85 protein-coding genes, 1 tRNA gene, 1 pseudogene and 1 riboswitch are annotated in these 115,343 nt (G+C 49.9%); of the genes and pseudogenes, 45 read left to right on the top strand and 42 right to left on the bottom strand.

Going from position 1 to position 115,343, the window contains the following annotated elements; all coding sequences use genetic code 11:
* Positions 1 to 496 precede the first annotated feature (496 nt).
* The gene (locus H6F76_RS10545) at positions 497 to 1,633 is read right to left on the bottom strand and encodes a citrate synthase (RefSeq protein WP_190448618.1); all 1,137 of its coding nucleotides are present in this window, start codon (positions 1,631 to 1,633) and stop codon (positions 497 to 499) included.
* 475 nt (positions 1,634 to 2,108) lie between these two features.
* Here H6F76_RS10545 and H6F76_RS10540 point away from each other — a divergent pair, with 475 nt between their 5' ends.
* Complete coding sequence (locus tag H6F76_RS10540; RefSeq protein WP_190448619.1) at positions 2,109 to 2,534, top strand: hypothetical protein; 426 nt, start codon at positions 2,109 to 2,111, stop codon at positions 2,532 to 2,534.
* 417 nt (positions 2,535 to 2,951) lie between these two features.
* Positions 2,952 to 5,543, top strand: a complete 2,592-nt coding sequence (locus H6F76_RS10535; RefSeq protein ID WP_190507999.1) for a serine/threonine-protein kinase — start codon at positions 2,952 to 2,954, stop codon at positions 5,541 to 5,543.
* A 135-nt stretch (positions 5,544 to 5,678) separates the two neighbouring features.
* Here the strand turns inward: H6F76_RS10535 and H6F76_RS10530 are convergent, their stop codons facing one another.
* The 7 genes from H6F76_RS10530 to H6F76_RS10500 form a co-directional block, all read right to left on the bottom strand.
* The gene (locus tag H6F76_RS10530) at positions 5,679 to 7,259 is read right to left on the bottom strand and encodes an NAD(P)H-hydrate dehydratase (RefSeq protein ID WP_190507997.1); all 1,581 of its coding nucleotides are present in this window, start codon (positions 7,257 to 7,259) and stop codon (positions 5,679 to 5,681) included.
* Between the two features lie 30 nt (positions 7,260 to 7,289).
* The gene (locus H6F76_RS10525; protein WP_190507995.1) at positions 7,290 to 8,021 is read right to left on the bottom strand and encodes a hypothetical protein; all 732 of its coding nucleotides are present in this window, start codon (positions 8,019 to 8,021) and stop codon (positions 7,290 to 7,292) included.
* A 124-nt stretch (positions 8,022 to 8,145) separates the two neighbouring features.
* A complete protein-coding gene (locus H6F76_RS10520; protein ID WP_190507993.1) occupies positions 8,146 to 8,568 on the bottom strand; it encodes a DUF4278 domain-containing protein in 423 nt (140 codons plus the stop codon).
* Between the two features lie 42 nt (positions 8,569 to 8,610).
* Positions 8,611 to 8,677, bottom strand: a riboswitch (Glutamine riboswitch).
* A gap of 231 nt (positions 8,678 to 8,908) precedes the next feature.
* Positions 8,909 to 9,886 (bottom strand): cysteine synthase A, encoded by a 978-nt coding sequence (locus H6F76_RS10515; protein WP_190507990.1) that lies wholly within the window; start codon positions 9,884 to 9,886, stop codon positions 8,909 to 8,911.
* A 156-nt stretch (positions 9,887 to 10,042) separates the two neighbouring features.
* Positions 10,043 to 18,283, bottom strand: a complete 8,241-nt coding sequence (locus H6F76_RS10510) for a cadherin-like domain-containing protein (protein ID WP_190507989.1) — start codon at positions 18,281 to 18,283, stop codon at positions 10,043 to 10,045.
* Between the two features lie 204 nt (positions 18,284 to 18,487).
* Positions 18,488 to 21,079 carry a type I secretion system permease/ATPase gene (locus H6F76_RS10505; protein WP_190507988.1) on the bottom strand — a complete coding sequence of 864 codons (2,592 nt, stop codon included), beginning with the start codon at positions 21,077 to 21,079 and terminating at the stop codon, positions 18,488 to 18,490.
* Entirely contained in the window at positions 21,076 to 21,852 is a 777-nt protein-coding gene (locus tag H6F76_RS10500; protein WP_190448627.1) for a peptidylprolyl isomerase, read from the bottom strand. Before H6F76_RS10500 ends, H6F76_RS10505 begins: the two co-directional genes overlap by 4 nt.
* 774 nt (positions 21,853 to 22,626) lie before the next feature.
* On the opposite strand from H6F76_RS10500, the gene H6F76_RS10495 reads away from it, so the two are divergent.
* Positions 22,627 to 23,262: a peroxiredoxin gene (locus H6F76_RS10495; protein WP_190507987.1), complete on the top strand. Its 636-nt coding sequence runs from the start codon at positions 22,627 to 22,629 to the stop codon at positions 23,260 to 23,262.
* Positions 23,263 to 23,430: 168 nt separating this feature from the next.
* Here H6F76_RS10495 and H6F76_RS10490 read toward each other — a convergent pair whose 3' ends face one another.
* Both H6F76_RS10490 and H6F76_RS10485 read right to left on the bottom strand, forming a co-directional pair.
* Positions 23,431 to 23,571 (bottom strand): hypothetical protein, encoded by a 141-nt coding sequence (locus H6F76_RS10490; protein ID WP_190448629.1) that lies wholly within the window; start codon positions 23,569 to 23,571, stop codon positions 23,431 to 23,433.
* Between the two features lie 57 nt (positions 23,572 to 23,628).
* Positions 23,629 to 23,970, bottom strand: coding sequence for a hypothetical protein (locus H6F76_RS10485; RefSeq protein ID WP_199322036.1), 342 nt, complete (start codon positions 23,968 to 23,970; stop codon positions 23,629 to 23,631).
* A 436-nt stretch (positions 23,971 to 24,406) separates the two neighbouring features.
* On the opposite strand from H6F76_RS10485, the gene H6F76_RS10480 reads away from it, so the two are divergent.
* Complete coding sequence (locus tag H6F76_RS10480; RefSeq protein ID WP_190507986.1) at positions 24,407 to 24,988, top strand: CAP domain-containing protein; 582 nt, start codon at positions 24,407 to 24,409, stop codon at positions 24,986 to 24,988.
* Between the two features lie 104 nt (positions 24,989 to 25,092).
* Entirely contained in the window at positions 25,093 to 25,722 is a 630-nt protein-coding gene (locus H6F76_RS10475) for a ribonuclease D (RefSeq protein ID WP_190508032.1), read from the top strand.
* 14 nt (positions 25,723 to 25,736) lie between these two features.
* Here the strand turns inward: H6F76_RS10475 and H6F76_RS10470 are convergent, their stop codons facing one another.
* The gene (locus H6F76_RS10470; RefSeq protein WP_190448633.1) at positions 25,737 to 26,396 is read right to left on the bottom strand and encodes a class I SAM-dependent methyltransferase; all 660 of its coding nucleotides are present in this window, start codon (positions 26,394 to 26,396) and stop codon (positions 25,737 to 25,739) included.
* 49 nt (positions 26,397 to 26,445) lie between these two features.
* On the opposite strand from H6F76_RS10470, the gene H6F76_RS10465 reads away from it, so the two are divergent.
* Positions 26,446 to 26,940 (top strand): DUF427 domain-containing protein, encoded by a 495-nt coding sequence (locus H6F76_RS10465; protein ID WP_190507985.1) that lies wholly within the window; start codon positions 26,446 to 26,448, stop codon positions 26,938 to 26,940.
* Between the two features lie 70 nt (positions 26,941 to 27,010).
* Here H6F76_RS10465 and H6F76_RS10460 read toward each other — a convergent pair whose 3' ends face one another.
* The 3 genes from H6F76_RS10460 to H6F76_RS10450 form a co-directional block, all read right to left on the bottom strand.
* Positions 27,011 to 27,544, bottom strand: coding sequence for a phycobiliprotein lyase (locus tag H6F76_RS10460; RefSeq protein WP_190448635.1), 534 nt, complete (start codon positions 27,542 to 27,544; stop codon positions 27,011 to 27,013).
* A gap of 395 nt (positions 27,545 to 27,939) precedes the next feature.
* Positions 27,940 to 28,653 carry an ABC transporter ATP-binding protein gene (locus tag H6F76_RS10455; RefSeq protein WP_190507984.1) on the bottom strand — a complete coding sequence of 238 codons (714 nt, stop codon included), beginning with the start codon at positions 28,651 to 28,653 and terminating at the stop codon, positions 27,940 to 27,942.
* 49 nt (positions 28,654 to 28,702) lie between these two features.
* On the bottom strand, positions 28,703 to 29,509 hold the full coding sequence (locus H6F76_RS10450; protein WP_199322035.1) for an ABC transporter ATP-binding protein: 807 nt from the start codon (positions 29,507 to 29,509) through the stop codon (positions 28,703 to 28,705).
* Between the two features lie 99 nt (positions 29,510 to 29,608).
* Here H6F76_RS10450 and H6F76_RS10445 point away from each other — a divergent pair, with 99 nt between their 5' ends.
* The gene (locus H6F76_RS10445) at positions 29,609 to 30,832 is read left to right on the top strand and encodes an acyltransferase (protein WP_190507982.1); all 1,224 of its coding nucleotides are present in this window, start codon (positions 29,609 to 29,611) and stop codon (positions 30,830 to 30,832) included.
* 144 nt (positions 30,833 to 30,976) lie between these two features.
* Here the strand turns inward: H6F76_RS10445 and H6F76_RS10440 are convergent, their stop codons facing one another.
* The 3 genes from H6F76_RS10440 to tyrS form a co-directional block, all read right to left on the bottom strand.
* Entirely contained in the window at positions 30,977 to 31,903 is a 927-nt protein-coding gene (locus H6F76_RS10440) for a branched-chain amino acid ABC transporter permease (RefSeq protein ID WP_190507980.1), read from the bottom strand.
* A 171-nt stretch (positions 31,904 to 32,074) separates the two neighbouring features.
* The gene (locus H6F76_RS10435; protein WP_190507979.1) at positions 32,075 to 32,467 is read right to left on the bottom strand and encodes a hypothetical protein; all 393 of its coding nucleotides are present in this window, start codon (positions 32,465 to 32,467) and stop codon (positions 32,075 to 32,077) included.
* Positions 32,468 to 32,701: 234 nt separating this feature from the next.
* On the bottom strand, positions 32,702 to 33,907 hold the full coding sequence (tyrS, locus tag H6F76_RS10430) for a tyrosine--tRNA ligase (RefSeq protein ID WP_190507977.1): 1,206 nt from the start codon (positions 33,905 to 33,907) through the stop codon (positions 32,702 to 32,704).
* Positions 33,908 to 34,230: 323 nt separating this feature from the next.
* Between tyrS and H6F76_RS10425 the strand changes: the two genes are divergently transcribed.
* The gene (locus H6F76_RS10425; protein WP_190507975.1) at positions 34,231 to 36,144 is read left to right on the top strand and encodes a PBP1A family penicillin-binding protein; all 1,914 of its coding nucleotides are present in this window, start codon (positions 34,231 to 34,233) and stop codon (positions 36,142 to 36,144) included.
* A gap of 72 nt (positions 36,145 to 36,216) precedes the next feature.
* Here H6F76_RS10425 and H6F76_RS10420 read toward each other — a convergent pair whose 3' ends face one another.
* Positions 36,217 to 36,540 (bottom strand): DUF1825 family protein, encoded by a 324-nt coding sequence (locus H6F76_RS10420; RefSeq protein WP_190507973.1) that lies wholly within the window; start codon positions 36,538 to 36,540, stop codon positions 36,217 to 36,219.
* Positions 36,541 to 36,849: 309 nt separating this feature from the next.
* Complete coding sequence (holA, locus tag H6F76_RS10415) at positions 36,850 to 37,830, bottom strand: DNA polymerase III subunit delta (protein WP_190507971.1); 981 nt, start codon at positions 37,828 to 37,830, stop codon at positions 36,850 to 36,852.
* Between the two features lie 220 nt (positions 37,831 to 38,050).
* Here holA and H6F76_RS10410 point away from each other — a divergent pair, with 220 nt between their 5' ends.
* From H6F76_RS10410 to H6F76_RS10395, 4 genes are all read left to right on the top strand, one after another.
* Positions 38,051 to 38,836, top strand: coding sequence for a DUF1868 domain-containing protein (locus H6F76_RS10410; protein ID WP_190448644.1), 786 nt, complete (start codon positions 38,051 to 38,053; stop codon positions 38,834 to 38,836).
* 601 nt (positions 38,837 to 39,437) lie between these two features.
* Positions 39,438 to 39,881, top strand: coding sequence for a DUF4168 domain-containing protein (locus H6F76_RS10405; protein WP_190507969.1), 444 nt, complete (start codon positions 39,438 to 39,440; stop codon positions 39,879 to 39,881).
* Positions 39,882 to 40,297: 416 nt separating this feature from the next.
* The gene (locus H6F76_RS10400) at positions 40,298 to 41,344 is read left to right on the top strand and encodes a formamidase (protein ID WP_190507967.1); all 1,047 of its coding nucleotides are present in this window, start codon (positions 40,298 to 40,300) and stop codon (positions 41,342 to 41,344) included.
* Between the two features lie 75 nt (positions 41,345 to 41,419).
* On the top strand, positions 41,420 to 42,100 hold the full coding sequence (locus H6F76_RS10395) for an isochorismatase family cysteine hydrolase (protein WP_190448647.1): 681 nt from the start codon (positions 41,420 to 41,422) through the stop codon (positions 42,098 to 42,100).
* A gap of 55 nt (positions 42,101 to 42,155) precedes the next feature.
* Here the strand turns inward: H6F76_RS10395 and H6F76_RS10390 are convergent, their stop codons facing one another.
* The 5 genes from H6F76_RS10390 to H6F76_RS10370 all read right to left on the bottom strand — a co-directional run bounded on the left by H6F76_RS10390 (position 42,156) and on the right by H6F76_RS10370 (position 47,560).
* Positions 42,156 to 43,145: a DnaJ C-terminal domain-containing protein gene (locus H6F76_RS10390; protein WP_190448648.1), complete on the bottom strand. Its 990-nt coding sequence runs from the start codon at positions 43,143 to 43,145 to the stop codon at positions 42,156 to 42,158.
* Between the two features lie 203 nt (positions 43,146 to 43,348).
* Entirely contained in the window at positions 43,349 to 43,915 is a 567-nt protein-coding gene (locus tag H6F76_RS10385) for an AAA family ATPase (RefSeq protein WP_242036605.1), read from the bottom strand.
* Positions 43,916 to 44,183: 268 nt separating this feature from the next.
* A complete protein-coding gene (locus tag H6F76_RS10380; RefSeq protein ID WP_190507965.1) occupies positions 44,184 to 45,482 on the bottom strand; it encodes a glucose-1-phosphate adenylyltransferase in 1,299 nt (432 codons plus the stop codon).
* A gap of 843 nt (positions 45,483 to 46,325) precedes the next feature.
* A tRNA-Arg gene (locus tag H6F76_RS10375) sits at positions 46,326 to 46,398 on the bottom strand.
* A gap of 73 nt (positions 46,399 to 46,471) precedes the next feature.
* Positions 46,472 to 47,560 (bottom strand): M23 family metallopeptidase, encoded by a 1,089-nt coding sequence (locus tag H6F76_RS10370; RefSeq protein ID WP_190507963.1) that lies wholly within the window; start codon positions 47,558 to 47,560, stop codon positions 46,472 to 46,474.
* A gap of 39 nt (positions 47,561 to 47,599) precedes the next feature.
* Between H6F76_RS10370 and H6F76_RS10365 the strand changes: the two genes are divergently transcribed.
* The 5 genes from H6F76_RS10365 (at position 47,600) to H6F76_RS10345 (ending at position 56,644) form a co-directional block, all read left to right on the top strand.
* Positions 47,600 to 47,800: a hypothetical protein gene (locus H6F76_RS10365; protein ID WP_190507961.1), complete on the top strand. Its 201-nt coding sequence runs from the start codon at positions 47,600 to 47,602 to the stop codon at positions 47,798 to 47,800.
* Between the two features lie 139 nt (positions 47,801 to 47,939).
* Entirely contained in the window at positions 47,940 to 48,644 is a 705-nt protein-coding gene (locus H6F76_RS10360; RefSeq protein WP_190507959.1) for an EcsC family protein, read from the top strand.
* A gap of 101 nt (positions 48,645 to 48,745) precedes the next feature.
* Positions 48,746 to 50,374 carry an ABC transporter substrate-binding protein gene (locus H6F76_RS10355; protein ID WP_190507957.1) on the top strand — a complete coding sequence of 543 codons (1,629 nt, stop codon included), beginning with the start codon at positions 48,746 to 48,748 and terminating at the stop codon, positions 50,372 to 50,374.
* A gap of 941 nt (positions 50,375 to 51,315) precedes the next feature.
* Positions 51,316 to 54,063 carry a DUF3536 domain-containing protein gene (locus tag H6F76_RS10350; protein ID WP_190507955.1) on the top strand — a complete coding sequence of 916 codons (2,748 nt, stop codon included), beginning with the start codon at positions 51,316 to 51,318 and terminating at the stop codon, positions 54,061 to 54,063.
* A gap of 61 nt (positions 54,064 to 54,124) precedes the next feature.
* Positions 54,125 to 56,644 carry a glycosyltransferase family 39 protein gene (locus H6F76_RS10345; protein ID WP_190507953.1) on the top strand — a complete coding sequence of 840 codons (2,520 nt, stop codon included), beginning with the start codon at positions 54,125 to 54,127 and terminating at the stop codon, positions 56,642 to 56,644.
* 455 nt (positions 56,645 to 57,099) lie between these two features.
* On the opposite strand, the gene H6F76_RS10340 is transcribed toward H6F76_RS10345, so the two are convergent.
* On the bottom strand, positions 57,100 to 57,642 hold the full coding sequence (locus tag H6F76_RS10340; protein ID WP_190507951.1) for a Dps family protein: 543 nt from the start codon (positions 57,640 to 57,642) through the stop codon (positions 57,100 to 57,102).
* A 392-nt stretch (positions 57,643 to 58,034) separates the two neighbouring features.
* Here H6F76_RS10340 and H6F76_RS30000 point away from each other — a divergent pair, with 392 nt between their 5' ends.
* Positions 58,035 to 58,286: a hypothetical protein gene (locus H6F76_RS30000; RefSeq protein ID WP_206754365.1), complete on the top strand. Its 252-nt coding sequence runs from the start codon at positions 58,035 to 58,037 to the stop codon at positions 58,284 to 58,286.
* A gap of 137 nt (positions 58,287 to 58,423) precedes the next feature.
* On the top strand, positions 58,424 to 58,684 hold the full coding sequence (locus H6F76_RS10330; RefSeq protein ID WP_190508025.1) for an Asr1405/Asl0597 family protein: 261 nt from the start codon (positions 58,424 to 58,426) through the stop codon (positions 58,682 to 58,684).
* Positions 58,685 to 59,261: 577 nt separating this feature from the next.
* On the opposite strand, the gene H6F76_RS10325 is transcribed toward H6F76_RS10330, so the two are convergent.
* Both H6F76_RS10325 and H6F76_RS10320 read right to left on the bottom strand, forming a co-directional pair.
* Positions 59,262 to 60,710, bottom strand: coding sequence for a folate/biopterin family MFS transporter (locus H6F76_RS10325; protein ID WP_190507950.1), 1,449 nt, complete (start codon positions 60,708 to 60,710; stop codon positions 59,262 to 59,264).
* A 264-nt stretch (positions 60,711 to 60,974) separates the two neighbouring features.
* Positions 60,975 to 61,511 carry a nucleotidyltransferase family protein gene (locus tag H6F76_RS10320; protein ID WP_190507949.1) on the bottom strand — a complete coding sequence of 179 codons (537 nt, stop codon included), beginning with the start codon at positions 61,509 to 61,511 and terminating at the stop codon, positions 60,975 to 60,977.
* A gap of 341 nt (positions 61,512 to 61,852) precedes the next feature.
* Here H6F76_RS10320 and H6F76_RS10315 point away from each other — a divergent pair, with 341 nt between their 5' ends.
* From H6F76_RS10315 to H6F76_RS10285, 7 genes are all read left to right on the top strand, one after another.
* A complete protein-coding gene (locus H6F76_RS10315) occupies positions 61,853 to 63,406 on the top strand; it encodes a ferredoxin--nitrite reductase (RefSeq protein ID WP_190507948.1) in 1,554 nt (517 codons plus the stop codon).
* A 142-nt stretch (positions 63,407 to 63,548) separates the two neighbouring features.
* Positions 63,549 to 64,868, top strand: coding sequence for a CmpA/NrtA family ABC transporter substrate-binding protein (locus H6F76_RS10310; RefSeq protein ID WP_190507947.1), 1,320 nt, complete (start codon positions 63,549 to 63,551; stop codon positions 64,866 to 64,868).
* A 199-nt stretch (positions 64,869 to 65,067) separates the two neighbouring features.
* Positions 65,068 to 65,910: a nitrate ABC transporter permease gene (gene ntrB / locus H6F76_RS10305; protein ID WP_190507946.1), complete on the top strand. Its 843-nt coding sequence runs from the start codon at positions 65,068 to 65,070 to the stop codon at positions 65,908 to 65,910.
* Positions 65,911 to 66,006: 96 nt separating this feature from the next.
* Positions 66,007 to 68,013, top strand: a complete 2,007-nt coding sequence (locus tag H6F76_RS10300; protein ID WP_190507945.1) for a nitrate ABC transporter ATP-binding protein — start codon at positions 66,007 to 66,009, stop codon at positions 68,011 to 68,013.
* A gap of 106 nt (positions 68,014 to 68,119) precedes the next feature.
* Positions 68,120 to 68,962, top strand: a complete 843-nt coding sequence (locus H6F76_RS10295) for a nitrate ABC transporter ATP-binding protein (protein ID WP_190448664.1) — start codon at positions 68,120 to 68,122, stop codon at positions 68,960 to 68,962.
* Positions 68,963 to 69,000: 38 nt separating this feature from the next.
* Complete coding sequence (locus H6F76_RS10290) at positions 69,001 to 69,306, top strand: DUF1830 domain-containing protein (protein WP_190448665.1); 306 nt, start codon at positions 69,001 to 69,003, stop codon at positions 69,304 to 69,306.
* The gene (locus H6F76_RS10285) at positions 69,299 to 71,587 is read left to right on the top strand and encodes a nitrate reductase (RefSeq protein ID WP_190507943.1); all 2,289 of its coding nucleotides are present in this window, start codon (positions 69,299 to 69,301) and stop codon (positions 71,585 to 71,587) included. The genes H6F76_RS10290 and H6F76_RS10285 overlap by 8 nt, the downstream gene beginning before the upstream one ends.
* Positions 71,588 to 71,600: 13 nt before the next feature.
* Here the strand turns inward: H6F76_RS10285 and H6F76_RS10280 are convergent, their stop codons facing one another.
* A complete protein-coding gene (locus H6F76_RS10280) occupies positions 71,601 to 71,999 on the bottom strand; it encodes a hypothetical protein (RefSeq protein WP_190507941.1) in 399 nt (132 codons plus the stop codon).
* 861 nt (positions 72,000 to 72,860) lie between these two features.
* Between H6F76_RS10280 and H6F76_RS10275 the strand changes: the two genes are divergently transcribed.
* The 5 genes from H6F76_RS10275 (at position 72,861) to H6F76_RS10255 (ending at position 78,523) form a co-directional block, all read left to right on the top strand.
* On the top strand, positions 72,861 to 74,261 hold the full coding sequence (locus H6F76_RS10275; RefSeq protein WP_190507939.1) for a chloride channel protein: 1,401 nt from the start codon (positions 72,861 to 72,863) through the stop codon (positions 74,259 to 74,261).
* A 150-nt stretch (positions 74,262 to 74,411) separates the two neighbouring features.
* Positions 74,412 to 75,278: an ABC transporter permease gene (locus tag H6F76_RS10270; protein ID WP_190507938.1), complete on the top strand. Its 867-nt coding sequence runs from the start codon at positions 74,412 to 74,414 to the stop codon at positions 75,276 to 75,278.
* Between the two features lie 251 nt (positions 75,279 to 75,529).
* Positions 75,530 to 77,128: a 2,3-bisphosphoglycerate-independent phosphoglycerate mutase gene (gpmI, locus tag H6F76_RS10265; RefSeq protein WP_190448670.1), complete on the top strand. Its 1,599-nt coding sequence runs from the start codon at positions 75,530 to 75,532 to the stop codon at positions 77,126 to 77,128.
* Between the two features lie 143 nt (positions 77,129 to 77,271).
* Positions 77,272 to 77,505, top strand: a complete 234-nt coding sequence (gene secG / locus H6F76_RS10260) for a preprotein translocase subunit SecG (protein ID WP_190448671.1) — start codon at positions 77,272 to 77,274, stop codon at positions 77,503 to 77,505.
* A gap of 58 nt (positions 77,506 to 77,563) precedes the next feature.
* A complete protein-coding gene (locus tag H6F76_RS10255) occupies positions 77,564 to 78,523 on the top strand; it encodes a matrixin family metalloprotease (RefSeq protein ID WP_199322034.1) in 960 nt (319 codons plus the stop codon).
* Positions 78,524 to 78,791: 268 nt separating this feature from the next.
* Here H6F76_RS10255 and malQ read toward each other — a convergent pair whose 3' ends face one another.
* Positions 78,792 to 80,321: a 4-alpha-glucanotransferase gene (gene malQ, locus H6F76_RS10250; protein ID WP_190507936.1), complete on the bottom strand. Its 1,530-nt coding sequence runs from the start codon at positions 80,319 to 80,321 to the stop codon at positions 78,792 to 78,794.
* A 94-nt stretch (positions 80,322 to 80,415) separates the two neighbouring features.
* Between malQ and H6F76_RS10245 the strand changes: the two genes are divergently transcribed.
* Entirely contained in the window at positions 80,416 to 80,847 is a 432-nt protein-coding gene (locus H6F76_RS10245; RefSeq protein ID WP_190508021.1) for an NUDIX domain-containing protein, read from the top strand.
* Positions 80,848 to 80,991: 144 nt separating this feature from the next.
* The gene (locus tag H6F76_RS10240) at positions 80,992 to 81,381 is read left to right on the top strand and encodes a Rid family detoxifying hydrolase (protein WP_190507934.1); all 390 of its coding nucleotides are present in this window, start codon (positions 80,992 to 80,994) and stop codon (positions 81,379 to 81,381) included.
* Positions 81,382 to 81,697: 316 nt separating this feature from the next.
* Here the strand turns inward: H6F76_RS10240 and H6F76_RS10235 are convergent, their stop codons facing one another.
* The 3 genes from H6F76_RS10235 to H6F76_RS10225 form a co-directional block, all read right to left on the bottom strand.
* Positions 81,698 to 82,915 (bottom strand): glycosyltransferase, encoded by a 1,218-nt coding sequence (locus H6F76_RS10235; protein WP_199322032.1) that lies wholly within the window; start codon positions 82,913 to 82,915, stop codon positions 81,698 to 81,700.
* Between the two features lie 599 nt (positions 82,916 to 83,514).
* Positions 83,515 to 84,628, bottom strand: a protein-coding gene (prfB, locus tag H6F76_RS10230) for a peptide chain release factor 2 (protein ID WP_190453031.1) whose coding sequence is annotated in 2 segments (ribosomal slippage) — positions 83,515 to 84,555 and positions 84,557 to 84,628 — 1,113 coding nt in all. Because the reading frame shifts where the segments join, the coding sequence is not laid out codon by codon here.
* Positions 84,629 to 84,791: 163 nt separating this feature from the next.
* On the bottom strand, positions 84,792 to 85,523 hold the full coding sequence (locus H6F76_RS10225; protein ID WP_190507931.1) for a Bax inhibitor-1 family protein: 732 nt from the start codon (positions 85,521 to 85,523) through the stop codon (positions 84,792 to 84,794).
* 274 nt (positions 85,524 to 85,797) lie between these two features.
* Between H6F76_RS10225 and H6F76_RS10220 the strand changes: the two genes are divergently transcribed.
* The gene (locus H6F76_RS10220; protein WP_190453029.1) at positions 85,798 to 86,580 is read left to right on the top strand and encodes an RNA polymerase sigma factor SigF; all 783 of its coding nucleotides are present in this window, start codon (positions 85,798 to 85,800) and stop codon (positions 86,578 to 86,580) included.
* Positions 86,581 to 86,801: 221 nt separating this feature from the next.
* Here the strand turns inward: H6F76_RS10220 and H6F76_RS10215 are convergent, their stop codons facing one another.
* Both H6F76_RS10215 and H6F76_RS10210 read right to left on the bottom strand, forming a co-directional pair.
* Positions 86,802 to 87,707, bottom strand: a complete 906-nt coding sequence (locus tag H6F76_RS10215; RefSeq protein WP_190507930.1) for a 4-hydroxybenzoate solanesyltransferase — start codon at positions 87,705 to 87,707, stop codon at positions 86,802 to 86,804.
* Positions 87,708 to 87,873: 166 nt separating this feature from the next.
* Complete coding sequence (locus H6F76_RS10210; RefSeq protein ID WP_190507929.1) at positions 87,874 to 88,968, bottom strand: hypothetical protein; 1,095 nt, start codon at positions 88,966 to 88,968, stop codon at positions 87,874 to 87,876.
* Between the two features lie 246 nt (positions 88,969 to 89,214).
* On the opposite strand from H6F76_RS10210, the gene purC reads away from it, so the two are divergent.
* From purC to H6F76_RS10165, 9 genes are all read left to right on the top strand, one after another.
* The gene (gene purC / locus H6F76_RS10205) at positions 89,215 to 89,943 is read left to right on the top strand and encodes a phosphoribosylaminoimidazolesuccinocarboxamide synthase (protein WP_190453009.1); all 729 of its coding nucleotides are present in this window, start codon (positions 89,215 to 89,217) and stop codon (positions 89,941 to 89,943) included.
* Between the two features lie 268 nt (positions 89,944 to 90,211).
* Positions 90,212 to 92,575, top strand: a complete 2,364-nt coding sequence (locus H6F76_RS10200; protein WP_190508019.1) for a BamA/TamA family outer membrane protein — start codon at positions 90,212 to 90,214, stop codon at positions 92,573 to 92,575.
* Positions 92,576 to 92,676: 101 nt separating this feature from the next.
* On the top strand, positions 92,677 to 93,537 hold the full coding sequence (lpxC, locus tag H6F76_RS10195) for a UDP-3-O-acyl-N-acetylglucosamine deacetylase (protein WP_347276005.1): 861 nt from the start codon (positions 92,677 to 92,679) through the stop codon (positions 93,535 to 93,537).
* A gap of 89 nt (positions 93,538 to 93,626) precedes the next feature.
* Positions 93,627 to 94,172: a 3-hydroxyacyl-ACP dehydratase FabZ gene (fabZ, locus tag H6F76_RS10190; RefSeq protein WP_190507925.1), complete on the top strand. Its 546-nt coding sequence runs from the start codon at positions 93,627 to 93,629 to the stop codon at positions 94,170 to 94,172.
* 153 nt (positions 94,173 to 94,325) lie between these two features.
* A complete protein-coding gene (gene lpxA, locus H6F76_RS10185; protein WP_190453003.1) occupies positions 94,326 to 95,159 on the top strand; it encodes an acyl-ACP--UDP-N-acetylglucosamine O-acyltransferase in 834 nt (277 codons plus the stop codon).
* The gene (gene lpxB / locus H6F76_RS10180) at positions 95,146 to 96,513 is read left to right on the top strand and encodes a lipid-A-disaccharide synthase (RefSeq protein ID WP_242036602.1); all 1,368 of its coding nucleotides are present in this window, start codon (positions 95,146 to 95,148) and stop codon (positions 96,511 to 96,513) included. The genes lpxA and lpxB overlap by 14 nt, the downstream gene beginning before the upstream one ends.
* Before the next feature lie 231 nt (positions 96,514 to 96,744).
* Positions 96,745 to 97,101 (top strand): hypothetical protein, encoded by a 357-nt coding sequence (locus H6F76_RS10175; RefSeq protein WP_242033713.1) that lies wholly within the window; start codon positions 96,745 to 96,747, stop codon positions 97,099 to 97,101.
* A 50-nt stretch (positions 97,102 to 97,151) separates the two neighbouring features.
* Complete coding sequence (locus H6F76_RS10170; protein WP_190508014.1) at positions 97,152 to 98,033, top strand: TIGR02587 family membrane protein; 882 nt, start codon at positions 97,152 to 97,154, stop codon at positions 98,031 to 98,033.
* A complete protein-coding gene (locus tag H6F76_RS10165; protein ID WP_190507923.1) occupies positions 98,030 to 98,464 on the top strand; it encodes a TIGR02588 family protein in 435 nt (144 codons plus the stop codon). Before H6F76_RS10170 ends, H6F76_RS10165 begins: the two co-directional genes overlap by 4 nt.
* A 281-nt stretch (positions 98,465 to 98,745) precedes the next feature.
* On the opposite strand, the gene H6F76_RS10160 is transcribed toward H6F76_RS10165, so the two are convergent.
* Positions 98,746 to 100,896 carry a polyribonucleotide nucleotidyltransferase gene (locus tag H6F76_RS10160; protein WP_190507921.1) on the bottom strand — a complete coding sequence of 717 codons (2,151 nt, stop codon included), beginning with the start codon at positions 100,894 to 100,896 and terminating at the stop codon, positions 98,746 to 98,748.
* Between the two features lie 825 nt (positions 100,897 to 101,721).
* Between H6F76_RS10160 and H6F76_RS10155 the strand changes: the two genes are divergently transcribed.
* Positions 101,722 to 105,252: a DEAD/DEAH box helicase gene (locus H6F76_RS10155; RefSeq protein ID WP_190507919.1), complete on the top strand. Its 3,531-nt coding sequence runs from the start codon at positions 101,722 to 101,724 to the stop codon at positions 105,250 to 105,252.
* Between the two features lie 83 nt (positions 105,253 to 105,335).
* On the opposite strand, the gene H6F76_RS10150 is transcribed toward H6F76_RS10155, so the two are convergent.
* Together H6F76_RS10150 and H6F76_RS10145 are read right to left on the bottom strand one after the other, a co-directional pair.
* The gene (locus tag H6F76_RS10150; RefSeq protein ID WP_190507917.1) at positions 105,336 to 107,018 is read right to left on the bottom strand and encodes an AarF/ABC1/UbiB kinase family protein; all 1,683 of its coding nucleotides are present in this window, start codon (positions 107,016 to 107,018) and stop codon (positions 105,336 to 105,338) included.
* A 107-nt stretch (positions 107,019 to 107,125) separates the two neighbouring features.
* A complete protein-coding gene (locus tag H6F76_RS10145; protein ID WP_190507915.1) occupies positions 107,126 to 109,282 on the bottom strand; it encodes a GAF domain-containing sensor histidine kinase in 2,157 nt (718 codons plus the stop codon).
* A gap of 355 nt (positions 109,283 to 109,637) precedes the next feature.
* Here H6F76_RS10145 and H6F76_RS10140 point away from each other — a divergent pair, with 355 nt between their 5' ends.
* Positions 109,638 to 111,377, top strand: coding sequence for a DUF87 domain-containing protein (locus tag H6F76_RS10140; RefSeq protein ID WP_190507913.1), 1,740 nt, complete (start codon positions 109,638 to 109,640; stop codon positions 111,375 to 111,377).
* Between the two features lie 47 nt (positions 111,378 to 111,424).
* Here H6F76_RS10140 and H6F76_RS10135 read toward each other — a convergent pair whose 3' ends face one another.
* The 5 genes and pseudogenes from H6F76_RS10135 to H6F76_RS10115 form a co-directional block, all read right to left on the bottom strand.
* The gene (locus tag H6F76_RS10135) at positions 111,425 to 112,333 is read right to left on the bottom strand and encodes a hypothetical protein (protein WP_190507904.1); all 909 of its coding nucleotides are present in this window, start codon (positions 112,331 to 112,333) and stop codon (positions 111,425 to 111,427) included.
* 284 nt (positions 112,334 to 112,617) lie between these two features.
* Positions 112,618 to 113,343 (bottom strand): histidine phosphatase family protein, encoded by a 726-nt coding sequence (locus tag H6F76_RS10130; protein ID WP_242036601.1) that lies wholly within the window; start codon positions 113,341 to 113,343, stop codon positions 112,618 to 112,620.
* A gap of 328 nt (positions 113,344 to 113,671) precedes the next feature.
* Positions 113,672 to 113,890, bottom strand: a complete 219-nt coding sequence (locus tag H6F76_RS10125; protein ID WP_190507901.1) for a hypothetical protein — start codon at positions 113,888 to 113,890, stop codon at positions 113,672 to 113,674.
* 138 nt (positions 113,891 to 114,028) lie between these two features.
* Positions 114,029 to 114,394 (bottom strand): Mo-dependent nitrogenase C-terminal domain-containing protein, encoded by a 366-nt coding sequence (locus H6F76_RS10120; protein WP_190507898.1) that lies wholly within the window; start codon positions 114,392 to 114,394, stop codon positions 114,029 to 114,031.
* Positions 114,395 to 115,202: 808 nt separating this feature from the next.
* A pseudogene (locus H6F76_RS10115) lies at positions 115,203 to 115,343 on the bottom strand (photosystem II q(b) protein); the annotation flags it as partial.

The raw sequence follows: 115,343 nt of genomic DNA, 5'->3' as shown, positions 1-115,343 counted from the left end.
GCTATAGAACCAAGCCATAATCAGTCGTAGACAACGAAGAACCATCTCTGAAGTCAACCTTGCTCCAGATAAAGGTGACAGATGGGGTCAAGTAAGAGGTAATCTTTCCTGCCTAGTACTCAGTTGAGTACCTGTAGCTCAACAAAGCTTTCTAAGAAGTGTGGCAGAGCTATAAAGGGCAAGCCTGTATCGTTGTCTTGCCCTTATTGCCCAATAAAGAAGCCCCCGAAACCAAAGTTTGAGGGCTGGAGTTCCTGAAAATCGTCACTAACACCATCCTTACAAGAGCATTGCTAGAAGGCAAGAGGGGTGCCACCCATCATGCAAGCGATTGGAAAATATGCTGACAGCGAAAAAGTGGCATTGATCGCTCCTCTGGTGCTCTGTCAGAAAAAGTTTGGCGGGCTGAAAACCGTTGAAAATCCGCCCTAATCAACTCCTTGATTTTCAGTAGCTGATTACATTCAGCTACTGGCTAACTAGTTTTGACAGACCTTTAACGTTGCGCGATCGGCACATATGCTGCCTCGTGTGTCCCTGTATAAATCTGGGTTGGGCGGAAAATCCGATTCTCGTTGAGCTGCTCCTTCCAGTGTGCTAACCAACCAGCCGTGCGGGAGATCGCAAAAACTGGGGTGAATAAATCAGATGGAATACCCAATTTTCGATAAACCACCCCTGAATAAAAGTCTACATTTGGATAAATACCCTTGTGACCCAAATTCTCCTCAACTGCTTTCTCCAGTTCAACCGCCACATCGTAATACTCATCACGACCATACTTTTCAAACAGTTGCTCTGCTAAATGCTGCAAGATTGTAGCGCGTGGATCCTTCACCTTATAGACACGATGACCAAAGCCCATAATCTTGCCTTTCTGGGCTAACTGCTTCGCTAACCAGGGGCGCACATTTTCCACTGTGCCAATTTCCTCTAGCATGAGAATAACTTCCTCATTCGCTCCGCCATGTAGAGGTCCAGCCAGCGTTCCAACAGCAGACGCAACCACCGCATACGGATCGGTTAGCGTCGAAGCCGTTACCAGGGCTGAAAACGTTGAAGCATTGATGGTGTGTTCGGCATGAAGCATCAAGCACACATCAAAAATATGAGCCGGAAACGGATCTGGCTCTCGCTCATTCAGCATATAGAGAAAATTTGCGGCATACCCTAGATCATCACGGGGTTGCACAGGGTCATTACCCTTCCGCATCAGTTGAAACGCTGCCACCATTGTAGGAATTTTTGCTAACAGCCTGACTACAGCCTCACGGATATACGTGGGATCATCAAGCGCACGGCGAGAGTAAAACAGCCCCAGTGCTGCTGCACATGCCTGTAGCGCGTCCATTGGGTGCCCACTTTCAGGAAAGCACTTCATCATGTCACGAACGCGATATTTGAGTCGTCGATGATAAGTAATTTCGTGCTCAAACAACTCTAATTCTGCTTCGGTTGGCAATTCGCCCCAAATAAGGAGATATGCCGTTTCTAGAAAGTTGCCTTTAGACGCTAACTCTTCAATGGCAATCCCGCGATATTCTAAAACGCCTCGCTGTCCATCAACAAAACTAATGCTGGACTGAGTGGCGGGAATGCCTTCTAGACCTGCCCTATATTCGCAGACAGTCATAGTTCTACCGTTTACTTACAAAAATGGGCTTACTCAAGCTAACTTATCAGAAACTAGAAAACTGTATCCCTCTGAGCCGACCGATCGGCTAGTCTTGCTGCAAGGTAATGCCAGTTTCTCTACGTTGTAGACGTTGAGATTCACAACAATTAACAAAATTAATAAAATTCTAGCGCTTCTAGCAAGATGTCTATCTTCAGCATGGGGTGTAAAAACGCTATTAGCTTATAAAGCAGCATAATCTTGTGATCGCATTCAGCATTACCACAAAGTAAGTATTTTTGATGCGAAAAATTGCCGCATCAGACAAAATTAGTTATTATTTAGCTAGGCAGCCTGCTACTGCATAGAGACGTAGCCTGCTACTGTAAACAGCTTCAATTTATGTTGACAAGCTAACCGTTCCCCCTTGTAACCCTGCATTTTTGAGGGAGGGATGATGTGGCTGCCTTAGCCCTTTCAAACTAGGAGTTTTATGACCCAGAGACGATCTCGTCACAAGTTGGACACTGATTCAACTCGAGAAGATGCAACGCAAGCATACAGTGCATCAACTGTGCAACGCGAGATGACCAAAACGCTACGAGAGCGCGTTAGCCGAGAAGACACCGAAGTAAGAATGGCGAGCCAGTCTCGTTCTTCTCATCCAAGTTTGGCGAGCTTAATTGAACGAGATGCGCCTCTGCAGGCGCATAGTATGCTGGTTTTGATGTATGGTCCATTTCAAGCCGAAATGGTTCCTGAGGAAGGACAAGGCGTTGCCTCCTGGTTAAAAGAATGTGTCAGGAAGCACGGCATTCCCAGTTTGCTTCGATTTGATTACCGCCGTCGGGCACAAGTGTTCCGTCGTGACCAATTTCAGCCTTGGTTGGAGTCGTTGGTAACTCAGATACCAAATTAGATTGTGATTGGTTCGCTGTGCAGTCTTGTCTCTATAGCGCTCTTTATGTGACCGCTTCTTTCGATGTGGGGTGGACTGAATCGTTCTGGCTACAAGTGTACAACTACGCCTTATACAGTTATGCAGCACCCGTTTATAAGTCTGTGTTTTTAACTGATGCGTTTTGAAACGCGTGTTTGGGTGCCTCTGCCAATAAAAGTTTTTGTTTGTGAGAAGGTTTGTTCGAGCGCAATGTTAAGCCGCGGGAGCATAACATCCGTAAATTTTCGTAGTGTACCGAGCTACCTCACTATAAATCTAAGAACAAGCTAGAACGGTTACTGATGATGATAGGTCGCTGAAACTGTTACTAATGGTAGAGGACTCCCTCTGGGTCATTATCAGGCGGTTTACGGCACTCTGCAACTTTCATAACCTATGCTGGGCAAAATCCTTGGGGGACGCTACCAGATTATCCGTCATCTGGGTGGCGGCGGTTTCGGACAAACCTATTTAGCTGGTGATTTGCACCTCCCTGGAAAGCCTCAGTGCGTTGTCAAGCAGCTTAAGCCTAGAATGACTGATCCAGAAGCGTTACAGGCTGCTAGGCGCTTGTTCGATTCTGAAGCAGAAGCACTGTATGCTTTGGGCAATCACGAGCAGATTCCCAGGTTGTTTGCCCACTTTGAAGAAGGGCAGGATTTCTACCTGGTGCAAGAGTTTATCGAAGGACAAGTGCTCAGTCGAGAACTCAAGATTCAGCCACAGTTTGCCGAAATAGAGGTAATTCACCTACTGCAAGATCTTTTAACGGTCTTGGAGTTCGTGCATCAGCAGCAGGTCGTGCATCGTGATATCAAACCTTCAAATCTGATTCGGCGAGAGAGCGATCGCCGTTTAATTTTGATTGATTTTGGTGCAGTCAAACAGATCGGTGTACAGTCACTCGATGCCGATGAAGCCAGCGTTACGATCGCGGTTGGCTCTTCTGGCTATATGCCAAACGAGCAATTAGCAGGTAAACCCCGCTTTAGCAGTGATGTTTATGCAGTGGGTATGCTGGCAATTCAGTGCTTAACAGGAATCTATCCCAAAAAACTCAGGGAAGATCCCAAAACCAGCGAAATTATCTGGCGCGATCAGGTGCAGGTCAGTCCAGAGTTTGCCAACATGCTGGATATGATGGTGCGCTACGATTACCGTCAGCGTTATGAGTCTGCCAAAGAAGCACTGGAAGTGCTGCGATCACTAACCACTACCGCTCCAGTGGCGGCCGTCTTGGCAGAGCCAACGGTTGTCAGTTTTGATGGGCACCTTGCTTGGCTAGAGCGTGGTGACGATCTCTTTCAACGCCAGCGCTATAAAGAAGCGATCGTTGCCTATGACCGCGTGATTCAGGCAAAGCCCGATGATGATGTGGCATGGTTTAAGCGAGGCATGGCGCTGGAAAACCTGAAGCGTCACGACGATGCGGCAGCATCGTATGAACGAGTGGTACAGCTTCACCCTCACGATTATCTGGCGTGGTACAAGCACGCCTGTGTCCTAGTGCTGCTACAGCGTTATGACGATGCCTTACCATCGTTTGAGCGAGTCGTGCAACTCCAGCCTGCTAACTACTGGGCATGGCATGACCGGGGTAAAGTGCTCGAAAATTTACAGCAAGCCGATGAGGCGATTGCATCCTACGATCGCGCTGTACAGCTTAAACCCGATTTTCAGCTGGCAGTCGAAAGCCGCAAACAGCTTTTGAGCCAATTGCGGCGAGTGGATACGCTCTACCACTTGCAGCACTACGACGAGGCGCTTGCGTCCTGCGATCGTACGATTGAACAGGATCCTGATGATGCTCTAGCCTGGTTTATGCGTGGCATGGCGCTAGACAATTTACAGCGCTACGAAGAAGCTGTGGTCGCTTATGACCGGGTAGTCGAACTCCAACCAGATGACTATGTGGTGTGGTTCAAGCGAGGCACCATTATGGAGAAACTGCTCCGCTATGAAGAAGCGGTTGCCTCTTACTACAAGGTGGTGCAGATTCAGCCAGATAACTACTGGGCATGGTATGACCGAGGACGCTTGCTTGAAAGCCTGCATCAGCATGAAGCATCGATCGCGTCTTACGATCGTGCGATGCAGTTAAAGCCCGATTTTCAAGAGGCGGTGGAGGGGCGTAGACGAGTACTGCAACAGCTCAAGTCTGGTGAAACTGCGCCACTAGAGGAAGATGATGCAACGATCGCGTCCACATATCAGCCTGGAGGGGTTTATAAACAAGCTGCAATTGACCTTAAAGCACACCACTTTCAAGATGTACTAAAGGAGTATCGGGATCGTCTTCACCCGGAATCATTTCTACCAGTACCTGGAGCAGAAGAGACTGTTATCAGCAAGCCTAAACGCACTGAAGCAAGTGGTGTTCATCAGCTTGACGGCTCTGAGGACACAATCGTTAGCCTTCCAAAAACAGAGGACGATTTTCAGCAAGGGGCAAGTGGCACTCAGCGTCTTGAAGTTGCTCGTCCGGCGACTTCCACTGCTATGAATGGTGCTGGTTACGATCGTTGGCTCAACGAAGGGCGCACGTTAGAAAAGCAAAAGCGCTATGCCGAAGCCTTAAACGCCTATGACCAAGCGCGTGAACTGCGTCCAGATGATGCTGCTCTTTGGCGCTGCCGAGGCAATGTCCTGTATGGGTTAGAACGTTATGAAGAGGCGATCGTCTCCTATCAGCAGGCATTGACGCTTAAGCCGGATGATGAAGCGATCTACTGCTGCGTCGGCGGTGCTTTTGTACGGCTGAAGCACCATCAGGATGCACTTACTTGCTTTGAGCAGGCAATCCAGCTTAAGCCCAACAGCCATATTGCTTGGTATTGGCGAGGTCGTGCGCTGTACGAGCTAAGGCAGTATGCAGACGCTGTGCAATCGCTAGAGCAAGCCTTAACAATTAAGCCTGAGTTTCAACCGGCAATGAGCGATCGCGATCGTATCCAACATCAGCTCAGAGCGTTAAAACTACAAACCTGACCTCACCAGGGCAACGCTTCAGCGTTTGCAACGGAATCGGAAATGTCCACAGCGGTATCAGATGCCACTGCTCCTGCATAATCAGCCGCTTTGCATGATGAAGGTGTACTGCATGGTACTGAATCTGCACGCCCTCTAATAGCCTACGTCCTTCGCGATTATCGCTTGCATCTGTTTCAATGCCGGAATTAAGTATTGAGACAAAGTGAAGGCATCAACGCCCAAGATTGTACGCTCCTGCATGGCTAGAGTCCCTGCCTGAGCGTGCCACCAAACCCCCGCCTGCACACTGTCCAGCACGGTTTGTGCTGGTAAGGGAGTTGCGATCGCCTGTGCTAATAAACCACCTAGCAGTCCCGTAAGGACATCACCACTACCGCCACGCGCAAGAGCAGCAGTGCTTTCAGGATTAATCCTAACAGCACCTTCGGCATTGGCGATCGCCACCCGTGCGCCCTTTAACAGCACAATGGCACCTGACTGTGCAGCAGCAACTTGAGTAGCAGTGATCCGGCAGAGCATTGGTTCTGCATGGTCTGGAAAGAGGCGTTTAAATTCCCCAAAATGCGGCGTAATGACTGTTGGCGCTTGCCGTTGTTGCAGCGTCGGCAGCGTACCCATTTGGGCAAGAATATTTAAGCCATCTGCATCCAGGACGATCGTCTGTTTTTGCTGCAAGACCTGTTGCACAACGGTAGTCGCATCCGTCGTCAGTCCCGGACCGCAAGCAATCGCGTCATAGGCATCTAAGTCAATCTCATCGGGCAATTGAGCAATTGCGCCTGATGCTGTTTCCTTACAACCCCAGACTAGCGCTTCAGGTAGCTGTGCTGTAAGGATTGTCTTTAAAGTCTGGGGCACCGCGATCGACAACATCCCCGCTCCACTGGCACGTGCCCCTAGGGCAGTGAGCAACGCGCCGCCAGCATAACGGTGAGAGCCGCAAATCAGCAGCACGTGCCCCATCTTATATTTATGAGCGGTGGCAGGGCGCACTAGGGGTAGATGAGCGATCGCGTGCGCTGGCGTTATGCGCTGTATAGCAGGTGGATTACCTAATACTGCCCAAATGTCTGCAAGCGGGAGGTCAAAATCAATCAATTCAACACGACCTACATGGTCAAGCGCCTGATCTTGCAGCAACCCTTGCTTCCATAAACCAAGGCAAAGCGTATGGGTTGCGCGTACTGCTGTCCCTAAAACTACTCCAGTGTCGGTATGCAACCCCGAGGGAAGGTCTATGCTAACGATCGGTTGAGACCATTGATTGATTTGGTTTACCGTAGCGGCGATCGCATCATTGAGCGATCGTTCCAGCCCAAACCCAAACAAGCCGTCAATCAACAGATCGCAAGCTTGCAGTGCCTCTATCGCTTCAACAAAACGCATCCCTAACTCTTTGCAGTAGCGCTGGTGCTTAGCAGTTAAATTCTTGAGCGTTGAGAAGGGACAATAAAGCGAGACAGCAAAGCCCTTAAAGTGCAGCTCGCGCGCTACAACTAATGCATCGCCACCATTATGTCCTGGTCCTACTAACACACCGATCTGCTGGCGTGTGTCAGGGTACAGCGTCGCCACTCGCCGCGCAATCAGCCCTGCTACTTTTTCCATGAGTGCCTCAACAGGCATCCCTGCTGCAAAGACGCGCGCTTCAATCTGCCGCATCTGCTCGGCAGTTACTATAATTTGCTGAATAGCTTGAGTTCTGATCAGCACAATGAAAGCGGTGACACAGTTGTACTGATTTTAACGGCTATAGTACACCCGCGAATCAAAACCACCCCCATTAAGAAATTGGCTAATCTTCTTAGCATCACTATGCTGCGCGAAGGGACCAATCTCTAAGTGTGGACCTAGCGGCGCATTCTTTTCCTGAATGGCTTCTTGACGGATACCCATCCGAATTACTCGCTCTGTTAATGCGGGCAATTCTTCTCTGCTCCCTGGAACAACCACTAGATAGCGGCTGGTTGTAACAACTTTCGAGGGTGCGGCAGTCATTTCTGCATTACCCATTGTCATTTCAGCAATAATGCCTTGGGCATTGAGGGCAGCAATTAGCCGTCGCGCACTTGCTTCGTCGCCAAAAGTTCTGGCTTGAATGATGGCTTGCCCCTGATAGCGTTGAATTGACGCAGTTGGTTCAATGGCTCGCACTTGCTGCAACAGATAGGAGCTATCTCCATTCACATAAACAGTGTATTGACTACTTGCACCCTGCCGATTGATTGGCGCTAGAAAGACGGTTTCGCCGCCAGGTGTTGCGGTTGAGTTTGTGGACAAGGGTGCATTTGTCAATCCTGGTACTGAGACCGTTGGGGGGGGTGGCAGTGGTACAACTTGCTGGGCTTGACCCACTGCGGCAGTTGTAAGAGAAACGATCGCCCAAATACTTACAAACTGCGATCGTAGACCTAAGCTGCCTACAGCCTGAGCGAAATGCCTTACTGATCTGTGCGGCTGATTTGTTGCCATCATGCAAGCTCCTCACGGCATCCTTTCAATGCCAGCCATAGTACACGCAGAGTGCAAAAATGGCACAAAAAAGCGGCACAGAAGATCTGCACCGCTTTTTATCAGGAGTTTAACTACGCTCAACTACTTACACAATTTGCTGTAGTTCACGTTCAAGCAAATTAATCAAGGTTTGGTCCTGCTTATCCCGTGCAACTTGAAGACGGTGCTGCAAGTTTTTGTAGAGATTGTCGCGATGAACGGCTGCGAACTCTGCGGGGCTAGCCGCTTTTCTGTTAAAGGCAGGTCTGCTCGGTACAACAGGAACTGCCTTTCTGCTAGTGGGGAAGGTCTCACCATTCAAAGAGTAAGCAACACCACGGTAGTGCAACGGTCCAACAGGTTGTGCAACTGACCGACGTGGTTCCACGTTAGGGTCAACAGCGTAAACGGTGCCGCGATAATGAAGTTGATAAGTAGGTCTGAGGGCGCGGAAAACATTTGCTTCCCGATCGGCTTCAGCACCACCGGGAGTATAGTTATAATGAGCGCCACGGTAAGTAAGTTGCATGGTCTTCGCCTCTTGGTTAAATGCGTTGTGTGTGGTGAATGAGGCGCGTTCCTTCGGGACTTCTCCCTACTTCCGTCTGCCGAATTTAATTAGCGGCTAGATGAACGTTTTCTTTATATCTGTATTATAAGCTACAGAATTAGGGGCAAACAGCACTTTAGTGAAACTTTATACTATGTGCGCTAAGATCTGTCGATCGGATGGTCAGCAGGTTGATAGGTTCGTATAGCGAGATGCAAGGTGTTGATAATTGGCTGTAGTCGACACATAGCGAAATGAACGCTAGCTAGAGCAACCAGCGATCATTCGTTTTCTAAAACTTTGCCGAGATATTACTGCTCTAACGATGCGGCAGCAGACCTTTTGTTGCTAGCCAGTCGCGGTTGAAAAGTTTTGATTGGTAACGACTGCCGCTATCGCACAGTATGGTGACGATTGTATGTCCAGGACCAAGTTGCTTTGCTAGGGCGATCGCTGCTCCCACATTAATGCCAACTGAGCCACCCATAAATAGTCCGTCTTTTTCCAGTAGCTGATACAACACGCGCACTGCCTCAGTATCATAAACCTGGATAGCATCGTCGGCTGGGGCACCCTTCATATTGTCAGTCACACGGCTGTTGCCAATGCCTTCAGTAATAGAACTGCCTTCTGGGTTTGGTTCACCTGTTTTAACGTAGCTGTAGAGCCCGCTCCCCATAGGATCAGCAAGGACACACTGAATGCTGGGATTCTTTTCTTTCAAAAAAAGAGAGACTCCAGCATAGGTGCCGCCTGTACCCGTTGCAGTAACCCAGACATCGACTTTACCGTCTGTTTGTGCCCAAATTTCGGGACCAGTCGTGGCGTAATGGGCTTGACGATTTGCCAGATTATCAAACTGGTTTGCCCAGATTGCGTTTTCCATCTCTGAGGCAATGCTGCCAGAAAGCCTGACGTAATTATTCGGATCTTTATAGGGCACAGCGGGAACTGTACGCACTTCGGCACCCAATGTTCGCAAAAGATCGATTTTTTCTTGCGACTGTGTTTCGGGAATGATGATCAGGCATTTGTAGCCTTTGGCGTTACAGATATGCGCCAGCCCAATGCCCGTATTACCGGCAGAGCCTTCGACAACGGTTCCTCCTGGCTTAAGCAGACCTTTTGCTTCAGCATCTTGAATGATATATAGTGCTGCCCGATCTTTGACCGAGCCACCCGGGTTCAGAAATTCTGCCTTGCCCAGGATCTCACAACCCGTTTCATCGCTGAAACTATTCAGCCGAATTAGTGGGGTGTTGCCGATCGCGTCGATGAAGCCGCTCTTGATATCCATGCTGCAAACTACCTAGTAAGTCCCTATAAAGATTTTGGCGTAAAGCGACCAGTCTGACGATCTCCTTTTAGAGGCAGAACGTTCACAAAAAACGGATGCTGCACAATGACTGCACAGCATCCGTCAGGTTCCAGTTTACGTTACTGGTGATTCAGCTTACGAGTAGCTGAAGTTGATGTAGAAGAACCCATTGGAAAGCGTGCCGCCTGTACCACCATCCGACACCGAGAATTGGAAGGTTTCACTAGTGCCGTTACCGAGGTAGTCGAAGCTGAGACTACCTGAATCAATATCTGCCTGAGTGAAGGTTCCTCCCGCAGTAACCTGAGTGCCATTAAGTCGCAGAATGCCGACCGTTGGATTTGGTACAGATGTCAGTGTGTAAGTCAACTGAGCCGTTGTGTTATCAACATCTGACACCTGGAGTAAGTCGTTGCTAATAACGGTGAGTGAAGGCGCCTCGCCTGCCAAGAGCAAGCCACTGTTGCTTACTAACGTTGGTGGATCGTTTATAGGATTGATGTTGATGTTGAAAACGCGATCAGGCAAGGTAATTGCACCATCTGACACTCGGAAGACAAAGACATCGCTACCCGTTGGTTCGCTGCCATTATGGACATAGGTGAGTGAGCCCTGATCGATTTGCTGTTGCGTTACAACTGCGCCTGCGCTCAGTGTTGTACCGTTCAGCAGGAGTACGCCCGAGAGGGGTACGGTTGGCAGCGTATATCTTAACTCAGAGGTTAAGTTATCTGGATCGGAGGTTCTCAGCAACGTGTTGGTAATATTCAGCGTTGCACCTTCGTTCACTGTGGCAGGACCTACCGAGACGATCGTTGGTGCATCATTAACATTGGCAATGTCAATATTGAATGTCCTACTGCCGGTTGTTCCGCCTGCGCCATCATTCACCGCAAAGATGAAGCTGTCACTGTTGGTTTCGCTACCGTTGTGGCGATAAGAGACACGGTTGGAGTCAATGTCAGCTTGAGTAAAGCTCTGTCCTAAGGTGAGCGCACTACCATTCAACCGCAGGTTCCCATTATTTGGGCTGCTACTTAAGGTGTATCGTAGTTGAGCCGTTGTGTTGTCGGCATCACTGACACGCAGCAAGGTGTTGGAGATGGTAGTCGTTGCGCCTTCGGTCAGGCTCAGTCTAGTGTTGTTAACGATCGTGGGCGCATCATTCACCGGATTAATCACAATGTTGAAGGTAGCCTCGCCGCTACCAGGAACTGTGATACTACCCGGCGTGTTGTCAAAGACCCTGAAGGTAAAGCTATCGCTCGTTGTCTCGCTGCCGCTATGAACGTAGGAGAGATAGCCGCTGTTGACATCTGCCTGAGTAAACGTGCCACCAGTCGCCAGAGTAAGGGTAGTGCCGCTGCCGTTTGAGAGGCGTAAACTGCCTGTTGTCAGAGGGTTGGGAGCACTAAACAGCGTGTAGACAAGCTGAGCAGGCGTATTATCTACATCTGTAAAGCGGAGTTGCGAATTGGTGATCACACTAGAGGTACTTTCGCTTAATGTCAGCGCCCGATTTGTCAGCAGAAGGGGAGCATCATTCACCGAGGTAACGGTAATGGCAACGGAGTTAGTGACTATGCCAGGTGCACCAGAGCCTGTATTGCCTTGGTCATTAACGGTGACATTGAGCGTATCAGCACCAAAGTAGTTCGCCTTTCCGCGATAGGTCAGGGTGCTGAGTGCAGGGGTAAGGGCTGCCAGTGTACCAATGTAGGTGATCGCACCAGTACCGATGCCCGTGATTGCGCCGCCACTACCGACCGTACCTAGCGTCAGAGTGCCATTGCTGACAGCAAAGGTCACTTGAATCGGACTAGCTCCAGAATCTACATCGGTTAGTGTGATGGCTCTACCTGCGTTGAAGACCAGGTTGGTATCTTCATTAACCGTCTGTGCGCCTGGTACAGTCAGTACTGGTATATCGTTAACAGCATTGACATTAACACTGATCGTCTTGAGGTCGGTGAGCGGACCACCAAAGCCTGTGTTGCCCTGGTCATTTGTCCTAATGGTAATCGTATCGGCTCCGTTGTAGTTGAGCTTGCCTCTATAGGTGAGGTTGGCGATCGCGGTATTGATGTTATCCAGCGTATCGGTCAGCGTGAGGGTGGTAGTACCCGCGACCAGCGGATCGAGGGTTAACGTACCGTTGACAGCTGAGAGGGTTACGGTAATCGGGCTCGCGCTTGCATCCACATCGGCAAGACTGATGCCAGAAAGTGTCAGGTTAGTATCTTCATCTACTGTTTGGCTGCCCGGAACATTGATGATGGGGGCATCGTTAACAGCAGTTACAGTTAGAACCAGCGTTCTATTGTCGATACCGATCGGTCCAGACCCTATATTGCCCTGGTCATTAGCGGTAAGCGTTAATGTATCCGACCCATTAAAGTTCAGATTGCCACGATAGCTAAGACCAGACAGGGCGGCATTAATGTCGCTGAGCGTGCCACTGAAGGCGACACTGCCGCTGTTGTTAGAACCAGCAGTGATAGTGAGTCCAGTAGTATTGCCTAGTTGGAGCGTGCCGTTAGCTACAGAGAGTGTGACTACGAGCGGGCTGCTGACTGAATCAACGTCTCGGAGGCTGATGCCTGCGATTGCTAATGTCGTATCTTCACTGACTGTTGGTGGGTTCGGCAGAGTGAAGACAGGTGCATCGTTGATTGCCGTAACGTTGATGGTGAAGGTTTGGAGTGCAGAGCTATCTACACCACCTAGCTCCGTACCACCACCATCTCTAAGCTGCACGGTCACAATCGCTGTACCGTTAGCATTGGGAGCCGCTGTATACGTGAGAGTGCCCGTTGCAGGATCTATGGTGGGAGCAACCGAGAATAGGGACGGATTATCAGTATTGACCAGGAAATTGAGTGGCTGAGCTGCTTCATTAGCTGGTCCTGCCAAAATCCCTGTTGCCCAGCCAGTGATTGTTTGTGCACCTGCATCTTCTGCAATGGTTTGATTCGCGCCCTTTATAAAGGACGGCGCATCGTTAACGGGGTTTACCGTAATCGTAAAGGTGCTGGCGGGCGAAGTATCTATACCACCATTAACCGTACCGCCGTTGTCCTTCAGGTTGACTGTTACAGTAGCGACACCATTAGCATTGGGCGCAAGCGTGTAGGTAAGTCTGCCTGTAGGGTCGATCGTCGGTGCAGTGGTAAATAGACTAGCGTTACTGTTCGAGGTGACGAAGTTCAGTGTCTGGCTGGCTTCATTGGCTGGTCCTGTAGAAATGCCTGTTGCCCAGTTCACCGTCTGTGGTGCCGCATCTTCATTTACAACCAAGTCAGTGCCTGCTGTAAAGATAGGCACATCATTAACAGGGGTGACATTTACCGCGATTGTTCTCTGGATACTTAATGCACTGGATGCACCAACAGCCCCTTGATCATCCACCTTGAGCGTTATGGTGTCCGTACCGAAGTAGTTGGCTTTGCCTTGATAGCTGAGAGTCGCTAAAGCTGCCCGTACGCTATCGATCGCGCCTGTGAAGCTAAGTGTACCGTCGCCATTAGTTGAACCGTCAGCAAAGGTAAGTCCACCTGTTGTTCCTAATGTAAGCTGCCCGTTCAGCGTACCCAGAGTCACTTGAATAGGGTTAGTGCCTGAATCAGCATCAGTGGTAATAATCAGGTCTGCCAGTGACAACACTGCATCTTCTAAAACGGTTTGTGCTCCAGGTACAGTCAAGGTTGGCGCATCGTTGATGGGGTTAACAATCAGGTCGATCGTTTTCGTATCCGTCTGTATGCCACCAGCCCCAGTGCTACCTTGGTCAGTCACAGTGATACTGACTGTGTCAGGACCGTTGAAATTCAAGAGTCCTCTATAGACCAAGCTACCTAGCGCATTGTTGACTGCTGTGAGCTGACCGGTCAGCGTAACCTGATTGGAGCCGTTGTTGTTTACAGTCAAGCTACCAGGATTGAGGCTGAGTGTGCCACCAGAAGCTGAAAGCGTCACCACTAAAGGATTGCTGCCAAGATCTGCATCGCTGACACTGATGCGATTTGCTCCTGTAAAGGCAAGCGGGAGATCTTCATTCACTGACTGGAAGCCCGGAACTGTCAGCGTTGGCGCGTCATTTACTGGTGTGACGTTAATGCTGAAGGTCGTGAGTGCAATCGTACCGGTCGAGCCATCTGAGGCAGTAAAGGTAAAGCTATCTGTAGTGGTCTCGGTCCCATTGTGGGTATACGAGAGGCGATTGCTAGCAATGTCTGCTTGCGTAAAGGTTTGACCTGCCGATAGTGCTGCAGCACCAAGTGTGAGGCTACCTCTAGTCGTGCCAGTGCCTAACGTGTAGGTTAAGGGACCAGGACCATCATTGTCAGTAATTGATAGAGCGGTACTGGCGATCGTGGTGGTTCCCCCTTCTGCCAATGTCAAACCCAGGTTACTAGCAATGCCGGGGATATCGTTAACAGGCGTGACTGTAATATTGAAGATGCTCGGACCAACTGGCGTTGTCACCACACCATCAGTTACGTTGAAAGAAAAACTATCAGACAGCGATTCGCTGCCATTGTGCCGATAGACCAGTTGCCCACTGTTCAGATTCGCTTGCGTAAAGCTAGTCACAGCGCTACCACCCAGCGACAACGTACCGTTTGTAGGTGCACTGGTCACGCTATAGATTAGGTTTGTCAGTGGCGGATTGTCGCCATCGCTCACCTGTAACACGCTGCTGCTGATGGTGGTCAGCGCACCCTCAAGGAGTGTGATGCCGCCGTTAGAAACCAGAACGGGCGCGTCATTAACAGGTGCCACCGCAATGTTGAAGGTTGTAAGAGCCAGAGTGCCTGTAGTAGAGCCATCAGACGCTGTAAAAGTAAAGCTATCCGCAGTTGTTTCCGAACCGTCGTGGGTATAGGAGAGACGATTGCCTGTAACATCTGCCTGCGTGAATGTCTGCCCCGCTGAGAGGGTTGCTGTGCCTAGCTTTAGAGCACCTCTGGTCGTGCTAGTGCCCACTGTATAAGTTAACGGACCCGGACCATCGCTATCAGTGATAGCAAGGATAGTGCTGGCGATCGTGGTGGTTCCCCCTTCTGCCAATGTCAGCCCAAGATTATTAACAATGCCAGGTGCATCATTGGCTGGAATCACAGAGATGTTGAAGGTCTGGGAAGCGGTTGTCGCCGTACCATCGCTAAGTGTGAAGCTGAAGCTATCTGAAATCGACTCACTGCCGTCATGCACGTACTTGAGTTGACCACCTGCCAGTTCAGCCTGCGTGAAGCTGGTAACGGTTGTCGCTCCTAGAACCAGGCTACCGTGGGCTGGTGTCGAAGCTGTATAGATAATCTGTGGGTTTAAATTATCAGCATCAGTGGCACTCAATAGCGTTGTTGTAATACTGCCAGCAGAACCTTCCGAGAGCGTTAGCCCAACATTAGATACTAGGAGCGGCGCATCATTAACTGGGGTCACCGCAATGCTGAAGGTCGTGCTGGGAATTTCTGCCCCAAATGGGTCGGTAGCTGTAAAGCTAAAGCTATCGCTGGTGGTCTCACTGCCATTATGCTGATACGTCAGGCGGTCAAGCGTATTGATATCTTGCTGCGTAAAGGTTTGTCCAGCCGTTAAAGCGGTGCCGTTGAGCTTTAAGTCACCATTTAGTGGTTTTTGACCCAGCATATATCTTATCTGTGGTGGTGGGTTGTCTGGGTCTGTAACCTCCAGCAGCGTACCGCCAATACTAACTGTTGCTCCTTCGCTAAGGGTCAAGCCTCCATTTGATCTAAGTACAGGCGGCGAGTTGACAGGCGAAACAATAATGTTGAAGGTTGAGTTGGCAGTAGCAGTGTTGCCATCAGAGACACTGAAGACAAAACTGTCACTATTTGTGTTACTGCCGTTGTGATTGTAGAGAATACGGTTGTTATTTACGTCTGCCTGGGTGAACGTACCGTTAGCAGCAAGTACATTATTGCCAACAAAGATTGTGCCGTTGATAGGTAACGTGCTTACCGTATAGATAATCCGGTCTGGAAGCTGCGGCGAAATGCCAGGACCTGTAAATTCAGCGTCAGTGGTTTGCAGCATCAGCGGTGTGATGATTGGCGCAAATCCTTCGGTGACAGTCAACCCTTGGTTTGAAATAAGTACCGGAGCATCGTTAACAGGTGTAACGCTAATGCTAAAGGTTTGCGGGGATGGCAGGACGGTACCACCAGCTCCATCGGTAACAGTGAAGCTGAAGCTATCGTTTACCGTTTCAGACCCATTGTGGCTATAGCTTAAGCTCGTGCCGCTGCTGATAGTAGCTTGGGTGAAAGTGCCTCCTGCCGAGATTGCTGTGCCATTTAACAGCAGACTACCGTTAGTTGGCGCACCATTGAGGCTATAAATCAACTGCGCTGCCGTTTGCTCGATGTCAGTAACAAGCAAATTGAGGCTGGAAAGACTGGCAGCAGCGCCTTCGCTAAGTGTCAGCGCTTGCTTAGTCACTAGCGTGGGTACATCGTTAACAGGAATGATATTAACGGCAAAGGTAGTATTACCAATTACGCCTCCAACCCCGTCTGACACGCTAAAGACAAAGCTATCAGCGAGTGTTTCGCTGCCGTTCTGGCTGTAGCTGAGTCTGCCAGCATCAATATCAGCCTGGGTAAAGACGCTATTTTGAGCGATCGCTGCCCCATTCAAACGCAGGCTACCTTTTGCAATATCTGGAGGCGTTGCTAGCGTATATGTCAGTTGAGCAGGCGTATTGTTCTCATCTGTCACCCGCAACAAAGTATTGCTAATTGTTAGCGCTGCGCCCTCACTGATAGTCAATGCATTATTGCTGACCAGCACAGGTAAATTATTAGCGCTAATGTTTAGGGCATAGGGACTACTGCCATCTACTGCCGCAACCTGAATGTAGTAAGTTCCTGCTATCAGATTATCGACTGTAAGTGCTTCAGAAGCATTGCCGCCATTTAAGGAGCTTCCTACAACGCCGCCAGAGGTATCATACAGCCGCAGATCTAGATTACCGTTAAATGCGCCGCTGCCTCCGCTGCCTCCGCCGTTCAACGCCAAGCTAAGTCGTGTGGTACTACCAACAGAGAACTGGTAGTAATCGTTTGCATCAGTGCCGCTAACCGCATCACGATAGGTGCCATTGCCATTGATAGGACCGATCGAGAAAGCTGTAGTAGTTAGGTTGCCAGCAGCATCGGCACGCACCGCTGGGAGCAGACGATTAAAGGGAGGCGTAGCTCGCCAATTGCCAGCAGTAAAACCAGTTAAAAAATCTAAGGAAGTAAAGGTTGTGCCATCCAAATACCAGACAATATTTTCACCCGTTACAGGATTGCGCCAAAGGATGTCTGTTTTACCATCATAATTAAGATCAAGTGCACCCTCGATCCGCCAGTCAAAGACAGTTACAGCAGGTAAAGACACAGAGCCAATTCGTGTCGTGCCATTCATCAACCAGATGAAGTTATTCTCAGCAGCGGGTGAAGGTGCGTAGTTACGCCAGAGGATATCAGGGTTGCCGTCATTGTTGAAGTCAGCAACTGCCTGAATACGGGTACTAGTGTTTGGTAACGATTCGATAAAAGGACTTGAGGTAATAGTAGCTCCATTGAGAAACCAAATAACGTTTTGCCCAGTTGCGTAGTTACGCCAAACGAGATCGGCTTTACCATCACTATTAAAGTCGCCAGTCCCCTGAATTTGCCAATTGAGATCGGTGACAGGAGGAAGCGCTAAAGTGCTTGATACTAGCGTTGTCCCATCCATAAACCACAACGCTTCTTGCCCAGTCGAATAGTTGCGCCAAATGATGTCAGTATTGTTATCACCGTTCAAATCACCTGTTGCCTGAATAACCCAATTAGTATCTGAAACAGGTGTCAGGAAAAGACTAGAGACAAGGGTAGAGCCATCCATTACCCATATGGCGTTCTCTCCACCGCCAGCGACATAGTTTCGCCAGAGGATATCTGTTTTGGTGTTGCTATTTGCAGTGACGTTAATGTTGTAGTTAGTGCTAGGGGTTGTACTGCTCGGATTAAGCGGGTCAGTAGCCGGTCCTGGCAAGATGCGAATGTAATAAGTACCGGGGTTGAGAATACCGTTGATGGATTCTGCTAGTGTGCCAGTGTTGGACGAACTCAGCGCGGAACCGTCTGTATCTGTAGCGATCGCTCCAGCGCTATTTAGTATCTGGACATCTGCATTGGCACTTAACCCTGTTAGCGATAACGTAAAACTGCTAGCACGGGTCAGTTTGAAGCTGTAATAATCATTAGAATCGAGAGTGCCAGCGTCTACACCGATAAACTCGGTCAGCGTCTGTGTACTCGCGATCGGGAAGATAGGTTTAGCGGTCGCTAACGTGTTACCGATGGAATCTGCGGGCATTGTTGTCACACTACGATGGCTTTGCTATGTTGCCCCTCTCATCTTGTTTTGCTCACAAAGTAACGATTATTTTTTATATCTTCACAGAACTCCTGTTTTGCAACTAAAAAAATCAGGGTTTCTACGTAGAAACCCTGACAAGCTATAGCAGTACTGCTGTACGGAGCATTAACCTTGACGCAATTACTTAGAAGACCTAATCACCTAAACCGTTGCCTGCTGGCGCTGGTAGAGAGACCAATACAAGCCCTTACTCCGCAGCAGGTCGTCATGAGTGCCTTTTTCAACTAGCACCCCCTTCTCCAGCACGACGATTAAATCAGCTCGTTTTAGCGGTGCAAAGCGATGGGCAATCAAAAACACCGTACGGTTTTGCGACACTTTCTGAATGTTCTGTAGAACCTGCTGCTCAGTTTCTGCATCCAGCGCACTGGTTGCTTCATCTAATACCAGTAGAGGTGCATTGGAGAGGAATAGTCGTGCCAACGCAATGCGCTGTCGCTGTCCACCTGATAGAGCGGTGCCCCGCTCACCCACACTCGTTTCGTAGCCGTGCTGCAATTCACTAATAAAATCGTGGGCAACTGCCAGTCGTGCGGCTTCAATCACCTGTTCGGCACCAATGTCGGGGTTGCCAAGGCTGATGTTTTCTAACACTGACCCATTGAAAAGAAAATCTTCTTGCAACACTACGGCAACCTGCTGACGTAGGGACGCAAGGTCCGCACTCTTAATATCAAACCCATCAATCAAAATGCGACCCGATTCCACTGGATACAGGCGTTGAATGAGCTTCGAGAGCGTACTTTTGCCGGAGCCGCTCCGCCCCACTACTCCTACTAGCATTCCTGGCTGTACACTGAAGGAAATGCCGCGTAGTACAGGCTCTTGCGTTGGATAGTAGCGGAAAAATACTTGATCGAATGCGACCTGTCCTTGCAAGGGTGGCAGCACCAAGCCTGAACCTGCCTCAGCTTCGGGAGCCGTATTAAGGATGTCGCCAATACGATCGACCGAGAGAAGCACTTGCTGAAGATTTTGCCAAAGCTGCACTAGACGCAACAGTGGTCCTGTCATTCTACCCGACAGCATTTGGAAGGCAATTAATTGACCGATCGTCAGCTTCTGCTCAATCACCAGCTTGGCACCTACCCAAAGAATAATCAGGTAAGAGAAGTGAGTAAGAAAATCGGCAATATTGTTGCTGATGTTAGATGTCGTAGAGGCTTTGAAACCTGTGCGGATAAATCGAGCAAACAGCCCTTCCCAGCGATCTCGCGCTACGCGTTCAGCTGTATGCGCCTTGACCGCCTGAATCCCAGTAATCGTTTCGACCAGGAAGGATTGACTATCGGCGCTGCGATTGAAGGTTTCGTTCAACCAGTTTCGCAGAATTGGCGTTGCTGTCAACGTCAGCAGCGCAAAAAGAGGGACTACAGCCAGCGACACCCAGGTCAGCGGAATGCTGTAGGCGAACATAATCACTAGGTAGACGACAGCAAAAATCGCATCCAAAATGACCGTTAAGGCTGTCCCAGTCAAGAATTGGCGAATATTTTCGAGTTCTTGCACACGGGCAACCGTATCACCGACACGACGTGCCTCGAAGTACGATAGCGGCAGGCGCATTAAATGCCGGAAGAGTTGGGCAGAGAGGCTAAGATCAAGCCGCCGTGCCGTATGCGTAAAGATAAAGAGACGCAGAATGCCTAATCCCGCTTCAAAAAAAGCTACACCTAGGAGGGCAAGCGCCATCACATCTAATGTAGAGAGGCTGCCCTGTACCATTACGCGATCGATAACAACCTGCGTAATCACTGGGGTTGCCAGCCCCAAAATTTGTAGTGTGAAAGATGCCAGCAGCACCTCACCCAGCAGTTTGCGATAGTTCCAGATTGCTGGTAGGAACCAGGCAAGGCTAAAGGTCTCTTGCTTCTGGATTTGCTCAATTTGCCAAAGCTGACCATCCCAAACGCTTTCGACTAGCGATCGTGGAATACTTTCGCAGGTTTGGCTGGGGTTGAGCGGATCTGCCACGATGAGCCGATCGCCCTTGACTGCATATGCTATGACCCAGTGCGTGTTTGAGTCAATGGCAGTCCGCACTGAGCGAGGCAAAATTAGGCTTGAACCACTTGCAGCACCAGAGCTATCTTTCCACTGCATCAGTGCTGGCAGCCCAAGCTGACGCAAATTAGTCCAGGCAGTATCAATCCGTCGCAGTTGCAAGCCAATCTTTTCGGCAGCTTCTACAACTTCAGCCGATCGCTGTCCGCGTACCTGTCGTTGTACCCACTCTAACTGCGCCGGAATTTGGCAATGGCTAGCTGCCATGGTTAAGCAGGCGGCAGCAGTATTAACACCCGCTACAAAGGGAAAGCCAGAAACGGGTTGTGGTGTCTCGTTTGTCTGGGGCAAATGGTGATTGCGTTGCAGCGCCCAAAAGCGCTCAAGTTCGGCAGAGAAGACCTGATCCCATAGCTCGACCTTCCACTGGGCGATGACCACATCTTTGTCCGCTGCTCGAGCCTTCCAGAAACCGGGCAGATCCAGTCGATCGCCCAGCCAGTCGCCTTTCTTAAGTAGGGTTGATTGCCCTTCTTCGGGCACTAGTCGCACTTTGCCGGTGACAACCAAAAGTTGGCTACCAGGCTCATCGGTAGACCAGAGCATATCCCCTAGGCTAAACCGACGGATGGTCGCAGCTTGCTTAAACTGCACCTGCTGGTCGGGGTTTAAGAACGAGAGGGGCGGTACGTCCCAGGGTAAATCTGTCGTTAGTTCGTTGGTAATCATTCGTTTACCTGTAGCTTAACGGTCATGGTCTGAATTTTTTCTGATAGCCATTTTTCAAACAATTCGTTCTGCATCGCTTGCCGTAGCTGGTTGTCTTCCAGGGTCGCAGGCAAAAATTGCTCGACTCGAAAAATTGCCCAAAAGTTTTCAAACTCTAGCGGTCCGACTAGTTCGCCGGGACTGGCAGAATCGATCGCAGCTCTCAGTGCATCTGGCAGTGTCCCTCGGCTGACTGGACCCATCATGCCGTTGGCAACCCGCTCATCAGCGGTGGAATACTCTCGTGCCAACTGCTCAAAATTTGCCCCTTCCGCAATCTGGCTCTGCAATTCTTCTGCTAGCTCTTTGCTGGCAACGACAATGCGAGACAGCACAACGCGATCGAAAAAGATTTTGCGCTCAATAAAGTACTCTTGCAGGCGCTCGTTCGTTACCTGTGCCTTTAACTTTTCGAGCTTAAAACTACCCATGATTTGAGTATGAAACTGTTCATAACTCAAGCCGTTGCGGTTCAACCATTCCTGAAAGACCTTGCTATCTGTAAGCTGCTGCTGCAAGCGAAAATCAATCACTGCTTGCTCAACGATCGCAGGGCTAATCTCAATATCTTGCCTGGTTGCCAGCGATTGCTCTAGAACGTACTGCCGCAGAATATCACCAACGAAGGCTTGCAGCTTGCCTGCTGCTTGCAGATGCCGCAAACATTGCCGTAGAGAAAGGGGCTGTTCATCAACGACTAACAAGGCCTTTGATTCCGCTGCTTGTAATTCCATGGAGTAACTAAGTCTATTAAGGTCTAGAGTCTGTTGCTATCTTGCCCGAATTTACAGTGGCAATACCGAAAAAGCGAGTAAGTTTTTACGAAAATTCTACAGTTACATTGCTGCTATCACAGTAAGTTCGCTGAATCGGGCAAAGCTCAGTGCTTAAGGGTGCCATAACCTCAAGAGCAAGCACCACTTAGACGAGTCGATAGAACATAAGCATGAGGTGGGAAACTGAATTAAACCAATTGCTAACGACCAATACGTGAGTGAAAACACGTAGTATTGCCCTTGGGATATACGTAACACCCTCAACTTCAGTGAGTATAAACACTCTAATTAGAGGCGATGCTCATTTGAAACCAAGCATCTTTAAGCATCACACTTAGCATAAGAAACGATCGCCTGTTTCAGCAGGAAGCTGGTTAAAAGCTGAACGGTCTTGCAAATTATCTTCACATAAGTGCTTAGGCAGGAAAATCACCAGGTATAACCTACGACTACCGCTTTTATTAGCTGAGAATGATAATTCTTCCCCATAGAAGTTTTTAACTGCAGGGTGCAAACAAGCTGGTGACACTCTTCATTAAGGAGCGAGACATAGACGGAGGTGCCTGATTAAATGAAAATGGTTAGCAACCTGCAATTTTTCCATTTTCCTCTGCTAACAATCCGACCCAAGGGCATAAATAGAGCTAAACTCCGACTGATGAACCGGAGTTTTATGGCATAATGGTATGCTGTTCAACTGTAGCTGATGTAACTTAAACAGGAAAAACGCTTATGACTCTTCAACTAGGCGATACCGTCCCAGATTTTACTCAAGAGTCCAGCGAAGGGCAAATCGAGTTTTACACATGGGCAGGCGATAGCTGGGTCGTTCTCTTTTCTCATCCGGCTGACTACACCCCAGTCTGCACAACTGAACTGGGTGAAGTCGCAAAACTCAAGCCCGAATTTGACAAGCGCAACGTGAAAGTTTTGGCGCTGAGTGTCGATCCACCAGACTCGCATAAAGGTTGGATTGCTGATATTAACGAAACGCAAAACACAACAGTTAACTACCCATTGCTAGCTGATGCCGATCGCAAAGTGTCCGATCTATATGGCATGGTTCATCCCAATGCAAATGCGAAGGTAACAGTTCGTACCGTGTTCGTGATCGATCCTCAGAAAAAATTGCGTTTGACGCTGACCTATCCCCCGAGCACTGGACGCAACTTTGACGAAATCTTGCGAGTCATTGACTCACTGCAATTGACTGATAACTATGGTGTGGCAACGCCCGTTAACTGGAAAGATGGCGACGATGTGGTTGTGGTGCCCTCAATCTCTACGGAAGATGCCAAGCAACGCTTTCCAAAAGGTTTGACTGAAGTAAAACCCTACCTGCGGATGACACCTCAGCCCGATAAATAGAGTGATCGGAACAAACTGAATCACTAGTAAGTAGCGATCGCCACCATCGGACGATCGCTATTTTTATATCTCCGGCTCGATGCCAAGTGATCGTAACTGCAATCACCATGACATTTGGTGCTACTCGTAGCTTTGGATAGCCCTGAGCGTAATGCAAAAACTGATCAGCTAGAACGATCGCTGCTCAAGGTACTGCCATAGCCCTACAACAGCATCAACAATCGCATTAATGTGAACAGAGATCTCTGCCAACCGTTCACCATCAGAACTCGGATAGACGATCGCGGCTTGCGGTAAAAGCGTAGTCATTGCTGCTACCTGCTATCGCCTCAGTGCTGCCCTCAGTGCTGCCCTTTAGTCAGACTGCTACGGCGTACGAAAGCGTGGGTTGTTTTTAAGTTCGCTAAGTTCAAAAGTTTGTACCCAGTCAATAAAAGCTTCGTCGATCGCGGCTTGCGGCTTGATCAATAACGCGATGTAATGATTTTTCTGCTTTACAACGACAGCAGCAGACTCAGAGCCAAGAATTGTGACGTGGTGAAAGCCCTCTAGTTGCAGGGAAGACATGAGTAATGATCGCAAGCCAAGCGCTTGAAAAATGGTCTGTACCCAACTCATGTTATTGCCTTCGGGTGTTGTGAAGTACTCTTTAGGAAGACCGTTCAAGTCAAAAACAGCCGCGCCCATAACATGGTCGGAGTAGGACATGGATAAACTAGTGATGGACAGAGGAGATTGTAGCCGGGCGTCGGTAAGACTTGGCATAACGAATAGTTTCACTCACTGAGCATTCTATAGTGGCTAAAGGTTCGTGCTGTAACGAGTTCACTCGTCTCTTTGCAGGTATACAGCGTTGTAGATGCAGCCAGTTTTAGGTAGATAATCTCAGTCTAAAGAACTTATACACGCACTGCGTCCGTACAATCCTCATGGAAATGAGTTGCTCCTTATTAAGCATGGCATTGCTGATGAAGTCAGAGTGAATTATGGGCTTAGGGAGACGGATGTTCGTTATTTGAGTGAGAAATGTCATATGGCGATCACCAGCGATCCCTCTCCCATCCGCAGATCTTTTGCGCGGCTGTGGAACTCCTGAACGCTTGAGTTGTCTATCAGTTTAATGATTTGACTCAAGGTAGAGCCGATGGTTTCTCAAGTATTTAAGACTCGTGTATGCAAGACTGGAGCATTCAAGCTTGGGTTATTGAAGGCTGGAACATTTAGTGCGTTGGCGATCGCGGGCAGCTTTGTTTTATCTCATGCGATCGGTAGCGGTCTTGCTTCAGCCCAGGTAAGACCCGTGTTGCAGCAGCAGATTGCTCAAGCTGCCCCATCCTTTCAGTCATTAGAGCAAGCAGTACTGACACAAGTTAATCAGTATCGTGCGAGTCGAAAGTTGCCGCCCCTAAAGATGGACTCGCGCATTAGTGAACAGTCCCGGCTGCATAGTCAGGCTATGGCAAGCGGTGGCGTACCCTTTAGCCACAATGGCTTTAAGCAACGAGTGCAGGCGATCGCTCGTACCCTTCCCTACAGTCGTGCTGCTGAAAATGTTGCGTTTAATCAGGGTTACAGCGACCCTGTGCGCCAGGCGGTGCAAGGTTGGCTCAAAAGTCCTGGTCACCTCAAAAACATTGAAGGCTCGTTTGACACGACTGGCGTTGGCATCGCCAAAAATGCTAAGGGAGAATACTATTTCACCCAGGTTTTTATTCGCCGTCGCTAAAATTGGTCCGGTAAGTGTTATCTGATGATCATTCTGCGGTCTTGCTTTTACCGTCTGTCCCTTTTACCGATACCCTAGACCCTGTACCCTATTCCCTGACCCAGATGGCATTGGAAGATTTCCAGATTTGCGATCGCGATCTGTCTGAGCAACAGCTTGACGCTTATTTACAGGCAGACGCGATCGCGGTTGATACAGAGACAATGGGTTTACTGCCCCAGCGCGATCGGCTGTGTTTGGTGCAGCTTTGTGATGCCCACGATCACGTTAGCGTCGTGTCGATCGCCCGTGGGCAGACGGAGGCACCCAACCTGAAACGCTTGCTAGAAGCAGGCAGCAGCGTCAAAGTGTTCCATTTTGCTCGCTTTGACGTTGCGACCCTGCGCTACCACCTGGCGATCACTGTAAAGCCACTTTTCTGTACAAAAGTTGCCAGCAAGCTTGCCCGTACCTACACACCGAAGCATGGGCTCAAAGATTTAATCCAAGAGCTAGAGCACGTTGAGCTCGATAAAAGCGCTCAAAGTTCTGACTGGGGCAACGCGGCGAATTTATCACCCGAGCAACTTCGTTATGCTGCCAATGATGTTCGCTACCTGTTGAGTGCCCGCCAAAAGCTGATCGCTATGCTCAAGCGTGAGGAACGATGGTCATTGGCAGAACAGTGCTTTGAGTGCATTCCGACGATCGCCCAACTTGACCTAATGCAGTATCAAGGCTTGTTTGAACACTAAGCGTCGAGCTTCAGCTAACCTGTCCATGATCGTTCGGCTGTCCAGTGGCGATCAGACGATTGATACAGCAAGACATCCTGCAAACCTGCTGTGTCTAGCAGTGCGCGCAGTTCCTCTAATCGAAAGGCGGCACAAAGAGAATCTCGAAAAAGCTGCTGCTGGTGAGCATCGTAATCGTCACCAATGCTGCTAACAAGACTATCAACTGTGGCAATGTCTATTGGTCGAAGCAAGTCACGTAGTACGATCGCGCCCCGTGGCTTTAATACTCGCTTTAGCTCTTGCAAAAAGGGCAACGGCTCTGGCAAATGATGCACCAGGCTGTTGGAAACTACCGCGTCAAAGTAACCATTGGGATACGGCAACTGCTTAGCATCCTCATCAGCCAGGGTAATTTGAGCCTGCAAACCGGCTTGCTTCACGTTGGCAGCACCAATTTGTAGCATCGTCTTTGAGCGATCAATGCCAATCACCTGCCATTGCGGACGTTGTTGACAAAGCAAGATTGGAATGCGCGCTGTGCCAGTACCTGCATCCAACACCAGTGCTGACTCAGGCGCAAGCGCGATCACCCGCTCTGCAAAGGCTTCATTCACTGCGGTAAAATCCATTGCATCGTAAGCAACCGATTCTTCCCAGGTATCCATGACCTCTGGCTCAAGCACTCGCTGCATCACATGCTCTCCTGCTGTTGTCCAACCATCTTGTCGTTAAAATAGCGCTATGAGCCAACATCGCATCGAACCCCAGCCCGGACAAGAATCTGTTTGGGACTATCCACGTCCCCCTCGCCTGGAAGAGACGAGCAAACATATTCAGATTATTTTTAACGGTGTCACGATCGCTGACACTCATCAGGCAAAGCGGGTGCTAGAAACAAGCCATCCACCCGTCTACTACATCCCACCTGAAGATATCCAGCAAGACTACCTTATTAAAAGTCTGCGATCGACCTTCTGCGAGTGGAAAGGGCATGGCGCTTACTACAGCCTTGCAGTGGGTGACAAGCGCATAGATGATGTTGCCTGGTACTATCCTGAGCCTACGCCTGCCTTTGCGACGATCGCCAATTATGTAGCGTTTTACCCCGCTCCAATGGATGCTTGTTTTGTCAATGGCGAAAAAGTGGAGCCCCAACCTGGCAGTTTCTACGGTGGTTGGATTACCAGCGATATTGTGGGACCATTTAAAGGGGTTCAAGGCTCGTGGGGCTGGTAAGAACTAGAGCAACGCACCAGGGGAATACAAAGGAGCAGATACTTCCGCCTGGTGCTGCACAACCTATGCTCTAAAGCCGTTTTTCCAGGTATTGACCAATCATTTGTTGCTCTCCAGCACGCGAAATGATGGTTTGGCGAGTGCGATAATGCTGACCGATCAGCTTCAGTTCTTCCTCAAAAACGGAACCTTTGTACTCTGTGCGAAGACAGAGAGTGTTAGGGGCAGAGAAGTAGAAATCTGCTAAGACGGGCTTTGTCGTTGCAAAACCGCGATCGCGGTACAGCTTTGTCCCCCCGGCACCAAACAAGGTAGAACCTTCTGACTGTGGCTTCCCTGTCGCTGAATCATGGCTATCCCAAAGAACTTCAGCGCCGCAGGTTAATAGCGCTTCATCAATGCCATGTAGTGTTGCTAAATGGCATAGTTCAGGACTATTTGGCGTCAAAAACCGAATGGTAATGATGCTAACTACTTCCTTTGTTTCCCCTTCTGGAAGGGTATAGTAGCGCCGCTCGGACTTCCAGCGCCCTTCTGACTGCTGAAAGAAGTTAGCAATGAGAGATACGTCAGTCGTTTGGGTCAAATTTAGTAAAGAAGTCACTCAGTTCAGTCCTCACCTACGCCTAAAGAACACGCTCACTGGAAACACGATTCTGCCAAAATTCGCGTTTTTGTTATTTTTCTTAATATATCACTGATAGTCAAGACTGCTCAGTAATAGTACAGCCGCATCATGCTGGGACTAGAACATTGCTGTCTGTAGTGAGAGGCACAACCGTACCATCACTAGTGGTTGCAATCAGTCACTGGAATAAGGCGCTGACCAGTGGTTTACTAGTTTCATGATTCTGTTGTAGCAAATGCCCATAAAAGCACCATGCCTCCAAGTGGGTACTTTTAGGTTTCATTGGAGTAGAGCATTGACGATCGACTAAAGTTATGCTGCGTCTGGTAGCTTTTAGTCGCATGAGTAGCATTAACTAGCGGCAAGGCTATCTACCCTAAATAGGCTTGCTTAACTCGATCGTCACTTAATAATTCAGCCGCGTTGCCTGTCAAGGTAATGTAGCCAGCTTCTAGAACGTAGCCTCGATTAGCGTACTGAAGGGCAAGATTGGCATTTTGTTCCACTAGCAGAATAGTAACCCCTGCGGTATGGAGGGTTTGAATGCTGGTAAACAGTTCGCGCACGATCGTAGGTGCCAGTCCCAGGCTTGGCTCATCCAGCAGCAATAGTTTAGGGCGACTCATAAGGGCACGGGCGATCGCTAGCATTTGCTGTTCGCCACCGCTGAGAGTGCCTGCAAGCTGATGACGACGCTCTGCCAGTCGCGGAAAGGTGAGGAACTGTTGCTCAATATCCGCTTTGATGCCAAGGCGATCGGAGCGGGTATAAGCGCCGAGCTGCAAATTATCGAGCACCGTCTGTCGCGCTAAAATTCTGCGTCCTTCAGGGCTGTGGGCAATGCCTAGCTTGACGACGGCATGGGCACGCTGTCGAGTAATATTCTTGCCGTTGTAAAAAATATGTCCGTCACGCACACCGATTAGTCGAGAAATTGCCCGCAAGGTTGTGGTTTTGCCCGCGCCATTGGCACCAATTAGCGTGACCACCTCCCCTGCATAGATGACTAGATCGATCGCCTGCAACGCCTGAATGCCGCCGTAGTTGACGCTGAGTTTTTGAATGTCGAGTAAGGGGGAGGGCATGAGGCAGAGTGAAGAAGGAAAACGGCAGAGGGCAGAAGGCAGAAGGGGATTATTCGGCTCCTAGATAAGCTTCGATGACCGCTGGATTGTTTTTGACTTGCGCTGGATCACCCAAGGCAATGAGTTGTCCAAAGTCAAGGACGGCGATGCGATCGCACAAGCCCATCACCAGCGGCACATGGTGTTCGATGAGCAGCACTGTCAGGTCAAACTGATCACGAATTTGGCGGATAAAGTTACTCAGTTGATGCTTCTCGCTAGGGTTCATGCCGGCAGCAGGTTCATCTAGCAGCAGAACTTGCGGTTGCAGCGCCAAGGCACGAGCGATTTCCAATCGACGCTGGTTGCCGTAAGCAAAATTTTGAGCTTGTTCGTCAGCGCGATCGCTTAGTCCCACCAGTTCTAATAGCTCCCTTGCCTTTTGCCGAATTTGTCGCTCTTCACGAGGCGCAGGCGACAAGCCCAACACTCCCTGTAGAGTGCCACTGTGACTATGTATGTGCTGGGCAATCATGACATTTTCCAGTGCAGAGAGGTTGCCAAATAGTCGAATGTTCTGAAACGTGCGAGCAATGCCCTTAGCTGCAACTTGATGCGGACGGAGCCGAGAAAGATCTGCACCTTGATAGATCATCTGCCCACTAGAGGGCGGAATTAACCCAGTTACCAGGTTGAATAACGTTGTCTTGCCTGCCCCGTTGGGACCAATCAGCCCAAAAATTTCGCCTGCGTTAACAGTAAACGACACATTATTGACAGCAACTAGCCCGCCAAAGCGCCGACTCAGCCCTTTCGCTGCCAGCATCGGACGGCAATTAGATTCTGCGGTAGCATTGACAGGTTCCTTTGGGGGCATGGCATACGGTGGCGGAACATCACTAGCTCATGGCTTTATTGTCTTCGATCGCACCAAAGTTTTCGCTTTAATCCTGAAAATTGCTTACGTTCGCGCACTATGGCTTTTACCAGCATCTTTCCAGCGATCGGTCTGACCATCCTCTTCTTTGGTCTTGCCAAACTTATCGTTAAGCATTCAGCTTTTTACCAACAGATCGTGCAAAAAGCTGATCAAGCACAGTACAAAACGTTGGATGGCTTGCGAGGCTTTTTAGCACTGGGTGTTTTCTTTCATCATGCAGTTGTTAACTATCAATATTTTCAAATTGGCACTTGGCAAGTATCACCATCCAACTTTTACACGTTTGCGGGACAGGGCGCTGTTGCTTTTTTCTTCATGATCACCGGATTCTTATTCTGGTCAAAAGTAATTTCTGGTTCTAGATTCAAACTTAAGGATTTTTACATCAAACGTGCCTTGCGGGTTTTGCCAGCCTATTGGTTCTCGCTTGCTGTCATAGTTGTTATTGTGCTGATCATTTCTAACTTTTCCTTAAAAGTTAGCCTACCAAGATTCTTGATGCAAATTGGCAGTTGGCTGGTGTGTGGTATTTATGGATTTTCCAACGTCAGTAGCAACGTTTTTCCTGATATTAACTATTCATCCGTTGGCTTAATCAATGCTTCAGTCCAATGGACTCTAACCTATGAACTTCAGTTCTATTTAATTTTGCCGTTCTTAACGTGGTTTGCTAAACCTTCAAGGTTTATCGGCTTATTCCTCACTTTCTTAACGCTCTGTTTAGTCAGTAGCTATAAACCGTTACCAACGCTGATGAGCTTCCTTTTTGGCATGGCAGCAGCGTATTTAATCAAGCATCTTGAGCCAAAGAAGCGGTTTTTAGGTTGGCATACGTCGCTTGGTATTATGGTGCTTTTGGTCGCGATACCAATTATTCTACCGCCGCCCTATATCTATGATTTAGGAGCGATCTCCCTCATCTTTTGTGCCTTCGTGTTGATTGCACACGGCAATAATCTATTTGGTCTACTGACTGCGTCCGCGTCTAAATATCTCGGCACAGTTAGTTATAGCGTTTACCTGCTGCATGGCATCGTTCTTTTCTCAGTGCTGCGGCTCGTTAATCGGATTTACCCAATTGCCGGTATGAATCCAATTTATTTTTGGATGCTCGTAGGACTATGTGGCTTGATGGTTATTAGTTTGTCTGGGTTGACCTATCGGTATGTTGAGTATCCGTTTCTACGGGTGAAGCTAGCCGTTAATTCAGTTGCGAAATCAGGCTCTTCTCACACCGATCGCTATCCAGTTAAGAAGTAGACACCATACAAACGTAAAGCAAAGGGATGGTCATACTTTCTGTACTTTGCTGTAAGTAGACGCATCTTGCAACACAAGAGTATTGTTTGGGCACAGGGGAGATGCTGCGATCGACATCTGAGTCTGCCGAAGCATGATGCCCATCTAGGTTCTCTGGCGAAATTTACGTGGCTTGAACAGGTTGGGGCTAACAAGACCCTGCGGAAAAAAGACGGAGCCAACCACAATCAGCAAGCCAAACAGAATTAAGCGACTGTCGCGGAGAAATTGCGCTAACCAGGGGGGCAAACCAGGCAGATCGGCAGCAGCACGCAAGATTTCTGGCAGAGCCGTGAAGACCATACCACCCACAACCGGACCAACAACCGTTCTGGAGCCACCAATCAGCACAAAAGTGAGGTAAATGATGCTGACATCAAAGGTGCCTTGTCGCGTATTCCAGGTATTGAGAAAGTGAGCGCTGACGGCACCAACTATGCCTGCCAGCATGGCACCCAGCGCAAACGCTAGCACTTTGTAATAGGTCGGGTTGATGCCCATGGCATCGGCAGCTAGTTCGTCTTCGCGAATCGCAATCAGTGCCCGACCAACACGGATGTTTTCGAGCCGATAAACAAAGAGGCTACTGATGACTAATAAGGGAAGGACAATCCAGAGGTATTCGATCGCCGTCTCAAAGGGTTGCGGAATGCCAAAGATGCCAACTGCACCGCCCGTAATCTCTAGATTTAATGCAAGAATGCGGAGAATTTCAACGAAGGCAATAGTAGCGATCGCCAGATAAATGCCCCGCAGCCGTAAAGCTGGAATGCCAACAACGATCCCTAACAGCCCACAAACTACCCCCGCTAGCAGCATCTCCAACAGCAGCACTGGGATGGGAAAATTGCCGTCAGTCTTAAAGACTTGCGTAGACAGAATCGCAGCGATGTACCCCCCCAGTGCATAAAAGCCGGGACTTGCCAGCGATAGTTGACCTGCCATTAACGGTAGGTAGAGCGATAGCCCCAACACTGCCCCCAGCAACATGGAGACGATTAGAAACCCATAGATAGAGAAAAAATCAGTCATTACAGGGAGATTGGACAGGCTGAATACGAAAGAGCGATCGCGATTCAAAACAGAAAGAACCTCCAATAACGACGTATCGGAAGTTCTTTCTCTTCATAACAACGATCAGTCCTGTCATTTTACTCCCTCCACCCACAACATTGAGGAAGTTACAACAGCCGTATTATGTGCCTAAACAGCCCAATAGTTTTGCTTGATCCAGATCTGCATTTCTGCTTCAGATTCTGTCACCAGTCGTTGCCCTGTTTTGGGGTAATAAACGCTCCAGCATTCATGCCCGTTGTCGTCGATCGTCTGTGTAATTTGAAGCTGATACAGACTGGGCATCGTGTCCGCCAAATTGTTCCATAAGCGCTGAAACCACGCTTTCATCACGCTAGAGGAGCCGAACGACACAGCCTTCTGCTCTACCGTCAACTGCTCATATTCACGCTCTAGCAGCGCCGTCAACTGAACGTTGTGGCTGGCTCTTGCTACTTCTAAGCGGTGAGAAAGAGAGGCAACCATGCTAGACAGGTGTTTCAGTTTCAGCGCGGGATCGTTAATCAGCGTGGACGTAGGCATAGCGGCTCGTTCATCAGTATCACTATTTATAAACTTAGCGCTTTACCGCAAGTCTTTAGTAATAACAGTACATTTTGATACAAAACTCGCTGTTGTTAGGCTGTGATCATCTGAACCGTCACCACCACGGTGCTGATTTGTTGCATTCTTTCAGGACGACTAAAAGTATGACGGATGCGCTTTGCCAGCAACAGCAAGTGGTGTTAACGGGACTGAGTGATGCGGCAAAACAACTCAAGCAATGAAGCGAACAAATTTGTTTTTGCCAAGCTGTAAGACTTTACCAACCAGATCATGAGGTGAATCAAACACACGATCGACCGTATCAACCTTCTCGCCATCTAGCTTCACTGCACCGCCTTGAATCTGTCGTCTCGCTTCAGAGCTGCCTTTACATAAACCGCTAGCGCTAACCAGATAAAACACCTTGGCGGGAAACTGTATAGAAGACAGGGAGAACTCTGGAACAGTATCCGCGTTGGTAGTGTTGCCTTGCACAAGGGCGATCGCGTCTTGCTGTGCCTGTTTCGCTGCCGCTTCACCATGAAACTGGGTCACGATCGTCAGCGCTAGCAGCTTTTGAGCGTCACGGGGGTTTGGAAGTATTTGGTCGATCGGCAAAGCGGTCAGCAGTTCAAAGTACGACTTCAGCAATGCGTCAGGCGTTTTCTCTAGCTTGGAGTACATCGTCAGCGGGTCTTCCGATAGCGCTACATAGTTGCCGAGAGACTTCGACATTTTCTGCACGCCATCAGTGCCCAGCAAAATGGGTACGAGTAGCCCAAACTGAGGGCGCAGACCAAAATGACGCTGTAAATCTCGACCGATCGCAATATTGAACTTTTGATCAGTTCCGCCCAATTCCACATCGGCTTCAACCGCAACCGAGTCGTAACCCTGCATCAGTGGGTAGAGAAATTCATGCAGGTAAATGGGGTCGCCTTTGTCGTAGCGTTCTGAAAAGCCCTCTTTTGCTAGCATTTGCCCGACGGTGGTGGTTGCCAGAAGTTGCAGAATTTTGCTTAAATCCAGGCTAGACAACCACTCCGAGTTGTAGCGGATTTCTAAACGACCCGGTGTGTCGAAGTCTAGAATGGGGCGTACCTGGTTCAGGTAAGTCTGGGCGTTGGCACGCACTTCATTTTCATTCAACTGACGACGCACTTCGGATTTGCCGGTGGGGTCACCAATGCGAGCAGTGAAGTCGCCAATAATCAAGACAGCCGTATGCCCAGCATCCTGAAACGATCGCATTTTCCGCATAGGAATACTATGCCCCAAATGGATGTCTGCACCTGTGGGATCAATACCCAACTTGATGCGGAGGGGGCGATCGCTCTGTGCCAACCGCTGCGTCAGGTTTTCATCACTGCTGGCAGACTCTACCTGATCGGGAAAAATTTCGCTGATGCCGCGCTGCAGCCAGGACAAATTGGACATTATGTTCAGATAACGGGAGAACGCAGTTATAGACAGCTTGACAGTTTCATTGCTCGTTTCACAGAGCTAGTTGGCTTCGAAGACGAGCCAATAGAGCCACCGTGTTTGTTTGTAAAGCTAGCAACAAGCTGTCTGCCATTAATTTAACGTGGTTTGTCATCCATCCCGTAGTTATGATGTTAACCTTGCTGCTAAAGCCATGCGGATACCTCCGTTTTAGGCGTGAATAGTATGATTGAGTACCTGTGACGCGATCGCTAGTAGCGGTGATCGCGCTCGGTCAAGCCCTGCCCGTTCAATGATTGTAAGGATCTAAAGTCGTCGTGGCATCCAATACACTTCAACAACGCAAACAACCTGGCGCACCAGAGACAATTTATCAGGTTGTCAAAACCGTCGGCAAGGTGACAGGTGGCATGGTGCTCGGCGTTGCGATGCTGTCGAGCTCTGTAGTGGCAGGTGGTTTAGTTGGCTTAGCGATTAGCTTTCGCAATTTGCCCGATGTTCGTATTCTTCGTAGCTATGTACCCAGCGAAACGACTCATATTTACGATGTCAAAGGCAAACTGCTAACGAGCATTCATGGTGAAGCAAATCGGGAAGTGGTGCCGCTCGACCAGATTTCTCCCGATCTAAAGCGGGCAGTCTTGGCGATCGAAGACAGCTACTTCTACTCTCATCGTGGCGTGAATCCCGGTGCCGTCCTCCGTGCCTTCTTGGCAAACTGGTCAACGGGCGCAACGGTCGAAGGTGGCTCCACGCTGACGATGCAGTTGGTTAAAAACCTGTTTTTGACTCCTAAACGTGCCTTCAGCCGCAAAGTGGCAGAGTCTGTGCTGGCGCTACGGCTAGAGCAAATCTTCTCGAAAGAGCAGGTTTTTGAAATGTATCTGAACCAGGTTTACTGGGGACACAATACCTATGGGGCAGAGACGGCTGCTGAGAGCTACTTTGGAAAATCGTCTGCGAAGCTGACGCTGGCGGAATCTGCAATGATGGCAGGGCTGATTCAAGCTCCCGAAAGCCTCAGTCCTTTCATTGATTACAAAGGAGCGAAACAGCGACAGTTAACTGTGCTGCGTCGGATGAAAGACTTGAACTGGATTACCCCTCAAGAAGAAGCCATTGCCCGTAAGCAGCCACTGAAGCTAGGAAAGATTACCTCGTTTCAGGGCAGCACCATCCCGTATGTTACTGAAGCGGCGGTGCAGGAGTTGACGAAGCGCTTTGGGAAAGATGCCGTACTTAAAGGCGGTATGCGGGTTCAAACGACAGTCGATACTAAGCTTCAGCGTGTTGCAGAAGATGTGGTGAAGCGAGGGCACGCAAATCTAGTGAATCAAGGTGTTTATGCCGATCAAATGGCTCTGGTAGCCGTTGACCCACGCACCCATTTTGTAAAGGCAATGGTAGGTGGGGTTGATCATCGCAAGAGCCAGTACAACCGAGCCATGCAATCCCTTCGGCAGCCTGGTTCTGCTTTAAAGCCATTTGTCTATTACACGGCATTTGCCTCTGGTCGCTATGCGCCTGAGTCGACGGTTTCAGATTCGCCTGTAAGCTATCCCGATGGCTATGAATACTACTCGCCGCAGAACTACGATAATTCGTTCGCTGGTCCCATGTCCATTCGGAGGGCGCTTGAACAATCGCGTAACGTGCCAGTCGTGCGGCTTGGTCAGGACATAGGTCTAAATAAGGTGATTGATGTCATGCGGACGATCGGCGTTCGTAGTCCAATCGAGCCTGTTGTTTCCTTACCGCTAGGCTCGGTTGACCTGACTCCGCTAGAAATGGCTGGAGCCTACGCTACCTTTGCCAGCAACGGTTGGTACTCTGAAACAACGTTAATCGTGCAAGTTACAGACAGCACCGGCAACATCTTACTGGACAACACGCCCAAGCCGCAGCTTGTACTTGACCCGTGGTCTACAGCTTCACTGACAGATGTACTACAAGGAGTGATCACGCGCGGGACAGGGGTGTCAGCAAGGCTTGATCGTCCTGCTGCTGGCAAAACAGGTACGACTTCATCTGAACGCGATATCTGGTTTGTCGGCTATGTGCCTCAGCTTTCAACCGCTGTTTGGGTAGGTAATGACGACTATCGTCCGATCGGCAGAGGCGCGACGGGTGGTGGCTATGTCGCTCCCGTATGGCGCGACTTTATGCAACAGGCTTTACGAGACGTACCAGTCGAGAATTTTCGATCGCCCTCTGAATTTAGCCGACCTTAGAAAGCAGTTGGTTGGTTGTTTTTGGTTGTTAGACAGTCCTTCTAGCAGCTAAAAACTAACAACCAATAACTATCACACCGTTTTTTCTACCTCAGCTTTCATGCGCTCTAAAGTCCGGTTCATCTGGTCAAACATTTGCTGCGGCGTCATGCCAAACTGACCAAGCTGTGTGCGGAGTTGCTCTACAGTCATTTGCGCCATAAAGTCCTCCGATAGCTCAAACCGCTTCATAAACACACGGTAGCGATCCATAATGGCTTCCATCTGTTCGATGAAGAGCTTTTTACCCTCACGATCGAACTTCCCATAATCAGCTCCAAGCGTCATCAGCGATTGGTAATCGCCAAAGAGCTGCTTGGCTTCTTGCTGCACGATTTCAGAATCAAAGAATCCCATCGCTTTAAGTTTTTGCTAATAATTTTGACTAGAGAGAATGCTGCTTACCGGGGCTTTTAGGTACAACTGAACCTGTTAGACACAATTATTCTAATTCAATGACTGGATTCGTTTAAGCCCCTAGTAAGTAGGGGTTTCACTACCTCAAGCTCTGAGCCTGCACGTATCCCATTGCCACATCATAGATACCCCTTGTTCCCAGCCCTTTTAAGGAGAAGGGAGCAAGGTTCAAATTCTTCTCCTTAAGGAAAGAGACTTGGGATAAAGGTTGAAAGACTTGGTTACAAAGGTAAGATGCTCCCTCAGCCGTTACCGACAGACCTCACATAGTTCGATGATTTTTGTTTGTAAGGTGAGCCGATCATCCGCTCCACGTTTGAGGCTTGCTTCTAGCTCTAACAGCAGAGGCAGCGTTTGAAGCAGTGTGTGGGCTGACAGTGACTCAACCTCTTTTTGAAGAAAGTAGAGACGTTTGGGGTTTCGGAGTTCTGCTGCTTGAGCGATCGCTTGCTCGTTACGTTCACCTGCTTCCCGCATCACTTTAATCCAAACCCAGGTGCGAAACTGTGTAACCAAACTACTAACAATGCGTAGTGCGGGTTCGTTCTGTCGCAGTAAGTCTGCAATAAGGTCAAGTGCTTGAGCCGTTTGCCCCTGGCGGATAGCGGCAGCAAGCTGAATGGTGCTTTGGCTGCTGGCTGTTACAAGGGTGGCGATCACGGTTTCGTCTAACGGCTGCTTTGAGTCGCCAACATAGAGCCGCAGTTTTTCTAGTTCACTATGCAGTTGGCGGGTATCGTTACCGACTAACTCTGCTAGCAGCTCTGCACCATGCGTTGTCAGCTTCACCCCGGTTTCCTGAGCAAGCTGCTTTACCTGTTTAACTAACAAATCGGTTTTCCAGGTTGGAATCAGCCCAAACTCCTGAATCGTGGCGTGCTTTTGCAGCAGTTTGGTCGATTTCAAGCGACTGTCAGGTTTGCTGCTTGTCGTCAACAGTAGAGTTGTCGTCTCGGGAAGCTCTGGCAACGTGCGTTCTAGCTCGGTCAGCAGGCTCTCAGGGCACCGTTGACAAAGCGAGGTCTCTGCCAACCAAACGAAACGGTGAGCTGCACCAAAGGGTGGCGTCATGGACTGATTGAGCGCCTGCATAATTGCGGTAGGCTGGTCAGCAGTGATTTTGTCATAGTTAAAACTGCTCCAGACAGGATCGAGCAATTGCCGATGGAGTGCTGTTGCTGCCTGGGCGATCGCAAAATCATCCTCACCCCAGTAAAGGTAAATTGGCATTTAGAATACCGCCTCTTGTCGCTCGTAATTGTATTGTCCTAGCAATCCTGTCAGACTGGATTTAGATTATGGTGGGGATCAAGTAATTTCCAAATACTGGACCTTACAAGCCAGCCTTTGCACGATCGGCGCTTCCAGCTTAAGAAGACGAGATGATGCAGAGAGCTGCTAAAGTAACCAGTCGTAACAATATATTCAGTACCTTGCGAGGCGATCGACATTGGACGAGAACTACCAGACTTACCTGAATCGGGCAATGCGTCTGACATTACCAGAAACATATCGCTCACAGGTGCAGCACCTTCAGGAATCTCCTAAGTTTCAACGGCACGCTGAAAAAGGGTGGCAACCCACTCCCTTTCCGGGCTATACAATTGTGACCCCGCCAGGAAACGAAGAAACCGGAAATGCGGCGTTGTATGAGAGCTTGAAGCAATATCAGCAGCAGTTAGCGCAGCAATTAGGCGCTGACTTGTTTGTGCCAGTGCCACCTGAAAGTTTTCACCTGACGCTGGCTGACTTGATTTGGGATAGCGCTTATCGTGATACCAGTCAGCACAAGCCTGATTTTGAGGTGCAGCTTCAAGAGCAGATTGCAACGATCTTTCGTCAATCGCAAACGGTTGCTGAAGGTAAGCCTTTGCACTTTCAAGCGCTAGGACTCATGGTGATGCCACGGGCGATTGCCATTTGCTTGGCACCCGCAGACGAGCATTCCTACGATCGAGCGCTCAAGCTCCGTCGCGCTGTTTTCCAGAATTCTGACTTAATTGGCTTGGGCATTGAGCAGCAGTATTATTTTACGCCTCACATTACTCTGGGCTACTTCGGTACCATTCCAGCGCCCGAAGCATTGACCACGCTTGGCGATCGCTTTGTGCAACTTAACCAGCAATGGCTGGAGCAAGAGGCAAATGTCTTTGAGGTGAAGCGAGCAGAATTGCGTAAATTTGACGATATGACTCACTACTATCGAGAACCTAACTGGGCAGTCTTTACGTTTTAAGTTTACGTGTGGCTGCGTTTTAACTTAAACCTTAAAGGTGGGTTTTGACAGTTGCTCTACGCATTGCCTACCAGATGCTCGTGACAAGGACTGTAAGCTAGCATGATCCACGATCTGAGGTGCAGATCGTGGATTAAAGCATCTGTAAACTTCACAATCTATAGGGACAAACGCCTCTGATCCTGGTAGGAAGGCGATACTATGTTCTGAAAGAGAAAACCTGCTTTTATTGAATCTTTGTCCCTTAGAATGAGACGATTGCAAACTTTAGGCACCTATGGGGTTACTTTTCGTCAGTACAAACAACACTCTACTCTCAGGCTTGATTGCTCGTTGAACGTGAAAGTCGCTCGTAACTATAGGACAGTCTTTGCGTCTTATCTGGCAGTTTTCTAGCCGCTTGAACAAGGGCAAGCTACGACCGAAAGCAGTGTTTGCACGCGATCGTACCCTCCAGCTTTAAGGCTTTGTTTTTCCCAAATCCTTCTTTATTGCTGGAACTTATCGCACCCGAAATAGTTCAAAGCTTATTGAAACCTCTAGTGTGCTAGTTTTTACAGTGTCATATCTAACGATGATGCAACCTTCTTCTCTACGTTTTATGCTTCATGCTGGCTTGTCACGCCTTCTGCTTGTTGGCGCACTTTCTACAGTGGGAGTGCTGGCTAGCTATACTCCTAGCCCGACGCAGCGATCAATCACTCTCGGTCTAGGAGAAGCTGCCTCTGCTCAATCGCCTACGCCTCCAGTCAGCCAGTATGCCCGTGCTGCATTATTCATCGAGCAGGAGCGTCAGCAAGACCATGCCGAGGTGAAGCGCATTATGGGCGGTAATGTGCCTGATGATGTGTGTCGTCAAAAAAACATTCCCTCGGCTGTACGTGACATCTGCAATCGCTTCCTCAAGCGCTCTGCCGATATCATCAAAGAAAATGGGTTGACCATTGCCCAATTTAACGAAATGACGCGGCGGAAAGAGAGCGACCCAGCCTTGCAACAGAAAATTCAAGGCGAGTTACTGAAGCTACAGAAGACAGCGCCTTAGCTGCTGCTTATCAGGACCGGTTGAACACGAGCGAAAAGCGGTTAGCGTTTTCTGACCTCCCTGGCAAAGGGACTGGTCGTGCTTAAAGCTCTGCGCGATCGATAATTTTTTCAGTGAGCGATCGCTGAATGAGGGTGCTGGCTCGATCATTGTAGCGTTGCAATTTACGCCTCTAAAACAGCTAAAACGTGTTTTTTGATACTTAATGCGTGGTCATGATTCTGTAAACCCTTATTGAGGGCACTGTGATTACTTAGCCTTTTGGCTCAGTGGCTTTGATGGCAGTTGGTTAAATTTGGGCGGTCGACTCAGCAAGGCTTAAAGCCTCTGCAAAACTAACGCAGTTCAAAGCCTTGAGCTTAAGTACAGCAGTCACAATCAGTCTCTGGCAACAACGCAATTAGTAGGAGGTTTGCATGAGTGGACTTGGCGGTCTCAATAAAGCGCCCGATGGGGTTGTGCTTGGGTTAGTGCAACTGCAACTGCCTAATGTTGTTACACCTGAAGACCTGTCCGCCCAAACGCAGCGCATTGTTGAGATGGTTGGCAAAGCGCGCCGCAACCTACCGACGATGGATCTAGTTGTATTCCCAGAATATGCCCTGCATGGTCTCTCAATGGACACCAATCCAGAGATTATGTGTCGCTTGGATGGACCTGAAGTGCAGGCATTCAGCGCCGCGTGTCGGGAACACAAAATCTGGGGCTGCTTCTCGATCATGGAGTTCAACCCACACGGTAACCCCTACAACAGCGGCATTATTCTCGACGATAAGGGCGAACTCAAGCTCTATTATCGCAAGCTGCATCCCTGGGTGCCTGTGGAGCCGTGGGAACCCGGTAACTTGGGCATCCCCGTTTGCGAAGGTCCTAACGGCAGCACCTTGGCGCTCATCATTTGCCATGATGGGATGTTCCCCGAAATGGCGCGAGAATGTGCGTATAAGGGTGCTGATATCATGCTGAGAACAGCGGGCTATACGGCACCTATTCGCCACTCGTGGCAGATTACTAACCAGTCAAATGCGTTCTGTAATCTGATCTACACGGCATCTGTCTGTATGTGTGGCTCAGACGGTTCCTTCGACTCAATGGGCGAGGGGATGATCGTCAACTACGATGGCGTGCCGATCGTGACGGGGAACGGTCGCCCGAATGAAATTATCACTGGCGAAGTGCGCCCCAAACTGCTTCAGGAAGCACGCCGCTACTGGTCAGTCGAAAATAATATCTACCAATTTGGGCATCGTGGCTATGTAGCTGTCAAAGGTGGCGCTCAGGACTGTCCCTACACCTATATGCAGGATTTGGTGAACGGTGCCTATCGTCTGCCCTGGGAAGAGGAAGTCATCCACACCGATGGCACATCCTGTGGCTTTCCAGCGCCTACGCGAACGTATGAAGCGGCTCCCCAAGTGAGTGAGCCAGAGAAATTGCTTGCTATTGATCACGCTCAGAGTTAGGCACTGAGAGTAACTGAGGCGCATCGTCTGCGCCATTGATCATCTTGCTCAAAGCCGTTCTCTTAGGGATTCACGATGGGATGTTATCTTGCTTCAGATCCGTATCCATATCCGTTCAATGGTGATCTGCGCCCGGAAAATACAGTTTTTCTCATCATTGACATGCAAACCGATTTCTGCGGCATCGGGGGCTATGTCGATCAGATGGGATATGACCTGTCGCTGACGCGGGCACCGATCGCGCCAATTAAAACGGTACTAGAAGTGATGCGATCGCAAGGCTTTCACGTGATGCATACGCGCGAAGGTCACCGACCGGATTTAGCAGATTTGCCAGAGAACAAACAATGGCGATCGCGTCAGATTGGCGCAGGCATTGGTGATCCCGGTCCTTGCGGCAAAGTGCTGGTACGCGGCGAACCCGGCTGGGAGATCATTCCCGAGCTGGCTCCTCTACCCGGAGAACCCGTCATCGACAAGCCAGGTAAAGGCTCCTTCTATGCCACTGACCTGGATTTGTTGCTGAAGCGCCTTGGCATCCAAAACATTCTGCTAGCGGGCATCACCACCGATGTTTGTGTGCACACCACTATGCGCGACGCGAACGATCGTGGTTACGAATGCTTGCTGCTCTCTGACTGCACTGCTGCTACGGATTACAACAACCATTTAGCCGCCCTTAACATGGTTAAAATGCAGGGCGGTGTGTTTGGTGCTGTTGCCGATTCACAAGCGCTGCTGGCAGCGATCGCCTGAGTTCAGCATTTTGAGTGAGGCATAGTGGCTTTGTTTCAAAGCTCACAACTCATCACTACAGCCGCACGTCTTTCAAATGCTTGCGTGGCTCAAAGCTGCGGTTAGAGCGGATTTTTTCGTAGTACTCGCGCTCGATCGCGCTGATCTCTTTAGGGGTTGCAATGACAACCTTCACCATTTGATCGGTGCGATCGCCCTTTGGGCTACGCCAGCCTTTGCCTTTGAGTCGCAGCGATTGACCGGATCGAATGCCAGCAGGTACATTAACTGTCACCGTACCATCCGGTGTCGGCACCTCAATTTGAGCGCCCAGCACGGCTTCATCAGGGGCGATCGCTACTTCGCAAACCAGATTATCCCCTTCAAATTGGAAAAAGGTGTGCGGTGCGATCGCTACTGAAAGATAAAGATCACCTCGTTGACCAGGGGTATAGGTACTGCTCCGCCCTTTGCCCTTAATCCGAATGCGGCTGCCTGGTTTCGCGCCAGGAGGAATACGCACCTCAAACTCTTCGCTACCCAGCATTAAGCGCTTCTGTGCGCCATGAAAGGCATCCGAAAGCGTTAGCGTCAGCGTGGCTTCAGCATCCAGCCCCGTACCGCCTGAGTCCGAGAAATCGCTAAAACCGCCAGGGGCACTTCTAGAAGTACGGGCACCCGTTCCACTACGTCCAAAGCCAGGGTCGCTGCCCATCCGACCCAGGAGTTCATTAATAAAATCGTCGAAGTTGCGGTATTGCCCGAACTCGATATTGTCAAAGTCGTTACCACCACGGGGATTGGAGCTAAAGGGAGAGCCGCCTTGCCCCGCCTGCCTCCAATACTGCCCAAACTGGTCATACTTCTGCCGTTTTTCTGGGTCTGCCAGCACCTCATAGGCTTCGCTGACTTCCTTAAAGCGAGCCTCAGCCGCCTTATCACCTGGGTTCATATCTGGGTGATACTTACGCGCCAGCTTACGATAAGCCTTTTTCAGCTCGTCGGCGTTGACAGTTCGATTCACTCCCAAAATGGCGTAGTAATCTTTGAAGTCAGTTGCAGCCATTCATCCTTCTCCTCTGAGGATTCAGCCTCTTATCCAAAACCCTTTTTGCAGCTCTATAAGCTTGCAGTTGCCTACAGCATTGATTGGGTACGATCGCCAACCTAAAAAGACTAGGGCAGGGCAAAAAGAATCTGTCCCTCTACTCTACATCGGGTATCGAAGGCTGATCTGCCCGTCCCGCTCTTCGCTTTGATTCTAGCCTATCAAAAACCTTCATCTTGGTGGGTACAGGTACGGATTTCAAGCACACGATCGCAGCCCTCTTCAACAGCAGGCGGTGCACCCATTAAGCAACGATGCATTTTCAAAATAACAGTGTCAGGCACCTGTCGATCGCGTTGCTGGTTGCGTTGTAGGCAGATGTTTAGCGGTGTATTCAACCATATGCAAATGATGTTGGTAAACCCGCAACCGCGAGCCAATGCAATCGCACGACGACGATCGCGCCGTACTGCGTTAGTAGCATCATAAATGGCTTCAAGGGACTGCCCAGTGGCAATTTGCCATGTTGCCTGCTGCAATTGCCTACCAACTTCTCGCCAAACTCGCAGCCAATTGCCTTGAATTGCTTCGTCGCCAAAAAGCTGCGATCGAATCGCATCAGTGGAAATCAAACATCGCTGTGGACAGTCGCGTAAAAGTGCTGCTGCTAAGGATGACTTACCACTACCAGGCAACCCAACCAGCAGAAGGAGCCGGATAGCTTGCGGGTCCAACGCTGGTAGATGAGGGAGTGGGGAGAGATCGAAGGGATCAGACAAGGATGTCAAACCAGTGCTGCAAGTCAAACGCTGCGACGTAAGAAACGTTTCTGGGAAGCTGCTTGAAGCTGCTTATAGATGTAAGTGTCTCGCTTGCGCTGCAAACAAGATACTTAGACTACAGCTTTAAATTTAAGTAACGTGCTTTCCTAAAAAGTCTGCACAGCCTGTCGACCCTACGGTAAGTAAGCTACACCCTAGCCCTCTCCTAGCAGAAGAGAGCTGGGGTGTAAACCCTTTCCCCTGGGAAAAGGGTAAATTACGTAACGACTAGCTTCTAAATCACTGTTCCGTCAGCAATAACCGAGTTCTTTAGAACTACCACAATGCCGCTGCGAATGTAGAAGCCTTCACTTTCCCGCTCAGCTTCTTCAACCCGATCTTTGTTAATGATCTGGACATTACAACCAATACGGGCATTTTTGTCGATGATGGCACGGCGAATGACAGTATCAGCACCAATACCAAGTGGCACCTCGTCAGTACCACAGTCCTGCCCTGACTGGCGTTCGGCAAACGGTTGATAATGGTCAGCACCCATAATCAGGGCGTCTTCAATTGTGGAGCCTGCCTCAATGCGCGATCGTACTCCCAGTACTGAATGGGAGATCGAGCAGTTTTTCAGAATACAGCCTTCGCTGATGATAGATTCCCGTACGTGGCAATCTAGCAACTTGCTTGGTGGCAGGTAGCGCTGACGGGTATAGATGGGAGCATCTTCGTCGTAGAAGCTGAAGGGCGGACGTGGTTGCTGCGTCAACGCCAAGTTCGCATCATAAAAAGACTCGATCGTCCCAATGTCTTCCCAGTAGTCGTTGAAGAGGTAAGCCTGGAGGTTGTAATCTTTTGCCGAATTGGGAATAATCTCCTTCCCGAAATCGGTTTGCTCTGGAAAATCACGCAGAAGCTTGACTAGTGCTTCCCGCTTAAAGATGTAGATTCCCATGGAGGCGATGTAGGGCTTCTCTTTCGCCTCGTCTGCCGTTAGTCCCAAGACAGTCGTATCAACTGCCATCGTGCTCAAGGCATCACCTTTCGGCTTTTCGCTAAAGTCGATAATGCGTCCAGCATTGTCAATCTTCATCAAACCAAAGTCAGAAGCCCGACGATGATCCATTGGCACAACTGAGATCGTGACATCTGCCCCAGTCTCGCGGTGCCGACGCACAAAGTCGCCATAGTCCATGCGGTAAAGATGGTCGCCAGACAGAATCAAATATTCGTCGGCTTGCCATTCTTGAAATAACCAAAGATATTGCCGTACTGCGTCTGCCGTACCCTGAAACCAGTTTGGGTTTTCTGGTGTTTGCTGGGCAGCTAGCACCTCGACGAACCCCTCGGTAAAACCCGTCGTGAAGTTATAGGCACGAGAAATATGGCGATTTAGTGACGCAGAGTTGAACTGCGTCAGCACATAAATCTTAAAAATGTCTGAGTTAATACAGTTGCTTACCGGGATGTCAATCAAACGGTACTTACCTGCGATCGGCACAGCAGGCTTCGCACGCAGTTTGGTCAGCGGATAGAGGCGTGTACCTACACCGCCACCTAAGATAATGGCTAAAACTTTTTTCACAACAAACCTCTCGGCTCCCAGTTTGCTTTCAAGTCTAGTGTGAGCCTGTATGGTTAAGTTTGCAAGGGCTGAAGGGAAGAACGTTTAAATTTGGTATCTATAAAAGGGAAGAAGCTGCATAGCAATCGCAACAAATGTGTTGCAGCTTACAACGCTATCTACACAGCATGAGCGAATAGCATTAGACCCAGTGAGTCTGCTTTAAGCCTTAGACCAATGCCCTTTTTACATACTGTAAAGCAAGCTCCTCATGCCTGGGATTTCCTTTCTATAAAGGGGATTGAAGGGAACAATCAGGGAAATCTATAGCTAACACTTTTTGCATTAGTGTGACTACGTGCAGCAGCATCGGAAGTAGAACTGTGCTGAGTGATTCGCAAGCAAACAGGCTCGTAGTGAAGGTTGAGCCAATTGTCTTAGCCGCTTCGAGCAAAATTTCCAATAGCAAAATTAGTACCGTTCTAATGTTTCTAAGAACACCTTGACACCTTTTTCACTAGTTGCTTCCATTCGCTGCAAACACTGTTCAATTCTTATTGGTAGTCCACAGCATAGCGACTGCAACTAAATTTAAATTGCATCATTTCAATCGTGCTTGCTGCCTAACCAGGTTCAATTGAATTGTGTTTGCTGCGAATTGAGGAATACCTAATTAGAGCAACACTCGTTATGGATCAATTGAACTAATTCGACCATTGATTCAACTGGGTTTACTGTATGTATGAAGCAGATTGGAGAGAACTAAGACTGCTTGCCGCTCTTGTCTTGAAGATGCAAACGTACCCAGCCTGCAAAGGGTGTAACAACAGTATCAACGATGACAATCAACGTTTTACCTAAAAACGAGTATGGAGGGACTCGAACCCCCGACCCTCAGGACCGGAACCTGATGCTCTATCCACTGAGCTACATACCCTCGTTATTTCGTGATCATAGCACTGTTGTCAAGGGTGAGAGCTAAAGGCTTGATCTTCATCTTTCAGCTCTTGCTAAAGGTAGGCTGCTGGATCAACCGGATCACCATTTTGGCGCACTTCAAAGTGAAGGTGGGGACCAGTCGAAAGTCCAGTGGAGCCAACGGCAGCGATCGCCTGTCCGCGTTGCACTGTTTGCCCTTCTACAACATAGAGTTCACTGCTATGTGCGTATAGGGTTGTCATGCTACCACCGTGATCGATGATAACTGCATTGCCATAGCCACCGTACCAGCCTGCAAAGATAACAGTGCCGCTGTCTGCCGCATTGATAGCTGTGCCATAGTCCGCACCAAAGTCAATGCCAGAGTGAAAGCGCTGATAGCCAAGAATCGGATGCACTCGCCAGCCAAAGCCGCTGGTCATTTCACCGACGCACGGTACAATCATTTGCCCTGTCCCACGAAAAGCAATGCTACCTGCGTTAACCCGTTGCTGAATGAGTTGCCCAATGTTGCGAGAATCTTGGACTAATTGAGTTTCGGCAGCTTCCAGGGCACGACGATCGTTTCGCAAGCGTTCAATCATCGTTTGTTGTGAACCTGCCTGTGCCTCAAAAGACGCTTTTTGGGCGAGAAGTTGCTGGTTAAGTATGGCAATCTGGTTTTTTTGTTGTTCTACCTGATTGCGCTGCTGATTAATGCGATCGGTGTCTTGCTTGAAGCTACTGAGTAGCTGCTGATCGGCTTTGTAAAGACGTTTCAGTTGATGGCGACGATCGAGAAAATCGTTTAAATTTTGGCTTTGAAGGAGTACAGCCCACCCGCGATCGGTTTGCTGCCGTTGGAGAAATCGCAGTCGGGCGACCGTTGAAAACTGCTTTTGGTGATAAAGCTGTTCTGCCTTTACCAGCGAAACTTCTAACGATCGCAATTGTTTGGTTGCTGTTTGTAGTTGCGTTTCACTGGCTTTGATCTGGCTGGCGGTCGCTCTGATGCCCTGACGCAACCCTTGCAGGTTTCCCTGTGCTGCCTTTTCTAAATTTTTGAGACGTTCTTGCTCTTTAGCTAGCTGCGATCGCTGTTTGTCAAGTTGCTGCTGTTGCTGCTGTAATTCCTTAACGGAGCGATCTTGAGCGATCGCAGGCAACGCAACGATAATCATCCCAGCTAAAAAAAGCAGACACAATAGACTCAACAGAGGTTGGCGAAGCCGCTCTATCGTTGTGGTCAGCTTTTTGATCGGTTGCGAAAAGCGAAGCGTCATGCCCTCAAACCAGCATTAGTCAAACAAGACACCATTATGACCACAATGGCGACTCAGGCAAGGGAATATTGCGAAAAGATCGACGCGATCGCATCTTGTAGCGGTGTCTACAATTCTGTCGCTGAGAATTTGATCTGAGCGATCAAGTGAGCCAAGCAATAAGTTCTTACCATAGTGGTTAGCTCTCACTACCAAAGGATAGAAGCGCTTTGGATGCTAGCTTTCTAAAGTGAAGTAGATACAAGCATTCACTGCCTCGAGCAGCACGACTTAATCTATGGCGACTCAACAGCATAACGATTTCAATAACTGGATTGGGATGGCGAAGCAAACATCTCAGGCAATGACAAACGCCTTGCAGGATGCCACAACACTGGTTGGAGAGACGTTTGGCACAGCGCTTTATCGATTTGTTGAGCAAGGCACTGAAACCGTTGGAAATGTCGTTACACCGATCGCGACCAGTCCTTTTATCAAATTTGCGACTAAAGTTCCTGGTGCTAGCTGGCTCTTGGCGGCACTAGGGCAAGTAGATATTGATGCCGTCCAACAGGAAGTTGAAACGCTGCGACGCACATATCCTACGGAGACCGATGAAGCCTTGGCACAGCGGGTTATCACCGATACAGCCTGGAAAGCCGCTGGCATTGGCTTGGCAACTAATTTTGTGCCGCCTCTAGCGTTGATGTTGTTAGCCGTTGACTTGGGGGCGATCGCAGCTTTACAGGCAGAAATGATCTACCGTATCGCGGCAATTTATGGCTTCTCACCGACTGACCCGACCCGACGCGGCGAAGTACTCACGCTCTGGGGTTTGGGAACAGGCGGCTCCCAAGTGGTTAAAGTGGGGATGAGCGTGGTTGAGATCGTACCGTTCGTGGGGGCTGCTGTGGGTAGCGTTGGCAACGCTAGTATTCTCTATAGTCTTGGTCACGTTGCCTGTAGCTTTTATGAGGCAAAACGGCGATCACTGGCGAAGTAGTTCTAACTGAAACTTGCAGTCGTTAGGGGGCTTTAGAACTAAAGGCTAAAAGCCAAACAGAAGACCTTAGAATAGAATGCTCACTTCCCTTGCCTGGATGAATGCATTCTCTTCTTTCTGTTCGATGGCGCGTTGCGAACTCGCTGCTTGTGTTCTGTCTCTGCTGCTTGTTAGCAGTTAGTTGTCATCGTTCCGCACCGGATTTGCGATCGCCCACTGCTGGCAATGGGCGTATTACGCTGGGCACTACAGCGACCATCAACACGCTTGACCCAGCAGATGCATACGGGACGTTTCCCAGCAGCTTGTTGTATAACCTGAGCGATCGCCTCTACACCTACAAACTGGGCACGACCGACCTGGAACCCCAACTGGCAACGGCGCTCCCGATCGTCAGCGCTGACGGGTTAACTTACACAGTGCCGCTACGCAAAGGGGTTGTTTTTCACGATGGCACCCCCTTTGATGCTAAAGCAATGGCATTTTCGCTACAGCGCTTCCTTCAAAACGGTGGCTCACCATCTTTTTTGCTATCGGATTTAGTGGAGACGGTAAAGCCAACGGGTGCTTATGAGTTGACTATTAAACTCAAGAAGCCCTTTGCAGCCTTTCCGTCATTGCTGGCATTTTCCGGTGCCTGCGCAGTTTCGCCTCAGGCATACGAAATTAAGGAAGGCTCATTTAAACCAGCAACGTTGGTGGGTACAGGTCCTTACAAACTGGTGAAATACGGTACCGATCTACTGCGGTTGGATGCGTTTGAGCAGTATTGGGGCAAAAAGCCAGCCAATCAAGGGGTCGATATTCAATTTTTCTCCAGTCCAGCTAATCTGTACAACGCGTTTCGTACTGGTGCAGTGGATGTTGCCTATCAAAATCTGGCACTGGATCAAATTCGCAATCTACAACAAGGTGCGACTACTGCAGGCTGGCAGATTATTGAAAAGGCAGGCAGCGGTATTGATTATCTGACGCTCAATCTCAAATCGCCACCGCTCGATCGACTGGAAGTGCGACAGGCAATTGCTGCGATCGTCGATCGCCCCCTACTGCAAGATCGGATCTTTCAAGGGCAAATCGATCCACTTTATAGCCTGATTCCGACAACGCTAGACGAACAAAAACCTGTATTTAAAGAGCGGTATGGTGATAGTGATGTTGCTAAAGCAACTGCTTTCTTGAACCAGGCAGGCTATAGCGCTACAAACCCACTGAAAGTTGAATTTTGGTATCGCTCTAATTTGATTAATGATCAACTGGCTGCGATTACCCTACGAGCTGCTGCCAAGAAGCAACTCGGTGGGTTGATGCAAATTGATCTCAAAAGCATTGATTCCACCACAGCTTACAAAAACCTTGATAAGGGTGTGTATCCAATGTTTTTGCTGGATTGGACACCCGACTTTTTAGATGCTGACAATTACATTCAGCCGTTTATGGAATGTACAAAAGGGTCAGCAACGGACGGTTGTGCTGATGGATCAAGTTTTTTGCAAGGCTCTTTTTACTATAGCGATCGCGCCAATCAACTTATTGATCAGAGCCGCAAAACCCAAAACCCTACCACACGCAAGCAATTATTTACCGAGCTTCAGGATGTGCTGGGTCAAGATGTGCCGTTTATTCCACTATGGCAAAGTAAAGACTATCTGTTTACGCAGAAATGGATTCAAGGCGGCAGTCTAGAAGTGACGCAAAAAGTGCCGTTCTGGACACTTCGGAAGGCTTAGACGTGGCACCGCCATAAGCAGTCAGAAGTCCGTTTGGTCTTTAGGGGCGTAGGTTAAACAGTCAGCTTTTTATACAAGGGCACGGCATTGCCTTCGCGTAGATGCGTTTGAGGCGATCGTCCTTCCAGCTGCTAAACACAGCTTGTTTAACGCTTGAACGTCTGCACTGTCGCTTATGTCCCGCAGGACACTGTAACAATGGATGTAATTTGACACCAACACTGTGGGTTTTCAGGGCGAATTCTTAATTCGTGCTTAAATTTTTCTACATCTGTAGTTGAACTCGAGTAAATTCTATATGGCGTTTAACTTCTGGTAGAGATTTATAGCAAAAGGATGAAGAATGAGGGATGAATCGAAACCCTTACTCACTTACTAAAAGGAAGTTTCAAGGTTTATATTTGTCCTAATGCTGTCTTCGACTGCTATATCTTCATCGTTCTAATCTTCACCGTCCTAAAATGAGCCTTTGCAGAACCGTGACATGGTTTAAGTCTCCCTAGAGACGGAGATGATCCCCATTCTTTTACGCTTTTAGCCAGATATTTTCAGCTTGACCAGACTGATACATTCTTTTGCGTTAAGGCTTTTGTTCATCTATCTAAATCATTCACTGTTCGACCGATACAGACTGAAGGGTAAAACGCTCCGTGCCCCTACAGTTCGGTCTATCCATTGCTCTTGAGAACTGTGATCCTGCATATGGCAATGCACTCAAGTACGAACCTGCACCCTGAGCGCGTTACCTTGCTACATTCAGACCTTTGAAGCAAAAACTTTGGAAGCGTCTAGCTTGAAGCCAATGAGGTTTTTTAAGCTAGCGTCTTTGTTCTTAGCCCTTCAGAGTTAAGCGCGATCGCTGCACTTCTACGTCTTTTTCGGCACCTTTATTGAATGACTTCATTCAATGCGGTTTCTCTAACCCTTTTGGCATTTCTTACATGACCTCAAACTCCGATCCCCGCTCTGCTAGTCAGAGCCACGAGCCACTATCAGTGCTGCATGAGCCGCAGCAACAGAAGAACGGGACGACTCCAGTTGACTTCTGGCATGGCTCTCAGCTGCGTAGTGCAGCCGCGAATCCTCTGCCGGGTAATGATCCCCTGCAAACAGCTCAAGGGGTCTACGTTACGGTTCACGGGCATTTTTACCAGCCACCGCGTGAGAATCCTTATCTAGACTCGATCGAGCGTCAGCCTAGTGCGGCTCCCTTTCACGACTGGAATGAGCGGATTTACCACGAATGCTACCGCCCCAATGCCTTTGCCCGCATTTTGAACGAGCGGGGAGACGTAATTGAAATCATCAACAATTACGAATTTCTGAGTTTCAACATTGGTCCTACGCTCATGAGCTGGCTGGAGCGGCATGATATCGAGACCTACCAGCGGATTTTGGAGGCCGATCGCAAAAGCTGCGCCCGTCTGAATGGACACGGCAATGCAATCGCCCAGGCATATAACCACATCATTTTGCCACTGGCGAACGAGCGCGACAAACTGACCCAGATCCGCTGGGGCAAAACAGACTTCCGCGATCGCTTTGGTCGTGATCCCGAAGGTATGTGGTTAGCCGAAACCGCGGTCGATTACGCCACACTTGAGGCACTGGTCGCTGAGGGGATCAAATTTATTGTTCTGGCTCCCTCTCAAGCGCAACGCTGCCGAGCGATCGCCACAGATGACCAACCTGCAAACCCGTGGCTCGAAGTTAGCGGTGGGCAGATTGATCCCACCCGTCCCTACCGCTGCTTTCTGAATAAAGAGGGGCGACGAGAGAGGGGAGAGGAGCTGGATAGCTCACTGTTTATTGATATTTTCTTTTACGATGGTCCGATTTCTCGTGATATGGGCTTTGATAGTGCGCTGAGTAGTTCGCATAACCTGGCGGGGCGGTTAGGGCAGGCAGTACGTGGAGATCATCGTCCTTCGCAACTTATCGCTGCGGCAACCGATGGCGAAACCTTTGGGCATCACAAGGGCGGTACAGAAAAATGCCTTGCCTATGCCTTTGCTCATGAGTTTCCCGATCGCGGCTGGACGGTGACCAATTTTGCCCATTATCTCTCCCTACAAGCGCCAACATGGGAAGTCGAGCTAAAGCCAGTGACAGCTTGGAGTTGCAGTCACGGGGTCGATCGCTGGCAGGACGACTGTGGCTGCGGTGGCGGCGGACTCTGGAACCAGCAATGGCGGCGACCTTTGCGAGACTCCCTTGATTGGCTGCGCGATCAGCTTGTCAAGGTCTATGAAGATGCAGGCAAAAAGCTGTTTCGCGATCCCTGGTTGGCGCGAGATGAGTATATTCAGGTTATTCGCGATCGCAGTCTAACCAACCTGTCAGGCTTTTTGTCTCGCCACCAAACCCACAAGCTGTCTGCCGCCGAGCGCGTCGATGCCCTACACCTGCTGGAAATGCAGCGTCATGCCTTGCTGATGTATACCAGTTGCGGCTGGTTCTTTGAGGAGCTATCTCGCCCTGAAGGCGTGCAGATCTTACGTTACGCTGCCAGAGCGTTAGAGTTGGCAGGCGAAGTTACAGGCATCCAGCTAGAGAAAGCCTTCGTCAGGCGTTTGGCACATGCCCCTAGCAATGTCGAGTGCTTTCAGAATGGTGCCGAAGTCTACCGTCAACTGGTGAAATCGGCACAGATCAGCATGGAGCAAGTAGCGGCTCACTATGCCATTAGTTCACTGTTTACGTCCTATCCCAAAGATCAGCCCCTTTACTGCTACACCGCTCATCAGCTTGACTACCAGCTTCAGCGAATGGGATCGCTCACGTTAGCGATCGGGCAACTCCAGCTTGTTTCTGATATCACTCGCGAAAGTATGCAGTTGGTGTTTGCAGTCGTCCATCTCGGTGGTTGGGATTTCCACTGCTGCATCCAGCCGTTCTCTGGACGACGCGCTTACGCTGAGATGAGGGAACGACTGTTTGAGGCATTCAAGCAGGCAAGTGCTGCCCAAACGATTCTGGCGATCAACGCTATGTTTGGTAGCCAATCTCACAGCCTTCAGAGCCTCTTTGCGGAAGAGCGTCATCGCATCATGCGCCTGCTCACGCACGAAACGTTGAATCGTTTGGATCAGCTTTATACCCAAGTTTATCGGGATAATTACGGCATCTTGATGGCATTTCATCGGGATGGGCTGGCGGTGCCACAGGAATTACAGGTGGCAGCCGAAGTTGCCTTAAGTCATCGTGTTTCACTCTCCCTGAGAGCGTTAGAGCAGGAGAGCAGTGACCTGTCCGCCGACCCGTCGACTGCAAGCCTAAATCGTCTCCTGGAACTGGAGTCGATCGCCACCGAAGCTACCAGTCTCCGCTGCCAACTCAACCTGCCAGAAGCCAAACAGATCTTAGAACGGCTAGTGCTGCGATCGCTTTGGCAACTCCTGTACCATTTCGACCCAGCGACTAGCAAAACCGAACTGCACCGTTTGGAGCGACTGCTGACCCTTAGCCAGCAAATGCAGCTTGGTCTTTCGTTAGCGCGGGCGCAAGAACTCTACTTTCAGCGCCTACAGCACTGGCTTATACCACAGTGCTTCCATTGGTTGCGCAGCGCGGGGCAAATGAAAGCAGATGCTGCTGAAACAATGCAACTAGCCGATTTGCGATCGCTGCTGATACTGGGCGCAAGACTAGGGATCGATGTGACTAACTGGCTTAATCAGTTGCCCTAGTTTAGTAGCATGAGCGGCTAGCTGTTTGCTAGAATCAGCCGTCAGCTAGCGTGAGCCGTTCATGAAGCACCGATTCTCTAGACGTTTTTGGGAACCTGCCTTGCCTGGAGTGCCCCAAGACGCGATCGTGTTGGGCAGCCTCTGGGTGATCTCATCGCTAGTGACGTGCATGTGGCTCTGGCTCGATCATGCTGTGCCCAGTTGGGATGATAGCGCTCATCTTTCTGGTGCCTTGGGCTACTGGCAAATCTTGCAAAAACCAGATCTGTTTGCGGATACCTGGTGGACAACGCTATGGCAGAAGGCACCGAGCTACCGGGCACCCTTCATTTATATTGCTACCGTTCCATTCCTTAATCTCTTTGGGCGAGGGGCGGATCAGGCAATTCTCGTTAATCTTTTGTTTAGCGCCATCTTGCTGTTGTCCGTCTACCAAATGGGGCGGCACCTGTTCGATCGCCAGACCGGACTATGGGCGGCAGGGCTATGTCTGCTCTTTCCAGAGCTGGCTACATTGCAAACGCACTACCTGTTGGATTACGGCATTACCGCATTAGTAGCGTTTACTTTTGCTGACGTGACGCTCTGGCGCGATGCTTACCGTCCGCGAGCCAGTTGGGTTTTGAGCGTGATCTGGGGCGTTAGCTTTGGCGTGATTATGCTAGCTAAGGCAACGAGCTTTTTATTCTTTGTTTTTCCTGCCCTTTGGCTTTTGGTGGAAGTAGTGCGCGATCGCCGGTGGCTAAAGCTGCTACAGGCAATCGTTGCGCTTTTGATTGCGTGGTTAGTTTGTGGTGCCTGGTATCGACTCAATTGGTTGACGATTATCACCTCAGCCATAACGGCGAATGGCGTTGGCGTAGCAGAAGGCGATCCGGGCTTTCGGACGCTAGAAGGTTGGCTGTATTACTGGAAAGCGCTGCCAGGTTCGGTTTCTTATCCACTCTTGCTAGTGCCGATCGGATGCTTTCTAGCAGGCTGGCTTCTCCAAACTTTGCGGTACGGTCGATCACAGCCAGTGACGCAACTTGACGAAACAGATGGAGTGTCAGAAAAACAGCAAACGGCAGCCGGCAGAAATTTGCGCTGGCTCGCTGTTTTTTGCGTAGGCGGCTACGTTTTTTGCTCACTCAGTACTAATAAAGATACGCGGTTCATTACACCACTGCTGCCAATGTTGGCGCTCATCCTGGCGTATGGGTTAACTCGCTGGCGCTATCGTTGGGTTGCAGGGTTGCGCTGGGCAACAGCTATCGTCTCTATAGTCTTGCTTTTGTTGAGTTGGTTTCCGATCGCAGGTTTAATCACGGGCGCAAAGAATGCTCCTGATCAGGGTACGCCTTTCCCTCATGAGCAAGTCATTGCAGCCGTAGCTGATGCAGATCCCTATTTGCGCTCCACGATCGGCATGGTGCCCAATACCGCTCAAATCAATCCGTTTAATATGGATTTTTATGGACGGTTAGCGGCGTTTCAGGTGTACACACGGGAGTTAATGCCGTCACGCTCTAACGCTCAAGACGTGCGATCAATGTCCTGGTACTTAACCAAAAGCGGTCAGTTGGGCGCTCTAGAAAAGGACAGTGCGCGGCAGGCATTACAGGCACAGATTGAGCAAAATCCTGCCCTTGAGCTGCATCGTAGCTGGATGCTGCCCAATAACGAACAACTACGGCTTTATCACAGACAAACACCGCCAATTGCAGTGGAGGTTGCCTCGATCGCGTCAGATAAAGTCAAGCTAGAAGCGGTAACACTGCTCCCATCCGCTGCACCGAATGCACCGCTACCCGTGGTTTATCAATGGAGTGGCTCATGGGAGCAACTGCAACAGGGCATAGTGATCCTTACCTGGTACGGAAAGACGCAGCCAGAACCACTGCTGGGGAAAGAGGCACGTTGGTTCCACGACCACGGCATTGGGCTAGGGCAACTGTATGCGGGCGATCGCACTGTTAACCCAAAGCAAGGGTTTCGCATAGTGGAACGGTTAGCAATGGTGCCTCCAAGCACGCTTGCAGCACCGTACCGTTTAGAAGCGGTTTACTTAAATCGTCAGACGGGCGAAACCTATCCGTTGTCTGTACCACCCATCCGCATAGGAAATACTTCCGCGATTAAGCCACTGATTGAGCCTGACCTGACAGTACAGCTTTATCAATTGGGCGAGTACCTGGCTCAGGGACAATTTGATGCCGTGATGCAACAGGTCGGACGGTTAAATCTGTACGATCCGATCGGGGATTATCTCGTACAAGCAGAGCAAGCGCTCACCTATCGGCTGCAACAAGAGCCGCAAAATCAGGCGATCGCCTACCCGCTTGCGCTGTCACAGGCACTACAGCGCCGAGTGCAGCCAACACTCAAAACCTTGGAATACCTGACCGGACTAGACGCGCAAAACCCGCACCTGTGGATGTACTTAGGGATCGTCCGGTTATATGATTGGCAAGGACAGGCGGCAGAGCAGGCACTCAACATGGCAGAGCAGCTACAGCCATCATTACCAGACCTGAAACTTATGCGCGCGATCGCCGCCGCCATGCAGCTCAATCTCTCGAAAACGCTGACGTTGCTTTGAAGCCACCCTTCGCTTTAGAACCAGGTTTGCATCAGAGTGGGCTGACGAAATAGCCATAGCGCAGTTGCAGTCTGAAAATTTAGTGCGGTTACTCTTGCCAATAGATCTCAACTGGATTAGTCTATAGTTTAGGAATTGATGAATATCTTTCTCAAGTAATTATGTAGATTCAAGCCGAGGTTGCCTTTGCAATTTGGCTTACGGTTTCGATCGTGTCAAATGATTTTTTGATATGACAAAGCTCAGGGTTAACGTTCATTCAAACGGCGCTTTCCCGCCCAACTCTTATAAAAATAGCTTTAGTCAGGGAAGAATCATCCTAACTAAAGCTATTTTTTGAAACAACGATCGATTACCCGACGACATTCTCCTTATAGAACGTTGAGACGGGTAGAACGATGTGCAGATTTACAAAAAACTGTTACAAGAGCAGCCGTTTGTTTAGTACAGCACAACTAATTCAACAAACCCAAAACCAGACTATCGGATGCTAAGAAATGAGCCAGATGATAAGCCCGTTCCTCCGTTTTGAGCAAAATCTTTTCATACAGATACCGAGTGGCACGATCGCCCAAGCTTTCAGCCTGAGCCGCTTGACGACGGAGAACACCAATAACAGCTTGCTCGGCTACCAAATCATTTTCCACCATCTGACGGCAGCTAAAGATGCCATCGGGTTCTGGGGTAACACAGCTCAACTCTGCAAGTTTTGTAAAGCTTGCGGCTGGCACTCCTCCTAAGCCATCCAGACGTTCACCCAGTTCGTGCGTATGCTCCTGAACTGCTTCATAGCTCTCACTAAAAAACTCATGCAGAGAATAAAATTCGGCTCCCTCAACCACAAAATGATGTTTCTGGTACTGCAAGTAGAGCGCCTGAAAACTCGCCAAAAGTGCGTTTAAGCCTTCGCAAACTGGCTCGGTGGTCGATCGCTCTAGTAAAACGGGGTTATCAGCAACTTGACCAAAGGCACGAATCAAAGTTTGAACTTCAGACATAATGTTCTCCTCTTAAGGAATTTTAGATGCGCCAATACCAATAAACGGCAACTCACTGCTAGCGATTTCAACAGTGCTGCGTTCTACAAATGTTCATGGTGTCATGCCAAGAGTATATCAATTTTCAGAATTAGTCTGTCTGGTTTTTTACGGTTTTTTATTAACACTGACATTTTTTAGCATTTATGTAGCTTGAAGCATTCTTAGATCCCTTTTACATTTAAGCCTCTCTGCACAATCAAAGTATGAAATGTCCTAGATGTAATTCAAATCAAACTCGTAAAAATGGTCATCATCACGGTAAGCAAAACTATAGTTGTAAGCAGTGCGGTCGCCAATTCTTGGAGTCATATAATACAAGAGGCTACTCAGAAGATATCAGAAAGCTTTGTTTGAAAATGCACGCTAGTGGTATGAGCTTTCGTGCTGTTGAACAAGCCACTGGTATTAGCCACAATGCCGTCATTAACTGGTTTAAGCAAGCAAACCTAGCTTTATCCGAAGCCTCTGAATCTGAAGAAAGTCCAGAAAATGATTCAGAAGAAACCGTATTAAAAACGCTAAAAAAGTTCTTTAAATTCAAGAAAAAGCAGAAGTTTTATACCAGCAGTAACCATCTGCTTCTAGCTGCCTTTGCTTCATGACTAAACTACTTCGCTAGCAGCTCAAATCATGATGTTGTTATGCAGCTTTTGCAAGAGAATTTCGTGTGAGTAAGGGCTAGTTAGCAATAAATTTCAACAAGCGATTCCAAGTTTTTTTGCATAGGAGTGCAACTGTGATGCTAAACGACCTCAATCCCCAAACTAATGAGATAATTGAGATTCAATGTACCGATCATTGGCAAGTTTACTATCGGTTACAAGCGTTAGAAATTCCTTGCTGCTGTAGCTATTACCAGCCTTTGAAGGTGCAGGTTAGCAGTGTGGCAACAGCTCTTCAAGTATGGAGTGTCGTTCAGCAGGTAACGTTACCAAGACAAGCATTGGTGCAGCGGCTAAATGCTTGCTGGCAGGCTAGTGCTTCCCCCAACAGAGACTAACCTTACTGTGCCTTCTTAAGCTGTTCCGTGTTGCTATATGCCGTCACTGTGACTGTTAGCCAGAAATATCTGGTTCTCACAGGCTTGTAAGTGGCTCTAGCATGATTGGCGATCAGGCTTATTAACGGATACGCATTAACTTATTAATGGATATGTATTAAATTAAAACCAGCTTTTTTGTGTAGAGGCACAGCATAGCCTCAGCACCATGCTGAGACTATGCCCTTGCAGGATGTGAGGGTTCAGGAGTAATTTAATTCACACTCCTGAAAGCACCCTATACCAATTCAAAAATTCTAGCCACAGCGTTCCCCGACTGCTCCTCCTTGGCCCCCCTTATAAAGAATTACGCCGTAGGCAAGTTCCCCCTTGCCTTACAGCGTGTAATAAGGGAATTGGTATTAGACAATCGTGGTAGCTGTGCTAATAACGCTTGCACAACTTGCAAGAACTCTAGCAGTAGCTTTGCTTCAAGTGGAAGTGTGCGCTCTAAATTGCGTTGGTGTTCCCATCTCTATGCCGGCGCATGAAGCTGAATGGAGATGGGCTTTACAGAGATTTGTCAAGCAAACCGCCTTCACTCTTCTACCGCAGGTTCAACCTGTCGCGGTTGGGGAATGAACTCAGTCATCAAATCAGGTAGAAACGGTTGCCCTAAATGTTTAGAGGTAACGTTGGCTTCTAGTGTGCGCGCGTGTGAGCTTTCTGCAGCAGGCTTAGACGACTCATCCGCACTGGGAAGCCAGCCAAGAAATGGTAGCGGCAGGAGTGCTGAGAGATTGGTGATGACAATCAGAAGCGCCAGATTGCTGAAGTTGTTTTCACTCACGCCCAGCCAGTGCATGAGCAATGCACCTGATTCCTGGGATAGCAGCCCCGCTAAGTTCACTATTGACATCAACAAGGCAAACAAGGTCGCCTCAATACCAGGAGGACAAAGCCGTGCTGCCAGCACCAGGATGGGCATATAGGCAATCCGCCCCATTACAGTTAGAACAAGGCTATCGCCCATGCTAAACCAGCGATCGTCAATGCCCAGCGCACGGTTGGTATGCGTTACCAGCAGCAACGTTGTCATACCCAAGAGCGCAGAAATTACGATCGACCAGCCGAAAATGACCCGAAAAGGCACTGTTTTAAGGAAGCGCTGAAAGAGCCAGATGCCAGCCAGGGATGCCAGACTGGTGACAAAGTTAATACGACCCAAAAATTCCGCTTCAAACCCTAGCTCATTCGTAGCAAAGAAGAAAAAGGCGGATTCCGTTGTCGGCATTGCGTGCCAGAGAAAGACAAAAGCCGTTGGTAGCCAAATCGACTTCTGGCTCACAGCTTGGCGCAACTGTCCAAGTTGCTCTGAGACGATTGCCCAATTCATCCGTTCAGTGACGCGAGACTCAGTGATCATCCAGGCGACGAGGGACACAATGAGCGGAAAGGTTGCCGTGATCGCAAAAACCGTGCGAGTGCTGAAGCTTGTCAGCAGCGACCCACTGAAATAAGCAGTTAAAATGCCGCCCAGTGCCGATGCTCCCCAGCAGAGCGATTGGAGCGACCCTGCTGTGCTTAAGGATTCGCCTCGTGCCCGCTCAACGACTAAAGAATCGACAATGACATCGCTAAATGCGACGGAAAGAGAACCAAGAGCGATCGCCAGTGTTGCTGCCCATGCAGAGTGCACAATCGTGGCTAAAGAAACCCAGGACAGTACGCCTAGCAACCCAGACAGAATCAAATATGGGCGCCGTCGATAGCCCAAAATTGGCAAGCCGTCTGAGATAAAGCCAAATAACGGCTTGATCATCCAGGGCAGTGCTGCTACTCCAATCAGGGCAGACACCTGAGCCGGACTCAGACCCAACTCGTCTTTCAGAAAAAAGCTTACTGCCAGCCGTGCTAACCCCAGAATTCCTTGCACGAAATAAACCAGCAAGATTGCGATTAGTTCGGCGCTTGGTTCGTTTCCGAAAAAAACTTTCTCGGTGAACGATGCTTTGATTCTGGCTAAACCAGGAGTGGAAACAATCATTGATAATTTGTTACAAACGTTTATCAATTACAGCCCCCATCATAACGCTTGATTTCAGGAGAGCCACTATTGACGCTTCTAGACTGCCCAATTTTGTTTCACAATGATACAAAGCCCGATCGATAACGATCGCCTCCAGCAGGATCAAACAGGTCAAAGCTATCTAGTAGAGCCGTTCTCAGCCGAATGCGTCTAGTGTCTTAACGCAGGCTGTAAGGTGGGCATGATCCAAAAGAGAACCACTCGCTCTGCTGGCTTACCTCATCACGATGCTGCTCGCAGAGACGCACAGCGCTGTAAAAATGATGCCGCTTTCTGTTCTGCATCGGGATTCTGCGTATGAGCTGGGGTGGGACGAATAATGCCGTTAAACAGGTCATCTAACCCATAGGGCGTGAAAAACTCCCACTGGGCACGACGATCGCAGCGAACACCGACTGCGGTAGCGGTATGAAGCCAGTCGGCTATGCCATCTTCGGTACTGCTGTAAGGTCTACGACCTGCGCGCCACCGTGCAAAGCTGGCTTGGTTTTTCACATCAAAGACGTAATCGGGAAACTGAGCCGCGAGGATAGCTTTGGCTGACAGTTCTTGATCACGATCGCCCTGATCATCAAAAAACGCAAGGTCAAAATCTTTGATGGTCAAGGCACAGTCATCAAACAACGATTGCCAGACTGTATTGCGAATAGCTCCACCTGCTAACCACCAATTAGCAAGGGGCTGTTGAGCAATCACAGGCAGTACTGCGCCGACTGGAGAATCTATCAAAATCTGCTGAAGGCGATCGCGAGTAGCCATTGGCTTCAGTTGCAGTCAGTGTTTTTTAAATTTTGTTTACTTGAAGCCGTTGCCTTGGAAGCTTTGGGGCAATCGCGCTGCTGCAAAGGATTTGCAAGCGTCTTGTCAGTGCTTTGAGCTAAACCTGATTGCTTTAGATGCTTAATTCGCATCAAAATGATGCAAAAACGTCATAAACCGAAATGATTTGTAAGCAAAGATACTAATTTCTATGAACAGCCCGCTTAACTTAACTTCAGCAACGTCTTGCACACACTTTGTTGTTGTTGAACAGTCTTCAGCCGCATTAACTGATTCTATATCAGAACATAGCTTGAAGTGCAGTCCGAAACGAGGGCAATATGACCAGCACGGTTCCAGCAGTAGCAAATCTGAATAAATTTGAAAAACTCAAAGCTGAAAAGGACGGTTTGGCGGTTAAAGCTGAACTAGAGCATTTTGCTCAAATTGGCTGGGAGGCGATGGATGAAGCCGATCGCGACCACCGCTTGAAATGGATGGGTGTTTTCTTTCGACCCGTCACCCCTGGCAAATTCATGATGCGGATGCGCTTACCCAACGGCATTATGACGAGCAGTCAGATGCGCGTCCTGGCAGAAGTCGTGCAACGCTATGGTGATGATGGCAACGCTGATATCACCACACGCCAAAACCTTCAGCTACGCGGCATTCGGATTGAGGATGTACCAGATATTTTCCGTCGCTTTGAAGCGGTTGGGCTAACCAGCATCCAGTCAGGCATGGACAACGTGCGGAATATTACAGGTTCGCCCGTCGCAGGCATTGATGCTGATGAATTATTTGACACCCGCGAGCTGATTCAACAGGTTCAAGATCTGATTACCAATAAGGGCGAAGGTAATCCAGCGTTTACAAACTTGCCGCGTAAGTTCAATATTGCGATCGCCGGTTGCCGCGATAACTCGGTTCATGCCGAAATCAACGATATTGCGTTTATTCCTGCTTACAAAGATGAGCGTTTTGGCTTCAACGTTCTAGTCGGTGGTTTCTTCTCAGGCAAACGTTGTGAAGCTGCCGTTCCCTTTGATGTGTGGGTTGCGCCTGACGATGTAGTGGCATTGTGCGAAGCGCTCTTGATTGTTTATCGCGAGCACGGCTTGCGAGCTAATCGGCAAAAAGCACGGCTCATGTGGTTGATCGACGAATGGGGCGTGGCAAAGCTCCGCTCTGAAGTGGAAACCCAAATGGGTCGATCGCTGGAACCCGCTGCCCCCAAAGACGAAATCCTCTGGGACAAACGCGATCACATTGGCGTGTATGCCCAGAAGCAGCCTGGACTGAACTACCTGGGGCTACATATTCCAGTTGGTCGCCTGTTTGCTGCCGATATGTTTGACTTGGCGCGTCTGGCAGATGTGTACGGTAGCGGCGAGATCCGGCTGACGGTGGAGCAGAATGTTATTCTCCCCAATGTGCCGGACTCTCGACTAGAGCCACTGCTTCAGGAACCGCTGTTGAAGAAGTTCTCGGTCGCGCCTGCCCCGCTGTCGCGATCGCTCGTCTCATGCACCGGTAGCCAGTTCTGCAACTTCGCGCTGATCGAGACCAAAAATCGTGCCCAGGCATTGATCGACGAACTGGAAGCCGAACTGGATTCGCCTAACCCAGTGCGAATTCACTGGACGGGTTGTCCCAACTCTTGTGGGCAGCCTCAGGTTGCTGACATTGGCTTAATGGGCACCAAAGTTCGCAAGGATGGCAAAACGGTTGAAGGTGTGGATATCTATATGGGTGGCAAAGTCGGCAAAGATGCCGCACTAGGCACCTGTGTCACTAAAGGTATCCCCTGTAGCGATCTCAAACCCGTCCTGCGGGATTTGTTGATGCAGCACTTTGGCTCAACGCTACGTCAGCCGGTGGCTGCTGGTAGCTAAGTTTTCAGTGTCACTGCGTTGATCGATCAACGTAGTGCAGCTTGAAGACGATCGCGCCTCAAGCTAACAAGAATGCCTTTTGGCAATACCTGGGCTTAAATATAGCCCTGCATTTATTTAGGAAAGATTAGGAGCACAGTTCATGGGTCAGTTCTCAAGACGGAAGTTTATTTTTACCACTGGTGCAACGGCTGCAAGCGCCTTGTTGATTAACGGTTGTCGATCGTCCAAATCAGCTAAAAGTGAAGGCTCGCCCAGCGCGTTACCAGCCGTAAACGTTAACCCCGCCGATGCACCAGAAGTAACAACCGCAAAGCTTGGCTTTATTGCACTGACTGACTCTGCACCGCTCATCATTGCCAAGGAAAAGGGCTACTTTGAACGGTACGGCATGAAAGATGTCGAGGTAGTCAAGCAAGCCTCCTGGCCTGTCACCCGCGACAATTTGGTGCTTGGCTCCGGTGGCGGTGGCATTGATGGTGCCCATATTTTGTCCCCCATGCCTTACCTGATTTCTGCAGGCACCATCACCAAGGGCAATAAAGTGCCAATGTACATTCTGGCGCGCCTTAACCTGGATGGGCAGTGTATCTCGGTTTCCAACGACTATAAGGACATCAAACTAGGGTTAGACAGTGCTCCCCTCAAAGACGCTTTCTCAAAAGCGAAGTCAACGGGTAAGGAAATTAAGGCAGCCGTTACCTTTCCAGGTGGCAACCATGACCTCTGGATGCGCTACTGGTTGGCAGCTGGTGGCATCAACCCTGATAAAGATATTTCAACTATTCCAGTGCCACCACCACAAATGGTTGCCAACATGAAGGTTGGCAACATGGAAGCGTTCTGCGTGGGTGAGCCCTGGAATGCTCAACTGGTTAACCAGGGGTTGGGCTTTACAGCATTCACTACGGGAGAATTTTGGAAGAATCACCCTGAAAAGGCGTTCAGTATGCGGGCAGATTGGGTAGACAAAAACCCCAAGGCAGCCAAAGCACTTTTGATGGCAGTGCAAGAAGCGCAAATCTGGTGCGACAAGCCTGAAAACAAAGAGGAGATGTGCAAAATCATCTCCAAGCGAGAGTGGTTTAAGGTGCCCGCAAAAGACATTGTGGAACGGGCACAAGGTAAGTTTGATTACGGCAACGGCAAGGTCGTTGAAAATAGCCCCCACTTAATGAAATTCTGGGCTGAGAATGCCTCTTATCCCTTCAAGAGCCACGATCTCTGGTTCCTTACCGAAGATATTCGCTGGGGCTACATACCTGCAGATACCGACACGAAAAAGCTGGTTGATGCCGTTAACCGCGAGGATTTGTGGAAAGAAGCGGCGAAGGCGATCGGACAAGAAGCTGCTATCCCTAAGAGCACATCGCGTGGTGTGGAAACGTTCTTTGATGGCGTTAAGTTCGATCCAGCAGACCCCAGTGCTTATCTAAAGGGTCTCAAGATCAAGAAGGTATAGGCGTTAGAAGTTTAATGCGGTTGCTTATGGGCAGATCAAGAACCAAAAGCACCGCCAACTTTTGCAGTTGGAAAATTTCATCAATTGAACCTTCCATCTTTCAAACTTTCCACCTTTCAAATCCATAGTGCTTGTTCTGCAAACCTCGCACTGTTTTGTATTGCACAACTTGCAACATCATCTGGAGTAGACCCGGAACATGGCAACAAGATTAGACATTAGTAGCGTTAGAAGTGGCTATCCGCAGCGCTTTGCCACTCTTCTTGGCAAGCGAGCCAAGAGTTTAGTGCCGTCTCTTGTGGCGCTGATCGCGTTTCTAGCTGTGTGGCAACTCTTGACCTCTGGTGAGGGTGCCAGTCTGCCTAGCCCGCTCAAAGTACTGGAAGAAACTTGGGACCCGCTGATTATTGATCCATTTTTTGACAGCGGTGGCTCGGATGTGGGGCTGTTCTGGCAGCTTCTTGCTAGTTTGAATCGTGTGGCGATCGGCTATACGTTGGCGGCAGCGGTTGGTATTAGCGTTGGCATTTTGATTGGGTCGATCGCGCTGCTGTACCAGGCGGTTGATCCCATCTTTCAGGTTTTGCGAACGATTCCGCCCCTGGCATGGCTACCCATCTCGCTAGCGGCTTTTCAGCAGGCGAATCCATCAGCAATTTTCGTCATCTTTATTACGGCAATCTGGCCCATCATCATCAATACTGCCGTTGGGGTTCAGCAGATTCCGCAGGACTACACGAACGTAGCCAAGGTGCTGCAACTTTCAAAGACGGAATATTTCACCAAGATTTTGTTGCCTGCAACCGTACCGTATATTTTCACAGGGTTGAAGATTTCAGTCGGGCTATCGTGGCTGGCGATCGTTGCGGCTGAAATGCTCACAGGCGGCGTTGGTATTGGCTTCTTTATCTGGGATTCCTACAACAGCGGCAACCTGAGCGAAGTGATTTTAGCTGTCATCTATGTTGGCGTTGTGGGCTTGTTGCTGGATAAATTGATCACGTTTATCTCCTCGTTGGTTGTTTCCCAAGAGCAGAAATAGAGCGGTCAATGCTCAAGAATAGAAGTCAATGGATTGCTTCTGTTCTCGCTCTGATCGTTCTTGAGTTGGCTTCCTTACCCCTCACTCTTAGTTGCCATGTCTTCCTTTGTTGAAGTTGATCACGTTGATCAGGTCTTTCCATTACCCAACGGTCTTAAATACATCGCGCTCAAGAATATCACCCTCGATATTACAAAAGGAGAGTTCATCACTCTATTGGGTCACTCTGGCTGCGGTAAATCGACCCTGCTCAATATTATTGCGGGGCTGAATACTCCAACGCAGGGCGGCGTAGTGCTAGAGGGACGGCAGGTGACAAAACCGGGTCCCGATCGCATGGTCGTATTCCAAAACTATTCGCTTTTGCCCTGGCTCACTGTGCGGGAAAACATTGCGTTGGCGGTCAATCGGGTGATGAAAGACTTGCCAGCCGAAGAACGCAAGGACATCATCGAACGTCACATTGATCTGGTAAAACTGCGCCCAGCCGCAAATAAAAAGCCAGGGCAGTTGTCGGGTGGTATGAAACAGCGGGTCGCGATCGCTCGTGCGCTGTCTATTCGTCCGAAGTTGCTGCTGTTGGATGAACCCTTTGGTGCGTTGGATGCTCTCACACGCAGCAGTTTGCAGGATCAGTTGATGCAAATTGCGGACGAATACCAGTTGACCTGCATTATGGTGACGCATGACGTGGATGAAGCGTTGCTGCTGTCTGATCGCATCGTCATGCTGACAAATGGACCAGAATCCTACGTGGGGCAAATTCTAGAGGTGCCGTTTGTGCGTCCGCGCGATCGCCTCAAGGTGGTCAACCACTCGAACTACTATGCGCTGCGGTCAGAGATTGTCTACTTCCTCAATCAGCAGAAGAAAGCAAAGCAGCGTAAGGTGGGGCAAACTGCCGTAATCGCCCGCAACGGCTTAGAAAAAGTCAACCTGGAGCTTGGCTTTGTACCACTAACCGACTGTGCGCCGCTGATTATTGCTAAAGAAAAAGGCTTCTTTCAAAAACATGGTTTGGAGGAGGTCACGCTGTCGCGGGAACCAAGCTGGAAAGCGATTTCTGAAGGCGTAGCATCGAAGCGTTTAGATGCAGCTCAGATGACAGCTGGAATGCCGCTAGCAATGACGCTAGGGATGGGTGGTAAAGCGCCCTTGCCGACTGTAACAGGACTGGTACTCAGTCGCAACGGCAATGCCATTACCTTTAGCAAGCAACTGTACGATGCTGGCGTGCGGACATTGGCAGATTTCAAGCACGCGATCGCCCAAACTCCAGACAAAATCCATACGCTGGCAGTTGTACATCCCTCCTCTATGCACAACCTGCTGCTGCGTCACTGGCTAGCATCAGGCGGCATCGACCCCGACACAGATGTGAGTCTAACGGTGATTCCACCCGCGCAAATGGTGGCAACGTTGAAAGCAGGCAGCATTGACGGTTTCTGCGCTGGCGAACCGTGGAACTCCCATGCTGTACAGGAAGGGCTGGGCTTTGTTGTCGCGACCGATTTCAATATCTGGCCAGGGCATCTAGAAAAGGTGCTGGGCGTACGCGAAGATTGGGCGAACCAGTACCCTAACACCCATCTGGCACTGGTCAAAGCGCTGCTAGAAGCCTGCGAATACTGCGACGATCGCCGCAACCGCGAAGAACTCGCCACCTTGCTGAGTCGCCCCGAATATGTCGGTGCAAAACTTGAATACCTTCGCCCTGGTTTAGTTGATCCCTACCGGCGTAGCCTCGACTCCGAACCAGAAAACCTACCACGCTTCAATCAGTTTTACGTGGATCAGACGAATTGCCCCTATCGCACCGAAGGGCTATGGATTATGACCCAGTTTGCTCGTTGGGGTCTCACACCCTTTCCCAAAAACTGGGTGGACGTGCTCGATCGCGTGCGTCGAGTAGACGTATTTGGTGAAGCAGCACGCGAGCTCGGTTTGCTAGATATTGAACCCAATCGTGGTCTTGTTCACTTTGCTGATGGCAGTGTGTTTAACCCTGACGATCCCGTTGGCTATCTCAATGGTTTGGCAATCAAACGCGAGCTTCGGATTGAAGAAGTGGCGATCGACGCCCTTGTCGCCGCTACTGTCTAAGTTCTTAGGCAGAGGGTTGAAGGCTTAAAGGCTAACGCAACCCAAAGCGTTCCCCGACTCCTCAACCTCCTGCCCACCTCACTCCTCCACCTCACTTCTTTCCCCTATGCAAACTGTTAACAGCACAACTGTTGAACCCAAACTGTCGCCACCGTCAGAGCCATTTCTGGTAATTGAGCAGCTCACCAAGTCGTATCCCGTTGCAGGTGGTGAAGACTACGTCGTTCTGGATGGCATTGATCTCACGGTCAATGAAGGTGAGTTTGTTTGCGTTATTGGTCACTCTGGCTGTGGCAAATCAACGCTACTGGATATGGTGTCGGGCTTTCGTACGCCTACTATTGGCGAAGTGCGGCTGCAAAACAAGCGCATCACTCAACCAGGACCCGATCGCATGGTGGTGTTCCAAAACTACTCCCTCTTGCCCTGGATGACGGCGTTTGAGAACATTTATTTGGGCATTCACTCCGTTTGGCCCGACAAGCCGAAAGCCGAGAAAGACCAGATTGTTCACGATCACTTGGCGCTAGTAGGTCTGACCGAAGCCGCTAACAAAAAACCAGGGCAGTTATCTGGTGGCATGAAGCAGCGTGTTTGCATTGCTAGAGCGCTGGCGTTACGTCCGCAAGTGTTGGTTTTAGATGAACCGTTTGGTGCGCTTGATCCCATCACGCGAGAAGAATTGCAGGAAGAACTGCTAAAAATCTGGACGGAGCATCGCGTCACGGTTTTGATGATTACCCACGACATTGATGAAGCACTGTTGTTGAGCGATCGCCTGGTAATGATGACCAACGGACCAGCAGCAAAGATCGGCGAGGTGTTGACCATTCCGTTCCCGCGCCCGCGTGATCGCACCCTTGTAATGGAAGACCCCAAGTATTACGAACTGCGTAACTATGCGCTGGACTTCCTGTACCACCGTTTTGCTCATGATGATGTTGGGTAATTGCAGTTCATGCCCCTTTGTTGCAACGAATCCTAGCTATGGCTCAAACCTCTACGTCACTTCCTGATCGTTGGTCTCAGCGTATTCTTTGCTATTACGAGAATGTCAGTAGCCAGATGCAAATTGCCCGCATTGCGAACATCCCCAATGGAGTGTTTGAGCGTGTGATTTTTCCCCGAGAGCGCCTATTGTTTGAGACGTTGCCGGAGGCGTTGCTCGAAGTTCGTACTAGCACCAGCGCTTTACTGCTAGACCAGATTCCGTGTCTGAGCTTGCAGGTAAGAGAGGGACTTCGCACTGGGCTAAATTTTGCCGATGCCACGATGGATAGCGCCTATGACTGACCCTATTAAAACCCTCTGCCCCTACTGTGGCGTTGGTTGCGGTCTTGAAGTATCACCGCCAGCCATACCCGGTAAAACTGTCAATCGTGATAAACAAGGCACACCGATTTGGCAGGCAAGGGGCGATCGTACGCATCCGTCCAGTCAGGGAATGGTTTGCGTCAAGGGTGCCACGATCGCCGAGTCGCTGCATAAAGATCGCTTGTTGCATCCAATGGTACGCGATTCGCTGGATGAACCCTTTCGCCGTGCTACCTGGGATGAAGCATTGAGGCGAGTGGTCGATCGCATCCAAACCGTCCGCGCTACTAAGGGAGCTGATGCGCTCTGCATGTATGGTTCTGGGCAGTTCAACACCGAAGATTATTACGTTGCCCAAAAGCTAATGAAAGGCTTTCTTGGCACCAATAATTTTGATGCCAATTCGCGGCTGTGTATGTCGTCTGCCGTTGCTGGCTATGTGCAAAGTTTTGGTGCGGATGGTCCACCCTGTTGCTATGACGATTTGGACGTGACCGACTGCGCTTTTTTGATTGGTACGAACGCTGCCGAATGTCACCCCATTCTTTTTAATCGGCTGCGAAAGCACCACAAGCAGAACAAGCACGTCAAGCTAATTGTGGTTGATCCACGCAAAACCCAAACCGCAGAGGTTGCTGATTTGCATCTGGCGATTCAGCCAGGTACTGATATTGATTTGCTCAATGGTCTTGCCTACCTGCTGCTCTATCGTGGCTACCTGGATTCGGTTTTCGTCACTAAGCACACGAGCCACTTTACTGCTTTTGCAGAAGTTATTGAGGACTATACCCCGGATGTCGTTGCAAAACGATGTGGCATTTCTAAAGAGGATCTGGAAACAGCCGCCCGGTATTGGGGTGAATCACAACGGGTGCTGTCCATGTGGTCGATGGGTGTGAACCAGTCGAGCGAAGGCACGGCAAAGGTGCGATCGATCATCAACCTGCACCTCATGACAGGACAAATCGGCAAACCGGGCGCAGGACCGTTTTCGCTTACAGGACAACCAAATGCGATGGGTGGACGTGAGGCTGGTGGTCTGTCTCATCTGCTGCCAGGGTATCGCTCGGTCAAGAATCCGCAGCACCGTGCCGAGGTCGAGCAGTTTTGGGGCTTGGAACCAGGACAGATTGCTGCTCAACCGGGACGTACTGCCTGGGACATGATTACAGGCTTAGAAGAGGGAACCGTCGAGTTTTTGTGGATTGCTGCAACGAATCCGGTCGTCAGTATGCCGGATCTAGAGCGAACGAAACGTGCCCTGCTGCGATCGCCTTTCACGGTCTATCAAGAAGCCTATTACCCGACCGAAACGACCCCTTACGCTCACGTGCTGCTGCCTGCTGCCCAATGGAGCGAAGCCCCTGGCACAATGACCAACTCCGAACGGCGCGTCACCCTTTGCCCTCAGTTCCGCACGCCTCCTGGTGAAGCCCGTGCCGATTGGGTAATTTTTGCAGAAGTCGCACGGCGGTTGGGCTTTGGCAAGCCGTTTACCTTCAACGGTGCCGCTGATGTTCATGCCGAATTTGTGCAGCTAACCCGCGATCGTCCCTGCGATATGACTGGTATCAGCCACGATCGTCTCCGCCACGAAGGTCCCCTACAATGGCCTTGCACTAAAGGTGAAGATGAGGGCAACATTATCCAAACGGAGAAAGGCAGATTTCGCTTTCCCTCCTTTATTCGCAATCCACAAAAGCTTTCAGCCTCTCGGTTAGCAGCAAAGCGCCTCTACGCCAACCGCCGATTTCACACGCCGGATGGTCGTGCCCACTTTGCAGCCTACCACTCGCGCGGTTTGGCAGAGCCACCCGACGACAACTATCCCTATGTGCTGACGACTGGTAGATTGTATGGGCATTGGCATACTCAAACCCGTACTGGACGAGTCGATAAAATTAGCCAAATGTATGATGGTCCGTTCATCGAGATTCATCCCCGCGATGCGTCTGCACTGGGTATTGAGGACGGTGGATGGCTAGAAGTGCGATCGCGACGTGGCGTTGCGCGTTTCCCAGCTAAAATAACCACCGCTATCACACGCAAAACCGTCTTTGTGCCCATGCATTGGGGTGCCTTATGGGCAAAGCAAGCCGAAGCCAATGCCCTTACCCATGCCACAGCTTGCCCAAACTCATTGCAGCCAGAGCTAAAAGCCTGTGCGGTTCAGCTTGTGCCAGTCGCGCCTGAAGCTGATGGTGCGACATCAGACCCTGCTAAGGCATTAGGCACATTGTTGCCACCGCTTTTTGTTTAAGCTTACGAAGCTTTTAAGCCTGTGGTGATTGGTGCCAAAGTTTTTCTAGCAGTTTAATTTGGGCTTCTAGTGTGGCGGTGCGCTGCGCTTGATGGCGATCGTGCAGCACTAGCCCAACGCTAAACCCAAGGGGCAGCACCAGATAAATTAACGCTAAGAGAATATTTGCCATTTGCTCCATCTGCGTCCGGCTTAGACCAAGCGGTGAGGTTGCCAGAGTGGCATGACCTGCTTGGACTGGCACCATCTGGGCAACAGAAGGAGCCGCGATCGTCATTATGCTTGCAGTAGTAAGACAACCGATCGCTAGAGGAACGAGTGTACGTCCGATCATGCGTTGTCCCTTATGCCAACTGCCACGTACCTGAGCAGGAGCAACATTAAAACGCCCTTGCACTACATCTGAAGTCATTGTTTTAAGGTGAATTTAAAGTCAACTTTCTGTATCTAATAATACTCTCCCTACTTTTTCTGATCAAGCTGTACTCTAGTCTGTCGCGCAGACAGAGTGACGGGAAGCAGCGCTCGATTAGGACATAGAGGCATGTACAAGCAACTGATCAGTACGTCACGTATCAAAAGGTTACTGGCGTCACACTTATGCAAAAAGTGCTGACTATAGCATTCCCTGTTTGATCTCTCTCAGTACCCTTATGAAGGAGAAAGCTGCAGGCAAAGGGAGCTTGCTTTGCAGCGTGTAAAAAAGGAGTTGGTATAAAATGCGTGCTGCAAAGCGCTAGAGCCGATCGCCATAGCGTCCAACTAACACTAATTTGATCTGGTAACGGTCAATTCAACGTAGCTGCGATCATATAGACGTTATGTCTTGAAATTCTGACAAAGACGACCAAAACAGTGTACACAGCATGATTCTGTTTTAGTCAACCAATAAAGCATCAAAAGCCCAATTTTTCAAACGTTAAGGGATCTGCTCCTTGGCAATTGCTTGCTATGCCTGTTTGAAGCAATCTATGCGCGATCGACATTTTTTGTCTGTTGATCGCGCACGCTTTAGTTCTAAACGTTACGGGCAATACATTTATGAAAGCTGACAAAATCTAACTTAATTGCATAGGTTACAAACAACCATTTCAATTGCTCAAATCAAACATTTTCACACCTCGTTGAAGAGTACGCTTTTGCACATTCAGCAAGTTTTTTAATTAAGGAAAGTGCACAAAATAAAGCCTTTTCTTATGTGCTTAAAGGATATTTTTGGCATCAGTTGTACTGGCACTGGCTGTCTTTTCTTCACCACCTATTGAGAAGCCCTATGGTATCTACGTCTTCACGAAGTAACGATCGTTCCAGTCAAGATACAGCTACTGAAACCGACGAAGCGCAGCGCAGTTATGGTGCAAATGAGCTGGGTTATCAACAATTGATTCTCTGTGCGGCGCTGATTGGTATTGCCGGAGGGTTAGTAGCAACTGTCTATTACGATGTTTTAGAAGCCTGTCTTCATATGACCTGGCATACCTTGCCTGAGTTGATTACTCCGTACTTTCCAGCTAATATTCCTGCTTGGAACTATGTGTGGATAGCGACGACGATCGGTGGCTTCTGCGTCGGTTTGACCTTGCATTGCATGGGGCTACCGGGTGAAGTGGCAATGGTAGTCGATAAAGTGCATGATCCGGGTCGCATTGATATCAAACAAACGCCAGCCATGATTGTTGCGTCTCTGTTTTCCATTACGGCTGGCGGTAGTGCAGGACCCGAAGCGCCCCTGGTGCAGATTCTTGGTAGCTTTGGGGGTTGGTTAGGCGGCAAGCTAGGACTAACATTACTCAATACTCGTGTTCTAACGTTCTGCGGCATGAGCGCAGCCTTGGGTGCCTTTTTTGGTGCACCGTTGGGTGGAGCACTGTTTGCGCTAGAGATACCCCACCGACGCGGATTGGAATACTACGAGGCGTTGATTCCAGCCGTGCTATCAGCAATCCTTAGCTTTTTTGTGTTTCGCTTCAACACAGGGCTAACGATCGGCGGGATGTACCAGTTTGCCATCATTCCACAATTAACGCTGATGAGTCTGGGGCACGGGTTGCTGCTTGGTGCAATGGGGGCGCTGATTGCAGTGGTCTTTGTAGGGTTATTTCGGCTCATCGGGTTGCTGCTGAAGCGCCTGGAACACCACACTATTCTGCTGGCAACCTTAGGTGGGTTGGCGATCGGCTTACTAGCTCTGGCAGTGCCTCAAACCCTCTTTTTTGGTGAGAAAGAAATTCAAACGGTTGTTGAAACAGGTGCAACGCTAGGGTTAACGATGCTGCTTATTGTTGGCTTCACCAAAATGCTGGCAATTAGCTTCACGCTACACTCTGGATTTCGGGGCGGCTTTATCTTTCCACTGTTTTACCTCGGCGCAACGTTTGGCTACGCGATCGCGCTGATCGTGCCTGACATTCATCCAACCATTGCAATGGTGTGCATGATGGCAGCCGTGAATGTGGCAATCACCAAAACGCCCATCAGCACAACGGTCATCTTGAGCGTACTGTCAGATACGGCAATGGTGCCAGTCGTGCTGATTGCAAGCTTTACGAGCTTTCTGCTAACGACTCAGGTGTCGTTGATTGGTACACAGCGATCGCGCACCGTCTTCCCCAACGGAGCAAGCTTTCAGGCAGACCCTCAGGCGATCGCTGTGGAAGTACCCGTAAAAGTGTAAGGTGATTGTCAAGAACTAACAGGGTCAGCATGAGCAAGCGATCGCCCTGAGTGAAGATAAAAGTCGAGGTAAGTAAGAGGTGTTAGGATTGCCACTCGCCTTTTACCGCTTGTTTTACCGTTTGCCTGTCTCCCAGGACTGCTACAACTAATGGCTCTCTCCTTACCCCAACTTTTCCGCTTTACCGATCGCACCCTCTCAGCGCGACTGACACAGGTAGGGTTGATAATCACAGTGTTTTTTATTGGTTTAGTCGTACTGGCTCCAGTGCTACAAGGCCTTGGCTGGCTCCAAGACCCTACTGAGTTTCTGGAAAATCCCCCTCAAGAGCCACCATCCTTAAGCCATTGGTTTGGCACTACTCGTTTGGGCTATGACGTGCTTTCTCGCACAATCTTTGGAAGCCAGGCAGCGCTTCAGGTAGTGGTTTTGGCGACGGTTTTAAGTTTAGTAATTGGTGTGCCGCTGGGTATGGTCAGCGGCTATCTGGGCGGTCGATTGGATCGTCTGCTGCTGTTTCTGATGGATACGATTTACACGTTACCAGGGCTGTTGTTATCAGTAACGCTGGCGTTTGTGGTCGGTCGTGGTGTGGTGAATGCAGCGATCGCCCTCAGCATTGCCTACGTCCCTCAGTATTACCGGGTAGTGCGCAACCATACAGTGAGTGTTAAGACTGAGCTTTTTATTGAAGCAGCGCAGGCAATGGGCGCGTCTACATGGGCAATCCTCAGCCGCTACCTGTTTCTGAATGTGGTGCAGAGTGTGCCAGTGCTGTTTACGCTCAATGCTGCCGATGCCATTCTAACGCTGGGCAGCTTGGGTTTTCTGGGGCTAGGTTTGCCAGAAGAAACAGCTGAATGGGGCTACGACCTGCGGCAGGCGCTAGATGGGCTGTCTACAGGCGGCATTTGGTGGACAACGCTGTTTCCTGGTCTAGCGATGACGCTAATGGTCGTTGGTTTGTCGCTGCTAGGCGAGGGGTTGAATGAGTGGCTCAACCCAAAGGAGCGGTGAGGGCTGAAGGATAAATCAGGTTCTTCTTGCCTGTTTGACTTCTAAATCAGTAGATCAGTTTTGAGTTTTGCTTGTTCTCTATTCCCCTTGCTTCCCTCACTCCCTATTTCCTCTTCCTAAATGAGGCATCAAGTGCTTCATCAATCCGTCAAGCTTGCAAAAAGATTGTGCCTTCAGGTTCATTCCAGCTTTAAGGATACAAGCGACAATGCTATCATTTCGGAGACCTCATTCAGGAAGGACGAGTTTCTATGGCGCAGACGCCTGTCTCTCCAGTGGTGCTGGTGATTTTGGATGGTTGGGGATACCGCGAAGAGACGGATTGCAATGCTGTGCAAGCGGCAAAAACCCCTGTCATTGATAGCCTCTGGGCTGCCTATCCACACACGCTGATTCGTACCTCAGGTAAGGATGTAGGGCTACCAGACGGACAAATGGGCAACTCTGAGGTTGGGCACCTTAACATTGGTGCTGGGCGCGTGGTGCCTCAAGAATTGGTAAGAATTTCAGACGCGGTAGACGATCGCACGTTACTAAGCAATCCAGCGCTGGTAAAAGTCTGTCAAGACGTGAAGCGCAACGGCACAAAGCTGCATCTAGTCGGTCTTTGTTCAGAGGGTGGCGTTCATTCACACTTAACGCACCTCTTCGGCTTGCTTGATCTGGCACAAGAGCAGCAGATAAGCGATGTCTGCATTCATGTCACGACGGATGGGCGCGATACTGCACCAACAGCAGGGAAGGTTTCTGTCGAGAAGATTCAGAACTACATCGCTGCCCATGGTGTTGGACGCATCGTTACACTGAGTGGACGCTATTACAGCATGGATCGCGATCATCGTTGGGATCGGGTGCAGCTTGCCTACGATGTGATGACGCAGGATGGTGCTGGCGATGAGCGATCGGCGCTGACAGTATTGCAAGCTGCCTATGAAGCAGGCAAGACTGACGAATTTGTGCTGCCTACACGGATTGCACCTGGTGCCGTAGAGCCTGGCGATGGCGTGATTTTCTTCAACTTCCGACCCGATCGCGCGAGGCAGTTAACGCAAGCGTTTGTTGATCCTGCCTTTAATGGCTTTGAGCGCGAACAAATCCAGCCGCTGTCTTTTGTTACTTTTACTCAATACGACTCGCACTTGCCCGTCGCTGTAGCCTTTGAGCCACAGGATTTGACCAACATTTTGGGTGAAGTGATTGCCCGTCATGGGTTGCGCCAGTTACGTACTTCCGAAACCGAAAAGTATGCTCATGTCACCTATTTTTTCAACGGTGGTATTGAGGAGCCATTTGAGGGCGAAGATCGGGAGTTGGTGCCCAGCCCAATGGTAGCAACCTACGATACAGCGCCAGCAATGTCTGCCGACAAGGTAACGGATGTGGCGGTCGCTGCCGTTGCCAAACGTGTGTATTCGCTTATTGTGATCAACTATGCTAACCCGGATATGGTGGGGCATACGGGTAAAATGGAGCCGACTATAAGCGCTCTGGAGACGGTTGATCGCTGCCTGGGTCGCTTGCTAGAGAGTGTTATTCAAGCAGGCGGCACTACGATCATCATTGCTGACCACGGCAACGCTGAAGAACTGTGCGACGGGCAGGGTAATCCCTGGACGGCACACACGACTAATCCAGTACCATTCATTCTGGTTGAAGGCGAAGGGCGAAAGATCCCAGTGCACGGCACTGATGTGCCCCTGCGAGAGGATGGTCGTCTTGCTGATATTGCTCCCACCATCCTGGAGATCTTAAAGCTGCCCCAACCACCTGAGATGACTGGGCGATCGATGATCCAATCTGCTGAGTTTGAGGTCAAGCCCAACCGTACTCCTGTACAAGTGTCGCGTTAGGCACTGCTGGTTTACGAGGAAGCGCTGAAGCAAGGACATTGCAATTTCCATTCGCGCTACCAGGCTTCGGACTGTAAACTGGAGATTAGGCTGGCAGTCTGTTGTCCAGTGTCTTTTCATTCTGTCATGCGAAGGGTTTTACAATGACGCTTAACTATGTCCTGGAAGCAGTTTGGGCGTTTGCTGCGCTGGGTTTGATTATTCTTGTGCTACTACACAGTCCCAAGGGTGATGGTCTAGGCGGTTTGGGTGGGCAGGCACAACTTTTTACCAGCACCAAAAGCGCTGAAACAACGCTGAACCGCGTTACTTGGGCGCTCACCGTTATCTTTATGGGACTCACGGTTGTTTTAAGCGCCAATTGGTTGCCGAAGTAGCCTGTTGTCGAAATAACCGCTGAGAAACTCAAGATTTTCTCAAAAAGAGCGTGTGCCTGTGGTGAGTCATCTCGCGATCGTCGTTAAGCGTTGGAAAGACCGATGGAGTGAACTTCGTCGCTTGAAGCTGATCTATCGCCTGCGATCACGCCAAAAATCTGCATGGCTCGTGTTTTTAATGGCGATTGCCATCATCATGAGTGCAGCCATTGCTGCTGTTGCACGTCCAATCAACGTTTCTCCCGTAGTGCTGGGCACCTCATTGACCAGGACGGCGATCGCCCAACAGCCTAAGCCAGATGCCGATCCAGATTTCCCGCTCAAAGTGCACCCATTGCCACCAGCACTAGCAGCCTGGACTGCCTCTCAAGCAGGCGACTATTTTGACCAGATTGAAACGGTGCCTGTGGGTTATCTAGTGTGGTCACAGTTTCCGGTAAGGGTCTATGTGCAGCCGCCAACCGCTATAGAGCTTGCGAGTCCCTTTACAGCCCAGCGATCGCAAACCTGGATTAAAGCGGTAAACCAAGCCGTGCAGGAGTGGCATCGTTACTTACCGTTAACCCTCGTCACCCAGGCTGATAAAGCAGACATTGTTGTACTGCGATCACCGCCACCGCTAACATTTGAAGTGTCTCCAGACCCTAAGCAAGAGAGTGCATCCGGTCAGTCCCAGCAAGAACCACGCCCAACGTTGCAACTGGGTCGCGTGCGATCGGCGGTAACAAGCTACAAGGTGTATGTCAAAGGCTCACTTGAAGACGCAGCATCGAAGCCCATGCTTGCTCACCGTTGCACTATTCAACTTCGTCCCGATCAGGCATCATCCTACCTTCGAGCTGCCGCACGGCATGAGTTGGGTCACGCGCTAGGTCTTTGGGGGCATAGCCAAGCCCAAACCGATGTGATGTACTTCTCTCAGGTTCGTGAGCCGCCGCCCCTTTCGCCCAGAGATTTGAACACGCTCAAGCGGGTATACGAGCAGCCAACGCGGCTGGGCTGGGCGTTAGTTAAATAAGTTAGTTGATCGAAAAGGCAGTGCTAAGAAATCTACCGCTGACAGCAAGAGACAACTGCCCATAGCGCAAAATTGGCAGTTGAGAATGCCAGCCTGATATTTCGTCTTAGTGGGGGTGATCGCGCACGCCTGATTCAACGTGATATATCAGTAATCGATCTCAATTACATTCGGCACCGGACTTAGCGATCGAGGTTTCTGACCGTTGGCTTTTAACAATAAAAGCGCAAAACGGTTGCTTTATGAGGATTTGCAAGACACAACTAAACTACTGCCCCGGAGCGCGACCAAAGAGCCTGGTAAGATTTTTGAGGCGATCGTGCAACTCGCCATGCAGCGCATCGTCATGATAGCGCCACTGCCAGTTACCTTCAGCAGTGCTCGGAAAATTCATTCGAGCTTCTGTACCGAGACCGAGAATATCCTGCAATGGAATAATGGCAAGACTAGCGACCGAACTGAGCGCTAACCGAATGAGGTCCCACTGTATGCCATCTGGACTGAAACTGCCGAGATAGTGCCAAAGATTGCCTTTCTCGTAATCAGACAGTTGGTTAAACCAGCCAACCGTCGTGTCGTTATCGTGAGTACCTGTATACACAACGCAACGGTGGGGATAGTTAAACGGTAAGAATGGGTTCTCAGGATCAGAACCGAAGGCAAATTGCAGCACCTTCATACCCGGAAACTCAAACTGGTCACGCAGTGCTTCCACTTCAGGCGTAATGACACCTAGATCTTCAGCCAGAATTGGTAGTCTGCCTAGTTGTTCGCGCAAGACCTCAAAAAACTCTTTGCCAGGAGCCTGCACCCATTCTCCATTCAGGGCAGTTTCTTCGCCTTGTTTGACTGCCCAGTAGGCTTCAAAGCCCCTAAAGTGGTCAATGCGAATCAAGTCTACATAGTCCAGCATGGCGCGGAACCGTCCGACCCACCAGTGAAAGTTTGATTGTTGCAAATGATCCCAGTTATAAACGGGGTTGCCCCACAACTGACCGGTCGCGCTGAAGTAGTCGGGCGGCACACCCGCCATGAGTGCAGGCTCACCTGTTTCGGTATCTAAGCAAAAGTTTTCGGGGTTTGCCCACACGTCGGCACTGTCATGGGCAACGTAGATGGGGATATCGCCAATAATTTCAATCCCTTTAGCATTGGCATACTGCTTGAGATCAGACCACTGATGGAAAAACTCGTATTGCAAGTATTTCTGATAAAAAATTTCAGCCGTAAGACGCTGGCGACAGTCTTCAAGGGCATCAGGTTTACGCCATGCGATCGCCGCTTCCCACGTATGCCAGCTTGCACCACCTGAGGTTTGCTTTAATGCCATAAACAGCGCATAATCTTCCAGCCAGTAAGCTTTGCTCTCACAAAAGGCGGTGAACTGCTGCTTTTGTTCATCGTTAGCGTAGTTTTTAAAGTTTTCGCACGCTTTCTCCAACAACCCCATTTTGTAGGGTGCTACCTGATCAAAGTGAACACGATCGCTTGCAAAAGCTGGTATTCCATCGAAATCTGCTTCATTCAGTAAGCCACGATCGCGCAGCCGCTCTGGGCTAATTAGTAAAGGGTTGCCTGCCAACGCGGAATAACACATATAGGGCGAATTGCCAAAGCCTGTCGGACCCAAGGGCAGCACTTGCCAGAGCCGTTGCCCTGTTTCAGCTAGAAAATCAACAAAGTCACGGGCTTGTGGTCCTAAATCGCCAATGCCAAACCGGCTGGGAAAAGACGTTGGATGCAGTAAAATACCGCTCATTCGGGCTGGCGAAGCTGGGTGCGAGTCGGAACGAGTCATGAGATTGGGAAGAGAAGGTTGACGTACAATCGGCGTTGGTTTGACTCTATCATGGTGTTCCAGGGTTAAAACCTACCAGATGAAAGACCTGAACGTGGCTTACCGCAACCCAACTCCAACAGTAGATATCATTATTGAGCTAACTGATCGCGTTCACCGACCGATCGTGCTCATCGAACGCCTCAACGAGCCACACGGTTGGGCGCTTCCAGGCGGTTTTGTGGATTATGGCGAAGCAGTGGAAACAGCGGCTAAACGAGAAGCTGAGGAAGAAGTTGGCTTGCAGGTTGAGTTGATTGAGCAATTCCACGTCTACTCCGATCCAGCCCGAGACCCACGTCAGCATACCCTGAGTATTGTGTTTCTAGCGATCGCGCAAGGCGAACCAACAGCAGGTGATGATGCCAAGCATCTGGAGGTGTTTGAGCCGTGGCGAGTGCCGACAAACCTATGCTTTGATCACGATCGTATCCTGCGAGATTATTGGCGCTATCGGCATTATGGCATCCGACCCGGAGTGATTTAAGAAAGGCTAAAGGGTAAGGGATAAAGACCTTTAAAGAGCCTAAAAACCTCAGTTTGCCCTTTATCTTTTCCTTTATATTGATTTTTCTCCTTTGCCATTTTGCCACTTTTTATCTTTTAGCCCTCATCCTTCAGTCTTCTAACTATGTCTCACAAAATTATTCGTACCGAGCACGCGCCTGCACCTGTAGGTCCTTACAATCAAGCGATCGCTGCCAGTGGTCAGCTTGTTTTTGTTGCTGGTCAAATTCCACTTAGCCCGACTACAGGTGACATTGTTGGAGTAGACGACATCACAGCCCAGACAGAACAGGTCATTGCAAACCTTCAAGCCATTCTAGAAGCGGCTGGAGCGACATTTGCTGATGTAGTGAAAACCACCGTTTTTTTACAAGCAATGGATGATTTTGCGGCAATGAATGCAGTTTATGCCCAATACTTTGAAGCCGCGATCGCGCCTGCCCGTGCCTGTGTTGAAGTATCTCGCCTACCCAAAAATGTTCTAGTTGAAATTGAGTGCATTGCGGTGATCTAAGCTCGTGTATTTACACTCTTTCACCCTTCCTTTCAATAGCACTCTATATAAACACATCCCTACCAAATGGCAGCTATAGGTTAACTTAGCAATGGCATGAAGGTAGAGCTTGAATTAGCTTTACCTTCATGCCATTGCCTTAGTGTATCCATGCCAGAGACTATTGCCCCTACAGATTGTCAGGTTACGGGTTAGTTAATTTACGGTTCTAAAAACGCTTTTAGAGGTAGAGAGATTGAAAGCTCCTGCACAGAAACAAAGCTCCCAAGCCCTCTACCTACAAAGCATAAGGGCTACTTATTTAGAAGTTAGCTGCTTAGACTAAATGCGCTTTGATTAATTCACTACGTTCGCGGAAAACCGCCTCAGAATTGAATCGCTTTCCATTCTTACCCGCTTGCTTAATCAAACGTGCAAGATGATGACGATCGCTCGATAAAGTGGCAAGTAGATCGCCTAGACGTTCCCATTGACCGATCGGCACAAACTCACCACCACCAATGTCTTTGACTAGATCTTCGGCATAGTCACTTTGGTAGCCAATAATGGGAGTGCCACTGATAAGTGCTTCGATTAAGCAGCGTGGCGACTCTGGCGTAATGTGTGTAAACAGCATCAAATGGGCTTCGCGAATTTTCTTGAGCAGCTTATCGCGATCGCTCTCAAAGCCAACTAACTCAATGACTGACCCCAAGTCGCGCTCAGCGATCAGGCGCTGCATCTCCTCCATTAGGCTTCCCGCACCGATCCAGGTTGCTTTGAGGTCGACGCCCAAACGGTACGCCCTTTCAACTGCTTTAATCCAGTCAAGGGGGGCTTTCATTGGTTCCATCCGACCTGCGTAGCAAAGGCGGATCGTTTGTTCGCTGGTAACGTGGCTTACTTTTGCAGCAAGTTCTGCTGGCGCAATAACATCTGATGCATCTGTATGAATGTCGTGAATCAAAAAGCTGTTGTCACAGAGCGGGCTATACGCGGTGTAACAGTCTGCCCCGTGCCATAACCCCAGTGCTGCTCGGCGAATAATCCAAGCATTATACTTTTCCATAAAAAATGACAAGACTACTGCTTTCGACCGTTTTGGCAAACTTGCATCTTTGGTCACTTGCAGCAGATGCTTGTGCTCAACCCAGTCAGTGTGGATCGCGTAGGCTCGTTTTTGCTGATGCGCCACGATCGCTGCGACTGCTGCCCAATCACCCACCAAGCCACCAATACAAAACTGCAAATAGCGGCTGCGCTGAACCAATCGACCTAGCAAAGCCTGGGTTGAACGGTAGTGAGACAGAAAACTCGGAATTGAATACGCCCAAGGTAAGGGCACAAATTCAAAACGCTCAGGACCCGCTAAGGTTGCAGTATCACGCCAGACAGTCGTTTTTTGCTGTGCTGCTAGATGTTCTGGCATGAGTAAGCCTGCAACAGTGACAAAGTCAAAACTATCTGCCCACCGCTCTAGTCCGTTGCACGCTTGCGCTTCAAACAACAATTGACCATTTACCGATCGAAATGGCACTGGAAGCACCAGTAACATCCCTTTTCTTGAGTTTTTAGGTAAAGCACTCGAAGCTTTAGCTAAAGTAACGGAGGAAACAGAATCTAACTGACGTGTAGCAAGATTAGCCATAGTATGCCAGCCTTTGAGGCTTAGTTAAGTGGCAAGTGATTATACGGACCTTCTCTGGAAGCATATCGAATTTATTGAGATATGTATACTTCCAGCGTCTAGGCTTCATATAGTGCTTTCTTGAAGCCCACGGTGCTCAAAAGTACGAATAGCCGAAGTTTGAGCTTTCGGTTTAGACATCACAGGGCTAAAAACGCTACAGACTATATAGACAAGCTTTATAAACCCTTTATCTGTTAGTCAGCGGAAGTACGTAGTTTTACTTGCCTGGAAAGAGAGCCTAAAAGCTTTGCTCTCAACCGAAAGTTTCGCCCGTTTCATGTCTCACACTAATCCCCACTTAATTCCACCCAGGTAATTAGTTTGCATCGATCGTCGTGTTGACCTGATGCTTTTTGCTCTTTACCTATTGCAGATTCAAGCGACGTAAAACTTTCAGGCAACGCCTACCTTGTAGTCACAGATCCTGCCCATTCGTTAGGTTGTCGGCGCGAATACGGGTTAAATCAAGTATCAGCAAGGTGAGATTCTTGTCTTAGATAAGCCTGAATAAAAGGGTCGAGTTCGCCATTCATAACGTCTGTAATTGCCGTAGTCTCGAAGCCTGTACGCAAGTCTTTCACCATTTGGTAGGGGTGAAAAACATAGTTGCGAATCTGGTTCCCCCAGGCAGCTTCAACTATGTCGCCACGAATATCAGCAATTTCTTTCGCTTTTTGTTCCTGAGCAATGATGAGTAGTTTAGCTTTCAGGATTACTAAAGCTTTTTCTTTATTCTGAAGCTGCGAGCGCTCCTGGGTACAGCGAACCGCAATACCCGTTGGAATATGCAAAATTCGGACGGCAGTTTCTACCTTGTTTACATTCTGCCCGCCTTTGCCACCAGCGCGGGTAGTAGTGATTTCTAGATCTTTATCAGGAATATCAAGCTGCACAGAGTTATCAATCAGCGGCATGATTTCGACCCCAGCAAAGCTGGTCTGACGCTTATCATTTGCGTTAAACGGTGAAATTCGCACTAGGCGATGAGTGCCCTTCTCTGATCGCAGGTAGCCGTAGGCGTAGCGTCCATCAATTTCGAGCGTGACAGACTTGATGCCCGCTTCATCACCATCCGATCGCTCCACCTCATGCACCTTATAGCGATGGTCTTCTGCCCACCGAAAATACATTCGCAGCAGCATTTCAGCCCAGTCTTGAGCATCAGTACCCCCTGCGCCCGCATTGATTGTTAGGACTGCACCCTTCTGATCGTAAGGTCCAGACAATAGCTGCTGGAGTTCCCACTGATCAAGCTCCTGGCTAAGTTGAGTGACGTTCGAGTGGGCTTCCTGCAGTAAGGACTCATCGTCCTCTAGCTCCAAAAGCTCTAGCACAGCTCTGGCATCATCCAGGTTAGTTTGCCACTGGTCTAGCTGCTCAAGGTGCGCTTTGAGGTCGTTTAACTCTTGCAGTGTTCGCTGCGCTGTCGTCTGATCGTTCCAGAAGTCTGGCTGGGCAGCAACTTGTTCTAAATCTTGAATTTTAGCGTTGAGTGCGGGTACGTCAAAGATAGTCCTGAGTTTTACCCAGGCGCTCAGCTAACAATTCGACTTCCCGTTTAATTTCGAGGGTTTCTATCACGATCGCCAACCTTGGAACACAAACCTTAAAGACTAGACTACCAGTGTAAGGCGTAGTCACTCCTGCAAGATGCGATCGCAAAGCCTGCAAATTTCTTTACAGCCAGAACGATCGCATCCCTTAACCACGAAACATAAAGAATCGATACCCAATATGTTATCTACCGACCGCCGTCCTTAAGCGCAATCAGCAGCCGCAAAATAAACACAAACAGGTTGATGTAAGTCAAGTACATCGATAGGGCAGCAGGCAGATACTGATCATCTCGGTAACTACGAGGAAGAATGTAGAAGTCTACAACAGCGGCTCCTGCAAACAAAAGTACACCAAGACCGGAAATAGCAATCTCTAAGAACGTAGGGGTGTAAATGCCAAAGAGGCTTAGCCCAAACTGTAACAGGACGACAACAAACAAGGCAATAATACCGAGACGTACGGTTTTAGTAAGCGCCATACCGTCTGTATCGCTCAAATTAGAGCCAATTTGCCGACCTGCAATGAAAGCTATGCCACAGCCCAACGCTGCAATGCCAATGCCTGTAAGCCCGACCCCTTGAGTACGCAGGGCGATCGCAACCAAACCACTCAGCGTATACCCTGACAGTAAGCTGTAAGTAGCCAACAGTGGTAGTGCAACGCTGTTATTGCCTTTTTCAGCAACGCTAGACGCTACGAAAAAGAGAATCAATTCCAGCACTACTGCGCCAATCACAGTCGGAAAGAAGATTGCTGGATTGTTCTCTAAGACCTTTAAGCCACCAAAGGCACCAACCGCCGTTAAAATCAGCCCGCCACCCAACCACGGCAGCGCATTGGCAATGACGTTAGGACCAACAAGCGCGTGACCTTTAGCCTCACGCATGGCTTGTCGAAAGTTACTCGTATTGCTCACGGGACATCCTCTCGTTTGTGAAACAGTAATGGATTGTGATATTTCCATTTTCGCCTGCTTTCTCGTAACCGACCCAGGCAATGCAAAGAATTTACGGGTTCCTAGACAGTTCAGCAAACTGCCTCAGCGCAGAGGTCTAGCTAGAGCGTGTACGTGTTTATGCCGAAGCACGAAGAGAGACCACTTCATTACTACCGTGGATCGACGATGGTTTACTCCTTCTGAGTAGAGAACAATAAGTTCAACTCTGAAGTGAAAGGCGACCTGCAAGATGATGGCAACTCAAACCTCAATTCGTTCTCGCGGTATGGAATTGCTGATGTCCTACTATCAGCAACCCTCTGTTAAAGTGCGTAACCAACTGGTGCAGCTCAATGCAGGCTTAGTGCGAAAGATCGCTCACCGTGTCAGCCATCAGTGCGCTGAACCTTATGAAGATCTTGAACAGATTGGCTACCTAGGTTTGATTCGTGCGATCGAACGGTTTAATCCTCATCAAGGCTGTGCCTTTAGCTCCTTTGCAGTGCCCTACATTCGCGGTGAGATGCTGCATTTTCTGCGCGATCGCAGCGGTACAGTTAAGATTCCCCGTCGCTGGCAACAACTCAACAAAGAAGGACAACGAGTGCGCGAAGCCATGATGGAAGCCACTGGTCGCCAACCTACCGATAACGAAATTGCTGAGGCACTGGGTGTCACCGTCAACGAATGGCGTGAAAGCAAGCTCGCCACCAAAAATCGCTTGCCACTCAGCCTGGATGCCACCATCTGCCAACAAATTGATTCACCAATGACGTTAGGTGACACGTTGCCAGATGCTCACTACCAAAACTTGCAAAATTTGGAAGAAGACCGTCAGCAGCTTCAGCGAGCATTGAACGAGTTGGAAGATAAGACGCGGCAGGCGATTGAGTTTGTGTTCATCAAAGACCTCTCCCGTAAAGAAGTCGCTGAGCAAATCGGTGTCAGCCCTATGACCGTCACCCGTCGCATCCATCGCGGTATCCAGCAAATGGTGACACTCCTTCAACCCCAGGTTCTACAGACTGACCCGTAAGCGTTGAACGTTTCCATTGTCCGGTTACGCTTTCACTAAGTACCTAGTATCCTGTGCTGGATTGGCTAACGCTGATCCAGCTTTTTTAGTGCAAGGCTTAAGGATGAAGTCTAAGAGCTAAAAGTGTGCTCAGTCGGTAGTAGTTGGGTGGTCAAGATTAACTCAAAACGCTTTAGCAGAACGGCACAAAGCGTTACTCAAAACTTTCTATCCTTGATCCCTCATCCCCTCGTTCCCAAAAGCATACCGACCAGCAGCACAAAGCCGATCGCAACATTTTGCCTGAACAACTGAGCGTATGTGCGGTGAGGAATTGTTTTTTGACAAAGACGGTAGTACTGCCATGCCCAGAGAAGGGCAGCGATCGCCAGTGCGAACCAAAACGCTAGACCTAGTGACATGACAATGCCCAGTTGCATGAGGCAAAGAACCGTCCCTGCATAAAAGATGCCAACGGCATGGGACACATAAGCGCCAAAGAAAAGGGCACCTGATTGTATGCCAATGCGTCGATCGTCGTCGCGATCGGACATGGCGTAGACAATATCGAAACCAAGTGTCCATAGCACCGTAGCGCCCCATAGCAGCCAGGTAGCCACACCGAGACAGGGTGTTGGTGCAGCGGTGGCGTTGCAACTCACTGCACTCCAGCTAATCAGTACTGCAAAGCCCCAAGCGAGCGCCAACACCAACTGCGGTACTGGAAAGATCCGTTTTGCCAGGGGGTAGACAACAATAATTGGTACGGCTGCTACGCACAGCCAAAACGTGAGTGGATTGAGATAGAGCGATAGCCCCCACGCGCAGCCAAAGGCAATTAGCGCCACCACCAGACCGACTTTAACTGATAGGGAACGAGCTGCTAGAGGGCGATTGCGAGTGCGCTGCACTTTTGGGTCAATATCTCGATCCCATAGATCGTTCACAACACAACCAGCAGCACTAGTTGCAAGAGTACCCAAAACAATGACCCCTACCAGCCGTAGCGGTGGTAGACCCCGCGTGGCAAGAACGATCGCCCAGAGCGCGGGGAGCATCAGAATCAAGCGTCCTTCTGGTTTATCCCAACGTAGCAGCCGAAAAATTGTGAGCCAGATTGGTTCGGGGCGTTCAGGTGAAAGGGACATGGGTGTGAGGGATGGAGGAGGAGGGCTAAAAAATGCCGAAGGCTCTACGCTAAAGAGTCAGCTTTCAGGAAGCAGTAAGACAGTCATTACTGAATAATTTTAAGCAGCATTTGATGACTGAAGACTGCCTTTTGCCTTTCACCTTTTGCCTTTTGCCTTCTACCTCTCACCCCTCACCTCGCTTCTGCTGAACCTGTCGGAGGTGTTGATTCGTTTTTTGCCAAATTGCCCAGGCGCTAAAGCGGAGTGAGACTTTTGTGCCGTCTGAGTAAGTTTGGAGATCGTATTTTTGCGTCAGTCTAGTAGCGTCTGCTTGAGAAACTGGCACAAGCTGGTTGTAAAGGTCATCGTAGAGCCACTGGTTGTTGGCGGCTTTGAATGCTAAATAAGCTTTCCAAAGCTTAAGAACAGTCTGGTAATCCTCGATCGCTCCTGCCAGCGAAGCGTAAACGGGATGGCTTTTAGCATCTGGCTGAGTCGCAAATTTGGCAAACGACTGCTGTAATGCCTGGACGAGATGGGTGTAGTCCTCGTAGCTAATGCCAATTTTTTGCAGTGCTGGATTGGGCTGTTTAATGTTGCCAGGTACATTACCAAGTTTGTCTGCAATCTCAGCAAACTGTTTAAGTGTTGAAATGGCATGGGTTTCGGTGGTAATGCGCTGGTTGATGAGGCTGTAGTTGTGGCGATAGATGTTCAGCTTTGCCTGGCTTTGTTGAGCAGCCGAGGTCGTCGGTGGAATTGGCTCTAGCTGGGCGATCGCGTCTTGCCATTTGCGGCTGGCGCGTTGCCATACCTTAAGCGAGTGGGGTGGCTTTTGAACGGTGACGGCAGCCTGCCAGGCTAAAGTCTGGGCGGCTTTAAGTCGCTCGGCAGCAGCAGTTTCTGCGGTCAAACGATCGCTAATGGCTGTGTAATTAGCCTGATAGACCGCAAGTTTTGCTTTTGCCTGTACCGCAACAGGATCATCGTCAGGAATCGTTTTTAGCAGGTTAATGGCTTGTCGCCACTTGACCCGTGCGGCTTGCCAGGTAACAGCAGAATGCGGTGGCTGTTGCACCATCACGGCTGCATCCCAGGCAAGTTTGCGAGCAGCATTAAAGGTATTAAGTGCTGAAGTTGGTGATGCTGCTGATCGCGGAGTTGAACTGGCTGTTAGTGCTTGGCTAGGACGCTCAACAAAGCCACGATTTGCCGTATTACAGCCTGCTAGCAGCAAAAGGCTGGAGGAAACGGTGATGGTTAAACGCAAAGAGTGCATCAATTTCGCTCGCGGGTAACTACAGGCTAGACAAGCAATGCACCATGCAAATGCAAATCATGCGTCTTACCAACTCAACTCCATACTGCCTCAGCCAATGCTATGCTGCCGCAGTTAAAGCAAGGATAAGAGGATTGCATCAGGGGGGCTACAATGGTTGGATCGATCTAACAGTGACTGCTCCTCGCTGAATCAAATGTTTGCTGTTATATCGAGTAACATCCTAATCCACAAACTCATTTCTTCATGACTGTCCGTCAAAAGCTCTACGAAGGCAAAGCTAAAATCCTCTATGCTACTGATGATCCGCAGGTGCTGCTGACCTACTTCAAGGATGATGCCACAGCATTTAATGCTCAGAAGCGCGGCAGTATTGAAGGCAAAGGTGCTTTTAATTGTGCGATCGCTAGCCATTTGTTTCAGCAGCTTGAAGCGAACGGTATCGCAACTCACTTTATTGATCAGCCTAGTGCCAATGAAATGCGAGTGCGGGCGGTGCAAATTTTGCCTGTAGAAGTGGTGGTTAGGAACATTGCAGCGGGCAGCCTGTGTCAGCAGACAGGACTGAGCTTGGGGCTGGTGCTGCAACAACCGCTAGTAGAGTTTTACTACAAAAACGATGCCCTTGGTGACCCCTTGCTAACACGCGATCGCCTGCTGCTACTGGCATTAGCTACCCCAGAACAAGTCGATCAGCTACGGACAATGGCGCTTCAAATCAACGACTTTTTGAAGTCTTTCTTTTTACAGTGCGGTATTACCCTGGTCGACTTCAAACTCGAGTTTGGGCTAGACCATCACCAAAAAATTATCTTGGCAGATGAAATTAGCCCTGATACCTGCCGCCTGTGGAATCAAGGTGAGGCTGACCCGACGCAGCGAGTAATGGATAAAGACCGCTTTCGGCATGATTTAGGCGATGTAGCGCTGGCGTATCGGCAAGTGATGGAGCGTGTCTTGCAGCAAACGCTGTAGTCGGCGTTATGGCAGTGGCGATCGTGCAGCGATCGCTGACCCTAGTGACAGTTTTTACCTCATTTTCGGAACTCATTACAGTAACCTGAGTCTTGATGCCAATCAATGCGGTAAAATTTCACAGTTTGGCCAGTGCTTTAAATTTCACCAGGCTTAAGCCCATCCAGCTTAAGTTCGCCTGGATTTGATTTCGTTATGTTAGTGCTGTTTCGTGGGTCCTGCTTTAGACAGGGCATGGTGTGTGGACGTGTCAACTAATCTGAACAATATGCGTTTATCTCCAGTGCTGGTGGCGTTTCTTGCTGCTACAGCAACGTTGGGTTTGTCTGATGCGGCAAGGGGGCAGACTGCAAACCTGACTCCTGTACAAGCAAAAGCGGCTTCCGCCATCCCATTAGGCAGTACTTCAATAGCGAAAACGACGAGTAAGACGGCAGCAGTGCCTGTTGTGGCGGTGAATCAGGCAGACCTATTACGTGGGCTTGCGGCTCCGGCAGCAATCAAACCAGCGACAGCCGGTCAGCGATCGCCCGCCACCTCACCCGCGATCGCACAGCAAGGTCCGGGGCAAGAGACGCCCGATCGCATTCAAATTACCCCAGATGGTACGCTTCCTTCGACACCGACAACCGTTCCACCATCAATTCCAGAACCAGCCCCATCTCCCTCTACGCCTGCTCCAGAAGCAACTCCTACAGCTCCAGAGACAACTCCTACGGCTCCACAGACAACTCCTACAGCTCCAGAAGTACCCGGCACTCCGGCAGCACCAACTGCTCCAGCAACGCCGACCCCAGATCCTTCCACAGCAGCTCCAGAAGAAGAGCCACGAGTACTGGTGGGCGAGGTGGTTGTAGAAGGCGCGGAAGGAGCCATCCAAGAGGAAGTCTATCGAGTTATTCGTACTCAGCCAGGGCGCACAACCACTCGAACGCTGCTGCAAGAAGACATTAACGCGATCTTTGGCACAGGCTACTTCTCTAACGTGCGTGCAGTACCCACGGATACACCGTTAGGTGTACGGGTCACGTTTGAAGTGCAGCTTAACCCTGTCTTGCAAAGGGTGCAGCTAGACGGCAGTACACTTTTGCCAGAGCCGGTAATTGCGGATGCGTTTGGCGGTCAGTACGGCAAAGTCTTGAATTTGGTAGAGCTGCAAGAAGGCATCAAAAAGGTTAACAAGTGGTATCAGGATAACGGCTACGTGCTGGCTCAGGTGGTTGACTCACCACAAGTTTCCCCTGAGGGTGTTGTGACCCTTCAGGTGGCTGAAGGGGTCGTTGAGAACATTCAGGTGCGCTTTACCAATAAGGATGGTGAGGATCAGGATGACAAGGGCAACCCTATCCGAGGACGCACCCGCGACTTTATTGTCACCCGCGAGTTTCAGCTCAAGCCAGGACAAATTTTTAACCGCACAATCGTTGAGCGTGATCTGCAACGGGTGTTTGGTTTAGGCATTTTCGATGACGTGAAGCTATCGCTCTCTCCTGGGCAAGACCCCCGTAAGGTCGTTGTGGTCGCAAATGTAGTCGAGAAAAACTCAGGCTCGATCGCGGCGGGTGCTGGGATCAGCTCTGCTAGCGGACTCTTTGGTACGGTTAGCTACCAGCAACAGAATTTGGGTGGCAACAACCAAAAACTGGGCGCTGAGGTGCAAATCGGGCAGCGGGAATTGCTGTTTGACCTGAACTTTACCGACCCCTGGATTGCAGGCGACCCGTTTCGTACCTCTTACACGGTCAACCTCTTCCGGCGACAAACGATCTCGCTCATCTTTGATGGCGGCGAACCCGATATCAATTTGCCCGATGGTGACACACCCAGAGTCGTGCGAACAGGGGGAGGCATTAGCTTCTCGCGTCCGCTGAATGGCAACCCTTATGTGCGATCGGAGTGGGCTGCTTCTCTCGGCTTGCAGTATCAGCGCGTTCGCATTAATGACCGTGACGGCGACCTCAGCCCCTTTGATGAACTGGGCAATAGTCTGAGCTTTAGCGGGACAGGTAAAGACGATCTTTTTACCGTGCAGTTTGGGGTAGTGCGCGATCGACGTAACGATCTACTGCGCCCTACCGCAGGATCGCTACTACGTATCGGTACAGAGCAGTCTATTCCGATCGGCACCGGAAACATTTTCTTTAATCGTCTACGTGGTAGCTATAGCTTCTACGTACCAACACGCATCCTTCGGCTTACTAAGGGATGTCAAGATCTCAAATCTAGACCGGCTGATTGCCCGCAAGCCTTTGCTTTTAACATTCAAGGGGGCACTGTGCTAGGCGATTTGCCACCCTATGAAGCGTTCGCATTGGGCGGCAGTAATTCTGTCCGTGGGTTTGATGAAGGCGATTTGGGGAGCGCAAAGACCTTTCTTCAAGCAACAGTCGAATACCGCTTCCCCGTCTTCTCAGTGATCTCTGGTGCGCTATTTGTTGATGCCGCAACAGATTTTGGCTCTGGGGATGATGTGATCGGTAATCCAGCAGGGGTACGGGGTAAACCAGGTCAGGGTGTTGGTTACGGTCTTGGTCTTAGAATTCAGTCGCCACTAGGTCCCATTCGGATTGACTATGGTCTCAACGACAGCGGCGATTCGCAGTTTCACTTTGGCATCGGAGAACGTTTCTGATGGAGCTAGACGTTAAGCCTCAAGCCGCAACGGGTGATGTCCTGCATAGAGATGGTGCCCCATCGCCTCTTAGCAGCGGTTCTCAGACCACAGGGGATGCGCTGCAACAAACTCTGCGAAGCGAATTTACTCGATCGGGCGTAGGGCTACATACAGGGCTATCAGTACGGGTACGAGTACTGCCTGCCCCCACTGGGCGAGGGCGCTATTTTGCGCGGGTAGACAAGCCGCATGCTCCAGAAGTGTCGGCACAGATAGCAACCGTGCGACAGACCATGCTCTCAACCGAGCTGGCACATGGAGAGGCGGATGTGCGGACAGTAGAACACCTGCTAGCAGCTCTGACAGCAATGGGCGTAGACAATGCCCGTATCGAAATCGATGGACCAGAGGTGCCGCTGTTGGATGGATCAGCTAAAGAGTGGGCAGACGCGATCGCCCAGGTTGGTATGGTCGCTCAGAGAGAACCTCGTTATAGCTGGATACTACAGGAGCCGCTCTGTGTGCAAGATGGTGATGCCTTTGTAATTGCACGTCCGTCTAGTGAACTGCGGTTTACCTACGGCATTGCCTTTGACCTGCCTGCGATCGGCAACCAGTGGCACAGTTGGTCTCCTACTGCTGAGGCACATACAGATGCGTCGATGGCTATTGCCGCAACGTTTGCAACTGAAATCGCACCTGCCCGCACCTTTGGGTTAGCACACCAAATTGAGGCACTCCGTGATCGCGGACTCATTAAAGGCGGTAGCCTGGAGAATGCACTTGTTTGTGGTGCAGAGGGCTGGCTGAACCCACCCTTGCGCTTTCTAAATGAGCCAGTGCGCCATAAGCTCTTAGACTTAATAGGAGATCTGAGCCTACTGGGAACTATTCCCGTTGCTCATTTTCTGGCATACAAGGCTAGTCATCAGCTCCATACTCAACTTGCGCGATCGCTCCACTCAATGATTAAAGTCTAGTACCGCTAGTCTGCCAAAACTCCTAGCCAGACTACTAGCAGCGCCTCATTTTTCTAACCCTCCCGCACCTCTATCGAAGCTCTAAACTCATGTCGATCTTCACTGATGTCAATACTTCCGGCAGTGCTTCTAGCCATGTCAGCACTCAAACTCAAGCTGAAACTGATCGCCTGGAGTCTGAGACTTCTCACCTCAACACAGACGTGCATATCCCAGTTGAAGAAATCCAGAAGCTTCTGCCTCATCGGTATCCGTTTTCTCTAGTCGATCGCATCATTCGGTATGTACCTGGAAAACTTGCCGTTGGTATCAAAAACGTTACTTTCAACGAACCACACTTTCAAGGGCATTTCCCCGGTAGACCCATCATGCCGGGTGTACTGATTGTAGAAGCCATGGCACAAGTTGGCGGCATCGTCCTAACGCAGATGGCAGATGTCCAGGGAGGGCTTTTTATGTTTGCAGGCATTGATAAAGTACGGTTTCGTCAGCCCGTCGTACCAGGCGATCAGCTTGTGATGACTGTGGAACTTTTGTCAGTCAAGCGTCGTCGTTTTGGAGCGATGCAAGGACGGGCTGAAGTAGACGGGCGACTGGTGGCTGAGGGCGAACTCAAATTTGCTCTCGTCGACTAAAAGCGTTTTGGGTTTGGCGGATCAATGCCTCTACAATTTGTCTGATGCGCTCAAGTAGCTTTCATACTTGTTGTCTTGGCGATTGCACAGACAGCAGTTTTCAAAACATAACGTACAAACGCTTTTACCTCATTCCTGATCGCTGATACCTCTATGGCAACCCTAATTCATCCAACGGCTGTGATTCATCCTGGTGCTGACCTGCATCCAACGGTGCAGGTTGGTGCATATGCCGTGATTGGAGGGCGGGTCAAGGTTGGTCCAGACACCACAATCGGTCCTCATGCTGTACTCGACGGTTGGACGGAAATCGGTGCCAGAACGCGCATCTTTCCAAGCGCTACCATCGGCTCAGAGCCACAAGACCTCAAATATGATGGCTCCGAAGGATTGGTAAAAATTGGCGACGACAACTACATCCGCGAGTATGTCACCATTAACCGCCCCACCTATGCCAACGAAACAACGTTGATTGGCAATGGTAATTTACTGATGGCGTATGTCCATGTTGGGCACAACTGCGTCATCGAAAACCAGGTGGTGATTTCTAACGCTGTGGCGCTATCAGGCTACGTTCATATCGAGTCGAGAGCGCGTTTAAGTGGGGTTTTCGGCGTCCATCAGTTTGTTCATATTGGGCGCTACGCCATGGTTGGTGGGATGAGCCGCATTGTTCGAGATGTGCCGCCTTACATGGCGGTTGAAGGAAACCCTGCACGGGTGCGATCGCTAAATCGGGTCGGTCTCAAACGGGCCGGTTTTGCTGATGCCGTGGATGGGAAACCCTATCAGGCTCTCAAGCAAGCCTTCCGCATTCTCTATCGTTCTGGTCTCTCGCTCAACGAGGCGCTAGAAAAGCTGGAAATGCTACCTTATGACGAACACGTGCACCACCTCCAGCACTTTTTACGGTTGTCTCAGCAAGCAGGGCGACGAGGTCCTACGTCTGGTAAGCGGGTAGGAACTTCAGGTGATGATGATGATTGAACCGGATAGAGACAAAGAATGTGGAAACGCAACGATTCAGGCACCCAACGCGCTTCAGGCACCCAACACGCTTTCTCAGTCAGACCCCTTAACTCAACACTCTCCTCGCCCCGTACGCCTTTTCATTAGCACCGGTGAGGTGTCCGGCGATCTTCAGGGTTCGCTATTGGTTCAGGCGCTGCAACGTCAGGCGACAAAACGGGGGCTAACCCTTGAGCTATTAGCGATGGGCGGCGATCGTATGGAAGCAGCAGGAGCTAAGCTGCTGGCGCGTACTAGCGCGATCGGATCGATGGGCATTTTTGAGTCGCTGCCCTTTGTTTTGCCAACCTTGCAGGTGCAGCGTCAGGCAAAACAATATTTGCAGCAATACCCGCCCGATCTAATTGTGCTCATTGACTACATGGGTCCTAACCTGGCGTTCTGTGAATATTTTCCAGAACGGTTTCCAGATGTGCCAATCGTCTATTACATCGCGCCGCAAGAGTGGGTGTGGGGCGATCAATGGTCATGGGGTGTGAAGCTCTTTCGGTCCGATTTGGTCGTCAAAGCGACGCAGCGCATTCTGGCAATTTTTCCTGGTGAAGCTAGCTATTTCCAGAGTAAGGGTGGGCAAGTCGCCTGGGTCGGTCATCCACTGCTTGACCGGATGCAGGAAGCCCTGGATCGCGATCGCGCCCGCTTAGCACTAGGCATTTCAGCTGACCAACTGACGATCGTGCTGCTGCCTGCCTCTCGTCAGCAAGAGCTAAAGTATCTCATGCCTGTCATGTTTGCAGCCGCACAGCAGCTTCAGGCAAAGCTGCCCCACGTTCATTTCTTAATTCCTCTGGCGCTCACGAAATATCGTGCCCGTATCGAACAAGCTATTCAGCGCTACGGCTTGCAGGCAACCGTTTTAGCTGAACCGCAGGCAGCGTCTAGCGATTCGGCAGCTACGTCGCTCACCCTTCAAGCGATCGCGGCGGCAGATTTAGCCATCACGAAATCGGGCACGGTGAATCTAGAAATTGCGCTGCTGAACGTGCCTCAGGTCGTGATGTATAAAGTTAATTCAGTGACAGGCTGGATCTTAGACCGTGTCCTCAAATTCTCAGTGCCCTTTGTCTCACCGCCAAATCTGGTGGAGATGAAGCCGATCGTGCCTGAATTTTTGCAAGATCAGGCAACCCCCGAAAATCTTGCTCAGGCTTCACTGGCACTCTTGCTGGATACCGATCGCCGTCAGGCAATGCTAGAAGGCTATCAGTCGATGCGTCTGGCGCTTGGCTCGGTCGGTGTCTGCGATCGTGCTGCTGAAGAGATCCTCAATCTGGTTGCAGCCAGTGATACGGCTGTGAAGGAAGAAAACTAGCGCTTGGCAGTCCTTTTGTTAGCAGCAATCGTTGGTGCTTTGTGCCTGGAGTCAAACGATTGGTAGCATTTGAAACATGCGGTGACAGGTCAAGTTTGCCGAACCTGAGATATCCCCAAACAGGTGGGAATACTGAAGGAAAGTTTGGCAACGTTAGACAGCATGTGGCGACGGCTCAGAAACATTTTCGCTGACTTAAGGTCTTACTCGGATCTCAGACCTGACTTGCGTATGCGACAACGGGTCAATCGGTACTTGCGCGATCGTCCGACCCTTACTGTCGAGCAGTGGTTTGAGCAATTTTGGCGACCTCAAGGTGTTAACCACTCGCTCGTTGCTTTTGTTTACACTCAGATGCAAACGTATTCAGGATTAGAGTTTGCCAGAGTCCGTCCGCATGACCGTCTAAATGAAGATCTTTATCTGCCGCTTGTTTGTTGGTTTGACTGGGAAACATCGTTCACTGAAGACTTTTTAGCCAGTTTCGACATTGATTTAAGCGATCGCTTCAACCCTGAAAATTTCACTACAGTAGAAGAATTAGTCATTTTTCTCAACCATCAACTTCTGTCAGTCAATCACTCGTAGATTAGTAGCAGATGGCTGCTTCAGCCATCTGAGTGAAAGAGAGGCGAATGATGGTTCTAATGAAAAAACGACACCGTTCAGCCTGGGCAACTGAGCTGAACGATATTGTGCGAGGAGCGTGCGGTGGCTTCTTGTTTGGCATTCCGTTGCTTTACACGATGGAGGTTTGGTGGGTTGGCTCTACGGCTCAACCACCTAGAATCATGATGGCGATCGCGGGTACCTTCATTGCCGTTTTTTGGCTTAACCGCACTGAAGGCTTTCGCAGAACGAGACGGTCTCGCCCCTATGAAGCGTTTATGGACACTGTAGAGGCAATGGCGATCGGCTTGCTCTGCGCGGCGCTGGTGCTACTGCTACTGCGAGAGCTGACCTTTGACACATCCCTGCGCGAGGCGCTTGGCAAGGTAATCTTTGAGTCGGTGCCCTTTGCTCTAGGGGTTGCATTGGCGGGTCACTTTTTGGGGGATACCCGTGAGGCGGAGCCGCCGCCTGATGATCGCTCGCAGTTAAAAACGGAGGCAGCGGGTTCACTCAACGCGACCCTGGCTGATATCGGTGCAACGCTCATTGGTGCGATCGTCATCGGGTTTAACATCTCGCCTACCGACGAGATTCCGATGGTAGCTGCGGCTGTTTCAGCACCGTGGCTGCTAAGTATAATCGTGGCATCGCTGCTCATTTCTTATGGCATCGTGTTTGAAGCAGGCTTTTCCGATCAGCGTAAACGGCGGCAGCAGCAAGGTATTTTTCAACAACCCTTAAGTGAGACTGTAATGTCTTATCTGGTGTCATTGGTTGCAGCCGTGATCATGCTATGGTTTTTTGAGCGCCTGACGTTGAGTGACCCTTGGACAATGTGGTTAGAGCAAACATTGCTGCTGGGTCTACCAGCCACTATTGGTGGCGCTGCTGGCAGGCTAACCTTATGAGTCAGCCTTCTCAAGCTTCTGCCCCTAACAAACCGCAACCTAACCAGCCGCAACCGCGCTCGCGTGCCGAGCTGATTACCTTTGGTATCGCGTCCTTACTCCTGGCAACTGTTGTAGGGCTAGTGGGCTATACCTGGCTGGATGAACAACAGCAACAACCACCGCTTCTCTCTGTCCTCAACACTGAACCAATTCGTGCTGCCAAAGGGCAATTTTACGTGCCGATTACAGTCACCAATAGCGGTGGTGATACAGCAGAATCAGTACACGTACTGGCAGAGCTACGTATCGGTGGCACGATCGTGGAAACAGGCACTTTAGAAATCGACTTTCTATCTAGCAAAGAGGAAGCGGAAGGGGCGTTCATCTTCAGCCGTGATCCCAGGCAAGGGCAACTGTCGCTACGAGTTGCTAGCTATAAGCTACCTTGAAGGCTGAAGAATCGCCCCGCGATCGTGTCCTCACTTTCGCTTATAGGGATGGCTCAGTTCAAGATTATTGCAAGCAGTTTGAAACTCGTTTAATAACGATTCAGCATAGTGATTCAGCCATGATCAGGTAAGGTCAGGTTGCCACCTGCTCTAGCCTCTATATTGCAGGGAGTATCGCATTTCGCTCCAAAACAACAGTAGAGACGTTCCAGTGGAACGTCTCTACTAAAGGGAGTCTTTTAATTAGGCTTGTCTAATCACAACCCACCAACAACGATCTCCTAGACTACAGCCGCTGCTTCACGTGCTGCTGCTGCTTCATCGGGGTGAATGCCTAGACGTGTCAGGTTTACACGTCCCCGGTTGTCAATTTCGCGTACCTTGACAATCACTTCATCACCGAGATTCACTTCATCCTCTACCTTGCCGACGCGATAGTCTGCTAGTTGCGAGATGTGAATCATACCTTCTTTGCCAGGTAGGAACTCCACAAAGGCACCGATCGGAATCACACGGGTCACTTTACCGATATACACATCGCCCTGGTTGAGCTTGCGCGTCATACCCTGGATGATGCTACGTGCTTTCTTCGCCGATTCGCCATCGATCGACGAAATCGTGACAACGCCTGTGTCTTCAATGTCGATTTTGGCTCCCGTTTCTTCAGTAATACCTTTGATGGTTTTACCACCGGGACCGATGATCATACCGATCATCTCAGGGTCAATTTTGATGGTTAGCAAGCGGGGTGCAAACAGCGACATCTCAGTACGCGGCTGGTTAATCGCTTCTAGCATCTTCGACAGGATGTGCAGACGGGCTGGTTTAGCTTCATTGATTGCTTGCGCAATAATCGCTAACGGCAGACCGTTGAGCTTCATATCAAGCTGAAGCGCCGTGATGCCTGTATCTGTACCTGCCACCTTGAAGTCCATGTCGCCGAGGAAGTCTTCAATCCCCTGAATATCCGTCAGGATGCGGATTTCGTCGCCTTCTTTGATCAAACCCATTGCCGCACCACTGACAGGTTTGGTAATGGGAACGCCCGCATCCATGAGCGCCAGCGTGGAGCCAGACACCGAACCCATTGACGTAGAGCCGTTGGACGACAGTACTTCAGAGACAACCCGCAGGACGTAAGGAAAATCTTCTTTTTTAGGCAAAACGGGAATCAGCGCACGTTCTGCCAGGGCACCATGACCCACTTCACGACGACCGGGGGTACGCATGGGTCGCGTTTCACCGACAGAATAGGGCGGGAAGTTGTAGTGGTGCAGGTAGCGTTTTTTCTCATCAGGATGGAGGTCATCCATTTCCTGAGCGTCGCCGGGAGTACCCAGGGTGACTACAGACAACACCTGCGTTAGCCCCCGATTGAACAAGCCACTGCCATGTACACGCGGCGGTAGCACACCAACCCGGCAGGAGATCGGACGCACTTCATCCAGTTTGCGACCATCGACCCGAATGCTGTCTTCAATCACCTGACGACGCATGAGGGTTTTGGTAACTTCTTTGAATGTGTTGCTCAACGCTTTGGGCGCTTTTGCGGAAGCCAGTTTTACTGGATCTTCGTCAGGCAGTTCGGCGATCGCAGCTACTACGGTTGCCTTAATTTCGTCCAGCGCAGCATCGCGAACAGGCTTATCTTTTTCAAAGCGACCGAGCACTTCTTTCACAGGTTGAGTAACGCGCTCTTTAATGAAATTTTCTAGCGTCAAATCAACTTCAGGCGGCGCTTCTTTGACCTGCTCAATGCCCAGTTCTTTTAACAAATCTAACTGTGCCTGAATCAAATCGCGCACGGCTTCATAGCCAAAGTCGATTGCTTCAATGATGTCTTGCTCGGGTAACTGGTTTGCTCCCGCTTCCACCATGATCACGCCTTCCGGTGTGCCTGCGACCACTAGATCCAGATCACCCGATTCGATTTCGCTGAAGGTGGGGTTAATGACAAAATCATCGCCGACCAAGCCAACGCGCACGGCTGCCATCGGACCATTAAAGGGTAGCTTTGCTAGCAGTACGGCGATCGATGCGCCTGTTACAGCCAGTACATCGGGCGGTACGCGATCGTCCATTGACATTGTGGTCGCTACGACCTGAATATCATCCCGTAGCCAACTGGGAAACAGAGGACGTAAGGGACGGTCAATCAAACGGCTCGTTAGTGTTGCACGCTCAGGCGGACGACCCTCACGCCGCAAAAAGCCGCCAGGAATTCGTCCAGCCGCATACAAACGTTCTTCGTAGTCGACCAGCAGCGGGAGGAAGTCAATACCTTCTCGTCCAGCAGCACGGGTTGCAGTTACCAAAACGGCAGTGTCTTCTGATTCAATGAGGACGGTTCCTCCTGCCTGTGGAGCGAGTAAACCAACCTTTAGTCGAATATCCCTACCATCAAAGGATATCGACTTTTCAAACTCTTTCATGCCTTGTGCTATCCTTCTTTGTCACTCTTTTTGTTTTCTTTCGCAATCGTAGCATTGATATTCAGATACGGACTTGAATACAAGCGATCGTCAAAAGTGAGCGATTCAAAATGTTAAAAAAGTTTGAAAAAGCGCTTCAGCAGAGATGCAGAAATAGAAGTGAAAAGCCAGAAGCAGTCAGCGCTTCAGCATCAGGATCTGTATTAGATGCGCTACGCGGAAACAAGACAACCTGACGCACTATTAGGACTCTGACCTTCGGTTTCAGGTTGTACAATGTGTGGATGATGCAGAGGCGATCGCGACGGTTAAACCTGGAATTGCAAACTTTCAGGAGTTTGTTTACCGTTGAGGTTTTCGCGCTCTGACTCTCTACACTTGGCTAGTTTTGTAATGAAATGTGTAGCAAAGAGGTGTGTTAAACGATCGCATAGGGCATCACTTCTGGAGTCAAAAGGTGCTGCGAGTGAAGAATGTACTCTTCGTTAGAAACTGTTAATCAGCGTGCTTCTCTTTGCTTTTAAGGCAGTTGCGTTAGGTTAAAGCTCTGCAACATTGCCTCTTACTACATGTTTTGAAGGCAGTGCTTACAGCGGTAATGCTAACCACTCTACTAGTTCGCTTGGGTCAAGTTGTAAGACTGTCTGCATGATGATGCACAACGTTAAAAGCTAGTAATGTATTGCCTCAGTACAGTCATATACCTGCTTTTTTTCTCAGAGTTCTTATCGTCTTTCTCGATCGCCATAACATCACCGCACTAACTTTTGCAACGCTTTCTTACGTTCAACTCTTTTCAGCGCAGACTGAATTTCTCTAACGCGCATGGCAATTTTACACGGTAGTTGGTTTGTTCATTCTCAAGCAGAAACCCCGGCGCAAGCAGGGGTAGGGCAGGCTCCCATCGATCGTGCCGCTTTGTCTCGTGGCTACCTGTTTCTTTGGGGCGAGGTTTGGCGCAGAATTACGCCTGAGATGCCCTATGCCCCTGGTTTCTCTGCATTAGAGGCGACGATCCAACCTCATCCCTTCGCGATAGCTCCCGCTGAACTGCTAGCGCTGCTGCGATCGCGGCAACAAGCCAATCATCTGCGTCTCCCAGCCCCACTGTTGGAGTCAGCGGCAGTGCCGGAGCTGACGGTTGCCAAAGCAAAGCGATCGCGCTCTAGTCAAAGCACGACTACGCTCGTAGCTGACCCCATTACTACCCTACCTGGAGTATGGCAAAGCCATACACTGGCGTTGCCATCCTGGGTTGCGGATGATGCCCTAGAGTTACCAGCAGGCGCGATCGTGCCGCAGCTCTCTGCTGTTGTAGAGAGTGACCCAAGCCGCGATCGCTTTCTCTATCCCTGGCGCGTTGAGGGGCTTTGCCTTGATCCGATCGCAGCCTTCGCCTTCCTCAATGCTTTGCCATTGGGCACTGTCGATGCGGATGATTCCTTTATTGGTGGTGATCTTCGCTTTTGGTCTCATGCCGCCCGCTGGAGTTTGGACTTGCTGGCACGATCGAAATTTTTGCCTGGGCTGGAGAAGAGAGAGGAGAACGGCAGGAGTCTCGCTTGGGCACGGTGGCAGCCGTTGTTGGATAGTGCGGTCGATCAGGTGCGATGGAAGCAGTTTGTTGATCGAATGCCCGTCGTCTGTCGGCTGTATGAGCAAGAAGCAAAAAATGGGGGAGTAGGGACGCAAAGGGAACAAGAAGGAGTCATGCAATCTTCTCACGCTCCACTCTCCACGCCTCACTCCCCACTCGTCCTCCCACTCCCTACGCCGCCTCAGGGCCTCATCCATGCCTTTCTTAGCAGCACTCTTGATGCCCAGGTCAGGCTTTTGGCTCAACGTCACCCGTTGCCAACCTCCACAGAAAAAATGCTGTCTGGGTCAGTGCGATCGTGGCTACAGGCATTGGGGGAAGAAGCGAAGATCGTGTCCGTAGCCGAGAACGCAGCTGGATTAGATTCTCTGGAGACCGCATTGGCAAACTGGACTGCCCCCTTGCAGCTTCAGGGCGTGCAGCAAAATCTGTTTCGTGCCTGTCTCTACTTGCACCCGCCCGAATCTGGGCAGAATCAGTGGCGGTTGGAATATTTTTTACAGGCGGCAGATGACGAGACGTTGCTGGTGACAGCCCCCACCATTTGGGGGAATCCCGTGGAGCAGTTGCACTATCGTGGTCGATCGATCGATCGACCACAAGAAACCCTACTGATGGGTTTAGGGCTTGCGTCTCGCCTTTATCCACCGATCGAACCCAGCTTGCAAGACCCACGCCCTCAGTTCTGTTCGCTGACGGCACTGCAGGCATACGAATTTATCAAGGCAACCGCGTGGCGCTTACAAGATAGCGGGCTGGGCGTTGTGCTGCCACCAAGTTTGGTCAATCAGGGTGGCTGGGCAAGTCGGCTGGGTTTGAAGATTCAGGCACAGTCGGCAAAGCTCAACAAAGGACAGGTGCGGCTGGGTTTGCAAAGCCTGCTCAACTTTCGGTGGGAGTTGTCTATTGGCGGACAAAGTCTTTCCAAGGCGGAGTTCGATCGCCTGGTTGCCCTTAATGCACCACTAGTCGAGATTAATGGTGAATGGGTCGAGCTGCGTCCCCAAGACATTCGCGCTGCCCAGACCTTTTTTGCCAGCCGCAAAGACCAGACCGCGCTTTCGCTTGAAGATGCGCTACGGATTAGCACGGGCGATACTCAGACGATCGAAAAACTGCCTGTCGTTAGCTTCGAGGCATCCGGTCCCTTACAAGAACTCATCACTACCCTCAGCGGCAATCGGCAAATTGAGGCACTGCCCACACCGAAAAACTTTCGCGGTGTCCTGCGTCCCTACCAATCGCGCGGCGTTGGCTGGCTAGCTTTTCTGGAGCAGTGGGGCTTGGGTGCCTGCCTTGCCGACGACATGGGTTTGGGCAAAACCATTCAGCTCATTGCCTTTTTACTACACCTCAAAGAGCAGAAAACTCTAGAGCATCCCACGCTGCTCGTTTGTCCAACGTCTGTGCTGGGCAACTGGGAGCGCGAGGTGAAGAAGTTTGGTCCCACGTTGACAGCCTTCTTGTACCACGGTGATAAACGACCACAAGGCAAGTCCTTTGCCAAAGCTGTGCAGGGTAAAGATCTCGTCATCACTAGCTATGCATTGGTTTCGCGCGATATCAAGGATTTGCAGCCGATTGCGTGGCAGGGCATCGTGCTGGACGAAGCGCAAAATATCAAAAACCCCGAGGCAAAACAATCGCAGGCAGTGCGACAGCTTGACGCTCAGTTTCGCATTGCGCTGACAGGTACCCCAGTCGAAAATCGTCTGTCTGAACTGTGGTCAATTCTGGATTTCCTCAATCCTGGCTACCTGGGACCCAAAAATTTCTTTCAGCGTCGTTTTGCGACCCCGATCGAACGCTACGGCGATACTGCCTCTCTGCAAACCCTGCGATCGCTCGTTCAACCCTTTCTGCTCCGTCGTCTTAAGACCGATCGCGACATCATTCAAGACTTACCCGATAAGCAGGAGATGACCGTCTTCTGTGGGCTTTCGTCTGAGCAAGCTTCCCTCTACCAGCACACTGTCGATCGCTCCCTCGCAGAAATCGAAGCTGCCGAAGGCATCCAACGCAAAGGGATCATTCTGGCACTGCTAGTGAAGCTAAAGCAAATTTGCAATCATCCAGCACTTTTTCTTAAGGAAGAAGACGGAGGAAAGGATACAGGTGGAGGAAACAAAGATAAAGGCTCAAGGATAAAGGATAAAAGCAGTGATAGTAGTTTAGCCTTGAGCCTTAATACTTCAGCCTTTCTCACCCGCTCTGGTAAGCTCCAGAGGTTAGAAGAAATGATCGAAGAAGTGGTAGCAGAAGGCGATCGCGCCCTCATCTTCACGCAGTTTGCAGAATGGGGCAAGCTGCTAAAAGCCCATTTAGAGCGCCAATTGGGACGCGAAACGTTGTTTCTCTATGGCAGCACGTCTAAGAAGCAGCGCGAGGAAATGGTCGATCGCTTTCAGCATGATCCGCAAGGACCGCGCATCTTCATCCTGTCGTTGAAAGCAGGCGGTGTCGGCTTAAACCTGACTCGCGCCAATCACGTTTTCCACTTCGATCGCTGGTGGAATCCTGCGGTCGAAAATCAAGCAACCGATCGCGTCTTCCGCATTGGGCAAACGAAGAATGTCCAGGTACACAAGTTTGTTTGCAATGGCACCCTTGAAGAGAAGGTGCATGAACTGATCGAAAGCAAAAAGGCATTAGCAGAAAACGTCATCGGCGCAGGCGAAAACTGGCTTACAGAGTTAGATACCGATAGCTTGAGAGACTTGTTGCTGCTTGATCGTAGTGCCATTATCGATAATGAATAAGGCACACCACACGCTGCAATACTGTCAGGCTGCTCTAAAAAAGTGTCGCTTTTAATAAACTCCTAGAGGCACTCGCGTGGGGGCTACTTGACTAGTCGATCGATACGTTCTCGAATGGTCAGAGCAATGAGAGAGCGGATTAAAAACAGTGTGCCTAAACCTGCCAGTCCAAAGGCAGCAAACGCCCAGACTTTATATGCGCCGACCAAGAGAACCGCTCCAGAGAGCAGTAAAAAGCCAGTCAAGCAGGCATAGGTCAGACTTTTCAAAGCAAGGTTAATGGTTTTGATGGCACGATCGGTTTCGAGCGATCGCGATCGTAGCTCTACTTCTCCCTGCTCCAGTCGTTCTTCCAGTCGTTGAATCAGACGCTCAGTTGGACTTGGCTGACGGAGTTTGTAGGTAATGTATTCACGGGCTTGCTTCGTCAATTCACCAAGACCAATGCCACTACTCTGCCCCTTGGCGATCGTAATGCTTTTGACAAAAGGCTTGGCAGATTCCATCAAGCTGTAGTTAGGGTCAAGGTCGCGGGCAACCCCATCTAAGGTGGTCAGTGCCTTGAGGATAAAAGTCATCTTGGCAGGCAAGCGAAAGGGCTGTTGGGCAAACAGCGCCGACACTTCTTGCTTTACCTGGCTAAACTCTTGAAGCGCGATCGGCTTCTCGGTAAAGCGCTCTAGCACAAATCCCATTACGCGACGAATGGGAGCCATATCTGAGGCAGGCTCGATCAGTCCCATCGTTGTCAGGGTGTGAATTACCTGATCCGTATCTTTCCGCAGCACAGCGAAAAAGGTACGTACCATTTGATCTTTGTCGATCGACTTGACTTCTGCCATCATGCCGAAATCGTAGAAGATCAAGCACCCATCTGGACTGACAGCCATATTACCGGGATGGGGATCAGCTTGAAAGAAACCGTCCTGCAATAACTGCTTGAGATACGAGCAAATGCCGAGTTGATTAATTTCTTTGACGTTAATGCCGATCGCCTCCAGGCTCTGGCGATCATTGATCTTAATCCCTGGCACATAATCCATCGTCAGCACTTTTTTGGTGGTGTATTTGGGGTACACCTTGGGGGCAGTGATACGTGCATGGTCACGAAAGTTATAGCGAAAGCGATCGGCGTTGATGGCTTCTTGCACGTAGTCAATTTCTTGATACAGCACCAGCGCAAACTCTTCGTAGATTGCTTCCAGGTCGTACTCCCGTGTCCAGGGGAGGTAGCGCTGGCAAAAACGTAGCAACCGTCGCAGCACTCTCAAATCGAGATCGAAAAGGGTATCGAGTCCAGGACGCTGCACTTTAATCACAATATCTTCGCCTGTATGCAGCCGTGCTTTATGCACCTGTCCCAGGCTAGCTGCCGCGATCGGGTTTCGGTCAAAGTCACGATACAGCGTGTAAAGCGGGCTGCCTAGCTCCGATTCAATAATCGCGATCGCCTCATCTGCACTAAACTCTGGCACCCGGTCTTGAAGCTGTCCTAGCGCCTGAATGTACTCTGCTGGCAGTAAATCGCCCCGCGTTGACAACGCTTGCCCAATTTTAATAAACGTCGGACCTAAATCGAGGAGCGTGCCTACCAGCCACTGAGCGCGTCGGTTACGGTGTTGCGGGAAGCGTCGGGCGATCGTGTCATCCCACCACAAATACCACATCAACCGTGCCGCAGACAAAAAGATGTCTGTCTGACGTGCTAACAACGATTGTTTGGCACGTTGCCATCGGAGTGATTTTGGCGCGGCAGACTTGAGCATACTATTGACTATATTCCATTTAGCCTCAGTGACTGGTAGCCCTTCTGAATCCCTGACCGCTTAAAACATTGAAGATCTGGCTTTTGGGCTACAGCACTTTCGGGTTGTCAAAGGGTTTGCGGTAAGGTCAGCGTAAAGCACGTTGCAAACGCGTGGGCATCGTCAATGCGATGGCTAGAGGCGCTGATGTCACCGTTGAGATGCAACACCAACGATTTCACTAGCGCTAAACCTAAGCCTGTCCCCTGTACTGCCTTTTGGGTGGCAATTTGAGAGCGCTTAAATTTGTCAAAGATAAGGGGTAACTCATCGGGGGCAATGCCCTGCCCAACATTGCGAAGCGTCACAATGATCTGGTTTATTGCTGACTGATGTTTAGCTGACTCTGCTTTGAGGGCGACATGAAGCTGAACACAACTGTTTTGATCAGCATATTTACCAGCATTAGTCAGTAGCTCAAATAAAATGCGGCGCAGGCTGTTGCGATCGCTTAATAAGCGCAGTGATCGCCGGGGAAGTTTGACTTCCAACGTTAGCCCTTTTGCTGACCACTTTTGCTGAAAGAGCCGAGTCAAGTCGTGAATTAATGCTTTCAAATCGATTTCTTGCGGACTCATAGCAATCTGGTTTGACTCCAGTTCTTGCAGCCCTAGCAGGTCGTTGATGAGGCTAGTTTCCTGGGCGCACTGCTGTTCTAAAATATCCAGATAGCACGCACTGCGTTCAGCCGACAAACCCATCTGCCGCAACATCCGAATCGCCAATGTCATGCTGGTAAGCGGTGTTCTCAGTTCATGGCTGACAGTGCTAAGAAATTCATCTCGTGCCTGATTTAACTGTCGTAGTTGATCAAGCTGATGGCGGGTGCGATCGTACAGCTTTGCCTGCACCGCCAGGCTCGCGCGCAACTCAGCCGTGCGCTTTTCGACCAGTGACTGTACTTGCCGTAAGGTTTCTGCTTGAATAATCGCTGTACTCACTTGAGCACTCACCAGTTGCACCAGTTCTAACTCTGCTGGCTGCCAGACGCGAGGCTGATCATGCTGAAAAACGAGAAACCCCAGGATGGTTCCCTGGCTCTCTAATGGCATCAGCAGGAGCGCAGGCAATGACTTTAGATTAAAGGCAGCAGCTTCTCCTTCCGCATCAAATGTAACAGCATCCGGCTGAGCTGCTGAGTTGGTACTAAGGATAAACGGGCTGCTGGGATGTGCAAACGCCTGCTGACAAAGTGCACACTCGGATAACCAAAACGACTGATTGATAGCAGTTGGAAGGACAGAGGGCGACGCTGCCGTACTTGCTTGCAGTGGGTAAGTCGCCTCAAAGGGTATATCGCTCAGCCACTCGTAGGCTACATTCACCCTTACTTTAGGTTGCTCGACCTGAGCATGGTTGCGAAAGAGAGCGTCCCAGTGTTTTAAGCGTAGGAGCATGCCGCGTTTCACTTGCAGCGCTGATGCTGTGTCATCTGTAGCAAGTTTAAGGATGTCGTTAAGGTCAGACGCGTTGTGAATGGCTAACGTAAGCTGATTAACCACTCGCTGGTACTGCATCTGCTTGTGGAATTGCTGCTGCAATTGAAGCTGATCGAAGATGCTGGCAACCTGATGAGACACGGTTTGAAGTCCTGCGATTTCTGATTGATTCCAGGTCTGAGTGCGCGATCGCATTAAACTAATGACTCCATGCACATGATCTGGAAGATGCATTGTTGCACTAGCAATAGCTCTTACAGGCGGCAAGGATGTCCGCAACTGTTTAATAGACTGCCAGACTTTACAGGTTTTACTTGCGCTTGGCGCTGTAACAGGACGCGATCGTACAGTCTCTATCCCATTGCAAGGTATCAGTGCAGTTTCAGCCAGCCAGTTACCAAAGTAATCAGACGCTATTTCTAGCGGTTGCAGCGGTAACAGTGGTGCATCTGCGAACCAGCCAGTGGCTCGAACTTTAGCTGTTGTTTCGTCAGAAAGGATGATCGCACAACCATCTGCGTTAAAAGCTTTACCAATACAAGCAGCCATATCAGCTAACATCTGGCTGTCACCAGCCTGCTTGGCTGCAACTTGAAGCAGTTGTTGCGATAGGTTCACCAGGTTTACAGTCTGTTGCGAGGGTAAATCTGTAGCATCCTTGGGCAGCAAGACTTTGAGGGTTTCGGCTAATGTCGATCGCGCTGCTTCTGCTACGGTTGCCGATGTTTCACGATGGAAATCGCCTATTAGAACGCAGTTGTCTGTAATGTACGCGTTATCGACCATGACCCCTTTGCCGTTCGATACTACTGTATGTTGCCGAACTGCTCCTGTTAGATTCAGGATTCCCAAACTGGTAGAACCACTAGCAACAGTGGGACAAAAATCTGCACCGTGTTGCAACGATTACCAGCGGACGGAACGACACTTGGTGATGCTCGTCACTTCTGTTAGCTTTAGCGTAAACTAGCTAGTGGCTGACGGTAATCCGTGAATTCCTGCTTTTCTATCGCCACTATCTGTTCTACCGCTGGTGTTGCTCTTCGCTATGTGGCGATCGTACCTATTAGGAAGCTGCTATAACCGTTAGAAGTATCCAGGCTTGGCTCTAGCTAAGCAACATGTGACTAAGTGATAGTGAATGAACGCTGATAATTTGCTTCTAGATTCGCGTTTAGCAACTGTGACGAGTACGGGCACTGTACTAGCTTCGCCACGTGTCATTGGCACGGTGAAAGGACCTGGTGAAACTGGTAACCAGTATGTCTTTATCACGGCTGACAATCGCTCGGTCAAAATTGGCGAGTTCGTCTTCTATGAAGTTGTGGTGCCCGAACGAGAACGCGAGTCGGCGCTACAGATCTTAGGCAAAATTTCGGCACGCTGTTTAATTGATCACTTACCTGATCGTATTTTTGCGGATACGGAAATCAGTCCAGAGACGATCGCGGCTCTCGTTGGTTTTACCTACAACAATCCAGAAATCTACGAGATCACGGTAGATGTGGTCGGCTACTTTGACTCAAATCTGGGGTTTATGAACCCACGTCGTACACCTAATCCAGGTGCAAAGGTTTACCTGGCAGATGATGTCATGCTGCGGCGGGTGCTGAATAAGAAGCAACCAGGTGAGGTCGGTGCAGCCCATATTGGTTCGCTGCTGCTGCGGGAGTCAGATGTGCCTGTAGCGCTAGACGTCAAGGAGCTAGTCAGTACCCACATGGCAATTCTGGCGGGTACTGGGTCAGGCAAATCATATACAGCAGGCGTGCTAATTGAAGAACTGCTGCTGCCGCATAATCGCGCTGCTGTGCTGATTTTTGATCCGCATGGAGAATACGGTACGCTTACAGATATGCGAGGGCATCCAGCCTTTCAAGGGAGCGATGGCTACACGCCGAAGGTAAAAATCCTCACGCCAGAAGATATTCGGATTCGGGTATCGTCGCTGGACTACTACGACATTATGACGCTGCTGCCGGATATGAGCGATCGCCAGCAGTCGATTCTCAACAAAGCCTATCGGTTGCTGCAACGCCACAAACAAGGAGAACATCGCTGGGGCATTCAGGATTTGATTGCAGCGGTGCGTGAAGCGGATATGCAGGTGGATGAAGAGGGCAACGAGAAGTCGGGTTCATCAGCTCCGGCTTTGGAATGGAAGCTAGAGCGATTGGAGCGATCGCAGTATTTTCATACGTTTGAACATACCGTTGCACCCAGGGATTTGTTTGAGCCTGGGCAAGTAACCGTCTTGCAAATGAATGAAATCAGCCAGGAAGAACAGCAGGTAATCTGTGCAGCAGTGTTGCGCCAGTCTAACCAGGCACGCATGAACACGCAGCGAGAATTGATTAAGCCTGAAGACGAAAACTTCTTGCCCTATCCCGTCTTTATCATTGTGGAAGAAGCGCACCGCTTTGCACCTGCCAATGAACCGTCACGCTGTAAGGCTGTACTGCGAACAATCCTAAGTGAAGGACGTAAGTTTGGTTTAGGTATGGGGCTGATTACTCAGCGTCCTGGCAAAATTGACTCAGATGTGCTGTCGCAGTGCATGAGCCAGTTCATCATGCGGATTGTCAATCCTGTAGACCAGGAGAGCCTAAAGTACGGTGTAGAGGCAGCAGGGCGAGATTTGCTGAAAGAACTGCCTGCCTTAACTAAAGGGCAGATCATTGTGGCGGGTGCTTGTGTCAATACGCCTGTACTGTGCAAAGTACGGCAGCGGCTCACAAAGCATGGTGGCGAAACGCTCAATGCGCCAGAGATGTGGCAAAAGCATTTTCAGGAACACCATGCTCGCGATCGCCAGATTCAACAGGCTCCAGTAGCGGCCCGTCCGCGATCCCAGACTGTACGTGGGGTCAGTATCGAGTAGTGCCTAATCGCGTCTGCCTGATTCAACCAAGCACTACTTCTCAAAGCTCACTGGAGCACAGGATCTGCTGTCGTATCAGCAGGTGTCTCTACAGGCTGCTCATTTGCTTTCATAAGCGCCATTTCCTTATTTTTGCGATACGCAACAACCCGATCCTGCGCTGTTACGTAGCGACCGTCCCCACTCGGCACGTTTGCCATCAGGTCTGAAGCACGCTGCCAACGGGCTGCTAATTCGAGCCACTGTGCTGGCGATTGCGCTGTCAAACCCTCTTTTGATGCCTGCTCTGCAATTCTTACGGCGATCAAAAAGGAGTCCTGCGGTTTTGGTGTAAGCTCAGCGGTAGGACTGGCAAGGGTTGTTTGAGTTGGTGTCGCTGCTACCTGTGAGCTAGACGGGCTTGCGATCGCCGTTGGTTTTGCAGCGTGCCAACTGTAAAATGCCCAGCCTCCTAACAACAGCAAGACGCTTGCACTTGCGCCCCCAACCAGTCCTCGCCAAAATTGGCGTTGTTCGCGCTGCTGTCCTCGGGTGCGGGTAGGTAAGTTTGTTTTTTGAGGGGCTGTGTTTTGATGCCACTCATTCAAAAGGTGTCGCAGAAGGTTAGCTTTATTCAGCGTAATTTCTTGTGACCAAAGAAGCTGATTTTCAGGATCACGACTAATTTCATCGAGCCAAAGCAACTGTTGTTCTCGTACAATGCGGCTGTTGATATTGACGCGGCGAATGTTGCGGGGAGCGATCGCCTCCAACGTTTGCCGAACTTGCCCAATAAGCTCTGACGGCTCTAGTTGTTCTGGAGTCGCTGCTTCACAAAGGACTTGCAGCACTCCATCTGCGAAAATAGCACGTGTCCGTACGCCAGAATCAGCAAGTCTTTCGTTGAGAACCTGAATAATGGCAGCAACACTGCCCTGATTCGCTTGTTTGACGATGTCGTTCACTGTGCTTGTCATGGTTGAACACTCTAAATTGACCCCGATCCCTTAAAAGGAAGCGATAGTAACCTTTGATTCAAGATACTCCAATTTAGCCAAAGGAGAGCCAATTCGCTGGCTCAGATAATGCCGAAAAGCATTGAAAACAGCGATTCTTTTGATAGAAAACTTAACGCTCTGGCGCAATCTTGCCGTTGTCAAGCGCCTTGCTGATAGTGGGGAATCAGTTTGCTAAGTGGAGTCAGGGATTATGTTACTAAAAAATACGATCGCTTCAAAGTGCTGGCTCACAAGTGCGGCATTCATGTTTTTAGATGACGGCAATCATTAAAGCGCCGGACTTGCCAGAGATCCGTGTTAAAGCGATTTTGATCAGAACAATGCCACCGTGACTGGTCAATCCAAAACTCAAATAAGGCAGTATTGTTTGCGCGTAGCCGCCAAGAGCGATCGCATCCCATTAACTCAGCTACCAAATGCTGCAAAATCCAACTATGAGTAATGATCCAGATTTGATCCCCATTTTGGTGCTGCTCGAAGAGTGCCTGAATGAACTGGTGAGCACGACTTCTGGCAGCTTGGGGCGTTTCAGCACCTGGAATTTGGATCCAGTCAGGAGACGCTTCCAATGCACGGCATAGATCGGGATAGCGGCTAACTGCTTCTGCCCACGTAAGCCCTTGAAAAATGCCGTTCTGAAATTCTTTGAGTTCATCGGCGTAGATAACCGCGATCGCTCTAGGCTCATCTGGCACGTCAGCAGTTTCAGCACTGTCAATCAAGTCACTGACAGCAGCAGGCAGGGGTGCTGTCTGAAAGTGATCCAGCAAAATCTGTGTTGTCTCCGCTGTTCGCTTAAGGGGACTACTGTAAACATGGGACGGATACCACGCCTCTGCCAGCAGACTATGGGCGAGTTTCTCCGCTTGCTGCTTGCCGTCACTAGAAAGCGCGTAGTCACCATGTCCCTGCATCCGTTTTTCTTGGTTCCCGGTAGACTGGGCATGACGGATAAAGAGTAGCTTCATGACTCGATGCATGAACTGATCCTATTAAGCGAGTAAGGTTAATTGCTAAAGCAGGCCTTGAGACAGCTCTGGATTTAACTGTAACCTCGTTCTTGCTAATATCGTCCTGCAAAAAAACAGATAGGGCACTGTACATCGTGCCTCACTTGTTTGTACTTTGATCGGCGATCGCGCAAGGGCTTAAAGCGTCAGCCATAACATCTGCCCTATCCAGCCTATCCAGGAACTTTAACTAACTAGCTATCAGCCTTGTAAGCTTGAAGAGCCTTAGCCTGGTATGACCGTCCTATGCTTTTTACACAACTACCTAAGAAGCAATTTCCTCTCTCTAAGAATCGGATGGTTCGTCTGAGGGCAGAGGATAGTCTGGTAAGGCTTGCTCGATCAAGTGCTCCTCTAGCAGAACATCGGCGGCGATCAGGTCGCCGGTAAGACGTTTCGCTACATGTTCTTGGGGATCGAATAACATCAGCAGACCCTGCGCTTCCATCTCGTTGATGACCTGCGTCACGACTGCGATCGGCTGCAATCGATTTGACTGTGACATAGTTTTTAGCTCAGAAAATTACTTTCCCATGCGGGTCCTTCATTCCAACCCATGGAATAGCCAAGGCATTCAGCGATCGCTGTGCCATTCCAGATTCAGCCACGCTCTTATAAGAGCAAGCAATAAACGTAAGAGCGCTCAGCAAAAGCGAGAAATGTCGTCACCTACTACCTCCGCCAGATAGGACAAAGAGCGGAAGCGTAGTACGACAAATTCTTCATAAAAAGGGTTGAGCTTACATAGGGGCGGTATGGAGAGTATGGTGCGCCCAAAAAGCTTAAACGTTCGCTCAAACGGACACCGTGCTGGAATCAAAAAGCAAAGCATTCGTGCTGAGGTGCGATCGCTAATCTCTATTTGAGATAACCAGCAGCGAAGTGGTTGTAATAACGTTAAGTGCGGAGCAAATCGACCTGTTCTTGACTGCTCCAAAGTAGACATCTGCTGCATGAAGTGAGCATCTTGAGGCTGGTCAGTCGTGTAGCAAGTTGAAGGCAAAACCATAGCTCTCTTATGTTGAGTTGTTCATGAGAGGGGTAAAAGGGTCTGTACATAATGATTAAAACGGTGGGTCTTTACCCATGCACAAGCTAGCAATAGCTGCAAATGATTGCAATCTTTATTAATAGAATCGGGCGATCGTTACACAGTTTTACATTCCTCTCAGTGATACCTGTAGATTGCTCTAGCTTGGTAAAAGGCACTCCGACTGAGCAAACAAGCTTGGTTGACAGCACTAAGTACAACAAAGGTGCACTTTAGACTATGAGAGCACTACGATCGCCGCTTCAAAATCTGAGGCGCAAGGAGCTAGTCTAATTGCACTATTCAGCAATCAGTTCTTGCAATGGACCCTAAAGCAAGGAGAGCTTTGCAAAGCAGGAGTCGTATGAGTTAACACGAGGACGAAAAAGCTTATTTCTGTCAGCAGTAAGGCTCTGTACCCTTTGCTTAGAGCAATCAACTGCTCGTAGACAGCTCCACCTGAGCCACTACAGGCGTGAAATTAAATTCAATACCTACCCAGTAGTGATCAGGTAGAACAGAATACGGTGGTTGCGCCATCAGTGCTCAGCTAAACAACGAAATCTTTGTCTAGGGACAATGCTCATATACAACCTTTGATCTCACTATCTTAAACTCATTAACAACAGCCATAAAATTGAAGGAAGGACTATAAACAAGAACGGTTAACGGTTATAGACCGAACCAATACCCCAAAGCAAAGAGCGCTTCCTCATGTGAGGAAGCGCTCTTTGCTTAATCAATCAATCAACTGAATCAGTGGAACAGTCGAGCCGTCGTCAGTCGACTAACCGTTGATGGCAGGAGCCGAGAGAGCAACCGGAGCCGCTTCACCCGCAGCCAAGTCCAACGGGAAGTTGTGCGCATTCCGCTCGTGCATCACTTCCATCCCCAGGTTCGCCCGGTTCAAGATGTCCGCCCAAGTACC

The sequence above is a fragment of the Leptolyngbya sp. FACHB-321 genome (assembly GCF_014695975.1).
Taxonomy (GTDB): Bacteria; Cyanobacteriota; Cyanobacteriia; order Leptolyngbyales; family Leptolyngbyaceae; genus Stenomitos.
The sequence above is the reverse complement of the archived record's forward strand: the minus strand, read 5'-3'. Positions and strand labels throughout refer to the sequence as shown.

What these genes read in the sequence shown, in the direction of transcription:
- H6F76_RS10160 (WP_190507921.1), bottom strand. Translation starts at nt 100,896, where the DNA reads ATGAAAGAGTTTGAAAAGTCGATATCCTTTGATGGTAGGGATATTCGA.
- H6F76_RS10445 (WP_190507982.1), top strand. Translation starts at nt 29,609, where the DNA reads ATGGCTTTTACCAGCATCTTTCCAGCGATCGGTCTGACCATCCTCTTC.
- lpxB (WP_242036602.1), top strand. Translation starts at nt 95,146, where the DNA reads ATGATGATGATTGAACCGGATAGAGACAAAGAATGTGGAAACGCAACG.
- ntrB (WP_190507946.1), top strand. Translation starts at nt 65,068, where the DNA reads ATGGCAACAAGATTAGACATTAGTAGCGTTAGAAGTGGCTATCCGCAG.
- gpmI (WP_190448670.1), top strand. Translation starts at nt 75,530, where the DNA reads ATGGCGCAGACGCCTGTCTCTCCAGTGGTGCTGGTGATTTTGGATGGT.
- H6F76_RS10505 (WP_190507988.1), bottom strand. Translation starts at nt 21,079, where the DNA reads ATGATTACCAACGAACTAACGACAGATTTACCCTGGGACGTACCGCCC.
- H6F76_RS10140 (WP_190507913.1), top strand. Translation starts at nt 109,638, where the DNA reads ATGAACGCTGATAATTTGCTTCTAGATTCGCGTTTAGCAACTGTGACG.
- H6F76_RS10295 (WP_190448664.1), top strand. Translation starts at nt 68,120, where the DNA reads ATGCAAACTGTTAACAGCACAACTGTTGAACCCAAACTGTCGCCACCG.
- H6F76_RS10200 (WP_190508019.1), top strand. Translation starts at nt 90,212, where the DNA reads ATGCGTTTATCTCCAGTGCTGGTGGCGTTTCTTGCTGCTACAGCAACG.
- H6F76_RS10300 (WP_190507945.1), top strand. Translation starts at nt 66,007, where the DNA reads ATGTCTTCCTTTGTTGAAGTTGATCACGTTGATCAGGTCTTTCCATTA.
- lpxA (WP_190453003.1), top strand. Translation starts at nt 94,326, where the DNA reads ATGGCAACCCTAATTCATCCAACGGCTGTGATTCATCCTGGTGCTGAC.
- H6F76_RS10210 (WP_190507929.1), bottom strand. Translation starts at nt 88,968, where the DNA reads ATGCACTCTTTGCGTTTAACCATCACCGTTTCCTCCAGCCTTTTGCTG.
- H6F76_RS10125 (WP_190507901.1), bottom strand. Translation starts at nt 113,890, where the DNA reads ATGTCACAGTCAAATCGATTGCAGCCGATCGCAGTCGTGACGCAGGTC.
- H6F76_RS10370 (WP_190507963.1), bottom strand. Translation starts at nt 47,560, where the DNA reads ATGATTATCGTTGCGTTGCCTGCGATCGCTCAAGATCGCTCCGTTAAG.
- H6F76_RS10350 (WP_190507955.1), top strand. Translation starts at nt 51,316, where the DNA reads ATGACCTCAAACTCCGATCCCCGCTCTGCTAGTCAGAGCCACGAGCCA.
- H6F76_RS10400 (WP_190507967.1), top strand. Translation starts at nt 40,298, where the DNA reads ATGAGTGGACTTGGCGGTCTCAATAAAGCGCCCGATGGGGTTGTGCTT.
- H6F76_RS10310 (WP_190507947.1), top strand. Translation starts at nt 63,549, where the DNA reads ATGGGTCAGTTCTCAAGACGGAAGTTTATTTTTACCACTGGTGCAACG.
- holA (WP_190507971.1), bottom strand. Translation starts at nt 37,830, where the DNA reads ATGCCAATTTACCTTTACTGGGGTGAGGATGATTTTGCGATCGCCCAG.
- H6F76_RS10520 (WP_190507993.1), bottom strand. Translation starts at nt 8,568, where the DNA reads ATGCAACTTACTTACCGTGGCGCTCATTATAACTATACTCCCGGTGGT.
- purC (WP_190453009.1), top strand. Translation starts at nt 89,215, where the DNA reads ATGACTGTCCGTCAAAAGCTCTACGAAGGCAAAGCTAAAATCCTCTAT.
- H6F76_RS10345 (WP_190507953.1), top strand. Translation starts at nt 54,125, where the DNA reads ATGAAGCACCGATTCTCTAGACGTTTTTGGGAACCTGCCTTGCCTGGA.
- H6F76_RS10360 (WP_190507959.1), top strand. Translation starts at nt 47,940, where the DNA reads ATGGCGACTCAACAGCATAACGATTTCAATAACTGGATTGGGATGGCG.
- H6F76_RS10330 (WP_190508025.1), top strand. Translation starts at nt 58,424, where the DNA reads ATGCTAAACGACCTCAATCCCCAAACTAATGAGATAATTGAGATTCAA.
- H6F76_RS10145 (WP_190507915.1), bottom strand. Translation starts at nt 109,282, where the DNA reads ATGGTCGATAACGCGTACATTACAGACAACTGCGTTCTAATAGGCGAT.
- H6F76_RS10490 (WP_190448629.1), bottom strand. Translation starts at nt 23,571, where the DNA reads ATGACTACGCTTTTACCGCAAGCCGCGATCGTCTATCCGAGTTCTGAT.
- H6F76_RS10175 (WP_242033713.1), top strand. Translation starts at nt 96,745, where the DNA reads ATGCGACAACGGGTCAATCGGTACTTGCGCGATCGTCCGACCCTTACT.
- H6F76_RS10470 (WP_190448633.1), bottom strand. Translation starts at nt 26,396, where the DNA reads ATGCAGCGAGTGCTTGAGCCAGAGGTCATGGATACCTGGGAAGAATCG.
- H6F76_RS10405 (WP_190507969.1), top strand. Translation starts at nt 39,438, where the DNA reads ATGCTTCATGCTGGCTTGTCACGCCTTCTGCTTGTTGGCGCACTTTCT.
- H6F76_RS10440 (WP_190507980.1), bottom strand. Translation starts at nt 31,903, where the DNA reads ATGACTGATTTTTTCTCTATCTATGGGTTTCTAATCGTCTCCATGTTG.
- fabZ (WP_190507925.1), top strand. Translation starts at nt 93,627, where the DNA reads ATGTCGATCTTCACTGATGTCAATACTTCCGGCAGTGCTTCTAGCCAT.
- H6F76_RS10290 (WP_190448665.1), top strand. Translation starts at nt 69,001, where the DNA reads ATGGCTCAAACCTCTACGTCACTTCCTGATCGTTGGTCTCAGCGTATT.
- H6F76_RS10135 (WP_190507904.1), bottom strand. Translation starts at nt 112,333, where the DNA reads ATGACAAGCACAGTGAACGACATCGTCAAACAAGCGAATCAGGGCAGT.
- H6F76_RS10270 (WP_190507938.1), top strand. Translation starts at nt 74,412, where the DNA reads ATGGCTCTCTCCTTACCCCAACTTTTCCGCTTTACCGATCGCACCCTC.
- H6F76_RS10435 (WP_190507979.1), bottom strand. Translation starts at nt 32,467, where the DNA reads ATGCCTACGTCCACGCTGATTAACGATCCCGCGCTGAAACTGAAACAC.
- H6F76_RS10215 (WP_190507930.1), bottom strand. Translation starts at nt 87,707, where the DNA reads ATGTCCCTTTCACCTGAACGCCCCGAACCAATCTGGCTCACAATTTTT.
- malQ (WP_190507936.1), bottom strand. Translation starts at nt 80,321, where the DNA reads ATGACTCGTTCCGACTCGCACCCAGCTTCGCCAGCCCGAATGAGCGGT.
- H6F76_RS10320 (WP_190507949.1), bottom strand. Translation starts at nt 61,511, where the DNA reads ATGGCTACTCGCGATCGCCTTCAGCAGATTTTGATAGATTCTCCAGTC.
- H6F76_RS10390 (WP_190448648.1), bottom strand. Translation starts at nt 43,145, where the DNA reads ATGGCTGCAACTGACTTCAAAGATTACTACGCCATTTTGGGAGTGAAT.
- H6F76_RS10395 (WP_190448647.1), top strand. Translation starts at nt 41,420, where the DNA reads ATGGGATGTTATCTTGCTTCAGATCCGTATCCATATCCGTTCAATGGT.
- H6F76_RS10120 (WP_190507898.1), bottom strand. Translation starts at nt 114,394, where the DNA reads ATGGTTTTGCCTTCAACTTGCTACACGACTGACCAGCCTCAAGATGCT.
- H6F76_RS10220 (WP_190453029.1), top strand. Translation starts at nt 85,798, where the DNA reads ATGGCAACTCAAACCTCAATTCGTTCTCGCGGTATGGAATTGCTGATG.
- H6F76_RS10420 (WP_190507973.1), bottom strand. Translation starts at nt 36,540, where the DNA reads ATGGGATTCTTTGATTCTGAAATCGTGCAGCAAGAAGCCAAGCAGCTC.
- H6F76_RS10475 (WP_190508032.1), top strand. Translation starts at nt 25,093, where the DNA reads ATGGCATTGGAAGATTTCCAGATTTGCGATCGCGATCTGTCTGAGCAA.
- H6F76_RS10495 (WP_190507987.1), top strand. Translation starts at nt 22,627, where the DNA reads ATGACTCTTCAACTAGGCGATACCGTCCCAGATTTTACTCAAGAGTCC.
- H6F76_RS10455 (WP_190507984.1), bottom strand. Translation starts at nt 28,653, where the DNA reads ATGCCCTCCCCCTTACTCGACATTCAAAAACTCAGCGTCAACTACGGC.
- H6F76_RS10235 (WP_199322032.1), bottom strand. Translation starts at nt 82,915, where the DNA reads ATGTTACTGGTGCTTCCAGTGCCATTTCGATCGGTAAATGGTCAATTG.
- H6F76_RS10340 (WP_190507951.1), bottom strand. Translation starts at nt 57,642, where the DNA reads ATGTCTGAAGTTCAAACTTTGATTCGTGCCTTTGGTCAAGTTGCTGAT.
- H6F76_RS10545 (WP_190448618.1), bottom strand. Translation starts at nt 1,633, where the DNA reads ATGACTGTCTGCGAATATAGGGCAGGTCTAGAAGGCATTCCCGCCACT.
- H6F76_RS10525 (WP_190507995.1), bottom strand. Translation starts at nt 8,021, where the DNA reads ATGATGGCAACAAATCAGCCGCACAGATCAGTAAGGCATTTCGCTCAG.
- H6F76_RS10450 (WP_199322035.1), bottom strand. Translation starts at nt 29,509, where the DNA reads ATGCCCCCAAAGGAACCTGTCAATGCTACCGCAGAATCTAATTGCCGT.
- H6F76_RS10155 (WP_190507919.1), top strand. Translation starts at nt 101,722, where the DNA reads ATGGCAATTTTACACGGTAGTTGGTTTGTTCATTCTCAAGCAGAAACC.
- H6F76_RS10480 (WP_190507986.1), top strand. Translation starts at nt 24,407, where the DNA reads ATGGTTTCTCAAGTATTTAAGACTCGTGTATGCAAGACTGGAGCATTC.
- H6F76_RS10510 (WP_190507989.1), bottom strand. Translation starts at nt 18,283, where the DNA reads ATGCCCGCAGATTCCATCGGTAACACGTTAGCGACCGCTAAACCTATC.
- H6F76_RS10485 (WP_199322036.1), bottom strand. Translation starts at nt 23,970, where the DNA reads ATGTCCTACTCCGACCATGTTATGGGCGCGGCTGTTTTTGACTTGAAC.
- H6F76_RS10240 (WP_190507934.1), top strand. Translation starts at nt 80,992, where the DNA reads ATGTCTCACAAAATTATTCGTACCGAGCACGCGCCTGCACCTGTAGGT.
- tyrS (WP_190507977.1), bottom strand. Translation starts at nt 33,907, where the DNA reads ATGTCCAATTTGTCCTGGCTGCAGCGCGGCATCAGCGAAATTTTTCCC.
- H6F76_RS10515 (WP_190507990.1), bottom strand. Translation starts at nt 9,886, where the DNA reads ATGGATATCAAGAGCGGCTTCATCGACGCGATCGGCAACACCCCACTA.
- H6F76_RS10130 (WP_242036601.1), bottom strand. Translation starts at nt 113,343, where the DNA reads ATGAAGCTACTCTTTATCCGTCATGCCCAGTCTACCGGGAACCAAGAA.
- H6F76_RS10280 (WP_190507941.1), bottom strand. Translation starts at nt 71,999, where the DNA reads ATGACTTCAGATGTAGTGCAAGGGCGTTTTAATGTTGCTCCTGCTCAG.
- H6F76_RS10315 (WP_190507948.1), top strand. Translation starts at nt 61,853, where the DNA reads ATGACCAGCACGGTTCCAGCAGTAGCAAATCTGAATAAATTTGAAAAA.
- H6F76_RS10500 (WP_190448627.1), bottom strand. Translation starts at nt 21,852, where the DNA reads ATGGAATTACAAGCAGCGGAATCAAAGGCCTTGTTAGTCGTTGATGAA.
- H6F76_RS10325 (WP_190507950.1), bottom strand. Translation starts at nt 60,710, where the DNA reads ATGATTGTTTCCACTCCTGGTTTAGCCAGAATCAAAGCATCGTTCACC.
- H6F76_RS10285 (WP_190507943.1), top strand. Translation starts at nt 69,299, where the DNA reads ATGACTGACCCTATTAAAACCCTCTGCCCCTACTGTGGCGTTGGTTGC.
- H6F76_RS10465 (WP_190507985.1), top strand. Translation starts at nt 26,446, where the DNA reads ATGAGCCAACATCGCATCGAACCCCAGCCCGGACAAGAATCTGTTTGG.
- H6F76_RS10275 (WP_190507939.1), top strand. Translation starts at nt 72,861, where the DNA reads ATGGTATCTACGTCTTCACGAAGTAACGATCGTTCCAGTCAAGATACA.
- H6F76_RS10355 (WP_190507957.1), top strand. Translation starts at nt 48,746, where the DNA reads ATGCATTCTCTTCTTTCTGTTCGATGGCGCGTTGCGAACTCGCTGCTT.
- H6F76_RS10170 (WP_190508014.1), top strand. Translation starts at nt 97,152, where the DNA reads ATGGTTCTAATGAAAAAACGACACCGTTCAGCCTGGGCAACTGAGCTG.
- H6F76_RS10150 (WP_190507917.1), bottom strand. Translation starts at nt 107,018, where the DNA reads ATGCTCAAGTCTGCCGCGCCAAAATCACTCCGATGGCAACGTGCCAAA.
- H6F76_RS10540 (WP_190448619.1), top strand. Translation starts at nt 2,109, where the DNA reads ATGACCCAGAGACGATCTCGTCACAAGTTGGACACTGATTCAACTCGA.
- secG (WP_190448671.1), top strand. Translation starts at nt 77,272, where the DNA reads ATGACGCTTAACTATGTCCTGGAAGCAGTTTGGGCGTTTGCTGCGCTG.
- H6F76_RS10535 (WP_190507999.1), top strand. Translation starts at nt 2,952, where the DNA reads ATGCTGGGCAAAATCCTTGGGGGACGCTACCAGATTATCCGTCATCTG.
- H6F76_RS10165 (WP_190507923.1), top strand. Translation starts at nt 98,030, where the DNA reads ATGAGTCAGCCTTCTCAAGCTTCTGCCCCTAACAAACCGCAACCTAAC.